The organism is Rhizobium sp. Root1220, from assembly GCF_001426265.1.
In the GTDB taxonomy this organism is placed as follows: Bacteria; Pseudomonadota; Alphaproteobacteria; order Rhizobiales; family Rhizobiaceae; genus Rhizobium.
Window position 1 is genome coordinate 56735 of the sequence record NZ_LMDG01000033.1, and the last position, 109924, is coordinate 166658.

General features: G+C 61.0%; 115 protein-coding genes, 2 tRNA genes and 1 pseudogene (2 of these 118 cut by a window edge). 54 read left to right on the forward strand and 64 right to left on the reverse strand.

From position 1 onward, the window contains the following. The 4 genes from ASC90_RS19380 to ASC90_RS19395 all read right to left on the reverse strand — a co-directional run. A protein-coding gene (locus ASC90_RS19380) for an NAD(P)H-quinone oxidoreductase (protein WP_056543835.1) crosses the window boundary here: on the reverse strand, positions 1 to 365 show its 5' portion. Its footprint begins 634 nt before the window's first position; 365 of the gene's 999 nt are visible here — the first part of the coding sequence; its start codon is at positions 363 to 365; its stop codon lies off the left edge, out of view. A 78-nt stretch (positions 366 to 443) separates the two neighbouring features. After that, positions 444 to 2249, reverse strand: a complete 1806-nt coding sequence (locus ASC90_RS19385; RefSeq protein WP_056543838.1) for an EAL domain-containing protein — start codon at positions 2247 to 2249, stop codon at positions 444 to 446. A gap of 143 nt (positions 2250 to 2392) precedes the next feature. Next, entirely contained in the window at positions 2393 to 2635 is a 243-nt protein-coding gene (locus ASC90_RS19390; RefSeq protein ID WP_056543840.1) for a type II toxin-antitoxin system ParD family antitoxin, read from the reverse strand. Positions 2636 to 2816: 181 nt separating this feature from the next. Then, complete coding sequence (locus tag ASC90_RS19395) at positions 2817 to 3365, reverse strand: HdeD family acid-resistance protein (protein ID WP_056543843.1); 549 nt, start codon at positions 3363 to 3365, stop codon at positions 2817 to 2819. 138 nt (positions 3366 to 3503) lie between these two features. On the opposite strand from ASC90_RS19395, the gene betI reads away from it, so the two are divergent. The 3 genes from betI (at position 3504) to betA (ending at position 7300) form a co-directional block, all read left to right on the forward strand. After that, positions 3504 to 4103, forward strand: a complete 600-nt coding sequence (betI, locus tag ASC90_RS19400) for a transcriptional regulator BetI (protein WP_056543845.1) — start codon at positions 3504 to 3506, stop codon at positions 4101 to 4103. Beyond that, positions 4100 to 5569, forward strand: coding sequence for a betaine-aldehyde dehydrogenase (betB, locus tag ASC90_RS19405; RefSeq protein WP_056543852.1), 1470 nt, complete (start codon positions 4100 to 4102; stop codon positions 5567 to 5569). The genes betI and betB overlap by 4 nt, the downstream gene beginning before the upstream one ends. 81 nt (positions 5570 to 5650) lie before the next feature. Continuing rightward, positions 5651 to 7300 carry a choline dehydrogenase gene (betA, locus tag ASC90_RS19410; RefSeq protein WP_056544888.1) on the forward strand — a complete coding sequence of 550 codons (1650 nt, stop codon included), beginning with the start codon at positions 5651 to 5653 and terminating at the stop codon, positions 7298 to 7300. A gap of 26 nt (positions 7301 to 7326) precedes the next feature. Here betA and ASC90_RS19415 read toward each other — a convergent pair whose 3' ends face one another. The 3 genes from ASC90_RS19415 to ASC90_RS19425 all read right to left on the reverse strand — a co-directional run bounded on the left by ASC90_RS19415 (position 7327) and on the right by ASC90_RS19425 (position 8756). After that, on the reverse strand, positions 7327 to 7803 hold the full coding sequence (locus tag ASC90_RS19415; RefSeq protein WP_056543855.1) for a hypothetical protein: 477 nt from the start codon (positions 7801 to 7803) through the stop codon (positions 7327 to 7329). Between the two features lie 2 nt (positions 7804 to 7805). Beyond that, positions 7806 to 8192, reverse strand: coding sequence for a DUF6152 family protein (locus tag ASC90_RS19420; RefSeq protein ID WP_056543858.1), 387 nt, complete (start codon positions 8190 to 8192; stop codon positions 7806 to 7808). 117 nt (positions 8193 to 8309) lie between these two features. Beyond that, positions 8310 to 8756, reverse strand: coding sequence for an Rrf2 family transcriptional regulator (locus ASC90_RS19425; protein ID WP_056543861.1), 447 nt, complete (start codon positions 8754 to 8756; stop codon positions 8310 to 8312). 409 nt (positions 8757 to 9165) lie between these two features. On the opposite strand from ASC90_RS19425, the gene ASC90_RS19430 reads away from it, so the two are divergent. The 3 genes from ASC90_RS19430 (at position 9166) to cysN (ending at position 12457) form a co-directional block, all read left to right on the forward strand. Continuing rightward, positions 9166 to 9909 carry a phosphoadenylyl-sulfate reductase gene (locus ASC90_RS19430; RefSeq protein ID WP_056543862.1) on the forward strand — a complete coding sequence of 248 codons (744 nt, stop codon included), beginning with the start codon at positions 9166 to 9168 and terminating at the stop codon, positions 9907 to 9909. A gap of 108 nt (positions 9910 to 10017) precedes the next feature. After that, complete coding sequence (cysD, locus tag ASC90_RS19435; protein ID WP_056543865.1) at positions 10018 to 10971, forward strand: sulfate adenylyltransferase subunit CysD; 954 nt, start codon at positions 10018 to 10020, stop codon at positions 10969 to 10971. 1 nt (position 10972) lies between these two features. Beyond that, positions 10973 to 12457: a sulfate adenylyltransferase subunit CysN gene (gene cysN, locus ASC90_RS19440; RefSeq protein WP_056543869.1), complete on the forward strand. Its 1485-nt coding sequence runs from the start codon at positions 10973 to 10975 to the stop codon at positions 12455 to 12457. A gap of 65 nt (positions 12458 to 12522) precedes the next feature. Here cysN and ASC90_RS19445 read toward each other — a convergent pair whose 3' ends face one another. Together ASC90_RS19445 and ASC90_RS19450 are read right to left on the reverse strand one after the other, a co-directional pair. Next, positions 12523 to 13056, reverse strand: coding sequence for a GNAT family N-acetyltransferase (locus ASC90_RS19445; protein WP_056543872.1), 534 nt, complete (start codon positions 13054 to 13056; stop codon positions 12523 to 12525). 36 nt (positions 13057 to 13092) lie between these two features. Then, the gene (locus tag ASC90_RS19450) at positions 13093 to 13914 is read right to left on the reverse strand and encodes a bifunctional allantoicase/(S)-ureidoglycine aminohydrolase (RefSeq protein ID WP_056543875.1); all 822 of its coding nucleotides are present in this window, start codon (positions 13912 to 13914) and stop codon (positions 13093 to 13095) included. 99 nt (positions 13915 to 14013) lie between these two features. Here ASC90_RS19450 and ASC90_RS19455 point away from each other — a divergent pair, with 99 nt between their 5' ends. Beyond that, entirely contained in the window at positions 14014 to 14232 is a 219-nt protein-coding gene (locus ASC90_RS19455; RefSeq protein ID WP_056543878.1) for a hypothetical protein, read from the forward strand. A gap of 93 nt (positions 14233 to 14325) precedes the next feature. Here the strand turns inward: ASC90_RS19455 and ASC90_RS19460 are convergent, their stop codons facing one another. Further along, positions 14326 to 15294, reverse strand: coding sequence for an oxidoreductase (locus ASC90_RS19460; RefSeq protein WP_056543881.1), 969 nt, complete (start codon positions 15292 to 15294; stop codon positions 14326 to 14328). A gap of 80 nt (positions 15295 to 15374) precedes the next feature. On the opposite strand from ASC90_RS19460, the gene ASC90_RS19465 reads away from it, so the two are divergent. Beyond that, positions 15375 to 16385, forward strand: coding sequence for an AraC family transcriptional regulator (locus tag ASC90_RS19465; RefSeq protein ID WP_082519994.1), 1011 nt, complete (start codon positions 15375 to 15377; stop codon positions 16383 to 16385). A 112-nt stretch (positions 16386 to 16497) separates the two neighbouring features. Here ASC90_RS19465 and ASC90_RS19470 read toward each other — a convergent pair whose 3' ends face one another. Together ASC90_RS19470 and ASC90_RS19475 are read right to left on the reverse strand one after the other, a co-directional pair. Then, a complete protein-coding gene (locus tag ASC90_RS19470; protein WP_056543884.1) occupies positions 16498 to 16731 on the reverse strand; it encodes a hypothetical protein in 234 nt (77 codons plus the stop codon). A 399-nt stretch (positions 16732 to 17130) separates the two neighbouring features. After that, entirely contained in the window at positions 17131 to 18183 is a 1053-nt protein-coding gene (locus ASC90_RS19475; protein ID WP_056543887.1) for an alpha/beta hydrolase, read from the reverse strand. 233 nt (positions 18184 to 18416) lie between these two features. Here ASC90_RS19475 and ASC90_RS19480 point away from each other — a divergent pair, with 233 nt between their 5' ends. From ASC90_RS19480 to ASC90_RS19505, 6 genes are all read left to right on the forward strand, one after another. Further along, positions 18417 to 19244, forward strand: a complete 828-nt coding sequence (locus ASC90_RS19480) for a nickel-binding protein (protein WP_056543890.1) — start codon at positions 18417 to 18419, stop codon at positions 19242 to 19244. A 145-nt stretch (positions 19245 to 19389) separates the two neighbouring features. Next, complete coding sequence (locus ASC90_RS19485; protein ID WP_056543892.1) at positions 19390 to 20322, forward strand: LysR family transcriptional regulator; 933 nt, start codon at positions 19390 to 19392, stop codon at positions 20320 to 20322. A gap of 140 nt (positions 20323 to 20462) precedes the next feature. After that, positions 20463 to 21176: an SDR family oxidoreductase gene (locus tag ASC90_RS19490; protein WP_056543895.1), complete on the forward strand. Its 714-nt coding sequence runs from the start codon at positions 20463 to 20465 to the stop codon at positions 21174 to 21176. Between the two features lie 78 nt (positions 21177 to 21254). Then, positions 21255 to 21890, forward strand: coding sequence for a DsbA family protein (locus ASC90_RS19495; protein ID WP_056543898.1), 636 nt, complete (start codon positions 21255 to 21257; stop codon positions 21888 to 21890). Positions 21891 to 21923: 33 nt separating this feature from the next. After that, positions 21924 to 22157: a 4-oxalocrotonate tautomerase family protein gene (locus ASC90_RS19500; RefSeq protein ID WP_056543901.1), complete on the forward strand. Its 234-nt coding sequence runs from the start codon at positions 21924 to 21926 to the stop codon at positions 22155 to 22157. 307 nt (positions 22158 to 22464) lie between these two features. Further along, positions 22465 to 23412, forward strand: a complete 948-nt coding sequence (locus tag ASC90_RS19505) for an AEC family transporter (protein ID WP_056543903.1) — start codon at positions 22465 to 22467, stop codon at positions 23410 to 23412. 57 nt (positions 23413 to 23469) lie between these two features. On the opposite strand, the gene ASC90_RS19510 is transcribed toward ASC90_RS19505, so the two are convergent. From ASC90_RS19510 to ASC90_RS19530, 5 genes are all read right to left on the reverse strand, one after another. Then, positions 23470 to 24795, reverse strand: a complete 1326-nt coding sequence (locus tag ASC90_RS19510; protein ID WP_056543907.1) for an acetamidase/formamidase family protein — start codon at positions 24793 to 24795, stop codon at positions 23470 to 23472. 110 nt (positions 24796 to 24905) lie between these two features. Then, entirely contained in the window at positions 24906 to 25112 is a 207-nt protein-coding gene (locus tag ASC90_RS19515) for a hypothetical protein (protein WP_056543910.1), read from the reverse strand. Positions 25113 to 25242: 130 nt separating this feature from the next. Beyond that, positions 25243 to 25659 carry an organic hydroperoxide resistance protein gene (locus ASC90_RS19520; RefSeq protein ID WP_056543913.1) on the reverse strand — a complete coding sequence of 139 codons (417 nt, stop codon included), beginning with the start codon at positions 25657 to 25659 and terminating at the stop codon, positions 25243 to 25245. A gap of 274 nt (positions 25660 to 25933) precedes the next feature. Beyond that, the gene (gene msrA / locus ASC90_RS19525) at positions 25934 to 26674 is read right to left on the reverse strand and encodes a peptide-methionine (S)-S-oxide reductase MsrA (protein ID WP_056543916.1); all 741 of its coding nucleotides are present in this window, start codon (positions 26672 to 26674) and stop codon (positions 25934 to 25936) included. Between the two features lie 10 nt (positions 26675 to 26684). Beyond that, entirely contained in the window at positions 26685 to 28457 is a 1773-nt protein-coding gene (locus ASC90_RS19530; protein WP_056543919.1) for a cytochrome c biogenesis protein CcdA, read from the reverse strand. 397 nt (positions 28458 to 28854) lie between these two features. Between ASC90_RS19530 and ASC90_RS19535 the strand changes: the two genes are divergently transcribed. Both ASC90_RS19535 and ASC90_RS19540 read left to right on the forward strand, forming a co-directional pair. Continuing rightward, the gene (locus tag ASC90_RS19535) at positions 28855 to 29595 is read left to right on the forward strand and encodes a response regulator (protein WP_056543923.1); all 741 of its coding nucleotides are present in this window, start codon (positions 28855 to 28857) and stop codon (positions 29593 to 29595) included. Further along, the gene (locus ASC90_RS19540) at positions 29592 to 30911 is read left to right on the forward strand and encodes an ATP-binding protein (protein ID WP_056543927.1); all 1320 of its coding nucleotides are present in this window, start codon (positions 29592 to 29594) and stop codon (positions 30909 to 30911) included. The genes ASC90_RS19535 and ASC90_RS19540 overlap by 4 nt, the downstream gene beginning before the upstream one ends. Before the next feature lie 32 nt (positions 30912 to 30943). On the opposite strand, the gene ASC90_RS19545 is transcribed toward ASC90_RS19540, so the two are convergent. Both ASC90_RS19545 and ASC90_RS19550 read right to left on the reverse strand, forming a co-directional pair. After that, positions 30944 to 31246: a hypothetical protein gene (locus tag ASC90_RS19545; RefSeq protein ID WP_244480426.1), complete on the reverse strand. Its 303-nt coding sequence runs from the start codon at positions 31244 to 31246 to the stop codon at positions 30944 to 30946. Between the two features lie 73 nt (positions 31247 to 31319). After that, entirely contained in the window at positions 31320 to 32924 is a 1605-nt protein-coding gene (locus ASC90_RS19550; protein ID WP_056543934.1) for an FAD-dependent monooxygenase, read from the reverse strand. Positions 32925 to 33145: 221 nt separating this feature from the next. Here ASC90_RS19550 and ASC90_RS19555 point away from each other — a divergent pair, with 221 nt between their 5' ends. Further along, positions 33146 to 33634, forward strand: coding sequence for an Rrf2 family transcriptional regulator (locus tag ASC90_RS19555; protein WP_056543936.1), 489 nt, complete (start codon positions 33146 to 33148; stop codon positions 33632 to 33634). Here the strand turns inward: ASC90_RS19555 and ASC90_RS19560 are convergent. The 4 genes from ASC90_RS19560 to ASC90_RS19575 form a co-directional block, all read right to left on the reverse strand. Further along, complete coding sequence (locus ASC90_RS19560) at positions 33617 to 34624, reverse strand: mechanosensitive ion channel family protein (protein ID WP_056543939.1); 1008 nt, start codon at positions 34622 to 34624, stop codon at positions 33617 to 33619. The two genes, ASC90_RS19555 and ASC90_RS19560, sit on opposite strands and share 18 nt — an antisense overlap. Before the next feature lie 76 nt (positions 34625 to 34700). Continuing rightward, on the reverse strand, positions 34701 to 35123 hold the full coding sequence (locus ASC90_RS19565; protein ID WP_056543942.1) for a cupin domain-containing protein: 423 nt from the start codon (positions 35121 to 35123) through the stop codon (positions 34701 to 34703). A 57-nt stretch (positions 35124 to 35180) separates the two neighbouring features. Beyond that, positions 35181 to 35933: an SDR family oxidoreductase gene (locus ASC90_RS19570; RefSeq protein WP_056543946.1), complete on the reverse strand. Its 753-nt coding sequence runs from the start codon at positions 35931 to 35933 to the stop codon at positions 35181 to 35183. Positions 35934 to 35996: 63 nt separating this feature from the next. Beyond that, positions 35997 to 36476 carry a carboxymuconolactone decarboxylase family protein gene (locus ASC90_RS19575; RefSeq protein ID WP_056543949.1) on the reverse strand — a complete coding sequence of 160 codons (480 nt, stop codon included), beginning with the start codon at positions 36474 to 36476 and terminating at the stop codon, positions 35997 to 35999. Positions 36477 to 36605: 129 nt separating this feature from the next. Here ASC90_RS19575 and ASC90_RS19580 point away from each other — a divergent pair, with 129 nt between their 5' ends. From ASC90_RS19580 to ASC90_RS19600, 5 genes are all read left to right on the forward strand, one after another. Beyond that, the gene (locus tag ASC90_RS19580; protein ID WP_056543951.1) at positions 36606 to 37505 is read left to right on the forward strand and encodes a LysR family transcriptional regulator; all 900 of its coding nucleotides are present in this window, start codon (positions 36606 to 36608) and stop codon (positions 37503 to 37505) included. A 121-nt stretch (positions 37506 to 37626) separates the two neighbouring features. Next, positions 37627 to 37947 (forward strand): helix-turn-helix domain-containing protein, encoded by a 321-nt coding sequence (locus ASC90_RS19585; protein ID WP_056543955.1) that lies wholly within the window; start codon positions 37627 to 37629, stop codon positions 37945 to 37947. Beyond that, positions 37944 to 38435 carry an SRPBCC family protein gene (locus ASC90_RS19590; RefSeq protein WP_056543958.1) on the forward strand — a complete coding sequence of 164 codons (492 nt, stop codon included), beginning with the start codon at positions 37944 to 37946 and terminating at the stop codon, positions 38433 to 38435. Before ASC90_RS19585 ends, ASC90_RS19590 begins: the two co-directional genes overlap by 4 nt. 12 nt (positions 38436 to 38447) lie before the next feature. Continuing rightward, the gene (locus ASC90_RS19595) at positions 38448 to 38867 is read left to right on the forward strand and encodes a GFA family protein (RefSeq protein ID WP_056543962.1); all 420 of its coding nucleotides are present in this window, start codon (positions 38448 to 38450) and stop codon (positions 38865 to 38867) included. Positions 38868 to 39130: 263 nt separating this feature from the next. Further along, positions 39131 to 40435 (forward strand): epoxide hydrolase family protein, encoded by a 1305-nt coding sequence (locus tag ASC90_RS19600; RefSeq protein ID WP_056543965.1) that lies wholly within the window; start codon positions 39131 to 39133, stop codon positions 40433 to 40435. 51 nt (positions 40436 to 40486) lie between these two features. On the opposite strand, the gene ASC90_RS19605 is transcribed toward ASC90_RS19600, so the two are convergent. Both ASC90_RS19605 and ASC90_RS19610 read right to left on the reverse strand, forming a co-directional pair. Further along, positions 40487 to 41443, reverse strand: a complete 957-nt coding sequence (locus ASC90_RS19605) for a trypsin-like peptidase domain-containing protein (protein WP_056543968.1) — start codon at positions 41441 to 41443, stop codon at positions 40487 to 40489. Between the two features lie 155 nt (positions 41444 to 41598). Then, a complete protein-coding gene (locus tag ASC90_RS19610; RefSeq protein ID WP_056543972.1) occupies positions 41599 to 41976 on the reverse strand; it encodes a VOC family protein in 378 nt (125 codons plus the stop codon). A gap of 310 nt (positions 41977 to 42286) precedes the next feature. On the opposite strand from ASC90_RS19610, the gene ASC90_RS19615 reads away from it, so the two are divergent. Continuing rightward, positions 42287 to 43792 (forward strand): mechanosensitive ion channel family protein, encoded by a 1506-nt coding sequence (locus tag ASC90_RS19615; protein ID WP_056544892.1) that lies wholly within the window; start codon positions 42287 to 42289, stop codon positions 43790 to 43792. 40 nt (positions 43793 to 43832) lie between these two features. Here ASC90_RS19615 and ASC90_RS19620 read toward each other — a convergent pair whose 3' ends face one another. From ASC90_RS19620 to ASC90_RS19635, 4 genes are all read right to left on the reverse strand, one after another. Beyond that, positions 43833 to 44615 (reverse strand): 3-hydroxybutyrate dehydrogenase, encoded by a 783-nt coding sequence (locus tag ASC90_RS19620; protein WP_056543974.1) that lies wholly within the window; start codon positions 44613 to 44615, stop codon positions 43833 to 43835. Between the two features lie 31 nt (positions 44616 to 44646). Then, on the reverse strand, positions 44647 to 45405 hold the full coding sequence (locus ASC90_RS19625) for an acetoacetate decarboxylase (RefSeq protein ID WP_056543977.1): 759 nt from the start codon (positions 45403 to 45405) through the stop codon (positions 44647 to 44649). An 85-nt stretch (positions 45406 to 45490) separates the two neighbouring features. Continuing rightward, positions 45491 to 46663, reverse strand: coding sequence for a patatin-like phospholipase family protein (locus ASC90_RS19630; protein WP_056543981.1), 1173 nt, complete (start codon positions 46661 to 46663; stop codon positions 45491 to 45493). A 755-nt stretch (positions 46664 to 47418) separates the two neighbouring features. After that, a tRNA-Pro gene (locus ASC90_RS19635) sits at positions 47419 to 47495 on the reverse strand. A 271-nt stretch (positions 47496 to 47766) separates the two neighbouring features. Between ASC90_RS19635 and ASC90_RS19640 the strand changes: the two genes are divergently transcribed. Further along, positions 47767 to 48180: a hypothetical protein gene (locus ASC90_RS19640; protein WP_056544895.1), complete on the forward strand. Its 414-nt coding sequence runs from the start codon at positions 47767 to 47769 to the stop codon at positions 48178 to 48180. Positions 48181 to 48268: 88 nt separating this feature from the next. Here the strand turns inward: ASC90_RS19640 and ASC90_RS19645 are convergent, their stop codons facing one another. Next, positions 48269 to 48604, reverse strand: a complete 336-nt coding sequence (locus ASC90_RS19645; protein ID WP_056544898.1) for a hypothetical protein — start codon at positions 48602 to 48604, stop codon at positions 48269 to 48271. Between the two features lie 123 nt (positions 48605 to 48727). Next, positions 48728 to 48802 (reverse strand) — tRNA-Gln (locus ASC90_RS19650). A 159-nt stretch (positions 48803 to 48961) separates the two neighbouring features. Here ASC90_RS19650 and ASC90_RS19655 point away from each other — a divergent pair. Both ASC90_RS19655 and ASC90_RS19660 read left to right on the forward strand, forming a co-directional pair. Then, entirely contained in the window at positions 48962 to 49258 is a 297-nt protein-coding gene (locus ASC90_RS19655; RefSeq protein WP_056543984.1) for a cupin domain-containing protein, read from the forward strand. Between the two features lie 3 nt (positions 49259 to 49261). Continuing rightward, positions 49262 to 50170 (forward strand): MBL fold metallo-hydrolase, encoded by a 909-nt coding sequence (locus ASC90_RS19660; RefSeq protein ID WP_056543987.1) that lies wholly within the window; start codon positions 49262 to 49264, stop codon positions 50168 to 50170. A 64-nt stretch (positions 50171 to 50234) separates the two neighbouring features. Here the strand turns inward: ASC90_RS19660 and ASC90_RS19665 are convergent, their stop codons facing one another. Beyond that, positions 50235 to 51146 (reverse strand): DUF1499 domain-containing protein, encoded by a 912-nt coding sequence (locus ASC90_RS19665; RefSeq protein WP_056543990.1) that lies wholly within the window; start codon positions 51144 to 51146, stop codon positions 50235 to 50237. A gap of 210 nt (positions 51147 to 51356) precedes the next feature. On the opposite strand from ASC90_RS19665, the gene ASC90_RS19670 reads away from it, so the two are divergent. Beyond that, a complete protein-coding gene (locus ASC90_RS19670) occupies positions 51357 to 51743 on the forward strand; it encodes a hypothetical protein (protein ID WP_056543992.1) in 387 nt (128 codons plus the stop codon). Positions 51744 to 51745: 2 nt separating this feature from the next. Here ASC90_RS19670 and ASC90_RS19675 read toward each other — a convergent pair whose 3' ends face one another. Beyond that, positions 51746 to 51991, reverse strand: coding sequence for a hypothetical protein (locus ASC90_RS19675; protein ID WP_056544900.1), 246 nt, complete (start codon positions 51989 to 51991; stop codon positions 51746 to 51748). A 198-nt stretch (positions 51992 to 52189) separates the two neighbouring features. Between ASC90_RS19675 and ASC90_RS19680 the strand changes: the two genes are divergently transcribed. Beyond that, positions 52190 to 52471: a hypothetical protein gene (locus ASC90_RS19680; RefSeq protein ID WP_056543996.1), complete on the forward strand. Its 282-nt coding sequence runs from the start codon at positions 52190 to 52192 to the stop codon at positions 52469 to 52471. On the opposite strand, the gene ppdK is transcribed toward ASC90_RS19680, so the two are convergent. The 4 genes from ppdK to ASC90_RS19700 all read right to left on the reverse strand — a co-directional run bounded on the left by ppdK (position 52453) and on the right by ASC90_RS19700 (position 60395). Then, complete coding sequence (gene ppdK / locus ASC90_RS19685) at positions 52453 to 55131, reverse strand: pyruvate, phosphate dikinase (protein ID WP_056543998.1); 2679 nt, start codon at positions 55129 to 55131, stop codon at positions 52453 to 52455. The two genes, ASC90_RS19680 and ppdK, sit on opposite strands and share 19 nt — an antisense overlap. A 379-nt stretch (positions 55132 to 55510) precedes the next feature. Continuing rightward, positions 55511 to 58972 carry a chromosome segregation SMC family protein gene (locus tag ASC90_RS19690; RefSeq protein WP_056544001.1) on the reverse strand — a complete coding sequence of 1154 codons (3462 nt, stop codon included), beginning with the start codon at positions 58970 to 58972 and terminating at the stop codon, positions 55511 to 55513. A 78-nt stretch (positions 58973 to 59050) separates the two neighbouring features. Beyond that, complete coding sequence (locus ASC90_RS19695; protein WP_056544004.1) at positions 59051 to 59743, reverse strand: DsbA family protein; 693 nt, start codon at positions 59741 to 59743, stop codon at positions 59051 to 59053. 163 nt (positions 59744 to 59906) lie between these two features. Further along, positions 59907 to 60395, reverse strand: a complete 489-nt coding sequence (locus ASC90_RS19700; RefSeq protein ID WP_056544010.1) for a DUF721 domain-containing protein — start codon at positions 60393 to 60395, stop codon at positions 59907 to 59909. A gap of 97 nt (positions 60396 to 60492) precedes the next feature. Between ASC90_RS19700 and mutY the strand changes: the two genes are divergently transcribed. The 4 genes from mutY to ASC90_RS19720 all read left to right on the forward strand — a co-directional run bounded on the left by mutY (position 60493) and on the right by ASC90_RS19720 (position 63713). Continuing rightward, complete coding sequence (mutY, locus tag ASC90_RS19705) at positions 60493 to 61584, forward strand: A/G-specific adenine glycosylase (RefSeq protein ID WP_200950931.1); 1092 nt, start codon at positions 60493 to 60495, stop codon at positions 61582 to 61584. 3 nt (positions 61585 to 61587) lie between these two features. Beyond that, on the forward strand, positions 61588 to 62196 hold the full coding sequence (locus ASC90_RS19710) for an HAD family phosphatase (RefSeq protein WP_056544017.1): 609 nt from the start codon (positions 61588 to 61590) through the stop codon (positions 62194 to 62196). Between the two features lie 2 nt (positions 62197 to 62198). Further along, positions 62199 to 62564 carry a nuclear transport factor 2 family protein gene (locus ASC90_RS19715; protein WP_056544020.1) on the forward strand — a complete coding sequence of 122 codons (366 nt, stop codon included), beginning with the start codon at positions 62199 to 62201 and terminating at the stop codon, positions 62562 to 62564. Between the two features lie 237 nt (positions 62565 to 62801). Continuing rightward, positions 62802 to 63713, forward strand: a complete 912-nt coding sequence (locus ASC90_RS19720; RefSeq protein ID WP_082519996.1) for a hypothetical protein — start codon at positions 62802 to 62804, stop codon at positions 63711 to 63713. Between the two features lie 177 nt (positions 63714 to 63890). On the opposite strand, the gene ASC90_RS19725 is transcribed toward ASC90_RS19720, so the two are convergent. The 3 genes from ASC90_RS19725 to ASC90_RS19735 all read right to left on the reverse strand — a co-directional run bounded on the left by ASC90_RS19725 (position 63891) and on the right by ASC90_RS19735 (position 65844). Then, positions 63891 to 65021: a site-specific DNA-methyltransferase gene (locus ASC90_RS19725; RefSeq protein ID WP_056544027.1), complete on the reverse strand. Its 1131-nt coding sequence runs from the start codon at positions 65019 to 65021 to the stop codon at positions 63891 to 63893. Positions 65022 to 65167: 146 nt separating this feature from the next. Then, a complete protein-coding gene (locus ASC90_RS19730) occupies positions 65168 to 65518 on the reverse strand; it encodes an antibiotic biosynthesis monooxygenase (protein WP_056544029.1) in 351 nt (116 codons plus the stop codon). Continuing rightward, positions 65515 to 65844: an NIPSNAP family protein gene (locus ASC90_RS19735; protein ID WP_056544032.1), complete on the reverse strand. Its 330-nt coding sequence runs from the start codon at positions 65842 to 65844 to the stop codon at positions 65515 to 65517. Before ASC90_RS19735 ends, ASC90_RS19730 begins: the two co-directional genes overlap by 4 nt. Before the next feature lie 72 nt (positions 65845 to 65916). Here ASC90_RS19735 and ASC90_RS19740 point away from each other — a divergent pair, with 72 nt between their 5' ends. Beyond that, a complete protein-coding gene (locus ASC90_RS19740) occupies positions 65917 to 66645 on the forward strand; it encodes a helix-turn-helix transcriptional regulator (RefSeq protein WP_056544035.1) in 729 nt (242 codons plus the stop codon). Here the strand turns inward: ASC90_RS19740 and ASC90_RS19745 are convergent. From ASC90_RS19745 to ASC90_RS19755, 3 genes are all read right to left on the reverse strand, one after another. Beyond that, the gene (locus ASC90_RS19745) at positions 66578 to 67042 is read right to left on the reverse strand and encodes a DUF1284 domain-containing protein (RefSeq protein ID WP_056544038.1); all 465 of its coding nucleotides are present in this window, start codon (positions 67040 to 67042) and stop codon (positions 66578 to 66580) included. The two genes, ASC90_RS19740 and ASC90_RS19745, sit on opposite strands and share 68 nt — an antisense overlap. Before the next feature lies 1 nt (position 67043). After that, positions 67044 to 67622: a biotin transporter BioY gene (locus ASC90_RS19750; RefSeq protein ID WP_056544041.1), complete on the reverse strand. Its 579-nt coding sequence runs from the start codon at positions 67620 to 67622 to the stop codon at positions 67044 to 67046. A gap of 187 nt (positions 67623 to 67809) precedes the next feature. After that, positions 67810 to 68481 carry a GntR family transcriptional regulator gene (locus ASC90_RS19755; protein WP_056544044.1) on the reverse strand — a complete coding sequence of 224 codons (672 nt, stop codon included), beginning with the start codon at positions 68479 to 68481 and terminating at the stop codon, positions 67810 to 67812. A gap of 149 nt (positions 68482 to 68630) precedes the next feature. Between ASC90_RS19755 and ASC90_RS19760 the strand changes: the two genes are divergently transcribed. After that, positions 68631 to 69320 carry an HAD family hydrolase gene (locus tag ASC90_RS19760; protein ID WP_056544048.1) on the forward strand — a complete coding sequence of 230 codons (690 nt, stop codon included), beginning with the start codon at positions 68631 to 68633 and terminating at the stop codon, positions 69318 to 69320. A gap of 98 nt (positions 69321 to 69418) precedes the next feature. On the opposite strand, the gene ASC90_RS19765 is transcribed toward ASC90_RS19760, so the two are convergent. Continuing rightward, positions 69419 to 70069, reverse strand: coding sequence for a hypothetical protein (locus ASC90_RS19765; protein WP_200950932.1), 651 nt, complete (start codon positions 70067 to 70069; stop codon positions 69419 to 69421). Between the two features lie 230 nt (positions 70070 to 70299). On the opposite strand from ASC90_RS19765, the gene thrC reads away from it, so the two are divergent. Genes thrC through ASC90_RS19785 form a run of 4 tightly spaced genes read left to right on the forward strand, consistent with a single transcriptional unit; the run spans position 70300 to position 76581 of the window. Further along, entirely contained in the window at positions 70300 to 71700 is a 1401-nt protein-coding gene (thrC, locus tag ASC90_RS19770; RefSeq protein ID WP_056544903.1) for a threonine synthase, read from the forward strand. Positions 71701 to 71727: 27 nt separating this feature from the next. Next, positions 71728 to 73026 carry a pitrilysin family protein gene (locus ASC90_RS19775; RefSeq protein WP_056544053.1) on the forward strand — a complete coding sequence of 433 codons (1299 nt, stop codon included), beginning with the start codon at positions 71728 to 71730 and terminating at the stop codon, positions 73024 to 73026. A gap of 31 nt (positions 73027 to 73057) precedes the next feature. Then, positions 73058 to 73672: a GNAT family protein gene (locus ASC90_RS19780; RefSeq protein ID WP_056544056.1), complete on the forward strand. Its 615-nt coding sequence runs from the start codon at positions 73058 to 73060 to the stop codon at positions 73670 to 73672. Continuing rightward, a complete protein-coding gene (locus ASC90_RS19785; RefSeq protein ID WP_056544059.1) occupies positions 73669 to 76581 on the forward strand; it encodes a sensor domain-containing phosphodiesterase in 2913 nt (970 codons plus the stop codon). The genes ASC90_RS19780 and ASC90_RS19785 overlap by 4 nt, the downstream gene beginning before the upstream one ends. Before the next feature lie 10 nt (positions 76582 to 76591). Here ASC90_RS19785 and ASC90_RS19790 read toward each other — a convergent pair whose 3' ends face one another. The 3 genes from ASC90_RS19790 to ASC90_RS19800 all read right to left on the reverse strand — a co-directional run bounded on the left by ASC90_RS19790 (position 76592) and on the right by ASC90_RS19800 (position 78635). Beyond that, positions 76592 to 77677 carry a putative zinc-binding metallopeptidase gene (locus ASC90_RS19790; protein WP_056544064.1) on the reverse strand — a complete coding sequence of 362 codons (1086 nt, stop codon included), beginning with the start codon at positions 77675 to 77677 and terminating at the stop codon, positions 76592 to 76594. Between the two features lie 82 nt (positions 77678 to 77759). Then, positions 77760 to 77951, reverse strand: a complete 192-nt coding sequence (locus tag ASC90_RS19795; RefSeq protein ID WP_056544067.1) for a CsbD family protein — start codon at positions 77949 to 77951, stop codon at positions 77760 to 77762. A 78-nt stretch (positions 77952 to 78029) separates the two neighbouring features. Then, positions 78030 to 78635, reverse strand: coding sequence for a YqgE/AlgH family protein (locus tag ASC90_RS19800; protein ID WP_056544071.1), 606 nt, complete (start codon positions 78633 to 78635; stop codon positions 78030 to 78032). A gap of 139 nt (positions 78636 to 78774) precedes the next feature. Between ASC90_RS19800 and ASC90_RS19805 the strand changes: the two genes are divergently transcribed. The 5 genes from ASC90_RS19805 to ASC90_RS19825 all read left to right on the forward strand — a co-directional run bounded on the left by ASC90_RS19805 (position 78775) and on the right by ASC90_RS19825 (position 82950). Continuing rightward, positions 78775 to 79605, forward strand: coding sequence for a protein-disulfide reductase DsbD domain-containing protein (locus tag ASC90_RS19805; protein WP_056544074.1), 831 nt, complete (start codon positions 78775 to 78777; stop codon positions 79603 to 79605). A 74-nt stretch (positions 79606 to 79679) separates the two neighbouring features. Next, positions 79680 to 80165, forward strand: a complete 486-nt coding sequence (locus tag ASC90_RS19810; RefSeq protein ID WP_056544077.1) for a peroxiredoxin — start codon at positions 79680 to 79682, stop codon at positions 80163 to 80165. A 257-nt stretch (positions 80166 to 80422) separates the two neighbouring features. Continuing rightward, positions 80423 to 81163 carry an ABC transporter ATP-binding protein gene (locus ASC90_RS19815; protein WP_056544079.1) on the forward strand — a complete coding sequence of 247 codons (741 nt, stop codon included), beginning with the start codon at positions 80423 to 80425 and terminating at the stop codon, positions 81161 to 81163. Beyond that, a complete protein-coding gene (locus ASC90_RS19820) occupies positions 81160 to 82032 on the forward strand; it encodes a metal ABC transporter permease (protein ID WP_056544082.1) in 873 nt (290 codons plus the stop codon). The genes ASC90_RS19815 and ASC90_RS19820 overlap by 4 nt, the downstream gene beginning before the upstream one ends. An 18-nt stretch (positions 82033 to 82050) precedes the next feature. After that, positions 82051 to 82950 carry a metal ABC transporter substrate-binding protein gene (locus ASC90_RS19825; protein WP_056544084.1) on the forward strand — a complete coding sequence of 300 codons (900 nt, stop codon included), beginning with the start codon at positions 82051 to 82053 and terminating at the stop codon, positions 82948 to 82950. Positions 82951 to 82981: 31 nt separating this feature from the next. Here the strand turns inward: ASC90_RS19825 and ASC90_RS19830 are convergent, their stop codons facing one another. Beyond that, positions 82982 to 83290 (reverse strand): Dabb family protein, encoded by a 309-nt coding sequence (locus ASC90_RS19830; protein ID WP_056544086.1) that lies wholly within the window; start codon positions 83288 to 83290, stop codon positions 82982 to 82984. 246 nt (positions 83291 to 83536) lie between these two features. Between ASC90_RS19830 and fdhA the strand changes: the two genes are divergently transcribed. After that, positions 83537 to 84727, forward strand: coding sequence for a formaldehyde dehydrogenase, glutathione-independent (gene fdhA / locus ASC90_RS19835; protein WP_056544906.1), 1191 nt, complete (start codon positions 83537 to 83539; stop codon positions 84725 to 84727). An 88-nt stretch (positions 84728 to 84815) separates the two neighbouring features. Here fdhA and ASC90_RS19840 read toward each other — a convergent pair whose 3' ends face one another. From ASC90_RS19840 to ASC90_RS19865, 6 genes are all read right to left on the reverse strand, one after another. After that, complete coding sequence (locus ASC90_RS19840; protein WP_056544091.1) at positions 84816 to 85619, reverse strand: endonuclease/exonuclease/phosphatase family protein; 804 nt, start codon at positions 85617 to 85619, stop codon at positions 84816 to 84818. 93 nt (positions 85620 to 85712) lie between these two features. Further along, entirely contained in the window at positions 85713 to 86153 is a 441-nt protein-coding gene (gene rnhA / locus ASC90_RS19845; protein ID WP_056544094.1) for a ribonuclease HI, read from the reverse strand. Further along, positions 86150 to 87115, reverse strand: a complete 966-nt coding sequence (locus ASC90_RS19850) for a homoserine kinase (protein WP_056544097.1) — start codon at positions 87113 to 87115, stop codon at positions 86150 to 86152. The genes rnhA and ASC90_RS19850 overlap by 4 nt, the downstream gene beginning before the upstream one ends. Before the next feature lie 59 nt (positions 87116 to 87174). Beyond that, complete coding sequence (ispH, locus tag ASC90_RS19855; protein WP_056544099.1) at positions 87175 to 88176, reverse strand: 4-hydroxy-3-methylbut-2-enyl diphosphate reductase; 1002 nt, start codon at positions 88174 to 88176, stop codon at positions 87175 to 87177. 62 nt (positions 88177 to 88238) lie between these two features. Further along, entirely contained in the window at positions 88239 to 88994 is a 756-nt protein-coding gene (locus ASC90_RS19860; protein ID WP_056544909.1) for an SURF1 family protein, read from the reverse strand. Continuing rightward, positions 88987 to 89370: a DUF983 domain-containing protein gene (locus tag ASC90_RS19865; protein WP_056544102.1), complete on the reverse strand. Its 384-nt coding sequence runs from the start codon at positions 89368 to 89370 to the stop codon at positions 88987 to 88989. The genes ASC90_RS19860 and ASC90_RS19865 overlap by 8 nt, the downstream gene beginning before the upstream one ends. A 130-nt stretch (positions 89371 to 89500) precedes the next feature. Between ASC90_RS19865 and ASC90_RS19870 the strand changes: the two genes are divergently transcribed. Further along, entirely contained in the window at positions 89501 to 90142 is a 642-nt protein-coding gene (locus tag ASC90_RS19870; protein ID WP_056544106.1) for a chloramphenicol phosphotransferase, read from the forward strand. 62 nt (positions 90143 to 90204) lie between these two features. Here ASC90_RS19870 and ASC90_RS19875 read toward each other — a convergent pair whose 3' ends face one another. The 6 genes from ASC90_RS19875 to coxB form a co-directional block, all read right to left on the reverse strand. Beyond that, positions 90205 to 91080: a cytochrome c oxidase subunit 3 gene (locus tag ASC90_RS19875; RefSeq protein ID WP_056544110.1), complete on the reverse strand. Its 876-nt coding sequence runs from the start codon at positions 91078 to 91080 to the stop codon at positions 90205 to 90207. Positions 91081 to 91138: 58 nt separating this feature from the next. Continuing rightward, on the reverse strand, positions 91139 to 91744 hold the full coding sequence (locus tag ASC90_RS19880) for a cytochrome c oxidase assembly protein (RefSeq protein WP_056544113.1): 606 nt from the start codon (positions 91742 to 91744) through the stop codon (positions 91139 to 91141). A 12-nt stretch (positions 91745 to 91756) separates the two neighbouring features. Next, on the reverse strand, positions 91757 to 91882 hold the full coding sequence (locus ASC90_RS30300; protein WP_056544117.1) for a hypothetical protein: 126 nt from the start codon (positions 91880 to 91882) through the stop codon (positions 91757 to 91759). After that, positions 91882 to 92838 (reverse strand): heme o synthase, encoded by a 957-nt coding sequence (locus ASC90_RS19890; protein ID WP_056544120.1) that lies wholly within the window; start codon positions 92836 to 92838, stop codon positions 91882 to 91884. The genes ASC90_RS30300 and ASC90_RS19890 overlap by 1 nt, the downstream gene beginning before the upstream one ends. Before the next feature lie 68 nt (positions 92839 to 92906). Continuing rightward, positions 92907 to 94610, reverse strand: coding sequence for a cytochrome c oxidase subunit I (gene ctaD / locus ASC90_RS19895; RefSeq protein WP_056544123.1), 1704 nt, complete (start codon positions 94608 to 94610; stop codon positions 92907 to 92909). A gap of 18 nt (positions 94611 to 94628) precedes the next feature. Further along, a complete protein-coding gene (gene coxB / locus ASC90_RS19900; RefSeq protein ID WP_200950927.1) occupies positions 94629 to 95522 on the reverse strand; it encodes a cytochrome c oxidase subunit II in 894 nt (297 codons plus the stop codon). 338 nt (positions 95523 to 95860) lie between these two features. Between coxB and ASC90_RS19905 the strand changes: the two genes are divergently transcribed. Then, entirely contained in the window at positions 95861 to 96466 is a 606-nt protein-coding gene (locus ASC90_RS19905; RefSeq protein WP_056544914.1) for an invasion associated locus B family protein, read from the forward strand. Positions 96467 to 96550: 84 nt separating this feature from the next. After that, positions 96551 to 97966 carry a metalloprotease TldD gene (gene tldD / locus ASC90_RS19910; RefSeq protein WP_056544126.1) on the forward strand — a complete coding sequence of 472 codons (1416 nt, stop codon included), beginning with the start codon at positions 96551 to 96553 and terminating at the stop codon, positions 97964 to 97966. 57 nt (positions 97967 to 98023) lie between these two features. Here tldD and ASC90_RS19915 read toward each other — a convergent pair. Together ASC90_RS19915 and ASC90_RS19920 are read right to left on the reverse strand one after the other, a co-directional pair. After that, a pseudogene (locus ASC90_RS19915) lies at positions 98024 to 98330 on the reverse strand (pyrophosphatase). Between the two features lie 55 nt (positions 98331 to 98385). Further along, entirely contained in the window at positions 98386 to 99660 is a 1275-nt protein-coding gene (locus ASC90_RS19920; RefSeq protein WP_056544130.1) for a D-alanyl-D-alanine carboxypeptidase family protein, read from the reverse strand. Positions 99661 to 99887: 227 nt separating this feature from the next. Here ASC90_RS19920 and ASC90_RS19925 point away from each other — a divergent pair, with 227 nt between their 5' ends. Further along, entirely contained in the window at positions 99888 to 100940 is a 1053-nt protein-coding gene (locus tag ASC90_RS19925; RefSeq protein WP_056544135.1) for a polysaccharide deacetylase family protein, read from the forward strand. A gap of 35 nt (positions 100941 to 100975) precedes the next feature. Here ASC90_RS19925 and pdxH read toward each other — a convergent pair whose 3' ends face one another. Beyond that, positions 100976 to 101596, reverse strand: coding sequence for a pyridoxamine 5'-phosphate oxidase (gene pdxH, locus ASC90_RS19930; RefSeq protein ID WP_056544137.1), 621 nt, complete (start codon positions 101594 to 101596; stop codon positions 100976 to 100978). A 66-nt stretch (positions 101597 to 101662) separates the two neighbouring features. Here pdxH and ASC90_RS19935 point away from each other — a divergent pair, with 66 nt between their 5' ends. From ASC90_RS19935 to ASC90_RS19950, 4 genes are all read left to right on the forward strand, one after another. Beyond that, positions 101663 to 102121 carry an RT0821/Lpp0805 family surface protein gene (locus ASC90_RS19935; RefSeq protein WP_056544142.1) on the forward strand — a complete coding sequence of 153 codons (459 nt, stop codon included), beginning with the start codon at positions 101663 to 101665 and terminating at the stop codon, positions 102119 to 102121. Between the two features lie 258 nt (positions 102122 to 102379). Then, positions 102380 to 103540: a DnaJ C-terminal domain-containing protein gene (locus tag ASC90_RS19940; RefSeq protein WP_056544145.1), complete on the forward strand. Its 1161-nt coding sequence runs from the start codon at positions 102380 to 102382 to the stop codon at positions 103538 to 103540. Positions 103541 to 103663: 123 nt separating this feature from the next. Next, positions 103664 to 104482 carry an enoyl-ACP reductase FabI gene (gene fabI, locus ASC90_RS19945; RefSeq protein ID WP_056544147.1) on the forward strand — a complete coding sequence of 273 codons (819 nt, stop codon included), beginning with the start codon at positions 103664 to 103666 and terminating at the stop codon, positions 104480 to 104482. Between the two features lie 79 nt (positions 104483 to 104561). Further along, positions 104562 to 105152: a histidine phosphatase family protein gene (locus ASC90_RS19950; protein ID WP_056544150.1), complete on the forward strand. Its 591-nt coding sequence runs from the start codon at positions 104562 to 104564 to the stop codon at positions 105150 to 105152. Between the two features lie 15 nt (positions 105153 to 105167). Here ASC90_RS19950 and ASC90_RS19955 read toward each other — a convergent pair whose 3' ends face one another. Further along, on the reverse strand, positions 105168 to 105428 hold the full coding sequence (locus ASC90_RS19955; protein WP_056544153.1) for a DUF1344 domain-containing protein: 261 nt from the start codon (positions 105426 to 105428) through the stop codon (positions 105168 to 105170). Positions 105429 to 105672: 244 nt separating this feature from the next. Between ASC90_RS19955 and ASC90_RS19960 the strand changes: the two genes are divergently transcribed. Next, positions 105673 to 108846 (forward strand): EAL domain-containing protein, encoded by a 3174-nt coding sequence (locus ASC90_RS19960; RefSeq protein ID WP_056544156.1) that lies wholly within the window; start codon positions 105673 to 105675, stop codon positions 108844 to 108846. A 160-nt stretch (positions 108847 to 109006) separates the two neighbouring features. Then, positions 109007 to 109924, forward strand: partial view of a chorismate synthase gene (gene aroC, locus ASC90_RS19965; RefSeq protein WP_056544158.1) — the 5' portion only. Its footprint extends 180 nt past the window's final position; 918 of the gene's 1098 nt are visible here — the first part of the coding sequence; it begins with the start codon at positions 109007 to 109009; its stop codon lies off the right edge, out of view.

Below are 109924 nucleotides of genomic sequence, written 5' to 3' on the forward strand. Positions count from 1 at the left end.
TTCACCGCATCATAGCCCTTCGGAAACGGCATTGCCTGCCCGGCCGGCAGAACGCAATATTCGGCGTAGGCGCCGCCGTTGGCGAGACCGCACACCTTGTCACCGATGGCGTAGCCGCTGACATCAGGCCCGATCGCCACGACTTCGCCGGCGAGTTCGAGGCCGAGGACGGGGCTCGCGTCCTTCGGCGGCGGATAGATGCCCTGGCGCTGGGCGACGTCCGGACGGTTGACGCCGATTGCTTCGGTGCGAACAAGGACCTGGCCCTCGGCGGCAACAGGCAGCGGCCCAGTTGCGATCGTCATCACCCCCGGGGCGCCGAAGCCTGACAGGTCGACGAAACGCATACGCGCAGGCAGGGACATGAAAGGTCCTCCTCATTCCGGAAGCAAAGGAGATAGTTCAGCTTTCCGGCGTTGGGAAGGTGGCAACCGGCAGAGGCGTCAATTCGCCTCGCCTAGGCGATGGAAGACCAGCCCCTCATCGCTCTCCTTCGCTTCCGCCTTGATATGGGCGATTGCGGCACTGACACGGTTGATATCGTCGATGACCAGGCCTTCGGGCAGCTCCAGCACCCCGATCGAACATCGCATCAGCGGAAAGAGTGCTTCCACTCCGGCTCGGTCATGGCCGCGAATGCGGCCTGCGGAGCGGTCTGCATCGGAGTAGAAAGCAAGGACGTCGTCGTGGAAATCGCTGATCAGCCGATCGAGAATTTCCGTCAGTTCCTCCTTGGTCCAGCCGCGCACGCCTATGAAGAAATCGTCGCCGCCGACGTGACCGAGGAAATGGCGCTCGGCGAAGAAGTATCGCCGCATCAGGGCCGCGAACAGCGAGATCGCGTGGTCGCCGAGGTGGAAGCCGTAGGCATCGTTGAAAGGCTTGAAGTTGTCGAAATCGCAATAGCAGAAATGGCGCGTGTCGTCGCCATCGCGGCTTGCGTCGCGCATGAAGTCGCGGATCGCGTGGTTGCCCGGCAGACCCGTCAGGGGGTTCTGGTCCTGCGCCGTCTTCAGCTTCTTTTCGTTCATGACCTTGATCAGCGAAGCAGCGGAGACGACGCCGGCGTATCGCATGTTCTCTGTGAGCAGCAGGCAGTTGCTGCCTTCCATGTTGGCGAAGATCGCCATCAGCTGCTCGGCGTCGGAATCCAGGCCGACAATCGGCGCCATTTCGACGAAGTGCGAGATGGTGCGCTCGTAGACCTTGTTCTTGAGCAGGTCCCGGCCGAATGGCTGGTAGATATATTCCTTGAGATGACGCTCGTGCAGGATACCGCGCGGTTCGCCGTTGGCGTTCAGCACCGGGAAATATGCCTGTTGCGGGTTGCGGCGGAAGAGCTCGAATACACTGTCGATGGTGTCGTTCTCGAAGACCGTGGGCAGCACTTCAATCTGCTTGCGGATCAGGATTTCGTCGAGAGACTGCGTATTGCGCTTGGTCTTGCCGAGGTCCTGCAGGTGCGGGAAGGACGGCATCAGTTCCGACAGGTGCGTCGTTGGGCGCGAGATGAACCAGCCCTGGACGAGGTCGACGCCATATTCGCGACAGGCGACGAACTCGGCTTCCGTCTCGATGCCTTCGGCGATGACGCGGGTGCCGAGCACATGGGCAATATGGACAATGTTCTTCAGGAGGTGGCGTTTGCGCGGGCTGCTGTCGATATCGGCTATGAAATGACGGTCGACCTTCAGATAGTCGACAGGATGATCGCAGAGAAGCTTCATCTCGCCGTGGCCGACGCCGAAATCGTCGATTGCCAGCTTGAAGCCAGCCTTCCGCAACAGCAATACCAGTGCTGCGAACTCCGGCACGCTGGTATTGTCGAAACGCTCGGAGAACTCGAAGCAGATGGAGGACGGCGGGATGTTGGCGAGCTTCAAGTGCTGGAGCAGGCTTTCGACCAGCCGCGCGCCGTGCGGGATCAGCCGGACATCGAGATTGAGAAAAAGCGTCGCGCTGGCGAAATTCGGAAGCGTGGCGAACTTCGCCAGGGCCCGGCTTGCCACCATCTGCTCGAGCTGAAGCAACTGGTCGCTGTTGTAGGCTTCATCCAGAATTTCGATCGGCGAGTTGAAGCCAAGACGATCCTGGCCGCGCATCAGCGATTCATAGCCGAAGGCGACACCGGTGTTCGCCTCGACGATCGGTTGGAAGGCGTTCTCGATGACGAGTTTGGCAAGGGTCAGGATCTGATCGCTGGCATAGCGACGGACGAGCGCCGGATCGACGGTGGCAGCCAACGACATGCCAATCTCCACTGTGACTTATTCTTTTGCGCAGGGAAGATGCCGGAGAAGGGTCAACGAACCCTTTCCCCAATATGAAACTTTCATGAAACCGGGCCGATTTCCGGCGCAAGACGATTTCGCCTGATCAATCAGTAACTTGATCAGGCGGTCCGACGCAGCTCCGCCTCATGATCGGCGAACATGTCGGCAACGCAGCGGCTGCCGCCGGGGGCGCAGTCCCGGTCGAGCATTCCACTGTGATACCCGTCCTGCTTGCGAGCCGCATCCCAGAGACGCAACGCTTCGCGCACCACTTCGCTGCTGGAAGCATACTTTCCATTGTCGACGGCTGCGCGGATGTCAGCGGCCTGCAGCGGAGAGATGGAAACGGTGACCATCGGCATGAGATTCCTCCCTTTACCTCGTCGGACAGAGCCTGTCCTATGGCGGACGACCATTGCGACAGTTCGGGCCTATGCCCGCCGGTGTCGCGGCTGCCTTCTATGGCGCGAATTTTAGTCCCCACTTACATGAATGTCAAAAAAGAAACAATCCGTGAGCATGGCCTGTGGATTTCGGGCACAACTATCGGCGGAGCGCGAAGCCGAAGGCGAGCATCGACCAGCCCTGGATGAGAAGATCGCAGGCGAGGAAAAGCCCAAGGATCCAGAGGCTGTTGACCGGCCAGCCGAGCGCGATCACGACACCCGCCAGCGCCGTGATGACGCCGCTGGCGACCACCCAGCCCCAACCCTTCGTCGGACGCATACGCAGACCGACCCAGACGCGAAAGATGCCCGCGATCAGGAGAGCGACGGCGAGGAAAAGGGTCAGCGCGGCGGAGGCCAGAAGCGGATTCATGAATGCGAAGACGCCGGCAAGCACATAGAGCACGCCGCTGAGCGCCCAGTAGAAAACCTGGCTCCAGCTGCGCACCTGAAAGGCATGGATCAGATAGACCACACCACCGGCAAGCATCAGTATCCCCACGTAGTAAACCGAGACAACGGTTGCCATGAATACGTTGGCGGCGGCTATAATGCCACAGGCGAGGAGCAGTACGCCGAGAGCGACAAACCAGAGCCATTTCGAGTGCAGGGAAGAAAAAGGCATTCCGTTGGAAATATTGGCCATCATGCATCTCCCGGTTGGTAAGAGGATATGCTGCAAATACCGAAAATTAAAAGAGAAATCTCCCGGAAAGGTCAAGCGATTTTTATTGATTGATCAGTCAATCAATAATAGAATGGCAACCTCACCGGAGTTGCCGCTATGCCGAAAGTCGGGATGGAACCTCTGCGCCGCAAGGCGCTCGTCGACGCGGCGCTGCGCGTCATCGGCGACCACGGCTCGCTGAGCGTCACGATGTCCGAAATCGCGCGGCAGGCCGGCGTTTCCCCTGCCCTTGCCCACCATTATTTCGGCAGCAAGGATCAGCTGCTGATCGAGACCATCCGCTTCCTTCTACGGCGTCTGCGCGACGATACGGTGACGGCTCTCAGGGCTGCGGACACCCCTCGCGCCCGGCTTTCAGCGCTGATCCGCGTCAACTTCCAGGCCGATCAGTTTGCACCGGCGACGATCGCAGCGTGGCTCGCCTTCTACGCCGAGGCGCAGCGCTCCGAGGAAACTCGACGTTTCCTGGTCATCTATGCGCGCCGCCTGCGCTCGAACCTGCTTGCCGATCTGAAACCACTATGTCCTACCGATGCCGCAGAGCGCATCGCCGAGGGCGCGGCGGCGATGATCGACGGGCTCTATATCCGTCAAAGTCTGAGATCTGCACCGATCAGCATCGAGGCTTCGATCTCGCTGACCGAGGACTACATCAATTCGGCTCTTGCCGCCCTTGCTAAAGGACAGACACCGTGACCCTCAAAGCCCAGCCCAAAGCGTCGCACTTCATCGACGGCGAATATGTGGACGACGCCGGCGGCAGCGTCATCGAAAGCCTCTACCCGGCAACGGGTGAAGTCATTGCCCGTCTGCATGCGGCAACACCTGCCATTGTCGAAATGGCGATCGCCGCCGCCAAGCGGGCGCAGCCGGAATGGGCGGCGATGAGCCCAACCGCGCGGGGACGCATCCTGAAGCGCGCTGCCGACATCATGCGAGAGCGCAACCGCGAGCTTTCCGAACTCGAGACACTCGATACCGGCAAGCCGATCCAGGAAACCATCGTCGCCGACCCGACCTCGGGGGCAGACAGCTTCGAGTTCTTTGGAGGTGTTATCGCCGCCGGTCTCAACGGCTCCTACATCCCGCTCGGTGGCGATTTCGCCTATACCAAGCGCGTGCCGCTCGGTGTTTGCGTCGGCATCGGCGCCTGGAACTATCCGCAGCAGATCGCCTGCTGGAAGGGCGCCCCGGCACTCGCCGCCGGCAATGCCATGGTGTTCAAGCCTTCGGAAAACACGCCCCTCGGCGCGCTGAAGATCGCCGAGATCCTGCATGAGGCCGGCCTGCCGAAGGGGCTCTACAACGTCATTCAGGGAGACCGCACGACAGGGCCGCTGCTGGTCAACCATCCAGACGTCGCCAAGGTGTCGCTGACCGGCTCGGTGCCGACCGGCCGCAAGGTGGCGGCGGCCGCCGCCGGCAGCCTGAAACACGTGACCATGGAACTCGGCGGCAAGTCGCCGCTGATCGTCTTCGATGACGCCGATATCGACAGCGCCATCGGCGGCGCCATGCTCGGCAACTTCTACTCGACCGGGCAGGTCTGCTCGAACGGCACGCGCGTCTTCGTGCAGAGGAACGTCAAGGACGAATTCCTGAAGCGTCTGAAGACCCGCACGGAAGCGATCGTCATCGGCGATCCGATGGACGAGGCGACACAGCTTGGCCCGATGGTCTCCTGGGCGCAGCGCGACAAGGTTCTCTCCTACATCGAGACCGGCAAAACCGGGGGAGCGACGCTGCTGACTGGCGGCGGCATTCCGAACAACGTTTCAGGCGAAGGTTACTACGTGCAGCCGACCGTCTTTGCCGACGTCACGGATGACATGACAATTGCACGCGAGGAGATCTTCGGACCTGTCATGTGCGTGCTCGACTTCGATGATGAAGCCGAAGTGATCGGCCGCGCGAATGCCACCGAGTTCGGCCTTTCCGGCGGGGTCTTTACGGCGGACATCACGCGCGCTCACCGCGTCGTGGACCAGCTGGAGGCCGGCACGCTGTGGATCAACACGTACAATCTCTGCCCGGTGGAAATCCCGTTCGGCGGATCGAAGCAGTCGGGTTTCGGACGCGAGAATTCGCTTGCCGCGCTGGAGCACTATTCCGAGCTGAAGACGGTCTATGTCGGCATGGGGCCGGTGGTGGCGCCGTATTGAATGCTGAATTGAAGAACCCCGCTCCTTCTGGGCAGGGATCGGGGTCTTAGACCCCATACTGAGAGCTTTATGGGATCCATCATGCAGGCAGATTTCGTCATTATCGGCTCCGGCTCCGCTGGCTCCGCCCTCGCCTATCGCCTGTCGGAAGACGGCAAGCACAGTGTCATCGTCATCGAGGCAGGCGGCAGCGATTTCGGGCCGTTCATTCAGATGCCGGCGGCACTCGCCTGGCCGATGAGCATGAAGCGCTACAACTGGGGCTATCTTTCCGAACCGGAGCCGAACCTCAACAACCGGCGCATCACCGCGCCGCGCGGAAAGGTGATCGGCGGATCGTCATCGATCAACGGCATGGTCTATGTGCGCGGCCACGCCGAAGACTATGACCGCTGGGAAGCGCTTGGCGCCAATGGCTGGGCCTATGCCGACGTTCTACCCTACTTCAAGCGGATGGAGCACAGCCACGGCGGCGAGGAAGGCTGGCGCGGCACGGATGGGCCGCTGCATGTGCAGCGCGGCGGCTTCCGCAATCCGCTGTTCCACGCCTTCATCGAGGCAGGCAAGCAGGCGGGTTTCGAGGCGACGGAGGACTATAACGGCTCGAAGCAGGAAGGCTTCGGGTTGATGGAGCAGACGATCTTCCAAGGTCGGCGCTGGTCGGCCGCGAACGCCTATCTGAAGCCGGCGCTGAAGCGGCCGAATGTCGAGCTCGTCTACGGCCTTGCCCGCAAGGTGGTGATCGAGAACGGCCGGGCGACCGGTGTCGAGATCGAGCGCGGCGGCAAGGTCGAGATCGTGAAGGCGAACCGCGAGGTGATCGTTTCGGCTTCCTCGTTCAATTCGCCTAAGCTGCTCATGCTCTCGGGCATCGGCCCCGGCGCGCACCTGCAGGACATGGGCATCGAGGTGAAGGTCAACCGGCCGGGTGTCGGCGCCAACCTGCAGGACCATATGGAGTTCTATTTCCAGCAGGTAAGCACCAAGCCCGTCTCACTCTATTCATGGCTGCCGTGGTTCTGGCAGGGTGTCGCGGGAGCGCAATGGCTGCTTACCAGGTCGGGTCTCGGCACCTCGAACCAGTTCGAGGCCTGCGCCTTCCTGCGATCGGCGGCCGGTGTCAAGCAACCCGATATCCAGTACCACTTCCTGCCCGTTGCCATCAGCTATGACGGCAAGGCGGCGGCAAGGAGCCACGGCTTCCAGGTGCATGTCGGCTACAACCTGTCGAAGTCGCGCGGCAATGTCACGCTGCAATCGTCGGATCCGAAGTCCGATCCTGTCATCCGCTTCAACTACATGAACCATCCCGAGGACTGGGAAAAATTCCGCCATTGCGTGCGGCTGACCCGCGAGATCTTCGGGCAGCAGGCTTTCGACCAGTTTCGCGGTGCGGAAATCCAGCCGGGCGAAAGCGTAGAGACGGACGATCAGATCGATGCCTTCCTGCGCGAGCATCTGGAAAGCGCCTATCACCCCTGCGGCACCTGCAAGATGGGCGCCGAGGATGATCCGACGGCGGTGGTCGACCCGGAAACACGGGTGATCGGCGTCGACGGTTTGCGCGTCGCCGACAGCTCGATCTTCCCGCACGTCACCTACGGCAACCTCAACGGCCCCTCGATCATGACCGGCGAGAAGGCCGCCGACCATATCCTCGGCAAGCAGCCGTTGCCGCGTTCGAACCAGGAGCCGTGGATCAACCCCCGTTGGGAAATGAGCGATCGGTAGCATTTGCGGGCGGTCGGTGATCGCAATCAGACGAAGCCGATCCACCGGCCGGCAAGGATCGCGGAAATCCATGTGGCAGCAGACAGCGCCGCCTGAAGGCGCAAGCCGAAGGCAGGGGCAGAGCCCGACACGGCCCGCCGCCAGGCTGCTCCCGCATGGACCAACGCAGCATTCACGATGCCGAGGCCGAGAAGCCCGAGCTTCACCAGGAAGGCCGGGTTTCCGGCATACTCAATCGGCCGGACGCTGAAAAGGGCGAAACCGGTGACGACCGCTCCGACAAGTCCGATGGCTGCGGCCCTTGACAGGAACGGCCCGACTACCGCCAGCGGCACTGACCCGAAGAGGCCCACCAGCCGGAGATCAAGCGGCAGGATTGCCCCGATCAGCAGCCCGATCGAGAGGATATGGGCGGCATTCACTACCATGTAGACCAGCGCCGAGCGCCGCAGGCCTGATGACAGCGGCGTTGCCGCGAGCCATTCCAGGAGCTCAATCGCCATATTCAGTTCATCTTGATCCGTTCCGGATAGATATCATAGCGCTTGTCGGCAACTGTGATCCGCACGGCCTTCATCCGCTTTTCGTCTGCCTTCTGCGACCGGTTTCCGAGCACGACGATCGGATCGCCTTTCTTCGCAGAACCCTCGACAAAGCCCGAGCGTTCGGTCTGCCGGGGATTGCCGAGCTCGATCAGCCAGACGCCGTCGGCGGCGGTCGCAACGTCGAGCGTCGGGTGCGGACCGCCCATCGATACCTTTTCGATCGTGCCGCGCAATTCGGTATGTTCTCCCTCGGCCCAAGACCAACCGTGATGCGCGGCGGCCCCCGTCGCCAAGAAGACCGCGAGGATTGCACTGATCGCCATCCGTTTCGAGCCCGTGACATCCATGTTCGTTTCTCCCTACCTGTGGACAGGGGCGATTTGGGGCATGGTCGAGCGATTGAAAGCGGGCTCACCGAATCTTGAAGCGTCCGATCCGGGGCCTGCGGCAGAAGGTGCAGCCGGCTACGCCAGCAGGCGCGTCACGCGGGCACTCTTGGCGGGCGCTACGGCATCGGCGATCGTCGTCGAGAACAACACCTTGCGGGTGGCGTCGGCGACCTTGGCAAAAACGTGGCGGATCTCGCAGTTCTGCTCGCCGTCACAGTCGTCGCACTTGCTGTACGCGGTGATCGAGAGGCAGGGCAGCGGCGCAATCGGTCCGTCGATGATGCGCAACACTTCGCCGAAGGTGATCATGTCGGCCGGCTTCAACAGAAGGTAGCCGCCCTGCTTGCCGCGTCGGCTGGTTACGATGCCATGGTGCTTCAGGTCGAGCAGGATCTGCTCAAGGAATTTCTTCGGTATCTTCTGCTGCGCTGCGATGTCGGAAATCATGATGGGCTCTCCGTCGATGGCTTCCGCCAGCACGGTGAGCGCTCTCAGCGCATATTTGGCCTTCTGCGTAATCATTTTGAACCGCTGACACACACAGGGCGGGCCGATTCTCGGCCGACCGAAATCATCATCACCTCTCTATCGCACTTCCAGCATGAACCGAATTTGAACAGAGAAGCGAAACCCCTGAGACATAAGGTTTTTGGCCCTGTTTTTCTCTCAGGCGATCGTCGTTATTCTACGCAGGAATTCGCTTCCGTTGCGATCAATTCAGATTTCCGATTGACAGCCAACGTGTAACACTACTAAATTGATAGACATTAAGGCTCAACGGCGAATTCGATCGGCGCTGCGGCTGCTTTTCTGCATTGCAGCGACGGTGGAGAGATATTTGCTCCTATCCAGCCCGCTTTCGAAATGCCTGTTTCTGTCCGATCATATCCCGACCTGCGATACTCCTGTCACTATCTAGGACGGGATTTCCATGACTGTTGCCCATACAATCGAAGAAGCGGAAACGCTGAATGCGAAACTTGCTAGCCTGAACCTGGCCGAACGCCTGTCGTTCGTGGCGGGTCTTGGCGGGCGTGTCGTCTTCACGACCTCGCTCGGCATCGAAGACCAGGTAATCACCGCCGAAATCGGCAATCACCGCCTGCCGATCGACGTGGTGACGCTGCAAACCGGCCGTCTTTTTCCCGAGACACTGGCGCTCATCGACGAGACGGAAAAGCAGTACGACATCCATATCAATCGCTATGAGCCCGAACAGGCCGATATCGACGAATATGCTGCAAAGTATGGTCTCAACGGCTTCTACGAGAGCGTCGAAGCTCGGCATGCCTGTTGTGGCGTGCGCAAGCTGAAGCCGCTTGCGCGAGCGCTGGCAGGGGCAACCATCTGGATCACCGGCCTGCGCCGTGGCCAGTCGGCTAACCGCGCCGAGACACCGTTTGCCGAATATGATGGCGAGCGTCACCTGCTGAAGGTCAACCCGCTGGCAGACTGGGACCTTGACGTGATCAAGGCCTATGTCGCCAACAACAGCGTGCCTATCAATCCGCTGCATGCCCGCGGCTATCCCTCGATCGGCTGCGAGCCCTGTACCCGCGCCATCAAGCCCGGCGAGCCCGAGCGCGCCGGGCGCTGGTGGTGGGAACAGGACGATACCCGCGAATGCGGCCTGCATGTCGCCGAAGAAGCATCGGCCATTTCTATTCAACAGTAACCCATCGGCATCGGGATCCGAGCGCGGCCACCGCCAGCGCTCCCCGATGGCACACATAGTTTGCATTCCAGCGCCAGCCGCTGCGAATGATCGAAGTTGGAGTAAGTCATGCAAGACAGCCGTCCGGATACGGAGCTCAGCAACCCGCAGAGCGTCAAGCCGCCGCTCGACCCTCACCTAAAGGCGCTCGAGAACGAATCCATCCATATTTTCCGCGAAGTCGCCGCCGAGTTCGAGCGTCCCGTGATGCTCTACTCGATCGGCAAGGACTCGTCGGTGCTGCTGCACCTGGCGCGCAAGGCGTTCTATCCAGGCCGTGTCCCCTTCCCGCTGCTGCACGTCAACACTGGCTGGAAGTTCCGCGAGATGATCGCCTTTCGCGATGCGACCGCGAAGAAATACGATCTCGACCTGATCGAGCATATCAATCCGCGTGGTGCCGCCGAAAACATCACCCCGTTCACCCATGGCTCGGCCACCTTTACCGATATCATGAAGACCGAGGGTCTGCGCCAGGCGCTCGACGCCGGCCAGTTCGATGCGGCCTTCGGCGGTGCGCGCCGTGACGAGGAAGCCAGCCGCGCCAAGGAGCGGATTTATTCGTTCCGCACGCCCGACCACCGCTGGGACCCCCGCAATCAGCGCCCGGAACTGTGGAACGTCTACAACGGCCAGATTCGCAAGGGCGAAAGCGTACGTGCCTTCCCGCTGTCGAACTGGACCGAAGTGGACATCTGGCGCTACATCCAGGCCGAAGACATCCCGCTGGTGCCGCTCTACTACGCCAAGAAACGCCCCTACGTGGAGCGCGACGGGATGATGATCCTTGCCGAAGACCCGCGGCTGGAACTCTTGCCCGGTGAAGTGAAGCAGGAAGGCATGATCCGCTTCCGCACACTCGGCGACTTCCCGCTGACCGGCGCCATCCCATCGCAGGCGACCACGCTCGAAGAGGTGATCGCCGAACTCGAAATTGCCACTGTCTCCGAACGCCAGGGCCGCGCCATCGACCGCGACCAGTCCGGCTCCATGGAGAAAAAGAAGCGTGAAGGATATTTCTGAGATGACTGCAGCAGCTACAGCAAGCGCCGTCGCCGCCCCCGCCGCCGAGCCATTGAAGGCCGTGCGCGACACGCGACCGTTGCGCCTCATCACCTGCGGCAGCGTCGACGACGGCAAATCCACGCTGATCGGACGCCTGCTCTGGGACACCAAGGCAGTGAAGGAAGACCAGGCCGCAACCTTGCGTCGGGATTCCACCGGCAAGCAGAACGATCTCGGCCTGCCCGATTTCGCGCTGCTGCTCGACGGCCTGCAGGCGGAGCGCGAACAGGGCATCACCATCGATGTTGCCTATCGCTATTTCGCCACCGACAAGCGTTCCTTCATCGTTGCCGATACGCCCGGCCATGAGCAGTACACCCGCAACATGGCGACCGGCGCCTCGACCGCCGATCTGGCCATCCTGCTGATCGATGCCCGCGCCGGCATTCTCGAGCAGACGCGCCGTCACGCGACGATCGCCTCGCTGCTCGGCATCAAGCAGTTTGTGCTGGCGATCAACAAGATCGACCTGACCAACTACGACCGCGCCGGTTTTGAGAAGATCACCCACGAGTTCCGCGAATTCGCGCTGTCGCTCGGCGTCAAGCAGATCACCGCGATTCCGATGTCGGCGCTGAAGGGCGAGAACGTCGTCTATTCCGGCGAAGCCTCGATGCCGTGGTATTCCGGCCCGACGCTGATCGAAACGCTGGAGCTTGCCACCGTACGCTCGTCGCAGACGGTCGGTTTCCGGCTGTCCGTGCAGCGCGTGTCGCGCCCGGGCGAAAGCTTTCGCGGTTATCAGGGCACGGTTGCCGGCGGCTCGGTCAAGCCGGGTGACAGCGTGATGATCCTGCCGTCCGGTATGGTCGCCAACGTCTCCAAGATCGTCACCTTCGATCTGGTGCGCAATGCGGCCGTCGCCGGTGACGCGATCACCCTGGTGCTCGACCGCCAGGTGGACGTGGCCCGCGGCGACATGATCGTCTCCATCGACAGCCAGCCGCAGGTCGGCCTGACATTCGACGCACAGATCGTGGCGCTGCAGCCCGAGGGCATCGAGGCGGGCAAGCGCTACTGGCTGAAGAGTGGCAGCCGCCGCCAGCGCGTGCAGGTGCAGCCTGTGGCACAGCTGCAGCTCAAGACCGGTACGTGGACCTCAGCCGAAACGCTCTATATGAACGCCATCGGCAAGGTGCACCTTGCCTTTGACGAAGCCGCAATCTTCGATCCCTATGAGCAGAACCGCTCGTCGGGCGCCTTCATCCTGATCGATCCCGACACCAACAACACTGTGGCCGGCGGAATGATCACGGGCAAGCGCTCGGAACTCGGCGGTCTCCATAGCGGCGAGGCCCGCGTGATCCTGTCACTTCCGGCTGACCTTGCCGACCAGATCATGGCGAGCGAGCTGTTCGCGCAACGTCGCGACGAGGCCGAGGTGCGGCGGATGACTGCAGCGCAGGCCGCAGATCTCTGGTCGAATGCGGCGAGCGATATCTGAAATTCCAGACGTGACGGGGCCTGATCGGCCCCGTTTTTTACTGCGACGGTCACGGTTGGGACAGGCTATACTGCCCGGTCGTCGGTGCGCGCGGCCACATCCATCACCATCACCATGTCTCTCTGCACGTCGGCGCCGACCGTAAAGGTCGTGGTGCCCGTGACTGCAAACCCAACCTTGGTATAGAAGGCGATGGCACGGGCGTTCCTCTCGAACACTGTCAGCTCGATGCGAGTGACGCCACGCTGCCGACACTCCCCGATGACCGCGTTGAGCAGGTCGTTTGCCAGTCCCCTGCCTCGCCAATCGGCGTCAATGTAGATACGACTGAGCCGCGCGGCGCATTGTTCGGCGAGCGCCACAATAAGATGCACATAGCCGACGATCGCGCCATCGGCCTTTGCCAGGAAAACGGCGGCCGAGGGATCGGCTATCTCAGCGGACTGACTCTCGGTGCTGAACGCCTTGTCGATATAGGCATCAAGATCGGATTCAAGCGTGTCGGCGCTGTAGGTCGAGCGAAACAGCCGTGCTGCAAAACCGGCGAGCGCTGCTGCATCCGATCCCGCGGCACGACCAATCTCGAAAGATGCTGTCACCTGATCCCTCTCAAAGCTCGCGCCATCGCGTGCCGACTACCACAGCGCCATGTGGCGATTGACGTCCTTGTAGAGCAGGTAGCGGAAGCGGCCGGGACCGCCAGCATAGCAAGCCTGCGGGCAGAAAGCGCGCAGCCACATGAAATCGCCAGCTTCGACCTCGACCCAATCCTTGTTCAGGCGGTAGACCGCCCGGCCCTCCAGCACATAGAGCCCGTGCTCCATGACGTGCGTTTCCATGAACGGGATGACCGCGCCCGGCTCCAGCGTGACGATGTTGACGTGCATGTCATAGCGCACATCGTTCGGATCGATGAAGCGGGTGGTGCCCCAGCGTCCCTCGGTGTCGGGCATCGGCGAGATCGGGTGGTTGTCCTCATGGGTGAAGAGTGCCGGTGGAGGCTCCAGACCCTCGACCTGCTGGAACGCCTTGCGCACCCAGTGAAACTTTACCGGCGCTGCACTCCTGTTCCAAAGCGTCCAGGCAGAGCCTGCAGGGAGATAGGCGAAGGAGCCGGAACGTAGCGCATGCGGCGTGCCCTCGAACTCGACCGTCATTTCGCCTTCGACGACGAACAGCACGCCCTCTGCGCGCTTTTCCGGTTCCGGACGATCGCTACCGCCGCCCGGTTGCACTTCCATCACATACTGCGAAAAAGTCTCGGAAAAGCCGGTCATCGGCCGCGACAGGACCCAGGCGCGCGTTCCAGACCAGTGGGGCAGCAAGCTGGTGACGATATCGGTCATCACCGTGCGCGGAATGACGGCGTAAGCCGTCGTGAACACTGCCTTGCTGGACAGTAGCTCGGTCTGCGGCGGCAGGCCGCCTAAACTCGAATAGAAGTTCGTGCTGCTCATCGTTTCACTTTTTCACGGGCCGGGATTGCCAATCTGCTTTAAGCGCCGCATCTCTTCCATGCAACAGTTAGATTGGTTGGGCGGCCTGGAGACAATGACATGAGAAATCTGGCGAAGCTTCGCGAGGACTACGAACAGCGGATCAACGAGTATGAGGAGCATCTCAGATCGATGACAGAAAACGGAACTCGCCATTTTCGCTCGGAAGGCAACGGACCATTGGCGGACATCACCAGCCAGATCACCAACGAGTATCGTCGCCATATCGAAACCTATGCAGCGCTGATCGCAGAGATCGACGCGATCCTCGGCGTCTAGGGCCAGGACCTGTTACTTTCGGCTGATTCCCCATGGAAGGTCTGGGGAATCAGCACCGCGGCAACGATCATCCTCTGGATCTGGATCCTAGCTCTAAGTGATGGACAGGCCGGTCATTGCTTCTGAAACGGTCCAAAGCCGCTGCGCCAAAGCAGGGTCGGCCGCCCATGGCGCGACGCCCTTGCGTCCGGCTTCGGCGGTGCTTGTTTCGGCGATGTCGCTGTCTTCACAATAGACGCCCCCTAATCCTGTCAATAGCGGGCTGGTGGCGCACCAGACGCTGGTGGCCGCCGCCTGCTCGACGGTTTTCCATCCCTTGGAAGGGTCGACGCGCGGCACGCCCCCGCTATCCTTGGCGTCGAAGGCGGCGATTTCTTCCTCGCTCAAATGCCGTGCCAGACCGGTCAGCACCTGGCCGGGATGGAGGGAAAAGGCGCGGATACCAAAATCCTTGCCGCGGGCGTCGAGCCCCATGGCGAAAAGCGCATTGGCAGTCTTGGACTGGCCATAGGCCACCCATTTATCATAGGGGCGCGTGGTGAAATCCACGTCGTCGAAGTCCACGCCGGCGATCTGATGGCCGCGCGACGACACGCTGACGACCCGCGCCCCGCCCGATCGGCGCAGCGCTGGCCACAGGCCAAGCGTCAGGCGGAAATGACCGAGATGGTTGGTGGCAAACTGGCTTTCATGGCCATCGGCATCGCGTGCCAGTGGCGCAGCCATGATGCCGGCACTGTTGATCAGCATGTCGACGGTGCTGACTGACGTCACCATTCTCGCGGCAAAGGCGGCGATCGAGGCAGCATCGGTGAGATCGAGCGTGTCCACGTCGACATGCGCCAGCCCGGCCAAGGCGAGGCGGGCTCGCCCCGTGTCGCGCGCCGGGACTATGACGCGGGCACCAGCGCTCGCCAGGGCACGAACGGTTTCAAGACCGATGCCGGAATGGCCGCCGGTTACGATCGCGGTCTTGCCGGCAAGATCTATGCCCTTGACCACGTCGGCAGCAGTACTGGCGGCGGTGAAAGGCGACCCGACAGGACGTTGAGGATTAAGCATGTGTTTTTCTCCACTGGTTATGGCTGCTGATATGACTTATCTGTTCGGATAAACCAGCCAGCGAAATCCGAGATAATATCGTGATCGTCCAAAATTCGCGTAGTGACGCCCTGTCTGCGGTGCTCAATACCATCAATGCCGTGGCGCTCTGCTCCATTAGCCTCGAGGCCGGCGGACAGTGGGGCATCCGCTTTCCAGCCCCGGCCAATATCAAGTTCAATGTGGTACGGCGGGGCACTTGCTGGCTGCTGACCGAAGGCAGCGAACCGGTTCGACTGGAGGCAGGCGACTGCTTCGTTGTCGCCAATGGGCGGTTCGATCTCGCCAGTTCCCCCTGCGAAAAACTCACGTCCGCCCGTGACGTGTTCTCCGTCCCTTCGCTCTCCGCGAGGCTGGGTGACGGCCGCGACTTTGCCATACTTGGCGGGAGCGTGCGGCTCGACACCGTGGATGGCGTCGTACTGTCGGATGCGCTGCCGCAGATCCTGACGATCAAGGGTGGCTCGGCCGCGCCGATCGCCTGGCTCCTCGACCAGCTCGACAAGGAATGGGACTCGGGTGCACCGGGGGCACAACTGGTCTGCAACGACCTGCTGCGGCTGGCTTTCATCCATGTCATCCGCGCGCACCTGGCGCAGCGCGATGCGGGCAATGCCGGCTGGCTGGGCGGTCTGACAGATCGCCATATCGCTCCGGTGCTTCGCGCCGTGCACTCCGCCCCTCAGCGCGACTGGACGCTGACCGAATTGTCGAGCATTGCGGGGCAGTCGCGCTCAAGCTTTGCCGCACGGTTCAAGCAGCGCGTCGGTCTGGCGCCGCTGGATTACCTGGCGCGCTGGCGCATGCGGCTGGCGGCAGGGCGACTGCGGCGCGGCGACGAGCCGGTGGCCAGCATCGGTGCCTCCCTGGGCTACCGTTCCGACAGTGCTTTTGGCGCCAGCTTCCGCCGTGTCTATGGCATCTCGCCCGCTCGCTATCGCAGCGAGTTCAAGGCTGGCGGGCCAAGAGATCCGCATATTCGGGTGCCGCCCCTTGAAGCGCGTCATGAAGTCGCAGCGGAACTGAACCCCGCGTACCGGACTGGCGCATGAGGTCGACTACCCCGACCGCCAGCTCGGTGCCGAGGCTTTCTCCAGGGAAGGCGTGGATGTCGTCCGCCGATCAGTGCAGGGCCTCGGTGCACCGACGCCGTGGGACGGCCTGTCAGGCGATCCTTGCAAGCCGCAAATCGGCACCATCGGCCAGTATCTGCGCCTGCATCACCGGGACGTTGGCGGCAGCCATCAGCAACAGGCACAGCGCTACCGCGCGAGGCACCTCCTGCTCGCCCGACGCCCATCGACGGCTGGTCAGATGATCGACGCCGAATAGCTTTTCGACGCCGGCGGTGCTGAGTCCCGTGACAGCAACCGCAGCTTTATACTCTGAGGCTTTCATGCACTGTTCCCCGCCCGCTTGAAGCGCGCTTGTCTGATATATTTGGATTGGAGGATTGCACTTTAGTCTTAGCTAATTTTTTTGGATACCGATACGCGACATCCATTGCCCTGTTTGCGACGTCGCAAACGCGATCTGCGCGCTTGGGATGCGGGCTTGCTGCGCTTGGATTCGCGCCGAACATCGGCAGCGTCGGGAGGGCTTCGGACCCGCAGACAGGAAGCCGGACATCACACGCCGGTCAGCAAGGGTGCCATCCAAAGGAACGCCAATAACGCTCGGTCGACGTGCATGCGCAGGACACAAGGACGATGAAGCGGCGAGCGCACATCGAAATCGAAGGGTGGCTATCCGGGACGAAGGGAGCCCCGGATAGCCAACGCCGGCACGGAGGAGAGGTTAGATGCCGGCGATGTCCAGGATCGCTTGCGCAAAGGCCTGCGGAGCTTCCTGGGGTAAATTGTGGCCGATGCCGTCCTTAATCAGTCTGTGTTCGTACGGGCCAGTGAACTTCTTTGCGTAGGCCGCTGGATCTGGATGCGGCGCACCGTTGGCATCACCCTCGAGCGTGATCGTGGGCACGGAGATAGTCGGCCCCTTGGCGAGCTGCTTTTCCAGATCGTCGTACTTCGGCTCGCCCTGGGCGAGGCTGAGCCGCCAGCGATAATTGTGGATGACGATGGCGACATGATCGGGGTTGTCGAATGCGGCTGCGCTGCGATCGAACGTGGCATCGTCGAACTGCCACTTCGGCGATGCGAGCTGCCAGATCAGCTTCGCAAAATCGTGCCGGTTTTCCGCGTAGCCGGCCTCGCCGCGTTCGGTGGCGAAGTAGAACTGGTACCACCATGCGAGTTCGGCCTTGGGCGGCAGAGGCTTCCGGTTGCCCTCCTGGCTGCCGATCAGATAGCCGCTGACTGAGACCATGGCCTTGCAGCGTTCTGGCCAGAGTGCCGCCATTATGTTGACCGTCCTTGCCCCCCAATCGTAGCCGCCCAGGACTGCCTTCTCGATCTTGAGGGCGTCCATCAGGGCTAAGATGTCGACTGCGACAACCGATTGCTGGCCGTTGCGGGCGGTGTCGCCGGACAGAAAGTGCGTCGTCCCGTAGCCGCGCAGATACGGCACGATCACACGGTAACCCGCCGACGCCAGCAAGGGTGCGACGTCGACATAGCTGTAGATGTCGTAGGGCCATCCGTGAAGCAGTATGACGACCGGTCCATCGACGGGACCTGCTTCGGCATATCCGACGTTGAGGACACCGGCATCAACCTGCTTCAAGGGTCCGAAGGACGTGTTTGTCCCCGGCTTGATGCCGGGCAGCATTGGCGCTTTGCCGCTACCAGCCTGTGCGTTGGCCGCGCCGGCGATTCCAAGCTGCGCAGCAGCAATGGTCACGGCCGCAGCGCCAAAGAAGCGGCGACGATTGTGGTTGATTTCCTCGGACATTGATCGTTCCCTTCGACTTCAATACGGCGGACACAAGACAGTCTTCATGTATCTGGAATGTGTCGCATTCCGCTCGAATTGAAAGCCTGTGTAGCGTCGGTCTGATGGCGCCCGAATCCGGACGCAGCGGAAACCGGCGCGACCGTCCGGTCCATCCAGCGGTGGACGGGGGCAATTCCAGGTCGTAGAATGGACCATTGCCGCAGCGGAACATTTCCGACGGGAGCGCGCAGATGGCTATCTTCATGGATCGGCATGATCTTGCGGGAACGTCGGCCGCCGACATTGCCGAGGCGCATCGCAGGGATCTCGACATTCAGGACCGATATGGGGTCAAATTCCTGACATACTGGTACGATCCGCGCCGCGGAAATGCCTTTTGCCTGGTGGACGCGCCCGACATGGAAACCGCCCAATGCGTGCATCGCGAAGCGCACGGCTACATCGCCGGCGAGGTGGTCGCGGTCGCGTTGTCGGCCGTCGAGGCATTTCTCGGTCGTATCAATGACCCTGAGCCTGGACCCGGACAAAGCGTTGCCGAAATGGATTCGGGCCACCGGTCGATCCTCTTCACCGACATCGTGGGCTCGACTGCCATGACATCGCGTCTGGGCGACAGGATGGCGACCGAACTGGTCAGGGCTCATGATTCGATCGTGCGCCGATGCCTCGGCCAATCCTCCGGCCGCGAGGTGAAGCACACCGGCGATGGCATCATGGCAGCCTTCGCCTCGGCAACCGAAGCCGTCCGGTGTGCAATGACAATTCAGCAGGAATTCCAACGGTACAACCGCGGAAACGCCGAACCCATTCACGTTCGCATCGGTATGGACTGCGGCGAGCCGATCGAGGACAGCAACGACCTGTTCGGCTCCACCGTGCAGCTTGCAGCGCGGCTTTGCGCCACGGCCTCCAAGGATCAGATTCTTGTATCGGAAAACGTCTTTCGCGAGTTCGGCTCGGCCGACATTTTCGTCCATGCGGCGCGGCGCAGGCTGAAAGGATTTTCAAAGCCCGTGCTCGTGTTCCAATGCGATTGGGCGGACGCGGCCGTCGATTGACGTGCTATTCCCCCCCACCTTGCGCCAGCGGATCGAGGCAGAGGGCTGACCCGCAGCATGACAGAGCGTCTAGCACTGGCTTATTGCCGCCTTCGTATTGAATGGCTACGATACGACATCCAGTATCCCGGAACGCGGCAGAGCCATGGATCGCATCGACGCAATGAAGGTGTTCATCACCGCCCTGGACGAGGGTAGCCTTGCGGGCGCCAGCAGGCGGCTGAAACGTTCACCAACGGCGGTCAGCCGCGCTCTCGCATTTCTGGAAGCGCATGTCGGAGCGGAACTGCTCCACCGAACGACGCGGTCGATCAAACTGAGCGAAGCGGGCGAACGCTACGCGGTTGCCTGCCGGCGCGTGCTGGCCGAACTGGAGGAAGCCGACATGCTTGCCGGCGGCGAGCGGTCGGTTCCTCACGGTACTCTGACATTGTCCGCTCCGCCTATCAGTGGCGAAGAGGTTCTGCGGCCGATCCTGGACGATTTCCTTGATCTCCATCCCACCGTGTCGGCGCGCCTTCTTCTGCTCGATCGCGCCGTCAACCTGGTCGACGAAGGCGTCGATATCGCGCTGCGAATCGGGCTTCTACCGGATTCGTCGCTCATCTCGACCCGCATCGGCGGCGACGTGCGCCGTGTCATCGTGGCCTCGCCGCGCTACCTCGCAGAACATCCAAAGATCAACGAGCCATCGGACCTTGCGAGACATCAGATCGTGGCCTTCACCAATTTCGGCCTCGACTCGTGGAGTTTCACCCCGCCGAGCAGCTCGAGCATTCCCCGGACGGTCCAGTTTGCGCCAAGGCTCGTCGTCAATACCGTTCGCGCCGCCGTCGCCTCCACGCTGGCGGGACGCGGCCTGACCCGGCTCTATTCCTATCATGTGGCGGATCATGTCAGGGACGGACGGCTGAAGATCATCCTGGCGAACGCAGAGCATCCGCCTCTTCCGGTATTCCTCCTGACGCCGCACGGCCGAATATCGGTTCCCAAAGTGCGGGCCTTCGTGGACTTTGCGGCACCACGCCTACGCTCCGAGTTCGCGCGCATGGCGGCAGACGCCGCAGTGCTGGGATGATTATCCCGAATATCGGTTGAGTGTCTGCCAATAGCTGCGTATTCAAGCGCCGTTCGGTTTTATCTATGTTCATTGCACTGGCGCCGAGGGCGTCGGACGGCCGCAAATGTCGACCGTGGCAATTGACAGAGGATCACATCATGAGCACCGAACAGAAGGTTGTCATCATTACCGGCGCATCCCAGGGGATTGGCGCTGGCTTGGTTCGCGCCTACCGCGAACGCAACTACCGCGTCATCGCCAACTCCCGGTCGATCCAGGCCAGCGGCGATGCGGACATTCTCGCCGTACCGGGCGATATCAGCAATCCTGAAACCGCCGATCGCATCGTACGCGAAGGTCTTGAACGCTTCGGCCGCATCGATTCACTGGTCAACAATGCCGGCGTCTTCACTGCCAAGCCGTTCACCGAGTTCACCGAAGAAGACTATGCTTACAACATGTCGGTGAATGTCGCCGGCTTTTTCCACATTACACAGCGCGCGGCAGCCGCGATGCTGAAGCAGGGCTCCGGGCATATCGTCAGCATCACCACCAGCCTCGCCGATCAGCCGATCGCAGGTGTGCCCTCGGCGCTTGCCTCGCTGACCAAGGGCGGCCTGAACGCCGTGACGAAGTCACTGGCCATCGAGTTCGCCAAGACCGGCGTTCGCGTCAACGCCGTCTCGCCGGGGATCATCAAGACCCCGATGCACCCTGAGGAGACGCATGCGACGATGTCGACGCTGCATCCCGTCGGCCGCATGGGCGAGATCAGCGATATCGTCGATGCTGTGCTGTACCTCGAGAAGGCGCAGTTCGTGACCGGCGAGATTCTCCACGTCGACGGCGGCCAGAACGCCGGACGCTGGTAACAGGCCAAGGACGGTCCGGCCAATCACCGGACCGTCGCCGCCGTCAACCGACCGCCGAAACAACAAACGAGAAAACCAATGAAATTGACCCTTGTTGCCGACCCGATGTGCTCGTGGTGCTATGGCTTCACGAAGGAAATGACTGAGCTACAGCAGCGTCACCCAGAAATGGAACTGGAAGTCGTCATGGGCGGCCTGCGGGCCGGCGGGACGGATGTGCTGGACGACGCGGGAAAGCAGTTTCGCCTGCACCATTGGGCAAAAGTCGAACAGGCCAGCGGCGTGCCGTTCAACCGAGAAGGGCTGATGTCGCGCAAAGGCTTCGTCTACGATACCGAGCCGGTCTGCCGCGCGGTTGTAACGGCGGGTATTCTTGCACCGAAGGCCGACTTGCTGAAGGTCCTGCGTGCTTTCCAGCATGCGTTCTACGTCGATGCCCTTGATACCACCGACGGCAGCGTTTTGGCCAAGGTCGGGGCTGACGTGTTGAGCGAAATTGGCTACGCTGTGAGCGCAGCCGAATTCCTCGCAGCGTGGCGCGAACCGAGCACGATCAGAGCCGCCTCCGCCGAGTTTGCAAGGGCTCGGTCTATGGGCGTGACAAGCTTTCCAGCACTGTTTCTGCACCGAAATGACAGGCTCCATCCAGTTGGGACGGGATACGCCCAGATCGACTCGCTGGAACGGGACCTGCGCAAGCTAATCGCCGCCTAGTCCACTCACGACCCTCAAGGAAAGGAAACTGCAATGCCTATGGTAACGATCCAGGTGACCCGCGAGGGGACCTCGCCCGAGCGCAACTCGGTTTCGGCCTCGGAGAAAGCTGCTCTGATCAAGGGAGTGAGCGAACTACTTCTGGATGTCCTCAACAAGCCACTTGAATCGACCTACGTGGTCATTGAAGAGGTGGAACTCGAAAATTGGGGCTGGGGTGGAATGCCCACGGCGGAATATCGCAAGGTGAAGGCGCAAGCCAAGTAATGCTTCGGGCGCGCGCCATGCGGCGCGCGCCCGAAGTCGCATGGTCGTCGATATCGACCAGGCCCGCGCAAGAATCCGCGCTTCAACGACCTCGCGGGTCATCCGACGATATTGCGCGGGCGCGGATTGCGGCATTTCGCCTCGCAGCAGCCGGTTCTGACCTCTTCCTATCAAACCGAAGTGACCGGTCATTCGCTTCCGCCCGACGCGCGCTAGATGGCTAGCTTACCGCAGCAGCCCGATGGCCGGCGCGTGGCGACCTCAAGATCGTCCGCGTCAACCTCGCCAGCGAAGAGGAAGGTCATCGATGTACGGCATGGCGCAAACCATAGCCCAGGCGCTTGCGCCTATCTGCTTCTGTGTGTTTCTGGGGTGGACAGCCGGCAGAGCCAAGATCATGCCAACGGAATACGGGCGCGCGCTCGCAAGGTTTGTCGTGCTGTTCGCGCTGCCTATCGCGTTGTTCATCGCTGCCACAAAGGCAAACCCGCGCGACATCTTCGATCTCAGGACCTTGCTGGCCCTGCTGGCCGGATTTGGGCTGACCTTCCTGATGGGCTGGCTTGGCGGGCAACACCTATTTCATCACAACCGGGCTGACAGCGCCGTTCAGGCATTGACGTGCTCGTTCCCGAATATCTCCTACTGCGGCCCGCCGGTTTTGATCGCCTCGGTCGGCAGTTCCGCTCTTCTCATGGTTGTCACCGGCAATCTCGTGGCCGCCCTGGTCATCGTGCCGATCGCCCTGATCATCATGACGCGAAACGCTACCGAGGAGGCGCACAAGGTGAATTTCACAGGAGCGGTGCTCCATGCCCTGCGCCAACCTCTCCTGGTTCTTCCCATCACCGGCGCCTTGTTGGCTGTATTGGGGGTGAAGTTGCCGCAGCTGGCAGTCACGTCGGCCAACGAGGTCGGTGTGGCAGCCGGCGGAACGGCACTTTTTGCCCTGGGGCTGATCTTGTCCGCAATTCCGCTGCGGCTGGATGGCGAGATCGCGTTCAACGTCTTCGTCAAGAATGTGATTCAGCCGATCGTCATTCTCTTCGTCGCCTACGCGCTTGGCCTGAGGGGACCCCAACTGGCGCAGGTGTTCCTGCTTGGCGTCCTGCCGACCGCCGCCGAAGTCTCCGCAATTGCGGTGGCAAGAAACACCTATAGCGAAAAGGCCGCCGGCAGCACGATTATCAGCGTGCTCGTAAGCATTGTCACCATCAGCGCTGGGGTCGCCACCGCGCGCTTTCTGCAGTCTTGAAAGAGGCCGCGGCCCCCGGCAGTCGGTCGTCAGGGGCAGCGAAATCTTGGTTGGGGTTCACAGTCCGTAGAGACCTCTTGCGAAGTCACCGAGCCGCTTCCGGTCCAGCGTCTTCAGCGATACACGCAGCGTAACGCGAACGACACCGGGATGTCGGCCGATCTCTATCGCTCCTGCCATCGTGGCTCGGTTCATGACCTCGGGAACGCTGAGGTCGAGGAGATCGGCGGCACGCTTCAGGCCGTTGTCGGTTGCCTCGTTGAGGCTTGGTCCCGTGCCAATGAAGGTAACTGGAGCGTTCTCCTCGACCTCCTTGACGCCGTGCTTTCGGGCGAGTGCGTGTGCCACGCGCCGCTCGTCCTGGTTCAGCGGGCGGGCAAGGAAGGGAATGTCATCCGCCACGGGGAAAAGGATGGGTCCGTCGATGTTGAGGCCCTTGATGACAGTCACTTCCAATGTGACCGTTCCAGCGACATCGCAGGTATGGCCGGCAATCTCGCCGTCACCCTGAAGAGCGTGCATGTCACCCATGTAGATGCCGCCGCCCTTGACCTTGACGGGGCAAATCAGGACAGCGCCCTCCCGGACCGTATTCACATCGAGATGCCCGTCGGTCTTGTGACGGGCCAGCTCTTCCGGCGTCATCGAGTAGATGTGGGAGGCACCGAGAAGGAAGGCGCCAAAATCGCCGGCATTGTGGGAGTCCGGCATGGCACGCGACGGTGTCGTACCCAATTGGCCCAGGAACGGCCGCAGGCGCGTAGCGACACCGACGATGTCAGCTTGGGCAAACTTCAGGATCGGGTTCTGGATCGACGCATCCGGCAAAGCCATCAGCGCCTCGGCATCCACGGCCATTGCTTCGGCTTCCGCCTTGCCGACGGTAAGCCCGACCTGCCGGCGGTCATCGAAGGCAATCGTGTAACCGTTTGTAAAGGTAAAAGGCGTTGCATCCGCCCCGCACTTCACGCAACGGATCGACGTCTCGCCGATGCCCTCCACCCCGGTGCGCGGCCATTCCGTCCCGCAACCCGGACATACGGCAGCACAAAAGGGGTCACCATTGAAACGACCGGCCATGACCTTGTCGTTGCCGGACGCGGTGGCCGATGACGTCACGACCAGGGACCTGATCCGGATCGCGATCGCATCGCCGACCTCTGCGCCCTCGACCGCAACCGGCCGAGTGACCTCATGCCCGCCGCGGATTTCCGGAGTGATCATCGGCCCCCAGCAGCCGGGCGCCGTATTGGCAATGATCGTGCCTCCATCCGCGACCGGCCCAAGCATCGGCGCGTTGGGATCAAGGATACCGTTGGTGAGTTCGTTGACGAAGACGGTACGGCGCGCCGTCACGCTGCTCTGTTTCACATTGTCAGTCATGACACTCTCTCCTCAAGATGACTGCACGCACGTGCCGCTGCAATTCCGGCAGGCAGTCTAGACTTTGGGCGTGGGGGCACTGTCGGCAAGGGCCGGAATTCCAGTCTCTGTCAATAAGCGAGACCGAGCGCACCGAACGCGGCAGCGTGCTGCAGTGACACGGGTGGCTTGGGTCCGGGATTCTTCGCCGCAGTATCGGGCAGAACCGACCGCACGATCGCTACTGCTGCAGCGGATGCCTCGTCCTGACCTGTGTCCCAAGCGCATGGGAATGCAAACAGGGACAACGACGCAAAGCCGATGATTGCGAACCGCATGGTCAAACTCCTTTTCTGACTGTTCGGAACCCGCTCGAAAGCGCAGCATCCCGAAAACAAGGGTTTGCCGCGCTTGGAGCGATCCGGTCGGGTCAGCGAGACGGATATCTGTCCCGCCGGCCAGGGCCGGTTAGACGAGGTTGATCTCGACGTTGATGTTCCCGCGCGTCGCCTTCGAATACGGGCAGGTCTGATGCGCGGCATCAACGATTGCCTGTGCGACCTCGCGATCAATGCCCGGCAGACTTACGTTGAGACGCGCCTGCAGGGCGTAACCGCCTGCACCGCTACCCAGGTCTACCTCGGCATCGACCGCCAAGCCGGCAGGAAGGGCAACCTTCAAACCACCGGCAGCAAAGCCGATCGCGCCGATGAAGCATGCGGACCATCCAGCAGCAAACAGCTGCTCGGGGTTCGTGCCGGCGCCCGGCGTGCCCGGTGACGAAAGCTTGATGTCAAGGCGGCCGTCGGAGCTGCGCGATGATCCGTCGCGGCCACCCGTCGTATGCGTCTTGCCGGTGTAAATTACCTTGTCAATCTGAGTCATTGTTGTCTCCTCACGTGGTTCAGAGCGCCGGGGCGCAATGGCCGAACACCAGCCATTGGCCACATATGGCGGCATCGACGTATCTCGGATGTGTCGGGATTTTGCTGAAGTGTAACGCAGTGTAGGGGCAAAATGCAGCCGCCTGGGGCTCTGCCAACCCACCCACTCCGGCCGGTCCGTAGAGACAGAAAGTGCCGCGCAGCGTTGCGAGGCACCCTCCATTGTTCGTGTGCAATATCGAGCACACCGCAGCGCGGGCGGTCGGGCGCTGGCCCTATCCCCTGGTATCGGCAACCAGCACCGGCTTCACCGCAAAGACTTCCGGAAACAAGCTTCCCAGAGCCTGGACCCTCGGTTCTTCCGCGGCAATGATGTAAGGGTGGGTCGGATTGTTGAACATGAAGTCCTGGTGATACGCCTCGGCGTCGTAGAATTGCTTGCCGGTCTCGATCTTGGTCGCAATCCTGTTTGCGAAGACGCCGCCTCGATCCAGCTGCTCGATATACTCGGCAGCTACCGTTGCCTGCTCCTTGTTCACTGGAAAAATTGCCGAGCGGTATTGGGTCCCGACATCAGCGCCCTGCCGGTCGATTTCCGTCGGGTCGTGAGCTGCAGAAAAGAAGATCTGCAGGAGTTTTCCGTATGTGATCAACCGGGGATCGAAAGTCACTTTCACGGCCTCCGCGTGACCGGTAGTCCCGGTCTCCGTCATCTCGTAGCTTGCGGTTTCGGCCGCTCCACCGGCATAACCCGAGGTGGCGTTGGTCACGCCCTTGACGTGCTGGAAAACACCTTGAACGCCCCAGAAGCATCCGCCCGCGAAAATCGCGGTCTGCACGCCTTCGGCCTGCGCCACGTCATGTCGGGCAGCGGGCACACGCCGCGGCTCTTCTGCCGCCGAGGTTGCGCTTCCGAGCACTGCCGCGCAAAGCAGACCCGCGACACCACCCGCAAAGAGCAAGGCCTGCACCGGCCCGACGCGACGGAAGATCTTTGATTTCGATGCGTTTGTCATTGGTAGCTCCTTATCCAAACGTGAAGACGAACGCCTCGACTCCCGGGTCGAGGAACCGGATCTCGAAATCCCGCTCCTTCACCCCATCTGCCTGGCGCACCAGTTGATAGAGACGCGTGTCGGTGACCGCTCCGTTGCCCGCGGCGTCGATGTCGGCGCCGTGATCGTTTCCCGGCGGTTTGCCGTCGACAGTCACCTTGAAGCGAACAGGCTTTCCGGACGCATTCGGCCCAAGCACGAGATGAAGATCGCGTGCGCTGAAGCGAAAGACTATTCCGCCGTCGGGCTGGTTGAGCGTCGCTTGCTCCGCTTCAACGGTCCAGTTGCCGGAGAGCGCCCACTGATTGAGCGCCGGCGGGGTTGTCGTATAGACCTGAGGCGCATCGGGCTTCACCGGTTCGCCCGACACGAAGTTGGTGGCCTGCTTGTAGCCTACATATGTCTCGGGCGAGCGAACGTTGCCAAAGTCGGCGGCAGCCTCGGCACCACTTGCGTCCGGCTTGATCAGCTCGCTCGCCGTCTTCTGGCCATTGGCCTCGGCCAGCAATTCCTGAATGACCTCTTCGGACCGTTCATAGTCTCCTTCGCCGAAGTGGTGATATCTGATCTGGCCCTTGGCATCGATGAAGTAGTGGGCCGGCCAGTAGCTGTTGTCGAAGGCACGCCAGATCTTGAAGTTGTTGTCGACGGCGACCGGGTATCCGATATCGAAGTTCTTGAGGGCATCCTTGACGTTGTCGATTTTCTTCTCGAAGGCGAATTCGGGCGAGTGCACGCCGATCACCACGAGACCCTGATCCTTGTACTTTTCGGCCCAGGCGCGAACGTAAGGAATGGTCCGAATGCAGTTGATGCAGGAGTAGGTCCAGAAATCGACCAGCACGACCTTGCCCCGCAGCTGCTCGGCGGTGAGCGGTGCAGAGTTGAGCCATTCGACCGCGCCGTCCAATGAGGGGATCCTGCCCTCGACCGGAAGATCGCTTTCGACGTTGCGACGCGCGTCGTTTGCCGCGAGCGTCATGCTGTTGCTGGCGACCAGCGTGCCTGCGTCCCGCCGCGTGATATCGAGCTTGTCGACAAGAGCCTGCTCGACCCGGGTGGTGCTTGCGTAGGAGAAGCTCGCAAGCACGCCCGTGTCGAGACCAAGCGCGATTGACGCCACGCCAGCGAGGACGGCAACCCCGACGCCCTGGCGCATCCGCTCGCTGGTTCCCAGCGATTGCTTCATCCGGGCGAAAATCCGGCCACCGATCAGAAGAGCGACGGCGAGCGAGGTCACGGCTCCACCGGCATAGGCCAGAAGCAGCAGCGTTGTCTGGACATTGGCACCCTGGAGTGCAGCACCGGTCAGGACGAGACCCAGGATCGGGCCGGCGCACGGAGCCCAGAGCAGGCCGGTTGCTACCCCGAGAACAAGAGAACTTCCGGCTGTGGGAACAGACTTGTGACCGTCGACCGATCGCGAGAGATTATCGCCAAATGCAACAACGGGCTGCGTCAGTCTTGCCGCAATGGTTGGCGAGACAAGCGTTACGCCAAAAACCGCCAGCAGCGCGAGCGCGATATAGCGGCCATACTCGTTTGCGTGGATGACCCAACTGCCACCCACAGCGGCAAGCGTCGCCACAGCCGCGAAGGTCAGCGCCATGCCGGCGAGCATGGGCACCGTTCCCTTAAGAAAGGGTTGTCCCGCACGCGCGAAGACGAACGGCAGAACGGGAAGAATGCACGGACTGAGGATTGTCAGCACACCCCCGAGGTAGGCAATGACAAGCAGCGTCATGTTGTTCTCCTTTGACAAAGACACCGAGCGCCTCGGCGCCGAAGCGCGCGAATTGCCGTTGGCGATGTCAATGGTGGAGAGACGTATCCGGGATGTGTACCGATCGAGCCGAAGTGTAACGAATTGTACGCTCGCGACGCCTCAGTACACTGGGATACGAGAAATTTGACTGGAACCGGCCATTTTTCACGCCGCGCCGAGCCAGAGCAGGAACACGCAAAGGTCATCGCGCCGACTACGAGAATCTTGTGCTTACGATGAGGACGCGACAATTTGGTCCCGCATTGTATCTGGCAGCTCTCCCGGTACAATTGCTTACAATTGTCCGCAGCCGCCCTGGAGCGCGGCCCCCAAATTGCTGCTAGAGATTTGAAATTGAAAATGAGGACTTCCCGCAATGGATCACGTAGATCACATCCTGATCGTCGATGATGATCGTGAAATACGCGAACTCGTGTCGACCTATCTGAAGAAGAACGGCTTGCGCGTAACCGTCGCACCAGACGGACGGCACATGCGGACCCTGATCGAGACAGACACGTTCGACCTCATTGTCCTCGACATCATGATGCCGGGAGATGACGGACTGGTGCTGTGCCGCGAGTTGCGAGCCGGGAAACACAAGACCACGCCAATCCTGATGCTCACAGCCCGAAGCGACGAGACAGACCGCATCATCGGCCTGGAGATGGGGGCGGACGACTACCTGGCAAAGCCATTTTCGGCCCGCGAGCTGCTTGCCCGTATCAACGCTGTTCTCCGCCGAACCCGCATGCTTCCGCCCAACTTGCAGATCACCGAAGTCGGGCAGCTTCTGAGCTTCGGGGACTGGAAGCTCGATACGTCCGGCCGGCATCTGCTGGACAAGGAAGGAACGACTGTTGCGCTGAGTGGAGCGGAATATCGCCTGCTTCGGGTGTTCATCGACCATCCGCAGCGCGTGCTCAATCGCGACCAGCTTCTGAACCTTACCCAGGGGCGCGAGGCTGAACTGTTCGATCGATCGATCGATCTGTTGGTCAGCAGGCTTCGCCAGCGCCTGCGGGACGATGCACGCGAACCCGCCTACATCAAGACCGTGCGCAGCGAGGGCTACGTCTTCTCCATGTCGGTTCAGATTTCGGAGTTTCGCGCGTGACCTCCGGGACTGCCCGCCACGCGTTCAGGCAATGGCCCGCGACATTGGGTGCGCGGCTCTTCCTGATTTTCCTCGCGACGCTCGTCATCGCCTATGGCCTGTCCTTCGCTGTGCTGTTTTCCGAGCGATACAATTCGTTCGAGACAATGCTGCTCGGCAACCTCGACAAGGACGTGACGACCGCTGTGGCACTGCTCGATCACCTGCCGGCAAACGAAAGGTCGGATTGGGTATCGGAGCTCGATCGGCGGACCTATCGCTATATTCTCGGAACCGGACTACCCGGTGTGCCCGACATGACCGGCTTGGGTGCCGCGATGGGACGGACGATCCGCGATGCGGTCGGCAATCAGTTCCCGGTAACTGTCGAGTCGATCCCCGGGCCTGTGCAACGCCTGCAAGCGCACCTGACACTGAGCGACGGGCAACCGCTGACGATCGACATCTATCCGACAATCATGCCGCTGGCACACTGGCTGCCTTATGTGCTGCTGGCGCAACTGCTGCTGCTTGTGCTTTGCAGCTGGTTTGCCGTTCGCGTGGCGATCCGGCCGCTGGTCGATCTTGCCGATGCAGCAAACGCATTGGATCCAAACAAGGCCACCCCGCCCCTCAGGGAAAGCGGCCCGCGCGAAGTGGCGAACGCGGCCGTTGCGTTCAATGCGATGCGCGAGCGGATCGCGCAGTATCTCGAAGAGCGCGTGCAAATCCTCGCGGCGATATCCCACGATCTTCAAACGCCGATCACCAGAATGAAGCTCCGCGCCGAGATTGCCGAGGATTCGCCTGAAAAGGACAAGCTGGTTCAAGATCTCGCCGAAATCGAACACCTGATCAACGAGGGTATCGACTACGCGCGAAGTGCGCATGGCAAGATCGAGAAATCCTCGCGCATCGACATCGGCTCATTTATCGAAAGCCTCGCCTACGACTACCAGGATACCGGCAAGCCGGTCACCATCCTCGATACCGTGGACGGCGCCGTCGTCACCCGCCCACATGCGTTGCGCCGCATCCTGACCAACCTCATCGACAACGCTATCAAGTTTGGCGGCGCCGCCGAGATCTGTGTTCGAAAGGACGCCTCGGGAACGATCAAGATTTACGTGCTGGATCGGGGAGCAGGCATTCCCGACGACCAGCTCAACGCGGTGCTCCAGCCATTTTTCCGGCTTGAGCAATCCAGAAACCGCGGTACCGGAGGCACCGGACTCGGCTTGGCAATTGCGCAGCAGCTGGCACAGGCGATCGGCGGCTCGCTAAAACTAGCGAACCGCGAGGGTGGCGGCCTGTCTGCCGAGGTCTCCATAAATTGAGGACAGCGGGGAAAGTCCCCGGCGGCCGCGCGTCATCCCAGCCGGCGGATGTCGGCTACGCGGCCGTTGCGACTGTTGAGTGCGATCTCGAAGCGTTGGCTCCCATTCCATGCACGGTAGACGAAGAAACGCCCGCGGCAGTCGATGCGCTGCACATCCCGGAAGCCGCGATCGCGCAGCCGCCACTCCCCTTCGCGGCACGAGAGCGATCTTCCATTGTTGAGATTGGTCCCTACGGTGATGTTGACCGCAAGCGCTTGCGCCGGTGTCGACAGGGCCAACGGTGTTGTCAGCAGCAAACAAACAAGTCCGATTGCCTGGGCTGTATGACGCAAGATGCCCTCCAAAAATAGATCCCTGAAAAAGTAAATCGTAACCGTCTGAACGCCAGTGGGCTGCCGTGCAGCGCTAGCGGCGCAAAAAGACGCTGTCCCAATAGTCCATCAGGCCCGACGCAGGATGGGCCGTGCCGCGCCAGCCGACATAGCCATCGGGACGGATGAGGAAGCCTGCCTCCCGGTCGCCGTAGGCGGCTGAAAATGCGCCATCACCGTCCCTGTAGACGGCAAATCCATACTCTGGCACATCGCCTGCATCAGCCGGAACGATTGCCACAACCCGGCAAAGGCCAGCCCATCGGCTGCGCGTACTTTCAGCGAATGCCACGAGACGCGTGATCTGCTCCCCTACATCCGGGCCGGGCAGATGCGCGATGAAGACGTGTTCGGTGCCGCGCAAAATATCAAAGAGACGCAAGGGAAACCCGACATTGTGCCGACGAAGCCCCTGGACATCAGGAGCCCGATCGCCAGGAGCGGGTATCGGGTCGGCAAAATCCGTCCCATCATCCCTCGTCCAGGCACCGCCTCGGTAGGAGACGAGAATCTGCGTGTCCGCCAACCTGTCAGGCTTTGTGCCCTTCTCTCGCCCGTAGGAAATGCTTGCCGCTCTTGTGCGCTCCACCACTTCGGCCCCAACAGGGCGACGCTCCGCCTCATAGCTATCGAGGAAGCTGTCGGATGCGGCTCCCTTGAGGACAAGCGCCAGCTTCCAGGCCAGATTGTACGCGTCCTGGATGCCCGTATTCATACCCTGCCCACCGGTCGGCGGGTGGATATGAGCGGCATCGCCCGCAATGAAGACGCGTCCCTGGCGGTAGCGATCGGCCAGTCGCATGCTGATGCGGAAAGTGGACGACCAACGAAGATCGCCGATCTGCGGCTTGTCGGGCAAAATGCTGTCCGCTACCGCCTGGATATGCCGCAGTTGCGGCCCGCGTGTTTCCGACTGGATGCCGTGATCCGTGCCGTTCACGGAATCAAGTTCCGCTGGGGCAAGCATGGATACACGGTAGCGTCCCTTTTCCGGCAGCGGAATGGCGATGAACATATCGGGAGGGCCATTCTCGACGAGACGCAGGGCCCGCAGCGCCAGTCCCCGGGGCAGGTCCCAGTCGATGTGGACGTCGCCGAGCGCGAACATCACGGGGAACGCTTCGCCGGGAAAGCCGATGCCGAGCGCACGCCGCACGGCGCTGTGTGCCCCGTCGCAACCGATGACGTAGCGAAAGCGTGCTTCCTCTTCATTTCCGTCGCGCGCAAGCCGGACGACGACCTCTTCTTCCTCCTGCGTCAACCCGCTCAGAGCCACGCCGCGCTCAACCCGGATACCGTAGTCGCCCAGATGATCGGCAAGCAGGCGTTCGGTCTCATATTGCGGGAGACCCAATTCTGCATAAGGCAGATCCGAGAGCTCATGTCTCGTTTCACCGGGCGGATGGCCTTGGACGACGGAGCGCATGCCTTCGATCCACAGGCCCGCGTCGATCATCGCGCGGGCTATGCCCATGTCGTCCCAGACCTCAAGAGTACGCGGCGTCACCCCGATGGCACGGCAGTAAGGCAGAGGTTCGGAAAGCCGGTCAATGACGCGGCAACGTACGCCGTGGCGCGCGAGTTCGGCTGCCATTGTCAGCCCAACGGGCCCTGCTCCCACCACCAGAACGTCGGTCATGATGTCTCCCCAGGTTGGCCATTCAAAGATGCAGACGGGCGAAGTGTCAATGGCAAAAACGAGGCTCTTCGGGGCCGGTCACCTGAACCTGCGACGCCGTCCGGACGTGAAAGTCTCAATTCTCACTCGCATTCAGGTTGTCCCTGTTTACAGGACGACAAAATAAAGATATTTAATATCCTTAATAGATGCACGATCGGCATCTTGCGTGGAAACAATCGATGATCCTGAAAAGCCAAGTCGAGTGGGCACTGCATTGTTGCGCCATTCTCGCCGGTCTGCCTGACGGCCGTTACCTTTCAACGAAAGCGCTGGCCGAGTTCCACGGCCTTCCGAAGGAATATCTTTCGAAGGCTTTGCAGAGTCTTTCACAAGCTGGTTTCGTCCATACCTCGCTGGGGCCATCTGGCGGATACCGATTGGCAAAGACACCGGCCGAGCTGACTTTCCTTGATATCGTCGAGGCCGTGGAAGGAAAATCGCGAACCTTTGTCTGCAACAATATCAGGGCCAACAACCCCTGTCGGCCGTCGGGATATTGCGAGAGCAGTCCATGCGCGGTTGCCCGCGTCATGTGGGAGGCGGACGAGGCATGGCGCCAGAAGCTGCGTAGCGTCAGGCTGTCGGATCTGGTCGAGACGCTGGCCAAGGATATTCCGGCTGACCTCTGGAAGAGCAGTTTCGAATGGGTCCTAGAGCGGGCCGGATGAGCGCAGTTTGACGTCGCCCGCTGCGGGCAATGCGTAAAGCAGACTCTGGGACGGCATGGCAAGCGAAATGCCGCTCTGCCCGCAATGGCTGTGAACGAGATCGATCACCTCGTTGCGCGCTGGCGTCCTGGCTGCCGGATTGGTCACGCGAAACTGCAACTCCACCTCGATCGCCACAGCGTCGATCCCCTTGAGCGCGACGATCGGCGGCGGGTCCTGCACGATTCGGGTACTAGCTTTCAGGGCGGCTTGCATGGCCTCCTCGACGACCTGTGGCCTATGGCTTGCCGCAATGCGCACGAGCAGCGCAATCTGATGCGTCTCGTCTGGACGACTGAGATTGGTCAACCCGATTTTCGCGAGGGCGCTGTTGGGCAGGACAACGACATTGTGTGCACCGGTGAGCAGGAAGGTGGAGCGCCAGTTGTTCTCGATGACCCTCCCCTCGGTCCCATCGCCCAGCATGATCCAGTCGCCAATGCCAAAAGGCCGTCCCAATGTCAGCGCGATACCCGAAAATATGTCGCCGAGCGTGTTCTGCAGCGCGAGACCGAAGATGATGGCGACCACGCCGGAGGTGGCAACCAGGGTGCCAATGGGAGCCTTGAAGACGAAGCCCAGAATGGACAGGGCTACTCCGAGATAGACGCCAGCAACGATGAGATCCTGAAGCAGGCGTGCCTCCTGCGGCCTCCGCTCAAGCACGATGTAGATGCGTACGAAACCGATGAGCGACCAGGCAAGGTGTGTCCACCACAACACTCGTGCGGACACCGCTAGGAATGCCGCTGCGCCCCGCAAGTGATCATCGTCGACGCGATGCGGCAGGATGCCGGCAAGTGCGAGGACGGCCGTCATGCCGGCAAAAAAAAGGATCTGGACGATCAACCTGGCCGTCGGACGGCTACGACCCTGCAAGTGCCATATCGCAATGCCTGCAATCCCAAGGAGATTGATCAGCACGAGCGGCAACAAATCATGGTCGAGCATGGCAGCTTCCAATCGTGGCAGTTTGGGTCCTGAGCGGAGGGCCGGTGTGCAATCAGCACCCGGCCCTACCGAGATGCTACTTCTTGATAGGATAGGTGAGTTCTTTCTCACCGGTATCGACAACGAAGACTGCGAGCAACTTGGCAGGCTGCGTCTTGCTGCCATTCTCACTGACGCCATGGCGATCGCCAGGCATCTCCGAGAAGCTTTCCCCTGCCTGATAGGTCTTCACTGGACCATCATTGACCTGGCTGCGGATGGAGCCTTCCAGGACCGTGGCGTAGATGAAGGCGGAATTCGGATGGGTGTGAGCGTCCGAGAAACCACCCGGTCCGTATTCTACCAGAACACCCTTGATGCTCTTGCCCGGAACGTTTGGTAGTTCGTGTTCGTAGACGAGTGTCACTTTGGATGCGTCATCGGCAGCCGCATCGTGAGCGACGGCGGTTCCACACAGTCCTGCCGCGATGACAGAAGCGGCGATGATTGACCTGAACATTTCAAATTCCTTTCCTCATTTGCCGTCCGCCGCGGAAGGCGGCAGATCGGCACTCGATCATTTGCGTCCTGCGCTCGCGAACCACTGTTCGAACGTGATGTGGCCGAGGCGCGGGTTGGCATCGGAGACCAGCGAGCGATCATCCAGCCGGGCGCCGAAATAGCGTGCCTCCGGATCTGACTCGACCTTGCGGCTGTCGCCGGTGGCTTTGAGATACCGGGCAACGAGTTCGTTCAGGCGGGAGCGCTCAGGACCTGCGATCTCAATCGTACCGTTGACAGGCGCAGCAAGCGCAACGTCGGCCATCGCATCGGCGACGTCATCGGAGGCGATTGGCTGCACATAGGCCGGAGATAAGTGAACCGTGTCGCCTGTGGTGCCGGATTGGGCAATACCGCCCAGAAACTCCATGAACTGCGTCGAATGAACGATCGTGTAGGGAATTCCGGAGGACTTGATCAGCTTTTCCTGGGCCAGCTTGCCGCGGAAGTAGCCACTCTCCTGCAGCCGTTCAGTGCCAACGACGGAGAGTGCGATGTGATGCTTGACCCCGGCAGCCTTTTCCGCCGCAATCAGGTTTCTGCCCGAGGTCTCGAAGAACTCCAGCACTGCCTTGTCCTCGAACGAGGGGGAGTTGGCGAGATCGACTACGACCTGGGTGCCGGCGAGCGCGTCTGCCAGCCCTTCGCCTGTTATGGTGTTGACGCCGGTGTTCGGAGAGGCGGCGATCACCTCGTGGCCCTGCTTGCGCAGGCGTTCGACAGTTTTGGAACCGATAAGGCCGGTACCGCCGATGATGACGATTTTCATGGCACTTTTCCCTTTGCTACTGCGGTCGCGCCGCAATGATTGATGGCTTGGGGGCGATGGCGGTCAGTTGAGGCCCGCCTTGTCGAGACCGTAAAGCTTGTCTGCGGAGCCCGGGACGGACTTGAAGGCGACGCCTGCGCGGTTCCAGGCATTGATGATCATGATCGAGAACGTGAGGTCGGAGATTTCCTTCTCCGAAAGCTGACCGCGGACGCGCTCGAAGAGTTCGTCAGGAATGCCGCCTTCGGGCAATTTGGTCACGGCTTCGGTCCAGGCAAGAGCTGCCCGCTCGCGTGGGACGAACAGGTTAGATTCACGCCAGATCGCGACGTGGTACAGGCGCAATTCACTCTCGCCGTGGATCTTGGCTTCCTTGACATGCATGTCGAGGCAGAATGCGCAGCCGTTGATCTGCGATGCGCGGATCTGAACGAGGTCATGGAGCTTCTGTTCGATGACGCTGTCCTTCAGACCCAGGCTGAGGTCCAGGAGCTTCTTGAAGAGCTCGGGCGACTGTTGTGCGTAGTTGAGGCGTTGTGTCATGTCTCTCTCCTTATTAAGGACATTTGATATCCTTATGGACAGAAGATATCCTTATTCTCTGGACAGTAAAGGCCTTCCGGCCTAAACTGCGGCATAAGGCTTATGTCGAAATGTATGGGTGGGGACCGGATGGATATCATATCTGCGCTGAGAGCCTTTCTCCGTGTGGCAGAGACAGGCTCGTTTTCCGCAGCGGCGATCGACCTCAACCTGACCCAACCAGCCGTTTCCCGGCAGGTTTCCGCACTGGAAGGGCATCTCAACACGCGACTGCTGCATCGGACCACGAATGCGCTTGCCCTGACCGTCGAAGGTGAGCAGATGATCCCGATGGCGCGCAGGGCGGTTGAAGCGGTGGATGCGCTCAACGACGCCTCCTGTGTCGAGACCGCCATGGCGGCGGGCCGGGTGCGACTTACCTTGCCGGCGCCACTTGGTCTCTATGTGAGTGACCGTCTCGCAGGGTTGCTGGAGCAATATCCTCGGCTATCGGTGGAATTGATCTTCCGCGAGGAGCCGTCTGATCTGATCGCGGAAGGTATCGACCTCGAAGTGCGACTTGGCCCCGTGTCGGAAAGCAATCTGATGTGCCGGCGGATCGGCTGGACGGCCGCTTTCCTCGTTGCTGCACCCAGCTACCTGGAACGACGCAGCATGCCCAGAACCCCGGATGATATCTGCGGCCACGAGTGTATTTCCCACAATCGTGCCGGAGACGGGCGTTCATGGTCGTTTTCCGATGGGTCCGACGAGATTTCGGTGCGCATTGTACCGCGCTTGGTCGCCAACAATGCCATGGCGGTGCATCGCGCGGCGTTGGCCGGAAGCGGCCTGGCGGTGCTCTCGCATATTCTCGCCTGCCCCGACATCGAGAGTGGCCGGCTGGTGAACGTGATGCCGGACTTTCCGCCAACGCGCCTGCCGATCAGTGTCGTCTACCCGTCGCGACGGAACGTGCCTTTGCGCGTGCGCATCGTCCTCGACTTCCTTGCTCAAGCCGTCAAGGAAGATCCCCTGATGGGATCCTGACCCGCCTCGCGACATTCGCGAACCTCTCCGGTGATGGCGCCGCGTTACCATTTACTTGCAAGCCCGACCGTTGACATGCAGGCATTTACCTGCATATATTCTGCGGCAAGCGAGACATGGCATGGACACTGACAAGGTATTCAAAGCACTGGGCGATCCGACCCGCAGGAGGCTGCTGGACCTTCTATGTGAAAGAAACGGACAGACGCTCGGCCAGCTCTGCGAAAACCTGGATATGGCCCGGCAGTCCGCCACTCAGCACTTGGGAATACTCGAGGAAGCCAACCTGGTGACCACGGCCAGGCGGGGTCGGGAGAAGCTTCACTTCATCAACCCCGTGCCACTCCATGAAGTTTATGAGCGGTGGGTGAGGAAATTCGAACAGCAGCGCCTGCGGCTGCTTCACGACATCAAGACGCAACTTGAAGGAGCGGATAAATGAGCAAGGAAACGACCAAGTTTGTTTACGTGACGTATATCGTCTCGACGCCCGAGAAAGTTTTCGAAGCAATCACAAAGCCCGAGATCGCAGAACGTTACTGGGCACACGAGAACGTCTCGGACTGGCAGCCCGGCTCCAAGTGGGAGCACGTCCGCAGCGATGCCGCGCGTGACGTCAAGGTCGTCGGCAAGGTCGTCGAGTGCTCGCCTCCCACGCGCCTTGTCATCACCTGGGCGAGCCCTTCCGACTACGCCGACCTTGGCAAGCACAGCCGGGTCACATTCGACCTGACGCCTTTTGACAACATGGTGCGTCTGTCGGTGACCCATGATGAACTCGAGGTGGGAAGTGCCATGGCCACCGGCATCAGCAACGGCTGGCCGCGCGTCCTGTCAAGCCTGAAGTCGTTCCTGGAAACAGGTCGACCGATCGACGTCTTCGGACAACCGACCGCACAGACGGTTACCGCCGCCCGATCCGCTTCATAGGAGGAAATTGGAATGAGCAAACTCTACAGCGGCGGATGTGCGTGCGGTCAGATCCGCTATGAAACTTCCGCGGACCCCATCGTCGAACTCCATTGCCAGTGCCGCGAATGCCAGCGCAGAAGCGGTACCGGTCACAGTTCCTACCTGACCTTCGGGGAACGCGCGGCGGCGGTTGATATCTCCGGCGATGCAACGCAATGGCGTGTCGCCGGCGATAGTGGAAACGACAAGATCCATGCGTTTTGTCCGACCTGCGGATCGCCTGTCTACCTGACATTTGCCGCCATGCCGAATATCATTGCAATCCATGCCGCCAGCCTAGACGATCCCAGCCTCTTCAAGCCCCAGGCGGTCACCTACAACATTCGCGGCCATGCATGGGACACCATCGATCCGTCGCTGGCTATATTCGAGACGATGCCTCCGGCCTGAGTTTCCGGGGCCGACCTCCGACCTGACCGGTTGCAATCAAAGCGCCAAATCCAGGCAATGCCGGCCCCGCATATCGTTTTGTACAAATCTCTCCCCCTTACACACTCCGTTACATTTCCGGCGATCCGGGACACATCGCGGATACTTGGCGACCTGCATATGCGGCCTGCGGCTGGTGGCCAGTCGTTGCGAACACACCCCACGGGGGGATCGCAGAGCAACGCGGTCTGCCCAGGGCGGCCGCGTGTACAAGGAGAGTGATCATGCCATCGGACTTTCAAACGCCAACTCGACGTAATTTCCTGACCTTGTCGGCCGCATCTGTGGCAACCGTTGCCGCCGTTAGCGGCGGCGTCAACCTGCTCGCCACGCCAGCACTCGCCGCAGCCAAGGCAGCCGCTGGCGATACGATCCGCCCCTTCAAAGTCAATGTTCCAGAGGCCGTTCTCGTCGACCTGCGCCAGCGGGTCCAGTCGACCCGATGGCCTGCCCGTGAAACGGTGGCAGACCAGTCTCAGGGCGTGCAGCTGGCGAAGATCCGGGAACTCGTCGAATACTGGGGCACGGATTACGATTGGCGCAAGGTTGAGGCGAAGCTGAACAGCCTGCCGCAATTTATCACCGAGATCGATGGTCTCGACATTCATTTCATCCACGTTCGCTCCGGGCACAAGAACGCGTTGCCGCTGATCATCACGCATGGCTGGCCGGGCTCCGTCCTCGAAATCGTCAAGGCCATCTGTCCTCTCACCGATCCGACCGCTCACGGCGGTCGCGCCGCGGATGCTTTCGACGTCATTATCCCGTCAATGCCCGGCTACGGCTTCTCCGGGCAGCCGACGACCACGGGCTGGGGTCCGGACCATATCGCCCGCGCCTGGCATGTGCTGATGGGCCGCCTCGGATACAAGCGCTACGTCTCTCAAGGCGGAGACTGGGGCTCGGTGGTTGCCGACGTCATGGCCAAGCAGGCACCCGAAGGCTTGCTCGGCATTCACGTGAACATGCCCGCGACGGTTCCCCCGGACGTGGCGGCGGTCCTTCAGAACGGCGGCCCTGCCCCGGCGGGCCTGACGGACAAGGAACGGGCCGCGTTCAACTCCCTGGATAATTTCTACAAGAAGAACACCGGCTACGCGGCGATGATGGTCACACGCCCGCAGACCGTCGGATACGCGCTGACGGATTCGCCTGTCGGACTGGCCGCCTGGCACTACGACAAGTTCGCGCAATGGACCTATAGCGGCGGCGATCCTGAGCGATCGCTGACCAAGGATGAGATGCTGGACGACATCACGCTCTACTGGGTGACGAACAGCGCGATTTCCTCGGCGCAACTCTATTGGGAAAACAACGCCAACAACTTCAACGCGGTCGATATCTCGATCCCGGCCGCGGTCACGGTGTTTCCCGGCGAGATTTACCAAGCCCCGAAAAGCTGGGTCGAGAAGAGCTACCACAACCTGATCTACTTCAATGAAGTCGACAAGGGTGGGCACTTCGCAGCCTGGGAAGAGCCCGCGCTTTTTGCCGCCGAACTGCGCGCAGCCTTCCGGACGTTGCGCTAGCCCAGGAATGCGGCCGCAGGGGCGCGTTCAGCTCCCTGCGGCCGATCGGCACTACGCGGGTCGGGACATCGGCGTGACGTGCCTTGTCTCGATCTTGCCCTGCACGGAAAAGATCAGGAATGCCGTTTCCTTGGCGATCTTGTCACCATCCAGAAGGCGAATGAGATCATCTATTCCGGCAACGGGGCTACCGTCGACGGCCAGGATGACATCGCCCTCCTGCAAACCGCCCCGCTCCGCAGGGCTGTCCGGTTCGAGACGGCGCAACCGCACGGACGACGTCTGCGGCATACCAGCCTGCAGCGCGACGCGCCTGTTCAGGTCGATCGTGTCGGCGGAAATGCCGATGTAGGCATGCCGGACCTGACCGAAGCGCAGAAGTTCGGAGACGACATAGTTCGCCGTATTGGACGCGACCGCGAACGCGATGCTCTGTGCGCCCTGAATGACGGCGGTGTTGACGCCGATGACCTCGCCGGCGGACGACACGAGCGGGCCGCCGGAATTGCCGGGGTTCAGCGCCGCATCGGTCTGGATGACGTCGTCGATCAACCGGCCATTGGCGGCGCGCATCGAACGCCCGAGCGCCGAGACGATGCCCGCCGTGACCGTCCATTCGAACCCGAGCGGGTTGCCGATTGCAATCGCGATCTGTCCGCGCCTCAAGCGTTTCGAGTCGCCCAGACGCGCCCATGCACCTATGCTGGTATCCGCGCGTATCAAGGCGATGTCCGTGTCCGGATCTCGACCAAGAACACGCCCGTCCGTGACGAGCCCCTCGGGAGTGCTGATACGGACAGCCTTGGCGTCCTCAACCACGTGGTTGTTGGTTACGATGAGGCCGTCGGGCGAAATGGCAAATCCAGATCCGTGGCCACCACGACCTCCGATCCTTTCAATCCGGCTGACGGCGGGACCGACCAGATCAACAGCGCTCGACACGCTGCTGGAATATGCGTCGGTCAGATCCACGTCGGCGGAAACGATGTTCTTTTCGATCAATCCCATGTCAAATCACCTCGGCGTCCGATCGGACACCACAGTTGGCGGACCGGCAGCGGGCCAAATTGCGGGAGGCTGTCAGTGCGACGCGTTGAACTTGAATATAAGATCGGTATTTGTCCGACCGCTTTCAAGCAACAGGCCCGAAGCCAGTGGGGCTGCTATTCCGGCCTCTTGAAATAGGCCTCAAGGCGATAACCATCGGGATCTATGAGGAAGGCCGCATAGTAGAATTCGCTGTAGTCGGGACGAACGCCGGGCGGCCCATTGTCCTCTCCACCATTTGCAACACCGGCGGCATGGAAGCTGTCGACCGAATCCCCGTTCGGCGCGACAAAGCAGAAGTGCAGTCCCGACTTCCGGTCAGCCGGCACGGGATGTTCCACCTCGGCCACCCAGAAGCGCACCCGATCGGAGCCATAACCAATCATATTCTCGGCGTTTGCGAGCCTTTCATACCCCAGGGGGCCCAGAATTGCGTCATAGAAAACCCGTGAACGCTCCAGGCTGCTGACGCCAATCGATACGTGGTCAAACATTCGTAGAATCTCCTTGCACAGATATGAAACCGCAGCACGGCCGTGGGACCCAACAAGCACTTTCCCCATATGACTGGATGGGGAACATCTTTTGACAGGCGTATCACACCAGACAATCGGCGCAATGATTGTCGCCCGGCCGGTAGCGTAGCTCGAAACTCAGACATGAACCGGAGCCTCGATACCTGATCGTAGCAACCAACACCCGGAACCGCACTCAACGGCACCCGTTTCGCCAGAACGCGCAGTTTTTGATTTCAAAAATCCTTGAGGCATGCTGAGTTGCTCCGCCGCCGACAAAGAGCTTCCGATGATCGAACAGATTCTCAAAGACCCAATCGCGCAGTTCTGCCTCCTCGTGCTGGCGGGGCTGGTGCTCCGCCTCACCTTCGGAAAGAATCCGAGGTTCAGGCTGGCCGCCAATCTCATGTTCTTCGCCATCCTGACAATCTTGCTGCTCTCGCATCGGATCGAGCCTTATGCTTCGGACATGACGGTGGACGATACGTCGCGGCGCGTCTTCATCGGCATCGCGAAAACGGTATGGTGGATCGGCGGCGCAATGGTGCTGGTCAGTTGCGTGCGCCTCTTCCTGATCCTCGAGCGCAAACCGCGCGAGGGCCGCTTGTTGCAGGACCTCATTGTCGGCGTGATCTATCTGGGCGCCGGACTTTCGGTGATCGCATATGTCTTCAGCGTCCCGGTCGGCACGCTGATAGCGACATCCGGTGTTTTCGCCATCGTCCTCGGCCTGGCGCTCCAGAGCACGCTCAACGACGTCTTTTCCGGAATCGCCCTCAATCTCGGCCGACCCTACACCGTCGGGGACTGGATCGTGCTCGATGACGGCGTCCAGGGGCGCGTGGTCGAAACGAACTGGAGATCGACGCACCTCCTGAATGGAATGAACGACGTCGTCATCGTCCCGAACAGCAGTCTTGCAAAGGCGCGACTGATCAACCAGACCAGCCCGGATGAGGTGCATGGCGTCACACTGAGCATCCGGCTGCAGCCCACCAAGCCGCCTGCGGCAATAGAAGAGACAATGCGCACCGTGCTGTTAAGCAGCAACGCCATCATGAAGTCACCACCGCCGTCGGTCACCATTATCGGTCTGAATAGCCAGGCAATCGAGATCGAGCTTTCGTTCCGCGTCAGCGGAATCGCCAAGGCCGCCACGGCAAAGAACGAGATCTACGATCTCATTTTCCGCCATGCCAGAGCGACGGGCCTCCAACTCGCCGACACTCCCGGAACGCCGAGGGCTGCCGATGGCGACGCAGCCCAGGAGCGCGCCTCCCCTCACCCCGGGACGCCTTGGCGGCTGTTGAACTCCATTCCACTGTTTTCGACACTGACGGAAGACGAAAAGGAGGCGCTAGCAACAAGCATGACGCGCCTCACGTTCCGGAAAGACGCGATTATCGCCGCTCAGGACACCGCTCTCACCTCGCTGATGGTTGTGCGAAGCGGGGTGGTTATCATCGAGCGCGTCGAGCACGACCGCAAGATCGAACTCACTCGACTGGCTCCCGGCGATTGCTTCGGCGAACGTGGCGTCCTGATGGGAGCCGTGGAGCGAGGCACGATCAGAGCGCTGACATTCGTCGTGGGATATGAAATCGCCAAGGAGCACCTGGCCGCGGTGATGCACGATAGACCCGCGCTCGCCGACGAACTGGGATTGCTGCTCTCACGAAGGATCGAGACAGAAAAGCATCTCTTCGAGGGCACAGCGGCAGACAACGGCCACCCCAACTCGCTGACGGCCAGAATCCGCCATCTCTTTCAGATCCAGCACGACCCGCGGCCCTGACGGTTTCGGAATGCGATCGCGGAATTGCTCCCGGTCGCGGCTATTGCATGTACCAGCCGTGACTGACCACCAGTGACTGGCCTGTCAGCGCATTGGACCTGGCGGCTGCAAAATAAAGCACGGCGTCTGCGACGTCGTCGGTCGTCGTGAAGGTGCCATCGACGGTATCCTTCAGCATCACGGTCTTGATCACCTGATCCTCGGTGATGCCGAGCTCCTTGGCCTGCTCGGGAATCTGCTTGTCCACCAGCGGCGTGCGCACGAAACCCGGGCAGACAACGTTGGCGGTGACATTGTGCTCCGCGCCTTCCTTGGCGAGCACCTTGGCGAGCCCGATCAATCCGTGCTTGGCGGTGACATAGGGAGCTTTCAGCTTTGAAGCTTCCTTCGAATGCACCGAACCCATGTAGATGACCCGGCCATAGTTTGCGGCATACATGTGCCTGAGGCAGGCTCGCGTCGTCAGGAATGCGCCGTCGAGATGTATCGACATCAGTTTCTTCCAGTCGGCGAAAGGAAAATCCACGAGTGGCTTGACGATCTGGATGCCTGCGTTGCTGACCAGAATGTCGATCTTGCCATACTTGGCGATGACGTCTGCGATGCCCTTTTCCACCGCGTCTTCGTCGGTGACGTTCATCGCTACCGCGAAGGAATCGCCGCCCTTCTGCTTGATTTCAGCGGCGGTAGCGTTGGCCGCATCGAGGTTGAGATCGGCGATAATAGGTGTGCCGCCTTCGGCAGCGATACGAAAGGCGATCTCCTTGCCGATACCGCTCGCAGCGCCGGTGACGATCGCAATTCTTCCATCAAAACGAGACATGGGACTATACCTCTTGGAGTTGTCGGACAGGTCAATCCTGCTTCAGGTAATCGAACACCACTTCGCCGAGGCCAAGCGTCAGGTCGGCGACGTAGTGGCTTGCGGAGACGACCTCCCGCACGGGCAGCCGAGCCACGTCGCACATTGCATGCTCGAAGAGCTGCAACGCCGCCGGACCGGACCATGCACCCTTCAACGTCACGTCCTCCATGTAGTAGCGCACCAGTTCGCAGATGCGCGGCGAGCAGTCCACATGCGGAATGATCTTGATCATGAAAGCCGGCTTGGCCATTGCCTTGGCCAACGGCGCGAGGTCGATTTCGCGGTGCTTGTAGCCCATCGTGGCGGTGACGCATAGGACCGAGCCATAGTGCAGCGTGCCGACGATCGTCTCCTGCTCGTGCGAGAGCTTCGGCGTCGCGAGCTTCTTGGGAAAGCCCCAGATTTCTCGTCCGCCGGCGATCGGCGAATTGTCGTCGAGGTACATGGCGTGCACATAGCCGCCTTCCTGCACCTCCCCCGACGGCGTGGTGAAGCGGACCGGGATCACCTGCCCGGTCTCCGTATAGTCGCCGAAACCGGTGGAGTCGGGCATGCGGATGAACTCGTAGGCCACCGTGTCGCCGATAACCTCCAGCGGCTCGGGAACGACGGCACGCAAGATATCGGGGTCGGTGCGGTAATTGATGACGACGAATTCGCGGTTGTAGAACTTGTACGGAGGCTTTGGATAGGCAGGGTCGTTCAATGGCATGGCGAAGGCCCTGGCACGCACATCGGCAATCTTCATCGGGTGCTCTCCACTCAGTCGGGATCGGGGATCGGGCAGCTTATTGATTGTTCACGCTCCGGCGCACCTGGCCGAGGCCGGCACTCTAGTCATGCTCATTGTCCGAGAGGTCGAATGTTGCCACGCCGTCCAGCGTCTCCGGCCGCATCAGCACTTCCGGATGGCGGAGTGTCTCGACCGCGTCCCTGTATCCCGCCGCCCAGTGCTCCTCCATGGTCAGGCGGGAGAACTCGTAGTCCTTGGAACTGCCCTCGTAGCTCTTGGCGCGATAGATGAGGTGGACGATGTTGTAGACCTTCTCGCAGGCCTCCTCCACGAGCAATCTGGTCTCCGGGTCGGCGTTCGCCAAATCCTCCGCCGGGACCATCTTCAGCAGATGCAGGAGCGCACGGCGCAGCCGCTGTGACCGTTTGAACTGGTCGGTCGCCGCACGCGTGCGACTGGAGAAGCGGATGTCCTTTTGTCGAAGTTCGAGCTCGGTCAGGTCGCGCGGAAACTCGCCCTCGGCGCTCCAGAGATCCACCTGAAAGGCCAGAGTATCCTTGCGCGGCACGGTATCCAGGACCCATTGCAGCGGCGTATTGGAGACGAGGCCACCATCCCAGTATTGTTCGCCATCGATGGTCGTCGCCGGGAAGCCGGGCGGCAGGGATCCGCTCGCCATTACATGCTCGGCGCAAATGACATCGGCAGTATTGTCGAAATAGGCGAAATTGCCCGTGCGCACGTTGACGGCACCGACGCTGAAGCGCATTTCGCCGGCATTGATACGGTCGAAATCCACCATCCGCTCCAATGTCTCCTTCAGTGGGCTGACATCGTAGAAGCTTGCGGCCTCAACGGTGCCCGCCGGAGAAAAGAACGGGGGAATCGGGCGTGGCGTGAAAAAGCCGGGCGCACCACCCATGAGGCTGGCGAAGGCGCGCGTCTGGTTGAGCATCTGGTGACCGAAATCGTCCTGCATCACAAGCGCGCCAAGCCAGGACGATACAAGTGACGGCAGTCCGATGGGTGGCGAAGTGATTGCCTCCCAGAAAGACCGCAGCGCCTCCACCCGCTTTTCCGGGGGATTGCCGGCAATGAGGGCGGAATTGATCGCGCCGACGGAGATGCCGGCGACCCAGTCAGGATGCAGATTGGCTTCCGCCAGCGCCTCGTACACTCCCGCCTGATAGGAGCCGAGCGCCCCTCCTCCCTGAAGCAGCAATGCAATGCGTTCGAACGGCGGGCGCTTCGACACCCGTGAACTGCTCTTCATTGACGGATGCTGATCTGACAAGCAGGCACCTTCATGTTAGAGACATCCAACGTGCAGTGCAGCATAACCGAAAACCCGGCGGCGGACAGAGGAAATTTGACGCACGCCTCCAGTGCGGATCGAGCGGCGCCATCTGGCACATCCGTCCGGCTCACCGGGTCACTACGGACGGACGCCTATCTTCTCTTCAGCCCGCCAGCTCCTATGCGACGAGACGTGCAGCGATCAATCCGGCGAGCGCAACGAGGACGAGCCCCGTAGACAGGAGGACTTGACGAAATTGTGGACCTGCCTGCCGCTTTCGATAGCGTCCAGCAATGATGTCCCGTTCTTTTGTAAGATATTGGATTCCATATCGGCCAAACATTCATGTCTCCACCAAACAACTCGACGGACAGAATCTGCATAGTCTCGCGTATGAAATCGATAGGGTGAAGAGCCGCCGCGAATAGGAATAGCATAAAGGCAGTCGTTGGCTTGTCGGGCGGATAGGCGCGATCACCGTGGCCGCGATCGAATGCAACGCCTATGACAAACGCCCGGTCGACAGCCGTCCGGACCGGCCGGAAATCGAAGCGGGGTCCGTCGGTGGTAGGACCTCCCCACTAGCCGTTCGATTGAGGAGATAAAATAGACATGTCGCGTGGCTGCAACCAGCCCGTCCTGTCGGAAGAAGCGACCATTGATTGCCGTAACAAATCAGGACTTGCGACAAAGTAAGAAAAAGCCCGGAAACCGGGCCGGACACTCTTATCTGGTCGGAGTGAGAGGATTCGAACCTCCGACCCCCACGTCCCGAACGTGGTGCGCTACCAGACTGCGCTACACTCCGTGACCAGCGGCGCCTCTATAGACCGGCCCATCCCGTTGTGCAAGCTCCAAAATTCAAAAGCCGGAGCATTTTTCGGTGCCGTTGTCGCGACCGCTGGCGAGGTGCCGGGCGGTGCAAAAAGCCACACTCGAGGCAAATTTTCCAATTGCGAAGGCGAGCCGATTTTCTTTTGCCGGGTTCCACGCTAAAGCGCTCGGCAGGACCGGCTGAACCATTGCCAACGCAGTGTTTTTCCCGCCATCAAATGCGCGATAACTTCAGGGACGATATGATGAAATTCCGCACCATTGCCGCGGCCGGGCTTGCCATTGTGCTTGCAGGCTGCACGACCATTCCCACGGCATCCGATCCGATTGCGAGCCGCTGGGTCGGCCAGTCGGCCGGCAAGTTCTTTGCCGCCTTCGGCCCGCCGCTCACCGATGCCGACACCGGCAGCGGCAACGTCTACACCTGGAAGGGTGGCTACAAGACCGTGACGGTTCCGGCAAAGTATGCGGAAGGCGTAGACGGCAAGCGCGGCAAGCAGACTTCGCCTGCGCGCAAGCTCTACCTGCGCTGCCAGGCCGAAATCACCACGAATGCCGACTACACCATCCGCACGATCCGCGTCTCCGGCGACGTTCCCGGTGCGAACGGCCCGTCCTATTGCGCCGAACTCCTGGCGCCGGCGCAACCGACTTCCTGATCGGCGACTGTATCCTTGCACGTAAAAGGCGGCCGAGGGGCCGCCTTTTTTCGTTTGCCGATACGCGTACGCACCAGCCGCTTCAAGGTTATTCGTGGATCGTGTACGAGCCGATTTCGCAGAGGTCCTGCGTGTCGGTTGTTGTCTCCAGGTCCGACCCTTCCTCGAATTCGAAGCGCATGTCGTACTTGCAGACATCGCGGCCGTCGGCGATGGTGATATCCATGCTTTCGCCCGGATTGAGAACCTGCCGCCCGAAAACGTCGTCTTCCCAGCTGTTGACGCCAACCGGCGAAGTATAGAAATTCGTCAGCACGGACTCGGTGCCGTTCTTGAGCGAGAAGACGAGATCGTCCGCATAAGACACCCCGGCGGACGCGAGCAACACCACTGCGAAGGCAGCGGCCGCAAATTTGATTTTCATGATGATCCCCCACTCAGAATTGAGCGAGCCGAGGCTTAGTTCGCGCCAAGAATCTGTCAACAGATTCAGCGCTGAACCGCGGCCCAAATCTGGGGCGTTCTTCCGGCGTGCCTATGAGAGAGTTGGCTGGGGCGCCAGGATTCGAACCTGGGAATGCCGGTACCAAAAACCGGTGCCTTACCGCTTGGCGACGCCCCATCAGAGTTGGCAGCGCAAACCGCTTGCCAGATCGACGCCTGATTAGCAAAGGTCGCCTGCCCTCACAATCACTAAGTTTCCGGCGCGGGCATATTTCTGTGCGCTTTTCTCGTTGGCGTGCTAGGTCTCGGCAACGAACGACGACTTGCCGGAGTGATGATGAGCCAGTATCGCGCCCGCCCGCCTGCCCTTGCTACCCTGCTGCTTGACGATGACGTCGTGCGGATCACGCGCTGGGATTTCGAGCCGGGCGCCGACACCGGTGTCCATACGCACGGGATGGGTTACGTCGTCGTGCCGATGACCGATTGCCAGTTCCTGCTCGAGGAAAAGGGCGGGGACCGAAGGGTCGATATTGCGAAGGGCGCAGCCTATCGGCGGGATGCCGGCATGGAGCACAACGTCGTCAACGCCGGTGACCAGCCGATGTCCTTCATCGAAGTCGAATACAAGTAAGAGATGCCGAGCCCCGAATTCAACCTGGCTTTCGAGCCTGCATATGGGCAGGCCGTCGGTATCGCCCATGGCGTCGAGCGGATTACCGTCAACAATCCGAGCGCCTTTACCTTCCACGGTACCAACAGCTACATCGTCGGCCGCACGTCGGTCGCGATCATCGATCCCGGGCCGGAGAACGAGGCACATTTCCAGGCCCTGATGGCGGCGCTCAAAGGGCGCGAATTGACGCACATCGTCGTCAGCCACACGCACCGCGACCACTCGCCGCTCTCGCGGCGACTGCAGGAGGCGACCGGCGCGGCAATCGTTGCGGAAGGCCCGCATCGGCCTGCGCGCCCGCTCTACCAGGGAGAGATCAATCCGTTCGCGGAAAGTTCCGACATGGAATTCCGACCCGATATTGCCGTTGCAGACGGCCAGATCATCGAGGGGGACGGCTGGAGCCTGAGGGCGGTGCTGACGCCGGGGCATTGCGCCAACCACGCGACGTTTGCACTGGAGGGAACCGGCATTCTCTTTTCCGCCGACCATGTCATGGCGTGGGCGACCTCGATCGTCGCGCCGCCGGATGGCTCGATGGCGGACTACATGGCCTCGCTCGACAAGATGATCGAGCGACATGACCGTATCCTGCTTCCGGGCCACGGGGGACCGGTCGGCAAGCCGGTTTCGTTCATGCGCGCGCTGAAAACACACCGGCGAATGCGGGAACGGGCGGTGCTCGGCCGTATCCGCGCCGGCGATCGATCCATTCCCGACATGGTCAAGGTGATCTACCGCGACACCGATCCACGGCTGCACGGCGCCGCGGCACTCTCCGTTCTCGCCCATATCGAGGATCTGGTGGAGCGTGGAGAGATCGAGACGGATGGCCCTCCGGCTTTGCTCGGCGCCTATCGCCCGGTGTAGCGGAGGCGAGGCCATGTCTCCCCACTGCGCTGGGGCGTGGCCGACCGCGCCGCAGCCAGGCATCCTAGCCGCCGGCGATCCCCAGCAGTTCGGAATCGAGCGCCTTCAGATAGTCCTCGGCGATATCCGCGCTGAAGCCAAGATCAGCCGGGCCGTAGCGCGAAGCGACGCGAACGTCGACGAAGGTGGTCTCGGCCTCCTCTCGCAGACGTATGATGACATCGAAGCGCAAGCCGAGTGCCAGCGTACGCGTTTCGCCCTGCAGCGTCACCCCGTTCGCGCGACGGATCAACTGCGCCACGTCGTCGTCATAAGGGCGGGGCGTCGGGACCGGCACGGCTTCCGGCGCGTCGGCGACGGCGCCGTCATCGGGCTGCGGCTGGGGGACCGGCCTGTCCTCCAGGTCGGGATTTGGGCCGCTGTCGCCATTGGCGCGGGTAATCCGGATGCCGCTTTGCTTGGCGACTTTTTTCACCGCCTCGAGCACGCGGTCGATCGCCCCATCGTAGCGACGGCCGGTCAATTCCGGGTATGCCTTCGACTGCTTGTCGCGATCCCCTGCTGTCACCGCCGGCGGCCGCTTCATCCATATCTGGTCCGCATCCGGTGGCTTCAGCCACTCCGGCACCGACACTAGATCGGTCGAAACGTCATAGATCGCCGGCAATGCGAAGTAGCGCTCAATCGCAAACCCGCCGATCGCGATCGGCAGCGCGGCAAATATCAGGGCCCGCAGGGCATCGAGACCGCCTTCGGCGCCTGTCAGCCAAAGGCTGCGGAGCCCGACGAGCGCGAGCAGAACCGCCAGCAGCGCAAAACCCGCGGAAACAAGAAGCACCAGTACGAAATACGGCGTCACGAGGCCGACAAAGCGATGGCCGACAAGAGCCGCGAGGCAGAGCACCAGGGCAAATGCTCCGAAACGCCGCGCAAAGCGGGCGGCACTGGAAACTGGGCGGTCGAAACGGATGGCCATCAAACTTACCGGTTACTCGCAAGCGGCGCGTCCGCATGAACACGCAAATCGCCCATCACCCTGTTTAGTGCAAGATTCGATCAAATTGAAACTCTTGTCTCGAACCGGAGCACGCAATCCACGACGAAGACGCCAATGGCGTGCGTGAGCATTTTCTGATATTCAACGAGCGCGACTTCCACGCGGGCAAGTACGAGCAGGAGAAAACCGATGATTGCACCGGAGCTTGCAGCGGAATCCCAGACGCACGCGTTGGGGACAGCCGACCGTGCAGATCCGCTATTGCCGTTGGAACTTCTGGAACTCGAACTGTCGCTCGACAGCTATCGCGGCGACGGCGACTTCTGCGAAGCAGTCAGAGCGGCTGCGGAGCGTACCGGCGGCGAATTGCTCTTCGACCTTCCCGCCGAAGGACTGATCGACGACTGCAAGCGGCTGGCCGTGCTGCGCATCCCGTCGCCCGGTTCACAGATACGGATCGTCCTTGCCGTGCTCGATCACAGCGGTACGGAAATCCGCATAGAGGCGCCTGCCCCTGAAACCGCACACCTCGTCCGCTTTGCCGATGCCTTCATCAAGGTTCTGGAGAGGTTCTGACCTCAATCCCGTCCGGTCGCGGCTTCCGCGATGTTGCGGAAGGGGAACTTGCGTCCGCATTCGCACTTTATCATCGTGCTTTCCTGATGGTTGGAGGCCCGCTGGATAAACAGGCCGCGCGGCAAATGATCAACCGTGAAGCCCGGATGCTTGCGTTTCGCATCGTCAATCTCCGATGCCTCGGCAAAGCCGCTGTTGCCACATTGCGGGCAGGTCAGTTTCTTGGAGAATCGATCGCGTATTGCCATGCCTGTCTTCCGGTCCTTTGTTGCGGTTTTCTTATAGGCGATCGGGGCGAGGCGAAAGCCGCAACGGCAAGCAGGTTCGTTTTTCTGTGAGAGCGGCATGCCGTCGCTGATCGGCTTTTCGGCCTCCGCCTCTTTCCGATTGACGGAAGGTTGCGAATGGCATTTGCTGAAATCAAGACAACAGCTTGAAGAATACCGATGCGACCCCTCGCCCTGACGCTCATCATTTTCACTATGGCCCTAGGCCTGTCCGCCTGCCAGACGATGACGCCAGAAGAACGCCGTGCGGCGGATTCGCGGCAGTGCCTGAGCTACGGCTTCAAGCGCGGCACGGATGGGTTTGCCACCTGCCTGCAACGCATCGACATCGCGCGTCAGGCACAGGCCGACTACAACAGCGATGCGCTGATGAGGAACATGGCCTACGATCTCAACGGGCCCTTCTACGGCGGCGGGCCTTACTACCGGCGATATCGCTGATCATTGGCGATGACGGCCTGTGCCGCAGCAAGTCTTGCAATCGGCACTCGGAAGGGCGAACACGAGACATAGTCGAGCCCGATCTCCTCGCAGAAATGTATGGAGGCCGGATCGCCGCCATGCTCGCCGCAGATGCCGAGCTTCATGTCGTTGCGCGTCCGCCTGCCACGCTCGGCCGCGATGCGAATCAGCTCCCCCACCCCGTCGAAGTCCAGCGAAATGAACGGGTCGTGCTCGATGATACCTTTGCGCTGATAGGTGGGAATGAAAGCGGACGCATCGTCCCGGGAGATGCCGAACGTCGTCTGCGTCAGGTCGTTGGTGCCGAAGGAGAAGAATTCGGCCGCCTCGGCAATGATATGGGCGCGCAGGGCCGCGCGCGGTAGCTCTATCATGGTTCCCACCAGATAGTCGATCCGCATTCCCGCTTCCGCCATCACCTCTCCGGCAACGGCATCGATGCGCTCCTTCACGTAGTCCAGTTCGGCGCGCAGGCCGACGAGCGGCACCATGATTTCCGGGACCACGGCTGCTCCCGTCTCGTGGGCGGCGGCAACTGCTGCCTCGAAGATAGCTCGCGCCTGCATCTCGACGATCTCGGGATAGGAAATCGCCAGCCGGCAGCCGCGGTGGCCGAGCATGGGATTGAACTCGTGCAACGCGTCGACGCGCTGGCGCAGGGTCGCGGTCTCCATGCCCATCGCCGCGGCCACATCGGCGATCTCCTCATCCGTCTTCGGCAGGAACTCGTGCAACGGCGGATCAAGCAGGCGGATCGTTACCGGCAGTCCGTGCATGACGTTGAACAGACCGGTAAAGTCTAGCCGCTGGATCGGCAGCAGCTTGTCCAGCGCCGAGCGGCGACCCTTTTCGTCTTCGGCCAGGATCATCTCGCGCATGACCTGGATGCGCTCGCCCTCGAAGAACATGTGCTCCGTACGGCAAAGGCCGATGCCTTCGGCACCGAAGGAACGGGCGGCGCGTGCATCGGCGGGCGTATCGGCATTGGTTCTGACCGTCATGCGACGGGCGCGATCGGCCCACGCCATGATCCGCCCGAAATCGCCCGAGAGCTCGGGCTGGATCATCTGCACTTCGCCCTTCAGCACCTGCCCCGCCGAACCGTCGATGGTGATGACATCGCCCTTCTTGAGCGTTACGCCGATACCGATCAGCCGTTCGTTGCGGGCGTCGATGCGCATGGTGCCGGCGCCGACGACGCAGGGAATGCCCATGCCGCGGGCGACCACGGCGGCGTGGCTCGTCATGCCGCCGCGAGTGGTCAGGATGCCTTCGGCGGCGTGCATGCCGTGAATGTCCTCAGGACTGGTCTCGACGCGCAGCAGAATGACCTTCCTTCCCTCCTCCTCCGCAATGACGGCCTCCTCCGCCGTGAATACGATTTCTCCGGTCGCCGCACCTGGCGAGGCAGGCAGCCCGTTACCGATGACTTCGCGGGATACCCTGGGATCGATCGTCGGATGCAGCAACTGGTCCAGCGACGACGGCTCGATGCGAAGGACCGCCTCATCCTCGGTGATCACCTTTTCGTCCACCATATCGACGGCGATCTTCATTGCAGCGCGGGTCGAGCGCTTGCCGGAGCGCGTCTGCAGCATCCAGAGCTTGCCGCGCTCGATGGTGAACTCGATATCCTGCATGTCGCGGTAGTGGCCCTCGAGCTCGGCGCATATACGCGACAGCTCCCGGAAGGCATCCGGCATCAGCTTTTCCATCGACGGGCGGTCGGATCCGGAGCTGATGCGGCCTTCCTCGGTGATGCTCTGCGGCGTACGGATGCCGGCCACGACGTCTTCACCCTGGGCGTTGACCAGGAATTCGCCGTAGAGCGATCTTTCACCCGTCGAAGGATTGCGGGTAAAGGCGACGCCGGTTGCGGACGAATTCCCATGGTTGCCGAAGACCATCGCCTGGATGGTGACCGATGTTCCCCAGACTTCGGGAATATTGTGGAGATGGCGATAGGTGACTGCCCGCGCGCTCCCCCAGCTTGCGAAGACGGCGCCAACGGCGCCCCACAGCTGAACTTCCGGGTCCTGGGGGAAACTTTCGCCAAGCTCCTCCCCGATTGCGTTCTTGTACAGGGAGACGATGTGCTGCAATTCGCTGGCAGTCAGCTCCGTATCATACTCATAGCCAAGGCGACCCTTTTCGTCTTCGAGGATCTCCTCGAAGACGTCGTTGTCGAGACCCATGACGACATCGGCATACATCTGGATGAAGCGGCGATAGCTGTCCCACGCGAAGCGTGCATCGCCGGCGTCATGGCCAAGCGCCTGCACGGTTTCGTCGTTGAGGCCGAGATTGAGAACCGTATCCATCATTCCCGGCATCGACACCCGCGCGCCGGAACGGATGGAGAGCAGCAGCGGCCGAGCGCCGCCGCCAAAACGCCTGCCGGTGATTGCCTCGATGCTTTCCAGACCGATTCGAACCTCGGTCCTAAGGTCCTCGGCAATCCGCCGCCCGTCCTTGTAATAGGCGCCGCATGCATCCGCGATGATCGTTAAACCGGGAGGAACAGGCAGACCGAGGCTGCACATTTCGGCTAGGTTTGCGCCTTTGCCACCCAAATGCTCGCGGTCGATCGCACGACCTTCAGCCTGACCATTGCCGAACGTATAGACCCACTTGGTCATCTTCCCCCCAACACCAACTTCGGAGCAACTTAATCCGTTGGTGTTCAAATGGAAATCGACAAATGCGGCCAAAATGTTGCGACGCACAATATGTGGCACCGGCGAAACGATTAATTTGGGGAGGTAAAGCTTTGCGGGACTGCAACAAAGTCCCGCAAAGCCTTATGTCCGTCCGGCCAGGAAAACCGAACGGGGGGTTCCGTGGCGGCGAGAGCCTTCGCCGCGCCGCAGGTATCGAAACTTTACGCCTGATAGCCTTTCCGGGCAACAATCAGTGCATGCAGCAATCCCTAATACAAGATTGGTACGAAAACATCTCGCGATTACGTGATCGGTCCGATTCTGGCTGACTTTTTTTGGGTTTTTATCAGCTGCCTGCTCAGGCGATCTCGCGCAACTGTTCAGCCGCCTGAAGATCGACCGACACGAGTTGGGAAACGCCCTGCTCCGCCATGGTCACGCCGAACAGCCGGTTCATGCGAGCCATGGTGATCGGATTGTGAGTGATGATGACGAAGCGCGTGTCGGTCGAGGCCGCCATTTCGTCCATTAGGTTGCAGTAGCGCTCGACGTTATGGTCATCGAGGGGGGCGTCCACTTCGTCGAGCACACAGATTGGAGCCGGATTTGTAAGGAACACGGCAAATATCAGCGCCATCGCGGTCAGCGCCTGCTCGCCGCCCGAAAGCAACGTCATCGTCTGCGGCTTCTTGCCTGGAGGGCGGGCGAGGATTTCAAGGCCGGCTTCGAGCGGATCATCCGATTCGATCAGCTGCAGCTCGGCAGTGCCGCCCCCAAAGAGATGGGTGAACAGTCGCTGGAACTGAGCGTTGACCACATCGAAGGCGGCGATCAGGCGCTCGCGGCCCTCGCGATTGAGGCTCTGGATCGCGCCGCGCAGCTTGCGAATGGCGTCGATAACGTCGTCGCGCTCCTTGATCAGCGCCTCGAGCTTTTCACTCAGTTCCTTCTGCTCTTCCTCGGCACGCAGGTTGACGGCGCCGAGCCGCTCTCGCTCTATCTTCAGTCGCTCGAGTTCGCGCTCCACCTCGTGCAGATCCGGAACGGACCGCATCGCTTCCATCCCGGCAAGGCGCAAGGCCTCATGCGGCGCGACGTTCAGCACCTCGCGGATACGTGCCTCGCCCTCCTGTCGTTTTTCCCGAGCCGAGACGAGGCGCTCCTCGGCGCGGCCACGGCGTTCACGGCTTTCGGCGAGTTCGGAGAGCGCTGTGGCGGCCTTGTGGTCGGCATCGCGCTGGACGATCTCGGCTTCGGTGAGCACATCGGCGGCCCGACGGCGCGCTTCTTCCGCCTTCTGCAATTCGCTCAGCAGCGCGCGGCGCTTGTCATCGAACTCATCCGGTGCCATTTCCAGATCGGCGGCTTCCTCTCGGGCCTCCTCCTCGCGGTCGCGGAGCGTGGCGATATGTTGCTCTGCGCTTGCAGCACGGTGACGCCAGGTCTCGCGCTCCTGGCCGATGGCGACGATGCGGCGCTGGCGCGCGTCGTTTTCACGGTTGAGGCTCTCATGAAGGGCGCGCGCCTCTGCAAGAGAACCGCGGTCAGTCGCGACGTCCACCTGCTGCAGCCGCAACCGTTCATCGATTGCGGTGAGATCGGGCGCGTCTTCGAGCTCGACACGCGCATTCTCGTCCTGAACGGAAATGTCCTCGAGCTGGGCTTGCAGCTGGCTGACCGCCTCGGCAACGACATCCCGGCGGCGAATGAGGTCGCCCGAAGCGCGTTCCGCCACGGCGAGCGCGTCTCGCGCATCGGCAAGCTGGCGTGCCGCCATGCGGCTGATATCGCGCGCGTCTGCAAGGCGCCGCTCCTCACCGACAATTGCCTCGGCTGACATGGCAAGGCGCTCCTCGGCTTCTGCCAGAACGTCCCGCGCAAGAGAAGCTTCGTTTTCCAGCTCGGAAAGGCGGTTCTTCTGCGCAAGTCGCAGGGCGGCAGCGCTCGGCGCATCCGCTCCCGTCACATGGCCATCCCAGCGGTAGACTGCCCCACCCTTGGTCACCAGACGCTGGCCAGGCCTCAGCGCGGGCATGAGCCGCAACGCCTCGGTATCCGTCGCAAGGCCTATCTGCCTCAGACGACGTATCAAGGCAGCTGGCGCACGGACATGGTCCAGCAGTGGTGTTGCACCAGAGGGCAGTGCGGGATCGGCTGCTCCGTCTCCGTTGTCGGACCAATGCGCCGGCGCCTGCGGATCGAGCGGCGATTCCAGATCGTCGCCAAGGGCGGCGCCCAGCGCTGTCTCGAAGCCTCGATCGACACGCAGATCGTCGGCAACGGGGGCAAATTCGCCGGCAGCGGCGCCGGCGGCCAGCATGCGGGAAATGGTGCGCGATTCGGTCTCGATCGCGTTCAGCTTCGATCGCGCCTGATCCACGGGCGTCCGCGACATCGCCTCGGTTTGGCGGGCGGTTGCCAGCGCATGCTCGACCGCCTGGATTGCAGCCTCGGACTCAGCAACGGCGATCTCGCCTGCCTCGACGACCGAACGCTTCTCATCCGGATCCGGCAAGGTGGCGATACGCTCGCCAACCGCAGAAAGCTCACGGTTCGCTTCGTCCATCTGACGCTCGAGGCGCATTTTGCGGTCGGAGAGATCGCGGATAGCGCGTTCCAGCTGGTTGCGCCCGGCGGCCGCTTCGGCACGATCCGCGGTCAACCCTGCGAAGATGCGTTCGCTGTCGGCAAGCTTGGCGGCTGCTTCCTCGAAAGCCTCGCGGGTCTCCTCGGCATGCCGGCCGGAATCGGCAAGAATCTCGTTGATCTCTGCTTCCTCGGCATCGAGCCGCGCCAAAATCTCCGCATTGTCGGCGACGAGACGCTCTTCGCGCGTGATGTCCTCGGCCAGCTGCACCAGCCTACGGGTCAACTCGTCACGACGACGCAGGGTGCGGCTTGCGTCCTCCTCCAGCTGCGTCTTGGCGATCTGCAGACGTTGCAGCGCGGCGGCAGCGCGTGCTTCGCCCTCGCGCAATTCTGGAAGCTTGAGGCTGGCAATGCCCTGCGCCTTTGCCGCTTCCATCTGCATCTGCGCCTTTTCGGCGACAATCATGGTGGCTTGGTTGAGTGCGCTGTCAGACTCGCCTTCGGCCTCCTTCGCCTGCACCCAGCGAATATGCAGCAGCATCGCCTCGCGGGCGCGGATATCGGCGGAAAGCGACTTGAAGCGGCTTGCCTGCCGGGCCTGACGCTTCAGGCTCTCGATCTGGCTTTCAAGCTGCGTGGTGACATCATCGAGGCGCTCGAGATTGCTCTCGGCGGCGCGCAACCGAAGTTCGGCCTCGTGGCGGCGAGAATGCAGGCCGGAGATACCGGCCGCCTCTTCCAGCAGCTGGCGGCGGGCCTGCGGCTTGGCCGAGATCAGCTCGCCGATGCGCCCCTGCCCGACCATCGACGGCGAACGGGCACCTGTGGATGCATCGGCAAAGAGGAGTTGCACATCCTTGGCGCGGCTTTCCTTGCCGTTGATGCGGTAGACAGAGCCCTGCTCGCGCTCGATGCGGCGGGTGACCTGGATCTCGTCACTATCGTTGAAGGCAGCGGGGGCCGTGCGCTCTGCATTGTCGAGATAGAGCGCGACTTCCGCCGTGTTGCGCGCAGGGCGGTTGCCCGAGCCCGAGAAGATCACGTCGTCCATGCCGGAAGCGCGCATGTTCTTGTAGGAATTCTCGCCCATCACCCAGCGGAGCGCCTCGACAAGGTTCGACTTGCCGCAGCCATTGGGGCCGACGACGCCGGTCAGTCCGCGTTCGATGATAAATTCGGTGGGCTCGACAAAGGACTTGAAGCCGACGACGCGAAGCTTGTTGAACTTCATGCCGTCGCCTCACGGCGCACAAACGAAAAAACGGGCGCACGGCTTCCGCCGTCGCCCGTCGATCGAAAACGGTTCAGGCTAGTGCAGGCTGTCGATAAGGGCCGACATGGTGTCAACCGACATGTCTCCAGAGTAGCGCTTCCCGTTAATCAGGAAAGTCGGCGTGGCGTTGACGCCGAAGTCCTTGGAACCCCGTTCCCGCGTCGCGTTCACTTCATCCAGCAGCTTCTGGTTCGTCAAGCACTTCGTGAAGCTATCCTCAGTAAATCCAGCGAGTTTGGACATCTGAAGCAGTGCGGCGCGGCCGTCATCGGCGGCAGCCCATGTCTGCTGCTGCTTGAAGAGCATGCCGACCATCGCAAAATACTGTTCCGGCGTGCTCAATTCGTCCGGCTTCTGCGGGCTGCAGCGGGCCAGCATAAAGGCTGCGGCAGCGCGCGGGTCGAAGGGGAATTCGCGGATGATGAAACGAACCTTGCCGGTGTCGACGTACTTCTTCTTGATCTCATCGAACGTCGTCGTGTGGAAATGCGCGCAGTGCGGGCAGGTCATCGACATGTATTCGACGATCGTCACCGGTGCATCGGCCTTGCCGAGCGCCATTTCCGGCAACGCGCCAGGCTTCAGCACGGCGGCCATATCGACGTCGCCGTCGGACGTTGGAATCTCGACAGCCGCATTCGCGGTGCTGAAAACGGCCAAACTCGCCGTTGCGGCAGCAACGCCGCCCAGAAGCTGGCGTTTGGTCAGTTGCATTTCGGAAATCGGCATCAAGTTCCCCGTAAATTGAGAGTGGCGGCTGACAGTGCGATATAACGGCGCGCGGCTGTGAACAAGGCACGCTTCGCCAACTTTCTTCAAAGAATTGTGACCTTGGTGGGACGGTCAGATTAAATCTCGGACAGAATTGCCCGGCACCAATACTTCCGTAGTGTCAGCGGCCGCGCTTGCCCAGCACCGCCGTGCCCAGACGCTTCACCGCCTCGCGCAACTTGTCACCCTCGATACCCTCCATCATGCCCTCCAGCCTTTTTGCTGCCTCGCCCTTCAGCGGCAGCGGTGTGCGGGAGCGCTTGGCTGCCTGCGAGACCGGTTTCTGAACGATGCGGATCTGGTGAACAGCGGAAAACCCGAAGAAGCTGTTGATGCGCTGGATGAGTTCCCCCTGAGCATGGGTGAGGAAAAGGGCACGCGCGCCCTCGCAGGCAACCGTCAGGACGCCCGGGCGGAAGCTGCCGTCGTCATTGCCTCGTGCCCACGCAATCTTTTCCGGTCGAGTGCAATCGGCAAAGTCAGCACCGGCGATTTCGTCCCAGGATCCGAGCAATGCCGTATTGATGCCGGCGCGGCGGGCAAGCACCGGATCGATCAGGCCGTTGGCCAGTTCGGAGATCTGCTTCACATCTTTGCGTGGATAACTCATCGAAACCTTCGGATGTCGACACCATCGGGCGTCGCTGCCTTGATCGGAAGACATTGCTTCGCCAAGTATAGGGCACTTCCCCTCCGCACGGCAAATGATGACCTCGACGACCCTTACCGCGCCCACCGCAAGGCTCCTGCTAAACTGGTACGATCGGCATCACCGTGACCTGCCATGGCGCGTTTCGCCACCGATGGCGGCCCGAGGCATCAAGGCCGAGCCCTATCATGTGTGGCTTTCCGAGGTGATGTTGCAGCAGACGACCGTGCCGGCGGTGAAGCCGTACTTCACCAACTTCCTGGCGCGCTGGCCGACGGTTCGCGATCTTGCCGATGCGCCGAGCGAGGATGTCATGGCGGCCTGGGCGGGGCTCGGATATTACGCCCGCGCCCGCAACCTTAAGAAATGCGCCGAGGCCGTGACGCGGGACCACGGTGGCATCTTTCCGGACACCGAGGAGGCGTTGAAGGCGCTTCCAGGCATTGGTGACTATACCGCGGCGGCCGTCGCAGCGATTGCCTTCAACCGACAGGCGGCTGTCATGGACGGCAATATCGAGCGGGTGATATCCCGGCTTTATGCCATATCGACGGCACTCCCGGCGGCCAAGCCGCTGATGAAGCAGAAGGTCGCGCTGCTCACGCCAGCAGACCGACCGGGAGATTTCGCGCAGGCGATGATGGATCTCGGTGCGACGATCTGCACGCCGAAGCGCCCGGCCTGCGCTCTCTGTCCGTTCAACGGATCGTGCGACGCCTTGCGACTGCACGATCCCGAGCATTTTCCGGTAAAGGCGGACAGGAAAACGAAACCGGTCCGGCACGGCGCTGCCTTCGTGGCGGTTACCGCCGACGGAGCCATCCTGTTGCGGCGACGGATCGAAAGCGGCCTGCTCGGCGGCATGACGGAAGTGCCGACGACGGGCTGGACGGCGCGGCTGGACGGCGAAACCTCGCCAGATGCAGCGCCGTTTCCGGCGGGTTGGGAACCATGCGGGACCATCACCCACGTCTTTACCCATTTCGAGCTTCGGCTATCGATCTATCGCGTGGCAATCCCTTCGCCAATTCAAGCGGATAACGGTTGGTGGGAACCCGTTACAAATCTTGACTCTCAGGCGTTGCCGACAGTCATGAAAAAAGCGATCACGGCGGCTATTCCGCTCGCGTTCAAACACTCCAAGGAATGATAGATGCCTATTGATCATATCGTTTTCGACATCGGAAAAGTTCTCATTCATTACGACCCCGATCTTCCGTTCAGCCGCCTCATCCCCGACGAGGCCGAGCGCAAGTGGTTTTTCGACAACGTCTGCACACACGACTGGAATGTCGAGCAGGATCGGGGCCGCAGTTGGGCCGATGCCGAAGCCCTGTTGATCGAGGCTCATCCGGATCGCGAGGAGCATATCCGCGCCTTTCGCAAGCACTGGCACGAAATGGTCTCGCACGCCTACGACGACAGCGTCGCCATCATGGAAAGCCTGATTGCCGACGGCCGGGATGTCACGATGCTGACCAACTTCGCATCCGATACCTTCCGTGAGGCGCAGGTCCGCTTCCCGTTCCTGACCAAGCCGCGCGGCGTAACTGTCTCGGGCGACGTCCGTCTTATCAAGCCGGACATCGCGATCTACGAAACGCATGCCAAGACCTTCGGCCTCAACCCGGCAGCCACGATCTTCATCGACGACACGGCACCCAATGTGGAAGGCGCCAAGGCGGCCGGCTGGGATGCGGTTCTCTTCACCGGCGCAGACAGGTTGCGCGCCGATCTTGCCGCGCGTGGCGTGAGAGTCTGACCATGGCATTCGATCCGGTCAAGGAAGTCACGCTGTTTCACGATGCCATCAACAGGCTCGATTACGAGATGATCGAGAATTATTTCGCCGAGGACGCGACCTATGTGTCGAACGGTGTGGGCAGCCTGTCGGGGCGCGCCGAAATCATGGTCGCCTTCCGCAAATACTTCGACGACTATCCCGATCAGACGGCCTTCAACACGCTGGTCGAGAGGGTCAGCCCGAATACCGGCCGTGCCGTGTGGTCGGTCCGCGCCACCCACAGCAAGACCGGCAAGCCGCTGGTGCGCGAGGGCGAGGAGACCATCACCTTCAACGAAGACGGTCGCGTCACCCATGTCGCGGTGACGGACTATCAGGCGTTCTAGGCACAGATACCTCACTCGTGAGGCGATGAGGAACGGCAAATTTCTCATCGCGTCAGGAACAATGAGTGACCTCGACGGTTTTGTGGGAGGCCGCGCATGACGCGGTTTTGAGCAAAACGATGATGTCAGCCGTGCTGACGGGAGGTTACGATGGGTAGAGGTATCTTGCTTTGGTTTCTCGGGATTCCGATTCCGCTGATCCTGCTTATCATGCTGTTCTGGCACTAGGGGGTGGCGATGTCGTTTACCTCCCCTGCGATGGCCGCGGATGCGCCACTGGAATCATCGTCGTCGGCCGTCAGTTGGGGTCCAATCATTGCAGGCACGCTGACGGCGACGGCTATTTCCCTGATTTTCCTGCTGATCGGCTCCGGTTTCGGCCTGACAATGGTATCGCCCTGGTCGCATGACAGCGCGTCCCTTACCGCCGTTGGCGCCACTGCGGCGATCTGGCTGATCGTGGTGCAATGGGTTTCGGCGGGCCTTGGCGGCTATCTGACCGGCCGTTTGCGCACAAAATGGGTCGGCGTTCACACATACGAGGTGTTTTTCCGCGATACCGCGCACGGGTTCCTGGCCTGGGCGTTGGCAACGGTGCTCGTCGCCAGCGTTCTTGGTTCGGCGCTGTCCGCCATCGTCAGCACCGGCACGCAGGCAACGGCGACGGCCGTGGGCGCGGTCGGCGCCGCGGGTGCTGCAACAGCCGCAAGTGCCGGGGATAGCAACAGCGGGTTCGCTCCGGCCTACTTCACCGACGCGCTGCTGCGCCCCGCCAATACCGCTCCGACAGCTGGCAACCAGAGCGATGAAGCCGTGAGCGCTCAGGTTACCCGCGTGCTGATGAACGGTATTGTGGACGGGAAGCTTTCTGCCGATGACCAGGCCTATGTCGAGCAGGTCGTCGCCTCGCGCGCCGGCCTGTCAGCCACCGACGCAAAGGCGCGCGTCGATGCTGTTCTCAAGCGGATCGACGACACGAAGCTGGCCGCTCAGGAAGCCGCGGATACGGCGCGCAAGGCAGCATCGGCCGTGGCGCTGGTGGGTGCGCTGTCACTGTTCGTCGGCGCCTTCATTGCGAGTGTCGCGGCTGCGATCGGTGGTCGCCAGCGTGACGAGGACGAGGAGCGAATGGCACTGCTTGGGCGCTGAGCTCATCCCCAAGTTTTAAAGGAAGCAATAGCCGCTCGGAAATCGGGCGTCTATTGCATTGTCGCGGGGCTTGCAATTGAAGACGCCCGGGCTGTTGATCCCCGGGCGCCTTCTACCTTCTTCCGCAACTGGAGGTACAAAAAACCGGAAGAAGGCAGTCTCGATCAGACTTCAGCATCATCCCGCGTTTGCCAGATCACTGCGGATGACAGACCGCAGATCGTCGATCGGGCGCAGGGATTGCCCGTCGTCGAAGTGCCAGAATGTCCATCCGTTGCATGCATCAAGACCCTGGACCTTTGCGCCAAGACGATGAATGGAACCGGCCTCGCCACCGGACGCGACCGTGCCGTCGGCGCGAACGATCGCGCTGTGGCGACGGCGCGCATCGGTCAGCACCTGACCGGGCTTGATGAGGCCGCTTTCCACCAGCACGTTGAAAGCCACGCGGACTTCCTGCTTCTTGCCGGTCATGACGGTGAGTTCGGCCTTACCGAGCGGTTCCACCGCTTCAATCCGGGCGGATGCCGCGTCGATGTAATCCTGCTCGCGCTCGATGCCGACGAAGTGGCGACCGAGGCGCTTGGCAACCGCACCTGTGGTGCCGGAGCCGAAGAACGGGTCGAGGATGATATCGCCCGGCTTCGAGGACGCCATGATGACACGCGCCAACAACGCTTCCGGCTTCTGCGTCGGATGCACCTTCTTGCCGTCGTCGCCCTTCAGGCGCTCGCCACCGCTGCAGATCGGGAACAGCCAGTCGGAGCGCATCTGGACATCATCGTTGGCAGCCTTCATGGCGTCGTAGTTGAAGGTGTAGCCCTTGGCCTTGGCATTCGGGCTCGCCCAGATCATCGTCTCATGCGCGTTCTGGAAGCGGCGGCCCTTGAAATTAGGCATAGGGTTGGTCTTGCGCCAGACGATGTCGTTGAGGATCCAGAAGTTCAGATCCTGCAGCGTTGCACCGACGCGGAAAATGTTGTGATAGGAGCCGATGACCCAGAGCGTGCCGGTCGGCTTCAATACGCGGCGGCAGGCCAGAAGCCAGGCGCGGGTGAAGGCATCATAGGCTTCGAAGGAAGCAAACTGATCCCACTCGTCATCGACGGCGTCGACCAGCGACTGGTCCGGACGGTGCAGGTTGCCGCCGAGCTGCAGATTGTATGGCGGGTCGGCGAAAATGACGTCTACGGAGTGGGTCGGCAGGGCTTCAAGGGCGGCAACGCAATCACCCTTGATGATCGTGTCGATCCAGGAACCCGGCTTCGCGGAGGCCTTGAGATCGGCAAGCGGAAATACTGACGCCATCTTGAAACTCGCTCATACACATTACGCTTTTTACTGGCTGTTATGGTTACCCAGTTTGGTTACCAAAGCCTGAATTGCCGAGCGATTTTGGGAAAATAGTTCGGAGGCGCACCCGCGCCTCCTCCATTGCAGCGGCTCGCCTCTCCTCAAACCGCGTCATGCATGCGGCGACTGTCGGCCGGCGCTTCGGCGCGCTCGTTCATCCCGTAGTCTCGAACGATGTGACCGATGCGCAAGCGATAATCCGCGAAAATGCCGTTGCGGCCGGCTGCCTGGGCGGCGCGGTGTACCTCGAGATTGCGCCATTCCCTGACGGCGTCCTCGTCACGCCAGAACGAAAGTGACAGCAGCTTGCCACGCGTCGCGAGGCTTTCGAAACGCTCTATTGAGATGAACCCGTCGACCGTTTCCAGTTCGGCGCGCAATTCGCCGGCGAGATCGAGGTATTTGTGGCGTTCGCCCATATAGGGCAGGACTTCGAAGATGACGGCGATCATGACAGCACCAGCCTTGCGTGAGGTAGGGACACATTCTTCAGGAAGATACGGTCTTCCTTGAGGATGAAGCGTTCGCGCCTGGCGAATTGGTAGTTCTCCTTGCCAAGCGGGTCGGCGGCAAGGCGTACGCGATAGGCTTCATAGGCGGCAAGGCTTTCGATGTTGTAGACGCCGTAGGCCGCTGTCGCCGATCCTTCATGCGGGGCGAAATAGCCGACGAGATCGGCGCCGTTGCGCGGGATCGCCTGGCCCCAGTTGTGCGCATATTCGGAAAATTCGTCCTTCTTGAACGGGTCGATCTCGTAGCGAATGAAGCAGGTTATCATCGTTGTCTCCTTGTCCTGTGAGACAGGTTTTCTCATGTTGCCGGACGACAATGCTTCGGTTACCATCGAAGTATGAAAGAAGGACCGGACATAGCCCAGATCGGGGCTCTCATCGGCGATCCCGCCCGTGCCAACATGCTGACCGCACTGATGGGCGGAAAGGCACTAACCGCGACAGAGCTTGCGGCCGCCGGTGGCATCACCGTGCAGACGGCGAGCTCGCATCTCGCGAAACTAGAGGCCGGGCAGTTGCTCGCGCAGCGCAAGCAAGGTCGACATCGTTACTTCACGCTGGCGGATGATGGCGTCGGCAAGCTGCTCGAGAGCATCATGGGATTTGCCGCCGGACGTGGGCATCTGCGTCATCGGCCGGGACCGAAGGAGCCGGCGCTGCGCAAGGCGAGGATCTGCTATGATCACCTCGCAGGCGACTATGGCGTGCGGATGCTGGACAGCCTTGTCGCCAAGGGCGCGATCGATGTGATCGGCGACGGGTTGGCGTTGACCGACAAGGGCGAGAGCGAACTGAAATGCATCGGCATCGATATCGGCGATCTCAAATCATCGCGCCGTCCGCTTTGCCGCTCCTGCCTCGACTGGAGCGAACGACGGGCGCATCTCGCCGGAAGCCTCGGGAAGGCGCTGCTTTCGAACTTCTTCGACAAGGGCTGGGCGCGGCGCACGGCAGAAAGCCGGTCGGTCATCTTCTCACCGGAGGCCGAGCGTCAGTTTCTTATGCTTTTCCCTGTGGAGTTCGCGGGCGGCTTGACACCTCGCGAGGGTCAACCAGCGCAGCTTTGAAGCCGCCATCTGCAACATGACTGCAAAGCTCCCCCCATTCGCAACCGCCGCAAGCATTGCGGATGGTGCCGAGAGCGAAGTTGCGTCGCAGCCTTCGCAGCAGCATCGTGTCGGGTAGAATGCGCACGCCCTCTCTGACATCGGCCTGCACCAGGCGACCGACAGCTGCCGCAGCCGCCTCGTCGCGGATCCCGACACTGGCATTGTGACAATGCGCGGCGGCGCCCGACAACAGCGGCGCGCAGATGTCGTCGGGGCCGGAGACGATCTCGATCTCCTCCCCCAAGGACAGCCGCTCGGCAATCCGCTTGTAGTTCGCGGTGAAGGCCGGCGTATAGCCTTCACCGACGAAGGTCAGCATGCAGAGCAGATGGTGGGCACGAAGCCGTACAGTCACATCAGCGCCCGGTGTAGATGCGCACACCCTTGAGTACGGCAGCCGCCAGCGCCGATTTCAGCACAGCACCGAGAATGAAGGGCGCAACACCGAACAACCATGCCTTTTCCATGCCCAACAGGCCGGCGAGCCAAAGACCGCCGATCGCAAGGCAAAGCACATTGGCGGCCAGATGCGCGCCGAAGCTGCGGATCACCTTGTCGCCCGTCCAGCCACGCTCGGTCAGCCAGCCGGCAAGGGCGGCTACCACGGGGAAGGAGGCGAGATAGCCAGCCGTGGGGCCGGCGAATGGTGCAAGGCCACCGGCGCCGTTGGCCAGCACCGGGAACCCGACCGCGGCCTCCGCAAGCCAGGCAAGGACAGTCACCGCTCCGAGGCGCCAGCCGTATAGCGCACCGATCATTGTCACCGCAAATGTCTGCATTGTTACCGGAACCGGCACCATCGGAACCGAGATCTGCGAGGCGAGCGCGAGGACCAGCGTTCCGGCGAGCACAAAGGCAGACTTGACGGCGAGCGAGCGCGCGGAAAGGCGCAACGGGTCGAAAACGAGCTTGGGCGACTGATCGAAGACAGACATGCATTTCTCCTTCATGAATTATAGATAATTTTTGATTCCATCTATTTTATGAAAGAGATTCCGCGCTTATGCAAGCCGTTCCCAACGCCGAAAAGGCCCGGGCCGCTCGCGACACGACCATAAAATGTAGCAAAATGGCCTTTTCATGCGACTTTTCGCGCTATAAAAATTATCTATAATTTCTAATTCAGCCAACGATTGCGAAGACGTCGCTGACGTTTGTGCCCCTTTGGGCGGATTTCGGCGCACGGCCGATCCATTGGACATGCCGCTCTAGGATAGAAGCGGCCTCTTCCACCCTGCCCTGACGCAAAGCGAGCAAGATAGCGCGGTGGTCATGGTCGGTGCGTTTTTCCCAGCCCGATCGCCATGCGGAAAACAGAAAGCGAGCGCTTGCCGCATGCAGATCATCGATCGAGGCAAGCAAACGGTTCATGCCGCAGGGCGCAAGGATCAGCCTGTGGAAGCGGCGGTTGGCGTCTTCCCATGCGTGGACGTCGACGGCGACATCGCCTTCGCGGGCGGCTTCCTCGGCGGCATCAAGAATAGCTGGCGTGAGGTGATTGGCCGCGTGTCGCAGCGCCAGGACCTCGAGCGCCGCGCGCATTTCGGCAACCTCGCGCACCTCCTTCAGATCGAAGGAGGCGACACGCACGCCGCGACGCGGTTCGCTGATGGCGAGCCCCTGTGCTTCCAGCCGGCGAAAGGCCTCACGTACAGGCACATGGCTGGTTCCGAACTCCTCGGCGATGTGATCCTGACGCAGGCGCAGGCCCGCCGACAGTTCACCGCGAACTATGCGGTCGGCAAGCACGCGGCTGATGCGGCTTGCGATTGTGTCTTCCGGTTCCTTGGCCATATCAATCCATTAGAGGGCGGGCCGTGGCTTGTCGAGGCAGCAGCAGACCTAGCCGCCCCAGTTCCGCATGCCAGACATGCCGCGCTGCCGGTTGAGATCAGGCGAAGCATCGTGTAAAGCGGCACTTTCCCAAACAAGGCTTGAGCTACATGAACGGTTTCGACCTCATCATTTTCGACTGCGACGGCGTTCTGGTCGATTCCGAAATCATCGCTGCGGATGTCGAATCCAAGCTTCTGACGGAAGCCGGTTACCCGATCAGCATCGAGGAAATGGGCGAGCGCTTCGCCGGCATGACCTGGCAGAACATTCTGCTGCAGGTCGAGCGCGAAGCGAGCATTCCGATTTCCGCGTCCCTGCTCGACAAGTCCGAGAAATTGCTTGATCTGCGGCTGGAACAAGACGTGCAGGCAATCGCCGGCATCGAAGCCGCCGTGTCGCGACTGACGCTGAAGCGCTGCATCTGCTCGAATTCCAGCACGGCGCGCCTCGACATGATGCTCACCAAGGTCGGCCTGAAGCCGCTGTTTGCGCCCAACATCTTCTCGGCGAAGGACCTTGGGCCTGACCGGGTCAAGCCGAAGCCGGACATTTTCCTGCACGGCGCCAAGCAGATGGGTGTTTCGCCCGATCGAGTCGTCGTCGTTGAAGATTCCGTTCACGGCGTCCACGCCGCACGGGCGGCCGGCATGCGCGTCATCGGCTTCACCGGTGCATCGCATACCTACCCAGCGCATGCGGACCGACTGACGGAAGCAGGCGCCGAAACCGTGATTTCGCGCATGAGCGACCTGCCTGGCGTCGTCGCTGCACTATCAGAATGGGCCGGCGTTCTCTGAACTGAGCCTGATCGAGAGCACGGCGGGAAGCACTTCAAACGGAGCTGGGACGGTTCGGCGTCGCTGCCGATAAGCGCGACAGCGTTGGCGTACGGAGCTTACGTCTTCTTCTTGCCCTTGGCCGGCAGGCCCTGATCGAAGCCGATGTTGACGCGCACGAGACCGCCGGATCCAACCGGCAGCTTGATCCCGTCCTTGCGGAACAACACCTGCGTTGCAACGTCCGAAGACACGTCCGCCGGGAAATTCGTTACTTCCGAGTAGAGCGCATCTTCACCATCGAGCACGGTGATGCGGATGGGGAGCGTTACCTTGCCGGTTTTTCCGGTCGGTCCAGCCAGAACACGCAATTGCGCCACCACGGTCATCGTCAGGTTGGTTTCGTTCAGCGTGCACTGACGCGTGTAGGCGCCGATCGAAGCCTGATAGGCAAGCTTCTCCGCATCGCCCGTCTTGGCGCCGCCTGCGTAGCTGCGGAAGATCGCCTCGGCGTCCTTCATGTATATCTGCGGGCACGCGCCCTGTACGACCGGCGCGGTCGCGCCAGATGCCGTCGTCGCAGTCCCGATGGAGGCATTGTTGGAGGATGGGCTGGCAGGCGCAAGCGGCATGATCTGTCCTTTGCCGTCAGGCTGCGTCGGTACCGATGTCTTGCTATCCCCTCCACCCACGCCAAGCGAGTTGCAGGCGACCAGAATTGCGGCGACCGATGCGGAAGCGATAAGACGCGAGACCTTGCCAAGCACGATTATTCCACCCTCTTCACAAGTTTTTTGGCAGGCCCGATGTTTGAAAACAGGGCCTTTCGTGACCGTTTGCGATGGTCTATATCAGCGGCGCAAACAAAAATCGATTGGGTAAGCACTGTTTTGATGCACATTTCGGGACCGCGGCCGGCAATGGCGAACACGGCAAGCAAGATCCATCGCAACGCAGGCTCACCCACCAATCCGGTTTCGCTCCGGCTGGCACACCAAGGATGAAGATAGTGGATTATATCTCGACCCGCGGCGAAGCGCCTGCCCTTGGCTTCTGCGACGCGTTGCTGACGGGTCTGGCGCGCGACGGAGGGCTTTACGTCCCGCGCGAGTGGCCGCACTTCACGAAAAAGGAGATTCGGGCGCTTCGCGGCAAGAGCTACCAGGATATCGCCTTTACCATCCTGTCGCCCTTCACCAACGGCGAGGTTCCTGACGACGCCTTCCGGGCGATGATCGATGAGGCCTATGGTACGTTTCGCCATCCGGCGATCGCGCCGCTGGTGCAGACCGGTCCGAACAGCTTCGTGATGGAGTTGTTCCACGGCACGACGCTCGCCTTCAAGGACGTCGCGATGCAGTTGCTGGCGCGGCTTATGGACTATGCGCTGGAGAAGCGCGGCGAGCGCGCGACCATCGTCGGCGCGACCTCGGGAGACACTGGTGGCGCGGCAATCGACGCCTTCGCGGGGCGAGAGCGCACCGACATCTTCATCCTGTTTCCGCTGGGCAAGGTCTCGCCAGTGCAGCAGCGGCAGATGACCACGTCCTCCTTGCCAAACGTTCACGCATTGGCAGTCGAGGGTAACTTCGACGACTGCCAGAATCTTGTCAAAGCGATGTTCAACGACGCGGCTTTCCGCGACAAGGTAAGGCTCTCCGGCGTCAACTCGATCAACTGGGCGCGTATCATGGCCCAGATCGTCTACTATTTCACGACAGCGATCGCGCTCGGCGGGCCGGACCGGAAGATCTCCTTCACCGTTCCGACCGGAAACTTCGGTGATATCTTCGCGGGCTACTGCGCCAAGCGTATGGGCTTGCCGATCGGCAAGCTGGTGGCCGCCACAAACGAGAACGACATCCTCGCGCGGGCGCTGACAACCGGTCGGTACGAGATGAAGGACGTGAAGGCAACCACGTCTCCGTCGATGGACATCCAGATCTCCTCGAACTTCGAACGCCTGCTGTTCGAGGCCTACGACCGCGACGCCAGCAAGGTTCGCGCGGCCATGGACAGCCTGAAACAATCGAACGGTTTCGAGATCGCACCCAAAGCGCTTGCCTTCATCAAGAAAGACTTGCGGGCAGGACGCGCCAGCGAAAAACAGGTTGCGCAGACGATCCGAAAGACCTTGGCCGACACCGGCTACCTGCTCGACCCGCATTCGGCGATCGGCGTTTTCGTCGCAGAAAAGTACCAAAAGCCGAATACACCCATGGTCATGCTTGCCACCGCACATCCGGCAAAATTCCCGGCAGCCGTAAAATCCGCATCCGGTATTGACCCCGCGCTTCCGACGTGGCTTGCTGAATTGATGCACAAGGAGGAGCGCTTTCAGATCATTAAGCCCGAGCTTGAAGCCGTGGAAACCTTTATCGGCAAGCATTCCCGGGCCTGACAGAAGGCAGGCGCAGAAAGATAGCCAATGACAGTTGAGTGCACCCGGCTTAAGTCCGGGCTGACAGTAGTCACACAGACCATGCCGCATCTCGAAAGTGCAGCGCTCGGAGTCTGGATCAAATCAGGTTCGCGCAATGAGACGGCAGATGAGCATGGTATCGCGCACCTGCTCGAGCACATGGCCTTCAAGGGTACAGCGCGCCGCAGTGCTCGGGAAATAGCTGAGGAGATCGAGGATGTCGGCGGCGAAGTGAACGCCGCGACCTCCACCGAGACGACCTCCTACTATGCCCGTGTCCTCAAGGATCACGTCCCCCTCGCTGTCGATATTCTCGCTGACATCCTGACGGAATCGGCCTTCGACGAAGAAGAACTCGAGCGGGAGAAGCAGGTCATCCTGCAGGAAATCAACGCGGCCAACGACACGCCCGACGACGTCGTTTTCGACAAGTTTTCCGAGACCGCCTATAGCAACCAGACGTTGGGCCGGGCCATTCTCGGCACGCCGGAGACGGTTGTTTCCTTCACGCCGCATCAGATTCGCGGGTATCTCGGCCGCAACTATACGACCGACCGCATGTTCGTGGTCGCGACAGGTGCTGTCGATCACGATGAATTCGTTCGCATGGTCGAGGAACGTTTCGCATCACTGCCCACGGCTCCCAGCGCGACGCCGGTGATGGAGGCGGCGAAATATATCGGTGGCAATATCCGCGAGACGCGCGACCTGATGGATGCGCAGATCCTGCTCGGCTTCGAGGGCAAGGCCTATCACGCCCGCGATTTTTACTGTTCGCAGATCCTTGCCAATATCCTGGGTGGAGGCATGTCGTCGCGCCTGTTCCAGGAAGTGCGCGAGGTCCGCGGCCTCTGCTATTCCATCTACGCCTTCCACTGGGGCTTTTCCGATACCGGGATCTTCGGCATCCATGCCGCGACCGGCGGCGAGAACCTGCCGGAACTGGTGCCGGTGATCGTCGACGAACTGCACAAATCGGCAGCGAAGATCGACCAGAAGGAAATCGAACGCGCCAGAGCCCAGATCCGCGCGCAGCTGCTGATGGGTCAGGAAAGCCCGGCGGCGCGCGCTGGCCAGGTGGCGCGCCAGATGATGCTCTATGGTCGCCCGATCTCCAATCCGGAGATGATGGAACGGCTCGAAGGCATCACCGTCGACCGGCTGACCGATCTTGCCGGTCGTCTGTTCTTCGACACCGTGCCGACGCTTTCCGCAATCGGCCCCCTCGAACATCTGGCACCGATGGAAGACATCGCAGCATCGCTTTCGGCTCCCCCTCAGCAAACAAAGCTGGCCAGCCTTTGAACTGACGTCCATCCTGTCCGGGGAGTGATCGATGCCAAAATCGGTTTTTCGGTTCCTGTCGCGGCAGCCGGAAGCAGTGGAGATCGAGGACGAGCACTACGTGCTGCGCCTCCCCCGCTACCAGGACTTCAATCAGTGGCACAAGCTGCGCGCCGAAAGCCGGCAGTTTCTGGAGCCATGGGAGCCGACATGGCGGCGTGACGAACTGACGGAGGGCGCCTACCGTGCTCGCGTCATTCGCGGCAAGCAGGAGTACGCCTCGGGTCAGGCGGTGCCGCTCCTGCTGTTTCGAAAGAACGGCATGACGCTGCTCGGCGGCATCACGATCGGCTATATCCGTCGCGGTGCGGCGCAGAGCTGCATGATCGGCTACTGGATGGGCGAGGCTCATGCCGGCCGGGGCCATATGTTCGCCGCACTTCGGTTGGTTATACCCTACATCTTCGCTGGGCTTGAGTTGCACCGCATCGAAGCAGCCTGTATTCCAGACAATGCTCGGAGCATCCGCCTGCTTGAAAAAGCCGGGTTTCAGCGGGAAGGCTATCTGCGCGGATACTTGAAGATAAACGGCCAGTGGCATGACCATGTGATGTATTCACTGCTGGCCACCGACACGGATAAAGGCAGGATAACCGACAGCCGATGACGAACAACCGCTTGCTGCCCTTATCACCGGCCGGACGACTTATCGCGGTGATCGCAGTTCTTTTTCTGGCGGCACTGGCCCTCATGGGAGGTGCTGCGCAGGCCGCCGAGCCGGTCAAGATCTCGCGAGACGACACGGCGCTCGATCTGACCGCCACCACCGAGATTTACGCCAACCAGGGCGAGGCCTTCCAGGTCTCCACCGCTGCAGGCGCCGATGGCATCCGCCGCCGTATTGAGGTACGTGCCAGTTCGGAAAACCACCAGGGCGATTGGGCTGTGTTTGCGCTCGCCAACGTCTCGGATGAACAGCTCGATCGCGTCATCGTGGCGCCGCACTTCCGGCTGGTGAACTCCAAGCTTTTCTGGCCGGATCTCGGCTCGCAGCGCATCATCGCGATTACGCCGAGCGAAGGTTTCGCGCTCGACCGGCAGCCGAGCGATGAAGCGGACGTCTTCCGGATCACGCTCAACCCCGGCGCGGTCATCACCTTCGTCGCGGAGCTCTCGACTCCCGAACTGCCGCAGATCTACCTCTGGGAGCCGGACGCCTACAAGGACACGATCAACGCCTTTACGCTCTACCGTGGCATCGTGCTCGGCATCGCGGGACTGCTTGCCGTGTTCCTTACGATCCTGTTCGTCGTCAAAGGCACTTCGATGTTGCCCGCGACGGCGGCATTGGCCTGGGCCGTGCTCGGCTATATCTGCGTCGACTTCGGGTTCCTCGGCAAACTGATCAGCATCGCTTCGGCCGACCAGCGAATATGGCGTGCGTGTGCGGAAGTGGCGCTCGCATCGAGTTTCGTCATCTTCCTGTTCACCTATCTCAATCTCAATCGCTGGCACACGCATCTCGGCTATCTGACATTTGCATGGGTGCTTGGACTTGCGTTGCTTTTCGGCGTGGCGATCTACGACCCGTCGATTGCCGCCGGCGTCGCGCGACTATCCTTTGCGCTGACGGCAACGATGGGCCTGCTGCTGATCGTCTATCTCGGCCTCAACCGCTACGACCGCGCCATTCTCCTGGTTCCGGCGTGGGCGCTGATCCTCGTCTGGATCTTCGGGGCGTGGCTGACGATCACCGGGCGGCTCGACAATGACATCATCCAGCCGGCGCTGGGCGGCGGTCTCGTCCTGATCGTGCTGCTGATCGGCTTCACGGTGATGCAGCATGCCTTTGCCGGCGGCGCGTTCCAGCAAGGCCTGTTCTCCGACCTGGAGCGGCAATCACTGGCACTGACCGGGTCCGGCGACATGGTCTGGGACTGGGACGTGGCGCGCGACCGGGTCGTCACCATTCCCGACGTCTCCGTGAAGCTCGGGCTCGCGGCAGGCGCGATGCATGGGGCAGCCCGCAACTGGCTACCGCGACTACATCCCGATGACCGCGACCGCTTTCGGGCAACGCTCGATGTGCTGCTGGAGCACCGCCGCGGACGGCTGAACCATGAGTTCCGCATCCGCGCGGAAGACGGTCATTTCCACTGGCTGCTCATTCGCGCCCGTCCGGTACTTGGTTCGAACGGTGAAATCATCCGCTGCGTCGGCACGATCGTCGATGTCACCGAACAGAAGAACTCCATCGAACGCCTGCTGCATGACGCGTTGCACGACAATCTCACAGGCCTGCCGAACCGCCAGCTGTTCCTTGATCGACTGCAGGCCGTTCTTGCGCTGGCCCCCGGCGGAGACATGCTTCGCCCGACCGTGATGGTCATCGACATCGATCGCTACAAGCTCGTGAACGACACGCTCGGCATTGCAGCCGGCGACAACATTCTGATCGCGTTGACGCGCCGCCTGCGCCGGCTGCTGAAGCCGCAGGATACGCTGGCGCGTCTTTCCGGCGATCAGTTTGGTCTGATCCTTATTTCGGAGCGCGACCCGGCAAAGATCGCCGATTTCGCCGATGCGATCAGCAAGGCGATCATGGTGCCGATCAACTTCGCCAATCGCGAGATCATTTTGACCGCCTCGATCGGGCTAGCGTCCTTCGTCGACCGCCAGGAAAGTGCGGCCGGGATGCTCAGCGACTCGGAGCTGGCGATGTACCGCGCCAAGCGCGCCGGCGGCAATCGGGTGGAACCGTTCCAGCCGGCGTTCCGCGATTTCGGCGCCGACCGGCTGCAGCTCGAATCCGACCTCCGCCGCGCCATAGAACGCAAGGAGCTTTCGATGGTCTATCAGCCGATTGCCGGGCTGGAAGACGTCGAAATCGCCGGCTTCGAGGCCCTGATGCGCTGGGAACATCCTAAACGCGGCAACATTCCTCCGTCGGAATTCATTCCGATCGCAGAGACGTCCGACATCATCAACATGCTCGGCATTTTCGCCCTGGAGCAGGCGACGAACGATCTGATGGGCTGGGAGAACCAGACCGGCGAACTGCCGATTTTCGTCTCGATCAATCTGTCAAGCGCCCAGCTGTTGAACAACGAACTCTACGACGACGTGCGCTCGGTGCTGGCAAAGACACACTGCGATCCATCGCGGCTGAAGCTCGAGCTGACGGAATCCATGGTCATGGAGAATCCGGAGCAGGCACGGCTCGTGCTGGAGAAACTCCGCGGCATCGGGCTTGGCCTGGCGCTCGACGACTTCGGAACGGGCTATTCCTCGCTTGCCTATCTGACCCGCTTCCCGTTCGACACGATCAAGCTCGACAAGGCGCTGGTGCGAGACGACAGCGACAAGAAGGCGACCGTGCTTCGCTCCGTTATCACCATGGCGCGCGAGCTGGATATGAAGATTGTCGCCGAGGGGATCGAATCCAACGAGGATGCTATCGAACTCGCCAAGATGGGCTGCACCTACGGTCAAAGCTACCTGTTCGGTCCGCCGATGGCATCGGAATCCGTGTTGCGCCTGTTGAAGGAGCGTTTCCCGCTGACCAAGCGGGCGTAAAGGGGCAAGTTCAGGCGGCCGCCTGGCTCGGTTCCACGCCTGCCGCCTGGATCAGTTGAAGCATATATTCAAGCTTCGCAACAACTGGCAGCGATAGAATGAACGGATAGGAATCCGGTTGCCCCATGCTGCGCTGGATGGCGTTGATCGCCACGCTCAGCGGGACCCAGGCATCAACAAGCTGCTTGGCGCTGCCTGCCTTGTAGGGATTGAAATCGACCTCGGTGGCCATCTCGTGGTGCCCCCGTGGATCGGTCGCGATGCCGAAGGCACGCGCCGTTTCCAGCGTATCGACGATATGGAGGCAATGGGCAAAGCATTCGGCGAAATCCTCCCAGGGATGGGAAGCGGCATAGGCGCTGATAAAGCTCTCCTGCCACCCGAGCGGCGCGCCGTTTGAATAGTGGGTCTGCAGCGCCGCGCTGTAGTCCTGACGGTCGTCGCCGAATACCGCACGGAAGCCTTCGAAGCCGTTGCGATCGCGGACGAGCTTGTTCCAGACGAAATGACCCGCCTCGTGACGGAAGTGGCCAAGCAGCGTGCGGTAGGGCTCGTTCATCGATGCCCGGGCCTGCTCGCGTGTCAGATCGTCAGCCTCGGCAGCACGGATCGCAATCAGGCCTTCCTCATGTCCGGTCATTGCAGGAACGACAATACCGTCGGATTGCACGGTGTCTTCAAGGAAATCGAATACGAGCCCGCCCGTCGGATCCTGCTGGCGGTCCGGATGCGGGAGATGCCACCGCAGGAACGAGTAGAACAGATGCCTCTGTGCCTGACTTATGCGCCGCCATCGCGCGACCCCGTCCACCGAACCGGTGTTTGGCACCAGCCGATTGTGCCGGCAGGCAATACAAAAGCCGCCGGCCTCGTCGTCGTCGATCAGCCAGTTGCAGATGTCGAGCCCGGCATTGGCGCAGAATCGCACCTGACGATCGGACCGGGCGACCAGATGCCACACATCGTCGCTACTCGGTTCCAAGGCGTGCATGGAAAGATCGTCTGGCAAAAAGCCAAGCCGGCAATTGCAGCGAACGCAATGCCTATTGTCAAAATGGACAACCTGATCGCAGTTGTCGCAGGCAAACAGTCGCATCACGGCCTCGTCTTCAGAACCTCAAATTAAAAACGCCTGCCGCATCTGATGCGGCAGGCATACGGTTTCTCGACCATCGGCGTTACAGCCGATCAACAGCGCCCTTGAGCTTGTCCTTGACCTTGCCCGTTGCAACCTGGGCCTTGCCCTTGGCTTCCTGGGCTGCGCCCTCGCCGCGCAGCGACTTGTTGTCCGTGGCCTTGCCGACGGCCTGTTTGCCCTTGCCGGCAATCTCATTTGCCTTGCCAGTAATCTTGTCGGTGGTGCTACCCATAGAATATCTCCTCTTGGACCCGGACTGTATGTCCAGATGCCAAAAAGAAACGCGAACTTTCGCAGATCGTTCCACGCATTATGCGTGGCCTGCCTCCACCGAGAGCATGGCCGCATTGATGCCCATCGTTGCAAGGGCACGGTCATACTTGTCGTCTAGGCTGCGGTCGAAGATCAATTCCTCGTTCGCCGCACAGCTGAGCCACCCATTGTTGCCGACTTCCGCCTCGAGCTGACCCGCACCCCAGCCGGCATAGCCGAGAAGCATGGTAGCGCGTTTCGGACCGTCGCCTTTCGAAATGGCGCGGATGATGTCCAGCGTCGCCGTCATGCAGATATCGTCGCTGACCGGAATGCTGGAGTCGGAGAGATAGTCGTCGGAATGAAGCACGAAGCCTCGGCCGCTCTCGACCGGGCCGCCGGTCTGGATAGGGCAGTCGCGCGCATGCGGCGGCAGCACGATCGCTTCCTCATCCTTGATCATGTCCAGGTGCAGCAACACATCAGTAAAGGTGAGGTTCTGTGGGCGATTGATGACAAATCCCATGGCGCCCTGATCGGAATGAGCGCAGATGTAGATAACCGTGCGGGCGAAGTTCCGATCCTCCATGCCCGGCATGGCAATGAGGAACTGGCCATCGAAGAAGCCGCGTTCACGTTTGTTTTTCAGGGTTGCTAAGGACATCATCACTCCCGCAGCAGACCGCATCAGGCCACAACAATCGAAGCATGGGCCAATGTCACGTATCAATCAACTGAAAATGAGAACTTAAATGCCCGGTACTTCTAGCCGGGCATAGGGATTTTCAATAAACCTTTGATCCATGCAGACTATTTCATTTGCCGCCTGCCAAATCCTTGTCGCCGCGGTGTCGATCGTCGGAACGCTGCCGTTCCTTCAGCCGGCACACGCGGCAACGAGTGCTTGGGCCGACAATGAAGGCGGACGGATGCGACTGATCGCGCTGCCGCCCGACGTGGATGGGAAGATGCGCGCGGGCCTACAAATCGAGCCGAAACCCGGCTGGATCACCTATTGGCGCGAACCGGGAAACAGCGGTATTCCACCTCAGATCACGGTGTCGTCGGCGAACGTCTCTCTCGACCACGTAAGCTATCCAATTCCCAAACACATCGTGACCGAGAAGGTCAACGAGGTGGCCTATGACGCGCCGGTCACCCTACCAATACAGCTGACGGCGAAAGATATCGCTGTCGGTAACCTGGATGCCAGCGCCTTCATCGGCATCTGCAAAGACATCTGCATCCCGTTTCAAGCTGAATTCTCGCTGACGATGGACGCGCAAACAAATCCGGAGGAGACGGCGATTCTGGATGCTGCCGAGGCTGCTCTGCCCGAGAGCCCCTCTTCGGATTTCAGCGTCACCGGGCACGAACTATCTGTCGACCTCAGGGAACTGTCGCTTCAAATCACCTTGCCGGACGCCGGCGAAACCGCCCCGCAGGTCATCGTGACAGGACCGAACGGCTATGTCTTTACCAGGCAGCTGACCAGCATGCGCGATGGAACGAGCTTTGCCGCCACCATTTCGATCGGCAAGCTTCCCAAGAACTACGACGTCCGCGGCAAGACCTGGAGCGCGCTCGTCATCGACGGCGCGCGAGCCATCGAGGCACCGCTTGCCTTTGAGTGATGGCGTTTTATAGTCAACCCACCCACCCCTTTGCGGCGCTCGAGCCGCCCTGCCAAGCAACCAAGGAGATATCCATGACCATCGCGATCGGCGACAAGCTTCCTGCCGCCACCTTCAAGGAGAAGACGTCCGACGGGCCGGTTGAGATCACCACCGATGAACTGTTCAAGGGCAAGCGCGTCGTGCTGTTTGCCGTACCGGGCGCCTTTACCCCGACCTGTTCGCTGAACCATCTGCCGGGCTATCTGGAGAACCGCGATTCCATCCTCGGCAAGGGTGTCGACGATATCGCCGTTCTCGCCGTCAACGACTGGCACGTTATGGGAGCCTGGGCGCAATCCTCCGGTGGGCTGGGCAAGATCCACTTTCTCGCCGACTGGGATGCCGGATTTACCAAGGCACTTGGCCTTGAAGCCGATCTTTCCGCTGGAGGTCTCGGCGTCCGGTCGAAGCGCTACTCGATGCTGGTCGAGGATGGCGTCGTCAAGACCCTGAACATCGAAGAGAGCCCCGGCCAGGCGACGGTTTCCGGCGCGGCGACGATGCTCGAACAACTTTAGACGCCCCTCTCCCCCGATCATAAAAGCGGCCCTTCGTCGGCCGCTTTTTTTATTTCCGGCAAAGCATCTCGCCGCCACTTTCTCGCCATGTTTGTTATAGCATAAACGTAATGTTATTACATATCTAGGTGATCTATGTTCCGCCACGCGAAGATGAGCAACCGATTGATCGAACTTTCCGCTGCGGGTCGCGTGCTCTATGCGGTGTTGCTGAGTTGCCTGCTCTGGGCGGCAATCCACTGGGCAACGCTGCTGCCATGAACGATACGCTCGTTCGTCTTTCCAATCTGACCGTCTCCTATGAGCGGCATCCCGCCATCCATCATGTATCCGGCACGATCGCGTCCGGCAGCCTGACCGCTATTGCCGGACCAAATGGCGCCGGAAAGTCGACCCTCTTGAAGGCGATCATGGGACAAATCCGACCGTCCGAAGGCAGTGTCACTCACCAACTCAGGCGGACGGATCTTGGCTACCTGCCGCAAGCCGCCGATATCAACCGGAGCTTCCCGATTTCGGTTCTCGATACTGTCCTGCTGGGCTCTTGGCGGCAGGCCGGTGCTTTCGGACGCATCGCACGAAGCGAAAAAGAGAGCGCTAATCGCGCTCTCTCGACCGTCGGCCTCGAAGGCTTCGACGAACGGCACATCGGGACACTTTCGGCGGGCCAGTTTCAGCGTGTCCTGTTCGCTCGGCTGCTGGTTCAGGACGCCAAGCTCATTCTTCTCGACGAACCCTTCACAGCAATCGATGCCCGGACCACCCGGGACTTGCTGGATATAGTGAATCGCTGGCATGGCGAAGGGCGAACCGTCGTCGCCGTCCTCCATGATTTCGAGCAGGTCCGCGCCCATTTTCCCGAAACCCTGCTGCTGGCGCGAGAAGCGATCGATTGGGGCGCTACCGCGGCCGTCATGTCGGCGCGCAACCTACTCAAGGCGCGGGCGATGGCGGAGCGCTGGGACAATGACGCCGGCGTCTGCGAGCCGGCAGCATGACTGCATACGACATCTTCCTCGCGCCGTTTGCCGACTACGGCTTCATGCGCCGCGCGCTGATCGCCTGCTTCTGCCTGGGGCTCGGCTCCGGGCCGATCGGTGTCTTTCTCATGCTCCGGCGCATGAGCCTTGTCGGTGATGCGATGAGCCATGCGATCCTGCCGGGCGCCGCGATTGGCTATCTGATCGCCGGATCGCTGTCGCTGACGGCAATGGGAATCGGTGGGCTCGTGGCCGGACTTGCCGTTGCACTGCTGTCCGGTATCGTGAGCCGCACCACCGCGCTGCAGGAGGATGCGAGCTTTGCCAGCTTCTATCTGGCGTCTCTGGCGCTCGGCGTCCTGATCGTGTCGCTGCGCGGTTCCAACATCGACCTGCTCCATGTCCTCTTCGGCACCATCCTGGCGATCGACGCCGCCGCGCTCCACCAGATCGGCGTGATAACAACAGTGACGCTGGCGACGCTGGCGTTCATCTACCGGCCTCTGGTGGTCGAATGCTTCGACCCCGGCTTTCTGCGCGCGGTTGGCGGGCGCGGCCCGGTCTACCATTTCATCTTCCTGGTGCTTGTGGTGCTCAATCTCGTAGCCAGCTTCCAGGCGCTTGGAACGCTGATGGCGGTCGGCCTGATGATGCTGCCGGCGGCGATTGCCCAACTCTGGTCGCGGAGCCTTCCTTCGATGATAGCCGTAGCAGCTCTCAGCGCTTCGGCCTCGGGTTATTTCGGGCTGATCGCCTCCTATCACCTCGAGCTCGCCTCGGGGCCAACCATCATCGCCACAGGCGCGCTGTTTTATGGCCTTTCGATTTTCCTAGCACCGTCGGGCGTTGTCCGGCGCTACTTCCCGCGCCCGCATTTGAAGGGCTGACACCAAGGAGAGACTCCCATGACTTCTCGCAGATTGCTTCATTCGGTGGCGTTCGCGGCCCTGATGGCCTTTTCGGCCATGCCGGCTTCGGCCGAAACTCTGAAGGTCGTCGCGTCCTTCACCGTACTGGCCGATGTCGTCAAACAGGTTGGCGGCGACCATGTGAAGGTCACAAGCCTTGTCGGACCGAATGGCGACCCCCACGAATTCGAACCCTCGCCCGCCGATGCGAAGAACCTCAATGCCGCAAAGGTCACTTTCGTCAGCGGCGAGGGCCTTGAGGGCTGGATGGACAGGTTGATCAGCGCTTCCGGCTACAAGGGACAGCCGATCACCGTGTCAGAGGGCATCAATACCCGTACCATGGAAGAAGACGGCAAGACCGTCACCGATCCGCACGTCTGGAACAGCCCGGTCAACGTGCAGGTCTGGGTCGCCAATATCGAGAAGGCGCTGTCGGCAGCCGACCCTGCAGATGCCGGTGCATTCAAGGCGAACGCCGAAGCCTATCTCAAGAAGCTCGACGAACTGGATGCCTATGCCCACTCGAAATTCGAGAAAATACCGGACGACCGGCGCAAGGTGCTGACCAGCCACGACGCCTTCGGTTATTTCGGCCGCGAATACAATGTCAGCTTTCTGTCGCCGCTCGGCGTCTCGACTGAAAGCGAAGCCTCCGCCGCCGACGTCGCCAAGCTGATCGACCAGATCAAGGCCGAACATGTGAAGACCTATTTCTTCGAAAATTCGAACGATCCACGCCTCGTACGGCAAATCGCAAAGGCGACGGGCGCGCAACCGGGCGGGGAGCTCTACGTCGAGTCGCTCTCCGACGCGAAGGGACCAGCCTCGACCTACGAGAAAATGTTCCGTTACAACGTCAACCAGATCGCCGCCGCCATGGCGAAGACCAGCTGACGGCTCGGTAAGAGCCGATTGCCCTGAAGGTTCAGACCTGGAGGTCGAAAACGATAAGACCGCCAAGCCCACCGTCCGTCGACGAGATAATGCGCTCGCCGACGGCGACATGGTCGGGATGAACGAGATAGATGTCGCGGGCTTCCGGGCTTTCGAACGTTACCGCAAAACCATCGACAAACCCGGCGTGCAAGCCTTCCGGCGAGACGTTGGGGCCGTGCTTGATGTCGAGAATGCCCGGAATCCTTTGCTTCAGCGCGACGATTGATTCGAACAATGACTGCTTATCATCGGCCGACATCGCGGCTTTCAGCCGCATCAGCACGCAGTGCAGGATCATGTGGTGGCCTCCCGAATGACAATGTCGGCACAATAGAGGGAAACCCTCCAAGGGCAAGCCACAAAGCGCGTGCCCTTGGCGTGGCTTCCGCCGCGCCCAGCGGGTGCGTGGCAACGGCCATTTCGGCCCGAAAACCGTCGTAAACGGAACGACACTCCACCCATTCTGCACTAAGCTGCATCAGGAGACTGCGCAGGGAAGAGGAGCCAGGCGCAGGCTGCAACATTTTCAACGGAGGAGATGAAGATGAGCAAGAACCGAGGCGTCGTCTACATGCGGCCCGGCAAGGTCGAGATCCACGACATCGACGATCCGAAGCTCGAGGCGCCAGACGGTCGCCGGATCGAGCACGGCGTGATCCTGAAGGTGATCTCCACCAACATCTGCGGATCGGACCAGCACATGGTGCGCGGCCGCACCACGGCGATGCCCGGCCTCGTGCTCGGCCACGAAATCACCGGCGAAATCATCGAGAAGGGCATCGACGTCGAAATGCTCAACGTCGGCGACATCGTTTCCGTGCCCTTCAATGTCGCCTGCGGGCGTTGCCGCTGCTGCAAGTCGCAGGACACCGGCGTCTGCCTGACGGTCAATCCGTCGCGCGCTGGCGGCGCTTATGGCTATGTCGACATGGGCGGCTGGATCGGCGGACAGGCTCGCTATGTCACCATTCCCTACGCCGACTTCAACCTGCTGAAATTCCCCGACCGCGACCGGGCGATGGAGAAGATCCGCGACCTCACCATGCTTTCCGACATCCTTCCGACCGGCTTCCACGGCGCTGTGCGGGCGGGCGTGGGGGTCGGCTCCACGGTTTATGTTGCAGGTGCCGGTCCGGTCGGGCTAGCGGCGGCGGCCTCCGCCCGCATTCTCGGTGCTGCCGTGGTGATGATCGGCGACTTCAACAAGGATCGCCTTGCCCATGCGGCCCGTGTCGGTTTCGAACCGATCGATCTTTCGCAGAGCGATCGCCTCGGCGACATGATTGCCCAGGTGACCGGCAGCAACGAGGTGGACAGCGCCATAGACGCCGTCGGCTTCGAGGCGCGGGGCCATAGCGGCGGCGAGCAGCCGGCGATCGTTCTCAACCAGATGATGGATATCACCCGTGCGGCCGGTTCAATTGGCATTCCCGGGCTTTACGTCACCGAAGATCCGGGCGCAACGGACAGCGCAGCCAAGAGCGGCAACCTGTCGCTACGCTTCGGTCTCGGCTGGGCAAAGGCCCAGTCGTTCCACACCGGCCAGACGCCGGTGCTGAAGTACAATCGGCAGCTGATGCAGGCAATCCTGCATGACCGTCTGCCGATTGCCGATATCGTCAATGCGAAGGTCATTCCGCTCGAAGAGGCGGTTCAGGGCTACGAGAGCTTCGACCAGGGTGCCGCCACGAAATTCGTCCTCGACCCTCACGGAGATGTAGCGAAGGCTGCCTGAAAACCACGTCTCCCAAGACAGATGCAGCGGGCGCCCATTGCGCCCGCTGTGTCGTATCGCCTCGTCGACCGTTTTGGGCGATGATCGCCTATTCGAAATCAAGCAGCAGAGGGCGATGGTCCGAGACCTCCGGCTGTTCAACAACTTGGAATGTCCGAATGCCCACGTCGGGAGTTACCAGCAGGTAGTCAGCAAAGCGGCCTTCCCTGGTGTAGTGCGAGGTTCGCGTATCCGTGTAGCCACGCGTTGTCACCAGATCCTTCAGTCCCAGACCCGCAAGCGCCTCGAACATGACGCTGCCCGGCAGGACATTGAAGTCGCCGCAAACGACCAGCGCCTCACCCTGACGCCAGAGGCGCTCGATCAGCCCGACCAGAGCATCGGCCTGGGCGTGGCGCGCCGGTGTATCGCCCTTGCCTGCCAGGTCGCGTAGACCGTGAAGCTGAGCAATGGCTACGGGGCGATCGGCCGCATAATCGAAAAGCCGGACGCAGTGCGCGTTTCGTGCGCGAGGATGCGGTCCGTAGCTGTCGCCGGAGAAGCTTCCGTGCACGAAATCCATCGCATGGCCGATGATCGGATACGTTCCACGCACAAAAGTCGCGAGGCCGAATTCAGACCAGACCTCCGCATCGCCATCGAACAGCTTGCCCCTCGCCATCGGCGCGAAGAAGGCGTCATGGGTCGGGAGAATGGCCTTGATCTCATCGAAGAGATTGGCGCGTTGCGGGAGAATGTGGATGCCATCGCGATATTCCAGCCAATCCGAAGAGACCGTGACCGAACGCGTGACTTCCTGCAGGCAGAGGACATCCGGATCGGCGGCAGCCAGATAGTGCATCAGTGGTGCATGCAGCTTGCCACCCCAGGCGTTCAGCGAGATCACGCGCACCGCACCCTCCCAATCGATATCCTGGCGCTTTCCCGATCTGATTCAATCAAACGCTCTATGTCTCTGTTTTCGCGCAGTTCTTGTCGACAAGCTCTAGCGCTTCTTGAAGGGCTCCATTCCCTTGCGGGCCAGTTCGTCAGCACGTTCGTTTTCGGGGTGGCCGGCGTGGCCCTTGACCCAGTGCCACTTGACCTTGTGGCTCTGGTTGGCCGCGTCGAGCGCCTGCCATAGCTCTCCGTTCTTGACCGGCTTCTTGTCGGCGGTCTTCCAGCCGTTCTTCTTCCAGCCGAATATCCACTTGGATATGCCATCCATGACGTATTTGGAATCGGTGTGGAGATCGACCTCGCAGGGGCTTTTCAGTGCCGTCAGCGCGGAGATGGCGGCCAGCAATTCCATGCGATTGTTGGTAGTGTCGGCCTCGCCGCCGCAGAGTTCTTTTTCCACGTCGCCGTAGCGCAGCACCGCCCCCCAGCCGCCTGGGCCGGGATTTCCGGAGCAGGCGCCGTCCGTGTAGATGTCGACGTGCTTCATGCCGAAATTCCGTACTCTACAGCGGATGAAATCTGCCGGTGAAAGCGCAGCTTGCGCAGATATTCAAGCGGATCCTTCTTGGTGACCAGCGCGCCTTCCGGCGTCGTCAGCCAGTCGTAGAGCCGTGTCAGGAAGAAGCGCAGCGCCGAGCCGCGTGCCAGTATCGGCAGTGCCGCAAATTCGGCTTCGGCGAGCGGTCGGACGCTCTGGTAACCCTCGAGCAGCGCCATGCCCTTGGTGATGTTGTAGGCGCCATCCTTTTCGAAACACCAGGCGTTGAGGATGATCGAGACGTCATAGGCGAGCAGGTCGTTGCATGCGAAGTAGAAGTCGATCAGGCCCGACAGGTCGTCGCCCAGGAAGAAGACGTTGTCGGGGAAGAGATCGGCGTGGATGACGCCCGACGGCAGCTCCTTCGGCCAGTGGGCCGAGAGAAAAGCGAGCTCGCTGCGGATCTCGTTCTGCAGGCCCTTTTCGACTTCGTCCGCGCGAGCTTCGGACTTGTCCCAGAGCACCTGCCAGCCATCGACGGAGAGCGCATTGGGCCGCTTCAGTTCAAAGCCGTCGCCGGCGACATGCATCTGCGCCAGCGCCTTGCCGACCTCGCGGCAATGCCGGGCTTCGGGCTTGCGCAACCACATGCCTTCCAGAAAGGAGATGAGTGCTGCCGGCCGGCCGGACAGTGTGCCGAGCAACGCGCCATCCTTGCGCGGCAGCGGTAGCGGGCACGACAGGCCGCGGGCGGCGAGGTGCTGCATGAGACCGAGGAAGAAGGGCAGGTCGTTCTTCTCGACGCGCTTTTCATAAAGCGTCAGGATCAGCGGATCCCTCGAGGTGTGCAGAAGGAAGTTCGAGTTTTCGACGCCCTCCGCGATGCCCTTGTAGGACAGCAGCGTGCCGGTGTCGTACTCCGTCAGAAACCACTTCAAATCGTCTTCGGAAATATCGGTATAGACTGCCAATTTATGTCCCGCGAAAATGTTGCGTCGATAACACGTCTACTAAAAGGTTGAGGAGTACCTCACCCATTCACAAACGCCATGTCGGCCGATGTCAGCTCGATATTGCGCAGCTCGCGATTGACGAGGAAATGTTCGTTTTCCTGGACCGTTTCAGCAAGCTCGACGCTGGCGTCGAAACGCGCGCGGAAGGCCTCGATGATCTCATTGACGATCACCTCGGGTGCGGAAGCACCGGCCGAAAGGCCTAGCGTTCCGATCGCTCCGATGTCATCCCAGTCCAGCTCCGAGGCGCGCTGCACGAGGATCGACTTCTTCGCCCCTGCCCTCAACGCCACTTCAACGAGACGCTTGGAATTGGATGAGTTCGGCGCGCCGACGATGATGAACAGATCGCAGCCGGGGGCTGCCTGCTTGACGACTTCCTGACGGTTCGTGGTCGCGTAGCAGATGGAATCGGCGGCTGGTGCCGTCAGGTTCGGAAAGCGCTCCTGCAGGCGTGCGATGACACCGGCCGTATCGTCTACCGAAAGCGTCGTCTGCGTCACGTAGCCCATGTTGTCGGGATCGACGGGCACATAGGCATCGGCATCCTCGATGGTCTCGATCAGCGACACCGAACCCTCCGGCAGCTGCCCCATGGTGCCGATCACTTCCGGGTGCCCGGCATGTCCGATGAGGATCACATGGCGGCCGAGCTTGTTGTGGCGCATCGCCTGCTTGTGGACCTTGGAAACCAGCGGACACGTGGCGTCCAGGTAGAAGAGATTGCGGCTTGTCGCATCCTCCGGAACCGACTTGGGAACACCATGGGCGGAGAAGACGACCGGCTGGGCGCGATGCTCTTCCGGAATTTCGTTCAACTCCTCGACGAAGACAGCGCCCTTGGCTTCCAAGCCCTCCACAACATAGCGATTGTGGACGATCTCGTGGCGGACATAAACCGGTGCGCCATAGGATTTCAACGCCAGCACGACGATCTGGATGGCGCGGTCGACACCGGCGCAGAAGCCGCGCGGTCCGCAGAGCCTGATCATCAAGGGAGGTTTCGCCGCAATATTCATGTCTGTTCCGGTTTGTAGGGATAGGGCTCTCTAGCCCAATATAGGTGAGAATTGAAGCGATACTATTGCGTGGGTGGGTTGCCGCGCTTGCGGAACCGGGCGATTGCGACGATCACCACCAGCGTCGCGGCCAGTCCGTACCAGGTGAAGGCGTATTGCAGATGGTTGTTGGGCAGAGCGACCTCGGTGACGCCACCGATCGGCAGGCCCTTGGGATTGGGCGTATCGTCGGCATCGACGAAGAAGGGCAAGACGCTTGCCTTGTCGAGCCCGACGCTCGACGCCATCACGTCGAGATCCTTCCAGTAAAAGATGTTCTTGGCGATATCGTTGTCGGGAACCACCCACGAGGGCTTGCCGGGCAGCTTGGCGCGCGCAAGGCCGGTTACCGTCTGCTCGTCTGTCAACTGGCCCTGCATCCGCATTTCCGGTTCCTTGTTGTCGTAAGGAACAAAGCCGCGATTGACGAAAAGATAGCGGCCGTCGGCAAGCTGGAGCGGAGTGTAGATGTAGTAGCCGGTCTGGCCGCGCCAGGTGGCAAAGAAGTGCCGCTCGCGGCTGTTGTCATAGACGCCGGACGCGGTGACCTCGCGGTATTCGATATCCCCACCTTTGGCCACCATCGCCTCGATGTCGACAAGCGGCACCGGCGGCGTGGAGCGGCGCTCGGCGATGTCGGCCAGCAAGCCTTCCTTCCAGTGGAGACGTTCGACCTGCCAGGTGCCGAGGGTGATAAGGATGGCGAGCGCTATCAGCACCGCAATTCCCGTCAGGACGGGCCGATGGCGGCGAGCCGCCGGGCTTTCGATGTCAGTCACGTGAAAGGCGTCCTTCGCGGGCATTGTGACGGTATTGCATGGCGATCAGGATGCCCTTGCACCAGCGCAAGGCGATCAGGGAGAGAACGATCGTGAGTGGGCCGAAGAGAAGGATGTGCATCCAGATCGGCGGCGAGTAGTTCACCTCCAGCCAGAGCACCGAGCCGATGACGATGAAACCGACGATCAGGATGACGAAGACGGCGGGGCCATCGCCGGCATCGGCGAAATCGTAGCCGAACCCACAAGCGGCGCAACGGGGCTTCAGCCCCAGCAAACCGTCGAAGAGTTTCCCCTGGCCGCAGCGCGGGCAGCAGCCCTTGATACCTGTTTTCACAGGATCGACAGGTGGGAAATGCGCGCTGTCCTCGTTCATGCTATCCTTCCAGCTGGCTGTGCTTCTCGGGGCGCCTGCCTTAAGTCACCCATAATGTATTCGCAGAACGAAAGGAAATGCCTGCGCGCTTTCGCCTCACCGATTCGCGCCAAACAGAAGAAGAAAACTGATGACCAACGACAGCTCGGCCGGACAGATCGTAATCCTGAACGGCGCGCCGCGAAGCGGAAAATCATCGATCGTGAAGGCGGTCCAGTCGCAATTCGACGGGCCGTGGATGAACTTCGGCGTTGACACTTACAACGAGATGACACCGGAGCGGTACCTGCCAGGAATCGGTCTAAGGCCTGGTGGCGAGCGCCCGGATCTCGAGGAGCTGGTGCCTTTCCTCTATGCTTCGCTCTACGAGTCGATCGCCATTCATGCGGGGCTAGGCCTCAATGTCGTCGCCGATCTCGGCCACCACGACGCCTACTCCCAGCCGCTCGGCATCCTTGCCGATTGCGCGCGCCGCCTTGAGGGATTGCCGGTTCTTTTCGTCGGGGTCAGATGTCCAATCGAGGTCATCATGAAGCGGCGCGAACTTGTCGTTCCCGGTCGCGAGTCGCTCTATAGCGCGGCAACCGAAACAGGCACCGTTCCTGACCCTGTGCGACGTTGGCAGGAAGAGGTCCATATTCCGGGCATCTACGACCTCGAACTCGATACATCGGTGCTGACGCCCGCCGAATGCGCGGAGGCAATACGACAGCAGCTCGACATCGGCATTCCGGAACCTTCCGCTTTCGAGCGCATCGCCGAGGCGCGCTGATCGGCCAACGAAAAAGGCGGGAGCCGTGACACCCGCCTTTTCTATTTTCACTTCCGCTCTGATCAGCCCGCGAGCGGCGCACCCCAGCCGCCCCAGACGTAGATGCTGAAGAACAGGAAGAGCCAGACCACGTCGACGAAGTGCCAGTACCAGGCAGCGGCTTCAAAGCCGAAGTGCTGCTTTGGTGTAAAGTCTCCACGCATCGCGCGGATAAGGCAGACAATCAGGAAGATCGTGCCGACCAGAACGTGGAAGCCGTGGAAGCCGGTCGCCATGAAGAAGGTCGCGCCGTAGATCGAGTTCTTGAAGGCAAACGGCGCGTGAGCGTATTCGTAGGCCTGGACGGCGGAGAACAGGATGCCGAGCAGAACCGTCAGCGTCAGGCCCTGGATCAGACCCTTGCGATCATTGTGCAGCAGCGCGTGGTGCGCCCAGGTCACCGTCGTGCCCGACAGAAGCAGGATGACGGTGTTGTAGATCGGCAGGTGCCACGGATCCAGAACCTCGATGCCCTTTGGCGGCCACTGGCCACCGGTGAAGGCCAGACGCGATGCCTGGATGGCTTCATGCGGATAGAGGCTGGCATCGAAATAGGCCCAGAACCAGGCAACGAAGAACATCACTTCGGAAGCGATGAACATGATCATGCCGTAGCGCAGGTGAAGCGAGACAACACGCGTGTGCGCGCCGTCATTCGCTTCCTTTATGGTGTCGGACCACCAGCCGAACATGACGTAGAGAACGATGGCAAGGCCGATGAAAAAGAGCCAAGGATGAGCCCATTCGATCCCGAAGATATGCAGCGAGCCGCCGTTGACGTAACGCATGAAACCAACGCCGCCGAACGCCATTACGAAGGCGCCGATCGAGGCTATCAGCGGCCACGGGCTAGGATCGATGATGTGATAGTCGTGATGTTTCTGATGCGCATCGGCCATGTATGCTATCCCCGGATCTCTTCCTCTTCGTTCCGGCTTAACCGGAAACGACCCTCAATCAAAGTTTCTTTTCAAGCTCTTCCGGTCCACCCGCATTCGAAGCGAGCGGCTTCGGACCCTCTTTCGGATAGAACGTATATGACAATGTAACCGTATGGATATCCTTGGATTCCACGGCCTTCGTGATATCCGGATCGATATAGAACACCACTGGCATTTCAAGTTTTTCGCCCGGCTTCAGGACGGTTTCGTTGAAGCAGAAGCACTGCACCTTGTTGAAATAAACGCCCGCCTCGCCCGGCGTCACGTTGAACACCGCCTGGCCACGCTCGGGCTTGTCCGATTTGTTAACGGCGGTGAAATTGACCTGGATGGTTTCGCCGATCCTCGGATTGACCTCACGCTCGACTGGCTTGAAGTCCCATTCCAATCCAGGCGCGACGTTGGCGTCGAAGGTGACGCGCATCTTGCGATCGAGAACCACGGTCGAAGCCTGCTCCACGCGCTGCGTCGTGCCGTTGTAGCCGGTGAGCTGGCAGAACATTCGGTAAAGCGGCACCGCCGCATAGCTGGCAGCGCCCATGCCGAAGACGAAGGCAAGGCACATGAAAACGACTGCGCCATTGTTGCGCGGCTTCCTGGGCGTGCTCTGCGTTTCGCTCATGTTACATTCGCCCTACGTAAACTTCACGATGGTGATCGCGTAAAAGAGCACCACGAGGCCCGCCAGGACCAGGCCAAGGGCGACGTTACGGTTGCGGCGCGACTTGCGTTGCGCTTCGGTAAGCTTGACCGTATCCATCAGAAAAGGCCTCCCGCATGCCAGACGAGCAGCGCGGCAGCCCGGTCAACCATCAGGGCCGAGAAGATGGCAAACAGATAAACGATGGAGTATGCGAAGAGCTTCTTTGCCGGAACCATCTTCTCGTCGCCATCCGGCATGCGCCAGACGGCGATGGAACAGTATATGAATATCGCGCCGAGCGTGGCGGCGACAAAACCGTAGGCGGTGCTGGCAAAGCCGAGCATCGTCGGAGCCACACCGCAAAGTGCGGTCAGAATGGCGTAAGCAACGATCTGATGCTTGGTGACCCGCTCGCCGGCCACGTTCGGCAGCATCGGCACGCCGACGGCCTCGTAGTCGCGCATCTTGAACAGGGCAAGCGCCCAGAAATGCGCCGGCGTCCAGAGGAAGATGATCATGAAAAGCGCGACGCTCTCGATGGTGACGGTGCCGGTGACGCAAGCCCAGCCGATCATCGGCGGAAACGCACCGGCTGCTCCGCCGATGACGATGTTCTGCGATGTCGAGCGCTTCAGCCACATTGTGTAGATGACGGCGTAGAAGAAGATAGTGAAGGCGAGGATCGAGGCTGCGAGCCAATTGACGGCGAGCCCGAGGATCGTCACCGAGAAACAGGAAAGAACCAGACCGAAGGCCAGCGCTTCACTTGGCGCGATGCGTCCGGCGGGGATCGGGCGCTTGGCGGTGCGGGTCATGATTGCGTCGATATCGGCGTCGTACCACATGTTCAGCGCACCCGAAGCGCCGGCGCCGACGGCGATGCAGAGAATGGCGATCAGGCCGATGACCGGGTTGATGTGACCGGGTGCCAGCACCAGGCCCGCAAATGCCGTGAAGACCACAAGCGACATAACGCGTGGCTTCAGCAGCTCGAAATAATCGCGCGCACTCGCTTCCGACAGGCGAAACTCGCTGTCGTGCGCAAGAGCTTTGCGATTGCCGATTACTGTCATTGTCTCGTCCTGCAAACTTTAAGGCGACCGCCACACTGTAACACGTGGCGGTCGCAATTTCTCGCATCTTACTTGATGCGCGGAAGCTGTTCCCACTGGTGGTATGGAGGCGGTGAAGACAGCTGCCATTCGAGCGTCGTTGCACCCGGACCCCATGGATTGTCACCGGCAACGCGCTTCTTGGCGAAGGCTTCGAAGACACCGTAGAGGAAAATCAGCACGCCGAACGCCGAGATGTAGGAGCCGATGGAGGACACGTAGTTCCAGCCGGCAAACGCATCCGGATAGTCGATGTAGCGGCGCGGCATGCCGGCGAGGCCGAGGAAATGCTGCGGGAAGAACACCAGGTTGACGCCGATGAACATGACCCAGAAGTGCAGCTTGCCGACGAACTCGTTGTACATGTAGCCGGACATCTTCGGGAACCAGTAGTACCAGCCGGCGAAGATAGCGAAGACGGCGCCGAGCGACAGAACGTAGTGGAAGTGAGCCACGACGTAATAGGTGTCATGCAGCGAGCGGTCGAGGCCGGCGTTTGCCAGCTGGACGCCCGTCACGCCACCGACGGTGAACAGGAAGATGAAGCCGATCGCCCAGATCATAGGCGTGCGGAAGGTGATCGAGCCACCCCACATCGTCGCGATCCAGGAGAAGATCTTCACGCCGGTCGGAACCGCGATGACCATCGTCGCGAAGACGAAGTAGCGCTGGGCGTCGAGCGACAGGCCAACGGTGTACATGTGGTGCGCCCAGACGACGAAGCCGACGGCGCCGATCGCGACCATGGCGTAGGCCATGCCGAGATAGCCGAACACCGGCTTCATCGAGAAGGTCGAGATGATGTGGCTGACGATGCCGAAGCCCGGCAGGATCAGGATGTATACTTCCGGGTGACCGAAGAACCAGAACAGGTGCTGATAGAGGATCGGGTCACCGCCGCCTTCAGGCGAGAAGAAGGCCGTGCCGAAATTGCGGTCGGTCAGCATCATGGTGATCGCACCGGCAAGAACCGGCAGCGACAGGAGCAACAGGAAGGCGGTGATCAGCACGGACCACGCGAACAGCGGCATCTTGTGCAGCGTCATGCCGGGCGCGCGCATGTTCAGGATGGTGGTGATGAAGTTGATGGCGCCGAGAATCGAAGATGCACCGGCAATGTGGAGCGCAAAGATCGCAAGGTCGACCGCCGGACCCGGCGTGCCCGAGCTCGATAGCGGCGGATACATGGTCCAGCCACCGCCGGCACCATAGGAACCCGCAGGACCTTCGACAAACATCGACATGATGAGCAGCAGGAATGCCGGAACGATCAGCCAGAAGGAGATGTTATTCAGGCGCGGGAATGCCATGTCCGGAGCGCCGATCATGATCGGCACCATCCAGTTGGCGAAACCGCCGATCATTGCCGGCATGACCATGAAGAAGATCATGATCAGCGCGTGAGCGGTGGTGAACATGTTGAACATCTGCTTGGCGCCGTCGATGGCGGCGTCGCCTTCGTAGCCGTAGACCATGGCTGCCAGACCGTGGAAGATCTGGATGCCCGGCTCCTGCAGCTCCATGCGCATGGCAACGGAGAGCGCGCCGCCGATGATGCCGGCGATGATCGCGAAGATCAGGTAGAGCGTACCGATGTCCTTGTGGTTGGTCGAAAAGAGCCAACGGTTGACGAAGCTCGGCTTGTGCGAGTGATCGTGGTGGTCGTCATGGGCGTGCGCGCCATGAGAGTGATCATGCAAATGATGATCGTCGTGCGTGGAAGGTCCAGCCATGTCCCGTTCCCTCTTCCCTTACTTTGCGACGTTTTCGGCGACGTCGACGATCTTTGCGGGACCATCGGTTGCGGCCATGAGTGTCTTGTACGCTCCAGGCAGATCGGAAGCGGCGGCGGCGAGCCACTGCTTGTACTTGTCCTCGGAGACGACGCGGATGGCAATCGGCATAAACGCATGGTCCTTGCCGCAGAGCTCGGAACACTGGCCGTAGAACAGGCCTTCGCGCTCGGCCGTGAACCAGGTCTCGTTCAGGCGGCCCGGCACGGCATCGATCTTGACGCCGAAGGAGGGCATCGCGAAGGCATGAATGACGTCGGTCGGAGCTGCGGTCACCAGAACGCGCACGGTCTTGTTGACCGGCAGCACAAGCTCGTTGTCGACCGTCAGCAGGCGTGGATAGATTGCCTTGTCTTCCTTGCCGGCGGCAGCGCGATCCTGATCCTTGAGTAGGAAGGAATCGAAGGAGAGCGGATTGTCGCCGGTGCCTTCGTATTCATAGTTCCACTGCCACTGCGTTGCGGTGGCCTTGATGGTCACGTCCGGATTTTCCGGCAATGTCAGCTGAGCGGTCAGAAGGTTGAACGACGGAACTGCCAGGAACAGGAGGACTAGAACCGGCCCCACTGTCCAAGCCACTTCGATCAACGTGTTGTGGCTGGTCTTCGACGGCACGGGGTTCGCGCTGGCGCGGAACTTGAAACAGACGAGGAGAATGAGGAACAGAACAAACAGCGTGATCGGAACGATAAACCACAGGGTATATTGTTCGAACCAACGAATGTCCCGCATGATCGGCGTAGCTGCGGGCTGCAATGTTGCCTGCCACGGCGTCGGCTGGTCGGCATAACTGCCGGAAGCAAAAAGCAGACAGACCAGCGCGGTCAGAGCTGCATAAGCCTTCTTAATCACCTTATTATCTCCCTCGAGCGCTGATCTGCGCAGAAATGCGCGCAGAATCCTTGCCATCCTTTGCGCTTCAAACCACAGTTTGGCATTTGTCGCAACAGGCCAAAGCATTTGTCTGTGCGGCATTTTTGCTGGAAGACAATTTCCGCCCAAGCATAGCGAAACGTTCCATCTTTTTCGCCACGCCGTGGTAAAAGGCCTCGCTGGCCACCGTATCCGCGAACATTCTTGGTCAAACGTCCCATTTCCGCCGCAGTCCCCGGCTTTTCACCATGTGGGGCTTTTCATTTCGCATGACGGGCCTCAATTTAGCGGCACTGATTCGAATTGCAGAGGTTTTCATGGGTTTCCGTTCCCTCGCACGGCCGTTTGTGCTGACAGCGTGCATCGCGGCTGCGGCTGCGGCTCCCGCTTTTGCCCAACAGCAACCTGCGCCAGCGCAGCCCGCCCCCGCCCCCGCCGCGCCGGCGACACCGAATGCGACCCAGGCGACGCCTGGACAGGCACAGCCACAGGCGCCTGGCACCGTGAGGTCGAACCATGGCGCATGGTCTGTCGTGTGCGACAAGCCGGCAGGTGCTTCGGCGGAACAGTGCGCGCTGATGCAGAACGTCATCGCCGAAGACCGGCCGGAAGTCGGACTGTCGGTCGTGGTTCTCAAGACCGCTGATCGCAAGTCGAAGATCCTTCGCGTGCTGGCACCGCTCGGCGTGTTGCTGCCGAACGGTCTCGGCCTCAATGTCGATGGCAAGGATATCGGCCGCGCCTATTTCGTGCGCTGCTTTGCCGATGGCTGCTATGCGGAAGTCGTGCTCGAGGACGAGTTGCTGAAGACGTTCCGCAGCGGAGCCAGCGCCACTTTCATCGTCTTCCAGACGCCGGAAGAAGGCATCGGCATCCCCGTAGACCTCAAGGGTTTTGCCGAAGGCTACGACGCCCTCCCCTGATCGTCTCTATTTCGGGACTTGCTCGAACCGCTCACCGGACCTACATCGGCTTGAAGCATTCCTGCTTCAGCGGAGCATAAAGACATGAACACCGATCTCCTCACGCTATTCGATGCCGACGAAGCGAAAATGCGTTCGCTCGTTGCCGAGGCGCTTTCCGGTGCGGACGACGGGGAACTCTTCATCGAACATGCGCAGTCGGAATCGCTGATGTTCGACAACGGCCGCCTCAAGGGCGGCAGCTTCAACACCGAGCAGGGCTTCGGCCTGCGCGCCGTTGCCGGCGAAGCGGTCGGCTATGCACATGCGGGCGATCTTTCGGTCTCGGCGCTGAAGCGTGCCGCCGATGCAGTCGGTGCCGTAACGCGCGGTTATTCCGGCAGCTACGCCGCAGCGCCCCAGGGAACGAACAAGCGGCTATACAGCGACGAAAATCCGATCGGCTCGCCGACCTTCGAGGAAAAGGTCAAGGTTCTTCAGGATATCGACGCCTATCTTCGCGGCAAGGACGACAAGGTACGGCAGGTGACGGCATCCGTCGCCGCCAGCTGGCAGGTTGTCGACATCCTGCGCGCCGACGGTCACCGCGTCCGCGATATCCGCCCGATGACGCGCATCAACATCTCCGTCATGGTCGGTGAAGGCGAGCGTCAGGAAACCGGCTCCTACGGCAGTGGCGGCCGTGTTGGCTTCGGCGATTTTCTCGCAGCGGACAGCTGGCAGTACGGCGCCGACGAGGCGTTGCGCCAGGCACTCGTCAATCTCGACGCGATCGAAGCGCCGGCGGGCACGATGGATGTGGTTCTCGGTTCCGGCTGGCCCGGCGTCATGTTGCACGAAGCTGTCGGCCATGGACTGGAAGGCGACTTCAATCGCAAGAAGACATCGGCCTTTGCCGGTTTGCTTGGCCAGATGGTTGCAGCCCCCGGTGTCACGGTCGTCGACGATGGTACGATCGACAATCGTCGCGGCTCCATCACCATCGACGACGAAGGCACGCCTTCGGCCTACAATGTGCTGATCGAAAACGGCAAGCTGGTCGGCTACATGCAGGATCGGCAGAATGCCCGGCTGATGGGGATGAAGGCGACCGGCAACGGCCGCCGCCAGGGCTATGCCCATGTGCCGATGCCGCGCATGACCAACACCTACATGCTCGGCGGAGACAAGACGCCGGAAGAGATGATCGCCTCCGTGAAAAAGGGCATCTATGCCGTCTCGTTCGGCGGCGGCCAGGTCGACATCACATCGGGCAAATTCGTTTTCGGCTGCACCGAGGCCTATCTCATCGACAACGGCAAGATCGGCGCACCGGTCAAGGGCGCCATGCTGATCGGCAATGGGCCGGATGCGATGAAGCGCATCTCGATGGTCGGCAACGACATGAAGCTCGACACTGGTATCGGCAATTGCGGCAAGGCCGGCCAATGGGTCCCGGTCGGCGTCGGCCAGCCGCATCTCAGGATGGATCAGGTCACGGTCGGCGGCACCCAGGCCTGATTGCAAATTGAAGAGATTGCTCGACCTCTAATGGTCGAGCGGTCGATGCCAGGCCGATTACGACGTTTTCCCGTCCGGCCGGAACAGCCACCTGCGCTGGATAGCTGCGGGAAGATTCAGTTCGTTCTATGGGCAAAGAGCAGGATGTGGCCAAGAACGTCGGGCCTCGTCGGCTAGGTCGCGGGCCATGCCTCGTCGGAGCGACCCTTGCGGCGGCCCCTGCCACCGATGCGGTTCCAGGCCCGGTTGAGTTCGTTCATTTCTGGAGCTTAAGCCGAAACCAGTCGTCGGCGCACTTTATGCCGTTTTCATCGGCATAGGCTCTCGATGCCCGTTCGAATTTCCCGGCAAGCTCGTCCAGCATGATGCTCTCTCCTTCGGGGAGGAGAACCCTTACTCATCCGAAATGGGCAGCTGGATCAGCCGTTGTCGGGGAGCAGCATGCAATCATACGAGCGTTTCTTCAGCGCGTCGCAGGCCGAAGTAGCGGCATCGCGGCTCTGGAAGCCGACGAAGCGGGCGCGGTAGACCTTGTTGGCACCGGTGCCGACAGCCTCGGTATAGGGCGAGGCCGCTTTCAAAGCGGCGCCGCCTTCGGCTTTCGCCAGCGCCAGCAGGGCGCGTGCGGCATCATCGCTCGGAGCAGCGGAGATCTGGATCTGCCAGTCGCCCGAGGCTGACGGTTTGGACGGGGACGGCTTGCCGGCATTGGCAATCTCTTCAAGCGCTGCCGGGCGTTCCATGGGAATAGTCGCATCGCTGAGGTAGCCGAGCGCCTGCGGTGCAAGCTCATTCGGGCGCCGCGCCGTCACCGGTACCGGAAGATCGTCGTCGGCCGCCGAGGCGACCTCGACGGGCTGACGCGCATTGACGCTGGCGACCAGCTTCGCGCCGCCGGACGACGACGCGCGGCCGAGGTATTTGTCGAGCAGTCCTGCCATCTTGTCATCACGGCTGCGGGCAGTGCGACCGCCGAGCACCACACCGACGACGCGGCGATTGCCATCCCTGACGGCACTGACGAGGTTAAAGCCAGACGCGTTGGTGTAGCCGGTCTTGATACCGTCCATGCCCTGATAGCGATACATAAGATTGTTGTGGCCGCGGATCGTACGGCCGCGGAAGTTGAAGCTTGCCGTGGAAAACAGGCTGTATTCGCGCGGATAGTGCCTCATCAGCGCCACGGCGAGCGTGGACATGTCGCGGGCTGTCGTGATCTGCCTGCCGTCCGGCAGACCTGAAGCATTGACGAAGACGGTGCGGCTCATGCCGAGCTGCCGGGCCCTCTGCGTCATCATTCGGGCGAAATTGCTTTCCGAGCCGCCGAGCTTCTCGGCCATCGCGGCAGCGGCGTCGTTTGCGGACTTGGTGATCATGCCGAGGATCGCTTCGCGAACGGTGATCGTGGTACCGGCGCGTGCGCCGAGCTTAGTCGGCGGCCGCGAGGCGGCGTATTTCGACATTACGATCGGTGTGTCCCAGCTGAGCTTTCCACGCTTCAGCGCTTCGAACGCCATATAAATCGTCATCATCTTCGTCAGGGAAGCTGGGTGGTTCAGGACATCACCATTCTCGGCGGCCAATACCTTGCCGGTTCTAGCGTCGAGGATCAGTGAGGCGCTGCCCGCCATTGCCGACAAAGGCGCCGCAACGACCAGCGTCGCGGTTATGATCGCGGCCAATAGCTTCTTCATGCACTTCCCCTCAAAGATCGAACGACCCGCGCCCTTAAGAATGTCCCGTTCCGCTACAGAAGACCACAATGTGGAGCGACTTTGCGGCAACTGTTACCATTTTTGACAATTTTTATCCTTCATCGTGAAGAAACAGTAAAGGCGCGCTCGAAACTTTCGTGTTCAGCAAGGCTTAACCTGGGCCTTGCTAGTTTCTCCGTTCAACAGAACCGGCGGGCGGAGCGTAGATGACGGCGAGCGCCAAGATGCTTGCAAAACAGATCGCTATCAAGGGCGGGCTTGAAGTCGCCAATCTTTTGCGCGCGACGGGCCTAGTGCGCGGCGCGCGCGGTCGCGGCGCAATCTTCACGCTCCACCACGTGCGCCCTCGCGACACGACAGAGTTCGCGCCCAATGCGCATCTGGAGATCACGCCGGAATTTCTCGATACCGTGCTACGGCAGCTGAAGAGCGATGGCTATCGCTTCGTATCGCTTGGCGAGATCCCCGCGCTACTGTCGGAGCAAGCACCGAAGCAGCCTTTTGCCGCATTTACGCTTGACGACGGCTATCGCAACAACCTCGTCTATGCCCTGCCCATCTTCGAGCGGCACGGCGCACCGTTTACAATCTTCGTTGCCAAGGGGCTGGTCGAGCGTACCCACACCATCTGGTGGGAAACCCTTGCCGCCCTTCTGCGCAAGGAGAAGAGGCTCGGCTTCGACTTCGGCGACGGCCGCGAGATCATCGATCTCGTAGCCCCGGCAGCCAAGCAGCGAGCCTTCGGTCGCTTTGCTCGCTACCTTCATCAAAACGATGAGGCGGCGACCGTCATGGAAATGGACACCCTCGCCCGGGACCACGAAATCGATCCCTTCGAGATCGTCGATGACCTCGTCATGGGCGCGCCCGAGCTCAATCTTCTTGATGCGAGCCCGCTGGCTTCCCTCGGCGCACATTCCGTCAGCCACCGTGCCGTCGCGCGCCTATCCGACGCGGAGGTTCGTGACGAGATGGAGGTTTCCTGCGACTACGTAGCGGCGATTTCAGGCAATCGGCCCCAATCCTTTGCCTATCCCTATGGCACGCGTGAAGCGGTAACCCAGCGGCAGGCGATGATTGCCCGTGACTTCGGCTTCGCGATCGCGGTCACCACACAGCCGGGAGTCGTAACGCAACGTTCTCTGGACAACGCGACCTACCTGCCCCGGCTTTCGATCAACGGTCTCTATCAAAAGGCCCGCTACGTCTCTGGCCTGGCATCCGGGATTCCGCTCAAACTGATGGCCAGCGGCGAGTGACGGTGCCGCTGGGGCAGCTCATGCCCCTGGCCGGGCTAGGGATACATCCGCACCGTGGTCCAATCATCGTTGGGTGAGGCTCGCCGGAACTCTATACGGTCGTGCAGGCGGAATTTCTGGTCTTTCCAGAATTCGATCGAGACCGGCCGTATGCGAAAGCCGGACCAATGGGCCGGGCGCGGAATATCACCGATCGCGTATCGGGCGGTGTATTCCGCAACGGCCTTTTCCAAGGCGAACCGGCTCTCCAGCGGCCGCGACTGCTTCGATGCCCAGGCACCGATGCGGCTGCCGCGAGCCCGAGTCTTGAAGTAGGCATCCGCTTCTTCGTCGGTGACGATTTCCACAACCCCGCGCAGCCGCACCTGCCGTCGCAGCGTTTTCCAGTGGAAACACATGGCCGCTTTTTTCTGTCCGAGGAGTTCGCGGCCTTTCTGACTCTCGAAATTCGTGTAGAACACAAATCCGTCGTGATCGAATCCCTTAAGGAGAACCATGCGGACATTGGGAAGGCCGTCTTCATCGACCGTCGCAAGCGCAACCGCAGTCGGGTCATTGATCTCGGAGGCCTCGGCCTCCTTCAGCCAATCGGCAAAAAGGTCGAACGGCTCGTTTCGCTCGGTGAAGTCACCGCTTGTTAACTCATTTGTCGACATATTAGCTCAAATGCCCCGGGTTTATTCTAAATTTGCCCAGCTTTACGCTACTGGACAGGACGCAGGGTGGAAGTCATAGCAAAGTCAGATCGTCATACAAAGGGTCTGCTGCGGCAAAGCGCGGCCTTCTGCATTGTCGCAATGGCGGTGCTCTCGCTTTCCGGATGCATCTCAGGCGGATTGGATCTCTTCAGTAGTTCGAAGGTCGACCGCTCGGTCGCCACGGGCACCGTGCCGCAGCCGGTTCCGACCAGCGATTCGATTTCAGACGAAATGACCGTCGGCAACGCGGTAACATCCGCCGACATCCCGAGGCTCGAGGGGCGACCGCTTCCCTGGGCGAACGCCTCGACCGGCAGCGCCGGCGTCATCGACACCATCGTCGAGAACAATGATACCGGCCAGGTTTGCCGCCAGTTCCGCACGACGCGTCACTCCTATGTCGGCATCGCGAAATTCTACGGCAAGACCTGCCTCGTCGGCGGCGGCAACTGGCAGCTTCTGAGTTTCCAGCCGGAAAGCTGACCCGGCATCGGCCGTGTTTGATGCGCGGTCCGGTTTCCAATCAATATTTAGCAAAACAATAACCATTCGGCGTGAAAGCACCGCATGCCGCCGCGCGCAATAAGGACTGATTAGCAACTTTCCCGGAGGATCATTCCCATAAGTGCGCCCGGTTTTCTTCTTTGGAAATGAACCTCGGCGCACCAAATGAGTTGTATGTGGCTTCGGGGTGCTGGACTGGACAAGCACACCGCATCGGAACACCGGCGGTTTTAGAACATGCGCGATCCTTACAAGATATTGGGCGTCAAGCGCGACGCCGGGCAGGACGAAATCAAGGCAGCCTGGCGCAACATGGCCAAGGCCGTCCACCCCGATCACAATCAGGGCGATCCTTCGGCGAGCGCGCGTTTCGCCGAGATCGGCCGCGCTTACGAGACCCTCAAGGATCCGAAGAAACGGAGCCTTTTCGACACTGCCTCCCGCGCAGCGGAAGCCAAGGCCACCGAAAACACCATCATGCAGCAGCGGCACGCCGCCCGCGAAGCCGCGGTGCGCGCCAAGGCCGCGCAGGCAAATGCGGAGCGGGTGATGGAAGAACTGGCACGCGCCGCGGCACGGAAGGCTGCAGCCGACGCCGCCAAGCAGCCGCAGGCCGGCGCCGCCGAGCCGGCAGAAGAGATGATCGAACGAATTTTCGGCACGCAATCGCGTGCCGCTGGCGGTGGTGGACGAGCGCAGGGCTTTGCGGCCGGCGCCGCAAAGCGACCCGAGCCAGGTACGGCGTCGAATGAAAGACAAGCCGATTCCGGAAAGTCCGATGCCGAGCAGTCGGCGGAGGAAGCCGCCGCGGCCGCCTCGGCAATCCTGCAGCCACTGAGCCTGCTGACGTCGCTCGTCCGGCGTTTCACTGGCGTCGCGCCCGCGCCGGAGAAAGTGCCTGACCAGTTCGCGACGGCGACTGTAACGATCGACGACCTCCTCAACGGAAGCTGGGTCACCGCCGATCTCGGTGAGGGCCGCGAGGCAGGTTTTTCGCTGGCTGCCGGGACCACCGAGGGCAGCCAGGTACGCCTGAAGGGCCAGGGTTACAAGCTGGCAGGCATGCAACGCGGCGACGCCGTGATGAACATACGCATTGCGCCCGATACGCGCTTTACCGTGGACGGCTTCGATCTCCATACTGTCCTGCCGGTGACGATAGAGAACGCGGTACTGGGCACGGAGGCGCGGATCGACGCACCGACTGGTCCGCTCAATGTCACGGTTCCGGCCTGGTCAGGATCCGACAAGACCATCCGGATTGAGAGCCAGGGCTTGCCGAACGGTGCCGGCGGCAAGGGCGATCTCGTTGTCGAACTGCGTATTATGTTGTGGGAAAAGCCCGACGACAAAGTCATGGACCTGATGCGAAGCATGAAGAACGGCTTGTTTTTATGAAATTTTGGTGAAAAGCGCACCCTTTATTACGCTGCCTAATAGTTGATGATAGCTGCCAATCTTGAACCGATTAGCAGCCTATGCCATAGGCAGGATCAATCAGAATTCCTTAGGGGGCAAAATATGGCTCAGGCATCAGGCCTCATGTCAGGCAAACGCGGCGTCATCATGGGCGTTGCCAACAATCGTTCGATTGCGTGGGGTATTGCCAAAGCTATTCATTCACAGGGTGGAGAAATTGCCTTTACCTATCAGGGAGAGGCGCTGAAGAAGCGCGTCGAGCCGCTGGTTGCCGAGGTAAACGGCGTCTTGATTGGCCACTGCGACGTCAGTGACGAATCAACCATCGACGAGGTTTTCGACAACGTCGAAAAGCTGTGGGGCAAGATCGACTTCATCGTTCACGCAATCGGCTTTTCCGACAAGGATGAACTGACAGGACGCTACGTCGACACGTCGCCCGACAATTTCACCAAGACGATGCAGATTTCCGTCTACTCATTCACCTCCATCGCACGCCGGGCCGAACGGCTGATGACGGACGGCGGCGCCATGCTGACACTTACCTATTACGGCGCCGAGAAGGTCATGCCGAACTACAACGTCATGGGCGTTGCAAAGGCGGCACTCGAAGCGAGCGTCAAGTATCTGGCCGTCGACCTTGGGCCGAAGAACATTCGCGTCAACGCGATTTCCGCAGGTCCCATCAAGACGCTTGCCGCCTCCGGCATCGGCGACTTCCGCTACATATTGAAGTGGAACGAATATAACGCGCCGCTGCGCCGCACGGTAACGATCGAAGAGGTTGGTGATGTTGGCCTGTATCTGCTGTCCGATCTGTCGCGGTCCGTGACAGGTGAAGTGCACCACGCGGACAGCGGCTACCACGTCATCGGCATGAAAGCCGTGGACGCGCCGGATATTTCCGTCATAAAGGATTGATCGCACTCCTTTACTGCATCGTGCTGGCGGCCCCTTCACGCGACAGCGGTGGGGCCGTGCATGACAGTTGGAGTCGATTTTGCTTATCTACGTCGTCAGACATGGCCAGACCGATTGGAATGCGGAACGTCGCTTGCAGGGGCAGAAGGACATTCCGCTAAACACCATCGGACGCGAACAGGCTCGCCAGAACGGCATCGACCTCGCTGAAATCCTGAAGGTGGAGGCAATCCCCTTTGATTTCGTCGCCAGCCCCCTCTCCCGCACCCGCGCAACGATGGAGATCTTGCGCGCCGCGATGGACCTGCCGCCGAAAGACTACCGGACCGACGAACGGCTCGTCGAGGTGTCCTTCGGCGACTGGGAAGGCTTCACGATCAAGGAATTGAAGACCACGGTGCGGGACAGGATTGCCGAGCGCAACCTCAACAAATGGGATTTCATCCCGCCCGGGGATGACGCCGAGAGCTATGAAATCATGTCCTGGCGCGTTGCCTCATGGCTGAATTCCGTCGATCGCCCGACGGTTTGCGTGACGCATGGGGGCGTTATCCGCAGTCTTTTCAGGACGATTGCCAAATGGCCGAAGGCCGAGGCCGCGGAAGGCGAAATCCCGCAGGATCGCATCCTGAAAATTGACACGACAGATGCTCTGATCGGCTGGATCTGACTCGGAATCAGATTCCTACGGAAGGATGTCGAGATCGTTGATGACACGCTTTCCATCGACTTCCGTATAGAACACGATCACCTTCACGCCAGCTTTCAGCCCTTCGAAGTTGAACTCTTCCGGTGCCTGATAGGTCTTCCCGTCGTCAAGCGTCAGGCTGAGATTGGACACGTCGATCTTCTTGATCGTCGCCTCGACGTCGGCGCTCTCGGCATAGCCGCTCATCGGCGACAAGAAACTCGCTGTGGCCAAAAGCGTAGCTACGACGAAGCGCATGACATTAGTTCCTCGAAAACACGACTCTACAATCCAACTGCGCATAGATAACCTTTTGAATATGGCGAAATTTGCCCTGAAGAATGGCCTTTCTCGCCCAATTGGTGAATGGCATTTTAACAAGATCATCCAGCAACGATTGGCAGTCCGGGAGTGTCTTCTCGCTGGCAACGCAGATTATCCGCGGGAAATCGTAAATTAACCGCTCCCATCTACAGTCGCTCCGAACAGGGGAGACAGTGTTTTGTTATTCCGCCTCAAAGGCAGCAACACATTTCGGCGCGTCTTGAGGAAGACCCGTATATCGTTTCTGGTATCCAGTCTCGTTGCCGCTGTAGCCGTCATGGTTGGCTTCAGCCTCGATCACGCCAATACTGCCGCTCATCTGCGCGAATTGAGCATCCGGACGGAGAACGACATCAGCCTGATTCGGGCGCGGGTGACGGCGCAGATCAACATGGATATCACGGCCGTGCGCGATCTTTCCAACATGGTGGCGATCAATTCCGGGACCAATCCAGAGGAAATGGAACGGCAGATAAACTGGCTGCTCATCCAGAATCCGCATTTCATCCACATCGCCGTCGCGCCGAATTTCACCGTCGGCTCGGTGTATCCACCGCAGGCGGCGAAAGGTCGGCTCGGCGGAGACGTCCGCGACGCGATGCTGACGCGCCAGTCGGTGGTACGCAATACCGGCGCTCAACAGGCGCGCTTTTACGGGCCGATCCGGGACATCAAAGGCAAGGGCGTTTTTGCGATCTTCTTTCCCGTGTTCGTCAAGGAAAACGGGCAACGCCGGATCTGGGGCGGAGTCGAGGTCGCCATCGACGAAGGCATGTTCTACGAGAATACGGGGCTGAAGCCGGCCCGCAACAGCGAAAACCAGGAGAAGTACCCACACCTCGACCACCTCTCCATCGCGGTTCGCGATATCGGTACGACCGACCGCGCCTCTGTCCCCTTCTTCGGCTCGGCCGACGTGCTCGCCAAGCAGCCGATGACGCGCAAGATCGGTTTTGCCGGCGGGCGCTGGGAGATCGCGGCAGTCCCCAAGATCGGCTGGAACGCCGTTCCCGAGAACCGGGCTGCTCTTCGGCTCATCATTCTTGCCGCCGGCAGCGTTGTGGTCGTCGCGGTCTTCTCCGCAACTCTGCTACTCGGCGAGCGCAATCGCAACATCGCGCATCTCGAAGCGCGCGAAGCGACCCTGCTGGAGTTGTCGCAGCGGCTGAACCTGGCGCTGGAGTCGTCGAATATCGGCATCTGGGAATTGCACGACCACGGGCACACGCTTTTCTGGGATGCGCGTGCAGCCGCTCTTCACGGCAAGTCGGCGAAGAATGGCAGCCACTCGCTGGAGGACTGGCTTTCGACCATCGTTTCCGCAGATCGCCACATCGCCGAGGTCCATTTCTTCAACTACAATGTCGCCGGGTCCGCCTACACGGCCCAGTACCGGATCGCCTTGGAAGACGGCCGTATTCGGCATCTGCGCTCCGTCGGGTCTTTCTATACCGACGCAGCAGGCGCTGCAAAGACGATCGGGATCGTCTGGGACGTCACGGCCGACGCCGAAGCGGCCGAAACGTTGCGCAGGGCAAAGGACGTCAGCGATATCAAGAACGCCGAACTGGAACTTGCGCTGGACGAACTCTCGCGCCGGGAAACCGAGCTGGCCGAGCTTTCAGGCAAGCTCGACCTTGCGCTCGATTGCTATCAATGCGGCATCTGGGAAGCGACTCTCGGCGACGAGGGGTCCATCTGGGACGACCGGATGCACGAGCTATATGGGCTGGAGCCAAGAGCGGGTTTCATGGTCGAGCCGGTCTGGCTGTCGTGCATTCTGGCCGAGGACCGTGAACTGGCGCTCGAGAGCGCCCGCCATTTCAAGAAGCTTGGCGATACCCACACACTGATCTGTCGGGTGCCCACCGGTGACGGCGCGATCCGCTATGTTCGCTCCACCGGCAAAGTGCATCAGACCCCGAGCGGCCAACTGAAGATCATCGGGGTCGCCTTCGATGTGACCGAGGACGCGCTGATGACGGCGGCGCTCAAGGCCGCCAAGGACGAGGCAGTCGCCAAGAACATCGAACTGGAACTGGCCAAGGACCGCATCGAGCACAATTCGCTGCACGATCCGCTGACCGCGCTCGCCAACCGTCGCAAGCTCGACATCGCGCTCGAAAGACTGACGGTCAATGGTCGCAGCCAGCGGCAGAAGTTTGCGATCCTCCACATCGACCTGGACAGGTTCAAGGAGATCAACGATACGCTCGGGCATGCCGCCGGCGATGCCATGCTGGTCCACGCGTCGCAGGTGCTGTCGCGGAACCTGAGGGGCGATGACGTCGTCGCGCGCATCGGCGGTGACGAGTTCGTCATCCTTGCGCTCGATGCCAACGATGCGGACATGTCGGTGCTTGCCGGACGCATCATCGAAGAAATGCGGCAGCCGATCGATTTCCAGGGCTTTGCCTGCAGATGCGGCGTCTCGATCGGCATTGCGCTCGCCAACGGCGTCCATGTCGATGCCCGCAAGGTTCTGATCAATGCCGACATCGCGCTCTATCGGGCAAAGAGCCAGGGCCGGAACCGATACGAGTTTTTCAACCACAGCCTCCAGGCCGACATCATCAACAACAAGCGAATGGCCGACGAAATACTCGCCGGCATCGAGAACGGCGAGTTCACCGCCTGGTATCAGCCGCAGTTCAGCGCACGCACCATGGAACTGACCGGCGTCGAGGCGCTGGTCCGGTGGCAACATCCGGCAAGGGGGCTGCTGGCACCCGAAAAATTCCTCAAGATTGCTGACGAAATCAATGTCGTGCAGACCCTCGACCGCATCGTTCTCGAGACGGCGCTCAAGGACAAGATGCGCTGGGCGGCGCTGGGGATTGCAATTCCCAAGGTCTCCGTCAATGTTTCGGCAAGGCGCCTGCACGACGAAAACCTGATCAGCTCGCTGCACGGCCTGCAGATCCGCCCGGGCGAAATTTCCTTCGAACTTGTCGAGTCGATCTTCCTCGATGAAAGCGAGGACGTCGCAGCCCACAATCTCGACCGCATCAAGGCGCTAGGCATCGACATCGAGATCGACGATTTCGGCACCGGCCATACGTCGATCGTCAGTCTGCTGAAGCTGAAACCGAAGCGGTTGAAGATCGATCGGCAGCTGGTGCAGCCAATTATGAGCTCCCCGCAGGAACGCGCCCTTGTCAGCTCCATCATCGACATCGCGCGCTCGCTCGGCGTCGAAACGGTGGCCGAGGGCGTGGAGACGGCCGCTCATGCGACACTGCTCAACGAGCTGGGCTGCGATCTCCTGCAGGGCTACGCTTTCTCACGACCGCTTTGCTTCGACGATTTCAGCGCCGCGGCGACTGGAACAGCCTGGCGGCTCGCTTCCTAGGCAGAGCGTTCACAATTTGCGGAAACAGCATTTCCATGAGGCGGTCGTTTCACGCAAAGAAAGGCTTTTGCCCCCGCTGTTTTTTGGCCTATGAGTGTCGCGCCTTTTTGAAGAACGACGCAGCCGGTGGCGACCGGTTGGCGCGATCCGGTCGGAACACATGTCACACAATACATTCGGTCACCTCTTCCGCGTAACCACCTGGGGCGAAAGCCACGGCCCGGCGCTCGGCTGCGTCGTCGACGGCTGCCCTCCCGGCCTGCGGTTCAAGCTTGAAGACCTTCAGGTCTGGCTTGACAAGCGCAAGCCCGGTCAGTCGCGCTTCGTCACACAGCGACGCGAGGACGACCTCGTCAAGGTCCTTTCCGGCGTGATGCTGGATGCCGACGGCGAGACGATGATTACGACCGGAACACCGATCTCGATGATGATCGAGAATACCGACCAGCGCTCGAAAGACTACGGCGAGATCGCGAGACAATATCGTCCCGGTCACGCGGACTACACCTACGATGTCAAATACGGCATCCGCGACTATCGCGGGGGCGGACGCTCCTCGGCACGCGAGACGGCAGCGCGCGTGGCCGCAAGCGGCATTGCCCGCCTTGTCGTGCCCGGCGTCACCGTGCGCGGCGCTCTGGTGCAGATCGGCAAGCACAAGATCAACCGCCAGAACTGGGATTGGGATCAGGTCGATAAGAACCCGTTTTTTGCGCCCGACCCCGAGATCGTTCCGGTCTGGGAGGACTATCTGGACGGTATCCGCAAGAAGGGTTCCTCGATCGGCGCTGTCGTCGAGGTGGTCGCCGAAGGAGTTCCAGCAGGCCTCGGCGCACCGATCTACAGCAAACTCGACCAGGACATCGCCTCGCTGCTGATGTCGATCAATGCCGTCAAGGGTGTGGAGATCGGCAACGGCTTCGAAGCCGCTGAAATCACCGGCGAGGAAAATGCCGACGAAATGCGCATGGGCAACGACGGCAAGCCACTATTTCTGTCGAACCATGCCGGCGGCATCCTCGGCGGCATCTCGACCGGCCAGCCGGTGATCGCGCGTTTCGCCATCAAGCCAACCTCC

What these genes read in the sequence shown, in the direction of transcription:
- ASC90_RS19585 (WP_056543955.1), top strand. Translation starts at nt 37,627, where the DNA reads ATGGACACTGACAAGGTATTCAAAGCACTGGGCGATCCGACCCGCAGG.
- ASC90_RS19510 (WP_056543907.1), bottom strand. Translation starts at nt 24,795, where the DNA reads ATGACTGACAATGTGAAACAGAGCAGCGTGACGGCGCGCCGTACCGTC.
- ASC90_RS19640 (WP_056544895.1), top strand. Translation starts at nt 47,767, where the DNA reads ATGAAATTCCGCACCATTGCCGCGGCCGGGCTTGCCATTGTGCTTGCA.
- ASC90_RS19780 (WP_056544056.1), top strand. Translation starts at nt 73,058, where the DNA reads ATGCCAAAATCGGTTTTTCGGTTCCTGTCGCGGCAGCCGGAAGCAGTG.
- ASC90_RS19425 (WP_056543861.1), bottom strand. Translation starts at nt 8,756, where the DNA reads ATGATTACGCAGAAGGCCAAATATGCGCTGAGAGCGCTCACCGTGCTG.
- ASC90_RS19665 (WP_056543990.1), bottom strand. Translation starts at nt 51,146, where the DNA reads ATGGCCATCCGTTTCGACCGCCCAGTTTCCAGTGCCGCCCGCTTTGCG.
- ASC90_RS19740 (WP_056544035.1), top strand. Translation starts at nt 65,917, where the DNA reads ATGAAAGAAGGACCGGACATAGCCCAGATCGGGGCTCTCATCGGCGAT.
- ASC90_RS19735 (WP_056544032.1), bottom strand. Translation starts at nt 65,844, where the DNA reads ATGATAACCTGCTTCATTCGCTACGAGATCGACCCGTTCAAGAAGGAC.
- ASC90_RS19815 (WP_056544079.1), top strand. Translation starts at nt 80,423, where the DNA reads ATGAACGATACGCTCGTTCGTCTTTCCAATCTGACCGTCTCCTATGAG.
- fdhA (WP_056544906.1), top strand. Translation starts at nt 83,537, where the DNA reads ATGAGCAAGAACCGAGGCGTCGTCTACATGCGGCCCGGCAAGGTCGAG.
- ASC90_RS19675 (WP_056544900.1), bottom strand. Translation starts at nt 51,991, where the DNA reads ATGGCAATACGCGATCGATTCTCCAAGAAACTGACCTGCCCGCAATGT.
- ASC90_RS19505 (WP_056543903.1), top strand. Translation starts at nt 22,465, where the DNA reads ATGTACGGCATGGCGCAAACCATAGCCCAGGCGCTTGCGCCTATCTGC.
- ASC90_RS19460 (WP_056543881.1), bottom strand. Translation starts at nt 15,294, where the DNA reads ATGCTTAATCCTCAACGTCCTGTCGGGTCGCCTTTCACCGCCGCCAGT.
- mutY (WP_200950931.1), top strand. Translation starts at nt 60,493, where the DNA reads ATGACCTCGACGACCCTTACCGCGCCCACCGCAAGGCTCCTGCTAAAC.
- ASC90_RS19720 (WP_082519996.1), top strand. Translation starts at nt 62,802, where the DNA reads ATGTCGTTTACCTCCCCTGCGATGGCCGCGGATGCGCCACTGGAATCA.
- ASC90_RS19710 (WP_056544017.1), top strand. Translation starts at nt 61,588, where the DNA reads ATGCCTATTGATCATATCGTTTTCGACATCGGAAAAGTTCTCATTCAT.
- ASC90_RS19880 (WP_056544113.1), bottom strand. Translation starts at nt 91,744, where the DNA reads ATGAGCGAAACGCAGAGCACGCCCAGGAAGCCGCGCAACAATGGCGCA.
- ASC90_RS19490 (WP_056543895.1), top strand. Translation starts at nt 20,463, where the DNA reads ATGAGCACCGAACAGAAGGTTGTCATCATTACCGGCGCATCCCAGGGG.
- ASC90_RS19655 (WP_056543984.1), top strand. Translation starts at nt 48,962, where the DNA reads ATGAGCCAGTATCGCGCCCGCCCGCCTGCCCTTGCTACCCTGCTGCTT.
- ASC90_RS19615 (WP_056544892.1), top strand. Translation starts at nt 42,287, where the DNA reads ATGATCGAACAGATTCTCAAAGACCCAATCGCGCAGTTCTGCCTCCTC.
- ASC90_RS19775 (WP_056544053.1), top strand. Translation starts at nt 71,728, where the DNA reads ATGACAGTTGAGTGCACCCGGCTTAAGTCCGGGCTGACAGTAGTCACA.
- ASC90_RS19760 (WP_056544048.1), top strand. Translation starts at nt 68,631, where the DNA reads ATGAACGGTTTCGACCTCATCATTTTCGACTGCGACGGCGTTCTGGTC.
- ASC90_RS19630 (WP_056543981.1), bottom strand. Translation starts at nt 46,663, where the DNA reads ATGAAGAGCAGTTCACGGGTGTCGAAGCGCCCGCCGTTCGAACGCATT.
- ASC90_RS19420 (WP_056543858.1), bottom strand. Translation starts at nt 8,192, where the DNA reads ATGGATGTCACGGGCTCGAAACGGATGGCGATCAGTGCAATCCTCGCG.
- ASC90_RS19605 (WP_056543968.1), bottom strand. Translation starts at nt 41,443, where the DNA reads ATGGGATTGATCGAAAAGAACATCGTTTCCGCCGACGTGGATCTGACC.
- ASC90_RS19610 (WP_056543972.1), bottom strand. Translation starts at nt 41,976, where the DNA reads ATGTTTGACCACGTATCGATTGGCGTCAGCAGCCTGGAGCGTTCACGG.
- ASC90_RS19750 (WP_056544041.1), bottom strand. Translation starts at nt 67,622, where the DNA reads ATGTCTGTCTTCGATCAGTCGCCCAAGCTCGTTTTCGACCCGTTGCGC.
- ASC90_RS19955 (WP_056544153.1), bottom strand. Translation starts at nt 105,428, where the DNA reads ATGCGCTTCGTCGTAGCTACGCTTTTGGCCACAGCGAGTTTCTTGTCG.
- ASC90_RS19890 (WP_056544120.1), bottom strand. Translation starts at nt 92,838, where the DNA reads ATGACAGTAATCGGCAATCGCAAAGCTCTTGCGCACGACAGCGAGTTT.
- ASC90_RS19690 (WP_056544001.1), bottom strand. Translation starts at nt 58,972, where the DNA reads ATGAAGTTCAACAAGCTTCGCGTCGTCGGCTTCAAGTCCTTTGTCGAG.
- ASC90_RS19600 (WP_056543965.1), top strand. Translation starts at nt 39,131, where the DNA reads ATGCCATCGGACTTTCAAACGCCAACTCGACGTAATTTCCTGACCTTG.
- ASC90_RS19680 (WP_056543996.1), top strand. Translation starts at nt 52,190, where the DNA reads ATGCGACCCCTCGCCCTGACGCTCATCATTTTCACTATGGCCCTAGGC.
- ASC90_RS19625 (WP_056543977.1), bottom strand. Translation starts at nt 45,405, where the DNA reads ATGAAGATTGCCGATGTGCGTGCCAGGGCCTTCGCCATGCCATTGAAC.
- ASC90_RS19920 (WP_056544130.1), bottom strand. Translation starts at nt 99,660, where the DNA reads ATGAAGAAGCTATTGGCCGCGATCATAACCGCGACGCTGGTCGTTGCG.
- ASC90_RS19575 (WP_056543949.1), bottom strand. Translation starts at nt 36,476, where the DNA reads ATGACACAACGCCTCAACTACGCACAACAGTCGCCCGAGCTCTTCAAG.
- ASC90_RS19520 (WP_056543913.1), bottom strand. Translation starts at nt 25,659, where the DNA reads ATGACTCAGATTGACAAGGTAATTTACACCGGCAAGACGCATACGACG.
- ASC90_RS19660 (WP_056543987.1), top strand. Translation starts at nt 49,262, where the DNA reads ATGCCGAGCCCCGAATTCAACCTGGCTTTCGAGCCTGCATATGGGCAG.
- betA (WP_056544888.1), top strand. Translation starts at nt 5,651, where the DNA reads ATGCAGGCAGATTTCGTCATTATCGGCTCCGGCTCCGCTGGCTCCGCC.
- ASC90_RS19590 (WP_056543958.1), top strand. Translation starts at nt 37,944, where the DNA reads ATGAGCAAGGAAACGACCAAGTTTGTTTACGTGACGTATATCGTCTCG.
- ASC90_RS19565 (WP_056543942.1), bottom strand. Translation starts at nt 35,123, where the DNA reads ATGTTCAGGTCAATCATCGCCGCTTCTGTCATCGCGGCAGGACTGTGT.
- ASC90_RS19830 (WP_056544086.1), bottom strand. Translation starts at nt 83,290, where the DNA reads ATGATCCTGCACTGCGTGCTGATGCGGCTGAAAGCCGCGATGTCGGCC.
- ASC90_RS19645 (WP_056544898.1), bottom strand. Translation starts at nt 48,604, where the DNA reads ATGAAAATCAAATTTGCGGCCGCTGCCTTCGCAGTGGTGTTGCTCGCG.
- ASC90_RS19805 (WP_056544074.1), top strand. Translation starts at nt 78,775, where the DNA reads ATGCAGACTATTTCATTTGCCGCCTGCCAAATCCTTGTCGCCGCGGTG.
- ASC90_RS30300 (WP_056544117.1), bottom strand. Translation starts at nt 91,882, where the DNA reads ATGGATACGGTCAAGCTTACCGAAGCGCAACGCAAGTCGCGCCGCAAC.
- ASC90_RS19865 (WP_056544102.1), bottom strand. Translation starts at nt 89,370, where the DNA reads ATGAACGAGGACAGCGCGCATTTCCCACCTGTCGATCCTGTGAAAACA.
- pdxH (WP_056544137.1), bottom strand. Translation starts at nt 101,596, where the DNA reads ATGTCGACAAATGAGTTAACAAGCGGTGACTTCACCGAGCGAAACGAG.
- ASC90_RS19875 (WP_056544110.1), bottom strand. Translation starts at nt 91,080, where the DNA reads ATGGCCGATGCGCATCAGAAACATCACGACTATCACATCATCGATCCT.
- ASC90_RS19555 (WP_056543936.1), top strand. Translation starts at nt 33,146, where the DNA reads ATGATCCTGAAAAGCCAAGTCGAGTGGGCACTGCATTGTTGCGCCATT.
- ASC90_RS19475 (WP_056543887.1), bottom strand. Translation starts at nt 18,183, where the DNA reads ATGTCCGAGGAAATCAACCACAATCGTCGCCGCTTCTTTGGCGCTGCG.
- ASC90_RS19560 (WP_056543939.1), bottom strand. Translation starts at nt 34,624, where the DNA reads ATGCTCGACCATGATTTGTTGCCGCTCGTGCTGATCAATCTCCTTGGG.
- ASC90_RS19495 (WP_056543898.1), top strand. Translation starts at nt 21,255, where the DNA reads ATGAAATTGACCCTTGTTGCCGACCCGATGTGCTCGTGGTGCTATGGC.
- ASC90_RS19570 (WP_056543946.1), bottom strand. Translation starts at nt 35,933, where the DNA reads ATGAAAATCGTCATCATCGGCGGTACCGGCCTTATCGGTTCCAAAACT.
- ctaD (WP_056544123.1), bottom strand. Translation starts at nt 94,610, where the DNA reads ATGGCTGGACCTTCCACGCACGACGATCATCATTTGCATGATCACTCT.
- ASC90_RS19870 (WP_056544106.1), top strand. Translation starts at nt 89,501, where the DNA reads ATGACCAACGACAGCTCGGCCGGACAGATCGTAATCCTGAACGGCGCG.
- ASC90_RS19530 (WP_056543919.1), bottom strand. Translation starts at nt 28,457, where the DNA reads ATGACGCTGCTTGTCATTGCCTACCTCGGGGGTGTGCTGACAATCCTC.
- ASC90_RS19795 (WP_056544067.1), bottom strand. Translation starts at nt 77,951, where the DNA reads ATGGGTAGCACCACCGACAAGATTACTGGCAAGGCAAATGAGATTGCC.
- ASC90_RS19395 (WP_056543843.1), bottom strand. Translation starts at nt 3,365, where the DNA reads ATGGCCAATATTTCCAACGGAATGCCTTTTTCTTCCCTGCACTCGAAA.
- ASC90_RS19390 (WP_056543840.1), bottom strand. Translation starts at nt 2,635, where the DNA reads ATGCCGATGGTCACCGTTTCCATCTCTCCGCTGCAGGCCGCTGACATC.
- betI (WP_056543845.1), top strand. Translation starts at nt 3,504, where the DNA reads ATGCCGAAAGTCGGGATGGAACCTCTGCGCCGCAAGGCGCTCGTCGAC.
- ASC90_RS19515 (WP_056543910.1), bottom strand. Translation starts at nt 25,112, where the DNA reads ATGCGGTTCGCAATCATCGGCTTTGCGTCGTTGTCCCTGTTTGCATTC.
- ASC90_RS19480 (WP_056543890.1), top strand. Translation starts at nt 18,417, where the DNA reads ATGGCTATCTTCATGGATCGGCATGATCTTGCGGGAACGTCGGCCGCC.
- ASC90_RS19725 (WP_056544027.1), bottom strand. Translation starts at nt 65,021, where the DNA reads ATGGCGTCAGTATTTCCGCTTGCCGATCTCAAGGCCTCCGCGAAGCCG.
- ASC90_RS19550 (WP_056543934.1), bottom strand. Translation starts at nt 32,924, where the DNA reads ATGACCGACGTTCTGGTGGTGGGAGCAGGGCCCGTTGGGCTGACAATG.
- ASC90_RS19385 (WP_056543838.1), bottom strand. Translation starts at nt 2,249, where the DNA reads ATGTCGTTGGCTGCCACCGTCGATCCGGCGCTCGTCCGTCGCTATGCC.
- ASC90_RS19825 (WP_056544084.1), top strand. Translation starts at nt 82,051, where the DNA reads ATGACTTCTCGCAGATTGCTTCATTCGGTGGCGTTCGCGGCCCTGATG.
- thrC (WP_056544903.1), top strand. Translation starts at nt 70,300, where the DNA reads ATGAAGATAGTGGATTATATCTCGACCCGCGGCGAAGCGCCTGCCCTT.
- ASC90_RS19940 (WP_056544145.1), top strand. Translation starts at nt 102,380, where the DNA reads ATGCGCGATCCTTACAAGATATTGGGCGTCAAGCGCGACGCCGGGCAG.
- ASC90_RS19810 (WP_056544077.1), top strand. Translation starts at nt 79,680, where the DNA reads ATGACCATCGCGATCGGCGACAAGCTTCCTGCCGCCACCTTCAAGGAG.
- ASC90_RS19790 (WP_056544064.1), bottom strand. Translation starts at nt 77,677, where the DNA reads ATGCGACTGTTTGCCTGCGACAACTGCGATCAGGTTGTCCATTTTGAC.
- ASC90_RS19755 (WP_056544044.1), bottom strand. Translation starts at nt 68,481, where the DNA reads ATGGCCAAGGAACCGGAAGACACAATCGCAAGCCGCATCAGCCGCGTG.
- ASC90_RS19595 (WP_056543962.1), top strand. Translation starts at nt 38,448, where the DNA reads ATGAGCAAACTCTACAGCGGCGGATGTGCGTGCGGTCAGATCCGCTAT.
- ASC90_RS19905 (WP_056544914.1), top strand. Translation starts at nt 95,861, where the DNA reads ATGGGTTTCCGTTCCCTCGCACGGCCGTTTGTGCTGACAGCGTGCATC.
- tldD (WP_056544126.1), top strand. Translation starts at nt 96,551, where the DNA reads ATGAACACCGATCTCCTCACGCTATTCGATGCCGACGAAGCGAAAATG.
- ASC90_RS19730 (WP_056544029.1), bottom strand. Translation starts at nt 65,518, where the DNA reads ATGATCGCCGTCATCTTCGAAGTCCTGCCCTATATGGGCGAACGCCAC.
- ASC90_RS19925 (WP_056544135.1), top strand. Translation starts at nt 99,888, where the DNA reads ATGACGGCGAGCGCCAAGATGCTTGCAAAACAGATCGCTATCAAGGGC.
- ASC90_RS19820 (WP_056544082.1), top strand. Translation starts at nt 81,160, where the DNA reads ATGACTGCATACGACATCTTCCTCGCGCCGTTTGCCGACTACGGCTTC.
- ASC90_RS19535 (WP_056543923.1), top strand. Translation starts at nt 28,855, where the DNA reads ATGGATCACGTAGATCACATCCTGATCGTCGATGATGATCGTGAAATA.
- ASC90_RS19580 (WP_056543951.1), top strand. Translation starts at nt 36,606, where the DNA reads ATGGATATCATATCTGCGCTGAGAGCCTTTCTCCGTGTGGCAGAGACA.
- fabI (WP_056544147.1), top strand. Translation starts at nt 103,664, where the DNA reads ATGGCTCAGGCATCAGGCCTCATGTCAGGCAAACGCGGCGTCATCATG.
- ppdK (WP_056543998.1), bottom strand. Translation starts at nt 55,131, where the DNA reads ATGACCAAGTGGGTCTATACGTTCGGCAATGGTCAGGCTGAAGGTCGT.
- msrA (WP_056543916.1), bottom strand. Translation starts at nt 26,674, where the DNA reads ATGACAAACGCATCGAAATCAAAGATCTTCCGTCGCGTCGGGCCGGTG.
- ASC90_RS19700 (WP_056544010.1), bottom strand. Translation starts at nt 60,395, where the DNA reads ATGAGTTATCCACGCAAAGATGTGAAGCAGATCTCCGAACTGGCCAAC.
- ASC90_RS19470 (WP_056543884.1), bottom strand. Translation starts at nt 16,731, where the DNA reads ATGAAAGCCTCAGAGTATAAAGCTGCGGTTGCTGTCACGGGACTCAGC.
- ASC90_RS19450 (WP_056543875.1), bottom strand. Translation starts at nt 13,914, where the DNA reads ATGAGCAGCACGAACTTCTATTCGAGTTTAGGCGGCCTGCCGCCGCAG.
- ASC90_RS19415 (WP_056543855.1), bottom strand. Translation starts at nt 7,803, where the DNA reads ATGGCGATTGAGCTCCTGGAATGGCTCGCGGCAACGCCGCTGTCATCA.
- ASC90_RS19620 (WP_056543974.1), bottom strand. Translation starts at nt 44,615, where the DNA reads ATGTCTCGTTTTGATGGAAGAATTGCGATCGTCACCGGCGCTGCGAGC.
- cysN (WP_056543869.1), top strand. Translation starts at nt 10,973, where the DNA reads ATGACTGCAGCAGCTACAGCAAGCGCCGTCGCCGCCCCCGCCGCCGAG.
- ASC90_RS19715 (WP_056544020.1), top strand. Translation starts at nt 62,199, where the DNA reads ATGGCATTCGATCCGGTCAAGGAAGTCACGCTGTTTCACGATGCCATC.
- ispH (WP_056544099.1), bottom strand. Translation starts at nt 88,176, where the DNA reads ATGAATATTGCGGCGAAACCTCCCTTGATGATCAGGCTCTGCGGACCG.
- ASC90_RS19500 (WP_056543901.1), top strand. Translation starts at nt 21,924, where the DNA reads ATGCCTATGGTAACGATCCAGGTGACCCGCGAGGGGACCTCGCCCGAG.
- ASC90_RS19455 (WP_056543878.1), top strand. Translation starts at nt 14,014, where the DNA reads ATGAGAAATCTGGCGAAGCTTCGCGAGGACTACGAACAGCGGATCAAC.
- ASC90_RS19785 (WP_056544059.1), top strand. Translation starts at nt 73,669, where the DNA reads ATGACGAACAACCGCTTGCTGCCCTTATCACCGGCCGGACGACTTATC.
- ASC90_RS19485 (WP_056543892.1), top strand. Translation starts at nt 19,390, where the DNA reads ATGGATCGCATCGACGCAATGAAGGTGTTCATCACCGCCCTGGACGAG.
- cysD (WP_056543865.1), top strand. Translation starts at nt 10,018, where the DNA reads ATGCAAGACAGCCGTCCGGATACGGAGCTCAGCAACCCGCAGAGCGTC.
- ASC90_RS19670 (WP_056543992.1), top strand. Translation starts at nt 51,357, where the DNA reads ATGATTGCACCGGAGCTTGCAGCGGAATCCCAGACGCACGCGTTGGGG.
- ASC90_RS19695 (WP_056544004.1), bottom strand. Translation starts at nt 59,743, where the DNA reads ATGCCGATTTCCGAAATGCAACTGACCAAACGCCAGCTTCTGGGCGGC.
- ASC90_RS19800 (WP_056544071.1), bottom strand. Translation starts at nt 78,635, where the DNA reads ATGTCCTTAGCAACCCTGAAAAACAAACGTGAACGCGGCTTCTTCGAT.
- rnhA (WP_056544094.1), bottom strand. Translation starts at nt 86,153, where the DNA reads ATGAAGCACGTCGACATCTACACGGACGGCGCCTGCTCCGGAAATCCC.
- ASC90_RS19430 (WP_056543862.1), top strand. Translation starts at nt 9,166, where the DNA reads ATGACTGTTGCCCATACAATCGAAGAAGCGGAAACGCTGAATGCGAAA.